Origin of the sequence: Bacteroides neonati (assembly GCF_000499785.1) — a bacterium.
GTDB classification, from domain to species: domain Bacteria; phylum Bacteroidota; class Bacteroidia; order Bacteroidales; family Bacteroidaceae; genus Bacteroides; species Bacteroides neonati.
The window spans coordinates 1-115,343 of record NZ_HG726023.1; the positions used below are offsets into that span (position 1 = coordinate 1).

The 115,343-nt window shown below is 43.5% G+C and carries 102 protein-coding genes, 3 tRNA genes and 4 pseudogenes; 41 read left to right on the forward strand and 68 right to left on the reverse strand.

The window, feature by feature from the left end:
* From TY03_RS12630 to TY03_RS12685, 12 genes are all read right to left on the reverse strand, one after another.
* Nucleotides 1-398 (reverse strand): hypothetical protein (locus TY03_RS12630; RefSeq protein WP_042370585.1); only part of this gene is annotated, 398 nt, incomplete at its 3' end.
* Between the two features lie 13 nt (nucleotides 399-411).
* Nucleotides 412-792, reverse strand: coding sequence for a hypothetical protein (locus tag TY03_RS12635; protein WP_042370586.1), 381 nt, complete (start codon nucleotides 790-792; stop codon nucleotides 412-414).
* A gap of 13 nt (nucleotides 793-805) precedes the next feature.
* A complete protein-coding gene (locus TY03_RS12640) occupies nucleotides 806-1,099 on the reverse strand; it encodes a hypothetical protein (RefSeq protein WP_042370587.1) in 294 nt (97 codons plus the stop codon).
* Between the two features lies 1 nt (nucleotide 1,100).
* Nucleotides 1,101-1,712, reverse strand: a complete 612-nt coding sequence (locus TY03_RS12645) for a hypothetical protein (protein ID WP_042370589.1) — start codon at nucleotides 1,710-1,712, stop codon at nucleotides 1,101-1,103.
* Between the two features lie 20 nt (nucleotides 1,713-1,732).
* Nucleotides 1,733-2,179 carry a hypothetical protein gene (locus TY03_RS12650; RefSeq protein ID WP_042370591.1) on the reverse strand — a complete coding sequence of 149 codons (447 nt, stop codon included), beginning with the start codon at nucleotides 2,177-2,179 and terminating at the stop codon, nucleotides 1,733-1,735.
* Nucleotides 2,180-2,183: 4 nt separating this feature from the next.
* Complete coding sequence (locus TY03_RS12655) at nucleotides 2,184-2,813, reverse strand: P-loop NTPase family protein (protein ID WP_042370593.1); 630 nt, start codon at nucleotides 2,811-2,813, stop codon at nucleotides 2,184-2,186.
* On the reverse strand, nucleotides 2,813-3,706 hold the full coding sequence (locus tag TY03_RS12660; RefSeq protein ID WP_042370595.1) for an AAA family ATPase: 894 nt from the start codon (nucleotides 3,704-3,706) through the stop codon (nucleotides 2,813-2,815). Before TY03_RS12660 ends, TY03_RS12655 begins: the two co-directional genes overlap by 1 nt.
* 35 nt (nucleotides 3,707-3,741) lie before the next feature.
* A complete protein-coding gene (locus tag TY03_RS12665) occupies nucleotides 3,742-5,805 on the reverse strand; it encodes a hypothetical protein (protein ID WP_042370597.1) in 2,064 nt (687 codons plus the stop codon).
* A 185-nt stretch (nucleotides 5,806-5,990) separates the two neighbouring features.
* Nucleotides 5,991-6,392 carry a hypothetical protein gene (locus TY03_RS21510; protein ID WP_052332488.1) on the reverse strand — a complete coding sequence of 134 codons (402 nt, stop codon included), beginning with the start codon at nucleotides 6,390-6,392 and terminating at the stop codon, nucleotides 5,991-5,993.
* Nucleotides 6,392-6,571, reverse strand: a complete 180-nt coding sequence (locus TY03_RS12675) for a hypothetical protein (RefSeq protein WP_042369758.1) — start codon at nucleotides 6,569-6,571, stop codon at nucleotides 6,392-6,394. Before TY03_RS12675 ends, TY03_RS21510 begins: the two co-directional genes overlap by 1 nt.
* A gap of 4 nt (nucleotides 6,572-6,575) precedes the next feature.
* Nucleotides 6,576-7,010: a hypothetical protein gene (locus TY03_RS12680; RefSeq protein WP_052332464.1), complete on the reverse strand. Its 435-nt coding sequence runs from the start codon at nucleotides 7,008-7,010 to the stop codon at nucleotides 6,576-6,578.
* Nucleotides 7,011-7,018: 8 nt separating this feature from the next.
* Complete coding sequence (locus TY03_RS12685) at nucleotides 7,019-7,276, reverse strand: hypothetical protein (protein WP_042370599.1); 258 nt, start codon at nucleotides 7,274-7,276, stop codon at nucleotides 7,019-7,021.
* A gap of 200 nt (nucleotides 7,277-7,476) precedes the next feature.
* On the opposite strand from TY03_RS12685, the gene TY03_RS12690 reads away from it, so the two are divergent.
* From TY03_RS12690 to TY03_RS12720, 7 genes and pseudogenes are all read left to right on the forward strand, one after another.
* Nucleotides 7,477-7,956, forward strand: coding sequence for a hypothetical protein (locus TY03_RS12690; protein ID WP_052332489.1), 480 nt, complete (start codon nucleotides 7,477-7,479; stop codon nucleotides 7,954-7,956).
* An 89-nt stretch (nucleotides 7,957-8,045) separates the two neighbouring features.
* Nucleotides 8,046-9,083, forward strand: coding sequence for a YbjQ family protein (locus TY03_RS12695; protein WP_042370601.1), 1,038 nt, complete (start codon nucleotides 8,046-8,048; stop codon nucleotides 9,081-9,083).
* Between the two features lie 764 nt (nucleotides 9,084-9,847).
* A pseudogene (locus TY03_RS12700) lies at nucleotides 9,848-10,447 on the forward strand (ammonia-forming cytochrome c nitrite reductase subunit c552); the annotation flags it as partial.
* Between the two features lie 13 nt (nucleotides 10,448-10,460).
* A complete protein-coding gene (locus TY03_RS12705; RefSeq protein ID WP_042370605.1) occupies nucleotides 10,461-11,705 on the forward strand; it encodes a cytochrome c biogenesis protein ResB in 1,245 nt (414 codons plus the stop codon).
* Complete coding sequence (gene ccsA, locus TY03_RS12710; protein ID WP_042370607.1) at nucleotides 11,702-12,493, forward strand: cytochrome c biogenesis protein CcsA; 792 nt, start codon at nucleotides 11,702-11,704, stop codon at nucleotides 12,491-12,493. The genes TY03_RS12705 and ccsA overlap by 4 nt, the downstream gene beginning before the upstream one ends.
* Nucleotides 12,494-12,500: 7 nt before the next feature.
* Nucleotides 12,501-13,793, forward strand: coding sequence for an alginate export family protein (locus TY03_RS12715; protein ID WP_042370609.1), 1,293 nt, complete (start codon nucleotides 12,501-12,503; stop codon nucleotides 13,791-13,793).
* 52 nt (nucleotides 13,794-13,845) lie between these two features.
* A complete protein-coding gene (locus tag TY03_RS12720) occupies nucleotides 13,846-14,532 on the forward strand; it encodes a Crp/Fnr family transcriptional regulator (RefSeq protein ID WP_042370611.1) in 687 nt (228 codons plus the stop codon).
* 117 nt (nucleotides 14,533-14,649) lie between these two features.
* On the opposite strand, the gene TY03_RS12725 is transcribed toward TY03_RS12720, so the two are convergent.
* From TY03_RS12725 to TY03_RS12810, 18 genes are all read right to left on the reverse strand, one after another.
* Nucleotides 14,650-15,231, reverse strand: a complete 582-nt coding sequence (locus TY03_RS12725) for a LutC/YkgG family protein (RefSeq protein WP_042370614.1) — start codon at nucleotides 15,229-15,231, stop codon at nucleotides 14,650-14,652.
* On the reverse strand, nucleotides 15,224-16,612 hold the full coding sequence (locus TY03_RS12730; RefSeq protein WP_042370616.1) for a lactate utilization protein B: 1,389 nt from the start codon (nucleotides 16,610-16,612) through the stop codon (nucleotides 15,224-15,226). The genes TY03_RS12725 and TY03_RS12730 overlap by 8 nt, the downstream gene beginning before the upstream one ends.
* On the reverse strand, nucleotides 16,609-17,343 hold the full coding sequence (locus TY03_RS12735) for a (Fe-S)-binding protein (protein WP_042370618.1): 735 nt from the start codon (nucleotides 17,341-17,343) through the stop codon (nucleotides 16,609-16,611). The genes TY03_RS12730 and TY03_RS12735 overlap by 4 nt, the downstream gene beginning before the upstream one ends.
* A 47-nt stretch (nucleotides 17,344-17,390) precedes the next feature.
* On the reverse strand, nucleotides 17,391-18,890 hold the full coding sequence (locus TY03_RS12740; protein ID WP_042370620.1) for an L-lactate permease: 1,500 nt from the start codon (nucleotides 18,888-18,890) through the stop codon (nucleotides 17,391-17,393).
* Between the two features lie 189 nt (nucleotides 18,891-19,079).
* Nucleotides 19,080-20,915 carry a serine hydrolase gene (locus TY03_RS12745; protein ID WP_042370622.1) on the reverse strand — a complete coding sequence of 612 codons (1,836 nt, stop codon included), beginning with the start codon at nucleotides 20,913-20,915 and terminating at the stop codon, nucleotides 19,080-19,082.
* 27 nt (nucleotides 20,916-20,942) lie between these two features.
* A complete protein-coding gene (gene murQ / locus TY03_RS12750) occupies nucleotides 20,943-21,761 on the reverse strand; it encodes an N-acetylmuramic acid 6-phosphate etherase (RefSeq protein WP_042370624.1) in 819 nt (272 codons plus the stop codon).
* Nucleotides 21,762-21,791: 30 nt separating this feature from the next.
* Nucleotides 21,792-22,631, reverse strand: a complete 840-nt coding sequence (locus TY03_RS12755) for a BadF/BadG/BcrA/BcrD ATPase family protein (protein ID WP_042370626.1) — start codon at nucleotides 22,629-22,631, stop codon at nucleotides 21,792-21,794.
* On the reverse strand, nucleotides 22,628-23,749 hold the full coding sequence (locus tag TY03_RS12760) for an acyltransferase family protein (RefSeq protein WP_042370628.1): 1,122 nt from the start codon (nucleotides 23,747-23,749) through the stop codon (nucleotides 22,628-22,630). The genes TY03_RS12755 and TY03_RS12760 overlap by 4 nt, the downstream gene beginning before the upstream one ends.
* Nucleotides 23,750-23,761: 12 nt before the next feature.
* Complete coding sequence (locus TY03_RS12765) at nucleotides 23,762-26,596, reverse strand: FAD-binding and (Fe-S)-binding domain-containing protein (RefSeq protein WP_042370629.1); 2,835 nt, start codon at nucleotides 26,594-26,596, stop codon at nucleotides 23,762-23,764.
* Nucleotides 26,597-26,635: 39 nt separating this feature from the next.
* Nucleotides 26,636-27,823, reverse strand: a complete 1,188-nt coding sequence (locus tag TY03_RS12770; RefSeq protein WP_230201981.1) for an exo-beta-N-acetylmuramidase NamZ family protein — start codon at nucleotides 27,821-27,823, stop codon at nucleotides 26,636-26,638.
* Nucleotides 27,824-27,883: 60 nt separating this feature from the next.
* Nucleotides 27,884-29,173: an MFS transporter gene (locus TY03_RS12775; protein ID WP_042370633.1), complete on the reverse strand. Its 1,290-nt coding sequence runs from the start codon at nucleotides 29,171-29,173 to the stop codon at nucleotides 27,884-27,886.
* 27 nt (nucleotides 29,174-29,200) lie between these two features.
* The gene (locus tag TY03_RS12780; RefSeq protein ID WP_042370636.1) at nucleotides 29,201-30,520 is read right to left on the reverse strand and encodes a SpoIID/LytB domain-containing protein; all 1,320 of its coding nucleotides are present in this window, start codon (nucleotides 30,518-30,520) and stop codon (nucleotides 29,201-29,203) included.
* Between the two features lie 3 nt (nucleotides 30,521-30,523).
* Nucleotides 30,524-31,474 carry a DUF4922 domain-containing protein gene (locus TY03_RS12785; RefSeq protein ID WP_042370638.1) on the reverse strand — a complete coding sequence of 317 codons (951 nt, stop codon included), beginning with the start codon at nucleotides 31,472-31,474 and terminating at the stop codon, nucleotides 30,524-30,526.
* Nucleotides 31,475-31,482: 8 nt separating this feature from the next.
* Entirely contained in the window at nucleotides 31,483-32,940 is a 1,458-nt protein-coding gene (locus TY03_RS12790; protein ID WP_042370640.1) for a glycosyltransferase family 2 protein, read from the reverse strand.
* Nucleotides 32,941-32,948: 8 nt separating this feature from the next.
* Nucleotides 32,949-34,829, reverse strand: coding sequence for an outer membrane protein assembly factor BamB family protein (locus TY03_RS12795; RefSeq protein ID WP_042370642.1), 1,881 nt, complete (start codon nucleotides 34,827-34,829; stop codon nucleotides 32,949-32,951).
* A gap of 10 nt (nucleotides 34,830-34,839) precedes the next feature.
* Nucleotides 34,840-37,926 carry a golvesin C-terminal-like domain-containing protein gene (locus TY03_RS12800; protein ID WP_042370644.1) on the reverse strand — a complete coding sequence of 1,029 codons (3,087 nt, stop codon included), beginning with the start codon at nucleotides 37,924-37,926 and terminating at the stop codon, nucleotides 34,840-34,842.
* 12 nt (nucleotides 37,927-37,938) lie between these two features.
* Entirely contained in the window at nucleotides 37,939-39,387 is a 1,449-nt protein-coding gene (locus TY03_RS12805) for a sodium:solute symporter (protein WP_042370646.1), read from the reverse strand.
* A 30-nt stretch (nucleotides 39,388-39,417) separates the two neighbouring features.
* Complete coding sequence (locus tag TY03_RS12810; protein WP_042370647.1) at nucleotides 39,418-40,584, reverse strand: exo-beta-N-acetylmuramidase NamZ family protein; 1,167 nt, start codon at nucleotides 40,582-40,584, stop codon at nucleotides 39,418-39,420.
* A 681-nt stretch (nucleotides 40,585-41,265) separates the two neighbouring features.
* Here TY03_RS12810 and TY03_RS12815 point away from each other — a divergent pair.
* From TY03_RS12815 to TY03_RS12825, 3 genes are all read left to right on the forward strand, one after another.
* Nucleotides 41,266-42,114 (forward strand): hypothetical protein, encoded by an 849-nt coding sequence (locus tag TY03_RS12815; RefSeq protein WP_042370649.1) that lies wholly within the window; start codon nucleotides 41,266-41,268, stop codon nucleotides 42,112-42,114.
* A 464-nt stretch (nucleotides 42,115-42,578) separates the two neighbouring features.
* The gene (locus tag TY03_RS12820; protein WP_042370651.1) at nucleotides 42,579-46,088 is read left to right on the forward strand and encodes a SusC/RagA family TonB-linked outer membrane protein; all 3,510 of its coding nucleotides are present in this window, start codon (nucleotides 42,579-42,581) and stop codon (nucleotides 46,086-46,088) included.
* 12 nt (nucleotides 46,089-46,100) lie between these two features.
* Nucleotides 46,101-47,951 (forward strand): RagB/SusD family nutrient uptake outer membrane protein, encoded by a 1,851-nt coding sequence (locus TY03_RS12825; RefSeq protein WP_042370653.1) that lies wholly within the window; start codon nucleotides 46,101-46,103, stop codon nucleotides 47,949-47,951.
* A gap of 80 nt (nucleotides 47,952-48,031) precedes the next feature.
* Here the strand turns inward: TY03_RS12825 and TY03_RS12830 are convergent, their stop codons facing one another.
* A complete protein-coding gene (locus TY03_RS12830) occupies nucleotides 48,032-49,042 on the reverse strand; it encodes an aspartate-semialdehyde dehydrogenase (RefSeq protein ID WP_042370656.1) in 1,011 nt (336 codons plus the stop codon).
* A gap of 104 nt (nucleotides 49,043-49,146) precedes the next feature.
* Between TY03_RS12830 and TY03_RS12835 the strand changes: the two genes are divergently transcribed.
* The 4 genes from TY03_RS12835 (at nucleotide 49,147) to TY03_RS12850 (ending at nucleotide 53,969) form a co-directional block, all read left to right on the forward strand.
* Nucleotides 49,147-50,394: a lamin tail domain-containing protein gene (locus TY03_RS12835; RefSeq protein WP_042370658.1), complete on the forward strand. Its 1,248-nt coding sequence runs from the start codon at nucleotides 49,147-49,149 to the stop codon at nucleotides 50,392-50,394.
* 70 nt (nucleotides 50,395-50,464) lie between these two features.
* Nucleotides 50,465-52,597 carry a cation:proton antiporter gene (locus tag TY03_RS12840; RefSeq protein WP_042370659.1) on the forward strand — a complete coding sequence of 711 codons (2,133 nt, stop codon included), beginning with the start codon at nucleotides 50,465-50,467 and terminating at the stop codon, nucleotides 52,595-52,597.
* Entirely contained in the window at nucleotides 52,594-53,310 is a 717-nt protein-coding gene (locus TY03_RS12845; RefSeq protein WP_042370661.1) for a tRNA threonylcarbamoyladenosine dehydratase, read from the forward strand. Before TY03_RS12840 ends, TY03_RS12845 begins: the two co-directional genes overlap by 4 nt.
* 2 nt (nucleotides 53,311-53,312) lie before the next feature.
* Entirely contained in the window at nucleotides 53,313-53,969 is a 657-nt protein-coding gene (locus TY03_RS12850) for an ABC transporter ATP-binding protein (RefSeq protein WP_042370663.1), read from the forward strand.
* A 28-nt stretch (nucleotides 53,970-53,997) separates the two neighbouring features.
* Here the strand turns inward: TY03_RS12850 and TY03_RS12855 are convergent, their stop codons facing one another.
* Both TY03_RS12855 and TY03_RS12860 read right to left on the reverse strand, forming a co-directional pair.
* Nucleotides 53,998-54,900, reverse strand: a complete 903-nt coding sequence (locus TY03_RS12855; protein WP_042370665.1) for a helix-hairpin-helix domain-containing protein — start codon at nucleotides 54,898-54,900, stop codon at nucleotides 53,998-54,000.
* Nucleotides 54,897-56,267: a sodium-dependent transporter gene (locus TY03_RS12860; protein ID WP_042370667.1), complete on the reverse strand. Its 1,371-nt coding sequence runs from the start codon at nucleotides 56,265-56,267 to the stop codon at nucleotides 54,897-54,899. Before TY03_RS12860 ends, TY03_RS12855 begins: the two co-directional genes overlap by 4 nt.
* A 101-nt stretch (nucleotides 56,268-56,368) precedes the next feature.
* On the opposite strand from TY03_RS12860, the gene TY03_RS12865 reads away from it, so the two are divergent.
* Nucleotides 56,369-56,776 carry a VanZ family protein gene (locus TY03_RS12865; RefSeq protein WP_042370668.1) on the forward strand — a complete coding sequence of 136 codons (408 nt, stop codon included), beginning with the start codon at nucleotides 56,369-56,371 and terminating at the stop codon, nucleotides 56,774-56,776.
* Here TY03_RS12865 and TY03_RS12870 read toward each other — a convergent pair.
* Nucleotides 56,767-58,071 (reverse strand): UDP-N-acetylmuramoyl-tripeptide--D-alanyl-D-alanine ligase, encoded by a 1,305-nt coding sequence (locus tag TY03_RS12870; protein WP_042370669.1) that lies wholly within the window; start codon nucleotides 58,069-58,071, stop codon nucleotides 56,767-56,769. The genes TY03_RS12865 and TY03_RS12870 overlap by 10 nt on opposite strands.
* A 164-nt stretch (nucleotides 58,072-58,235) precedes the next feature.
* Here TY03_RS12870 and folP point away from each other — a divergent pair, with 164 nt between their 5' ends.
* From folP to TY03_RS12890, 4 genes are read left to right on the forward strand one after another with little or no spacing between them, the layout of a single operon-like run.
* Nucleotides 58,236-59,093 carry a dihydropteroate synthase gene (gene folP, locus TY03_RS12875; protein ID WP_042370671.1) on the forward strand — a complete coding sequence of 286 codons (858 nt, stop codon included), beginning with the start codon at nucleotides 58,236-58,238 and terminating at the stop codon, nucleotides 59,091-59,093.
* A 43-nt stretch (nucleotides 59,094-59,136) separates the two neighbouring features.
* The gene (gene cdaA, locus TY03_RS12880; RefSeq protein ID WP_042370672.1) at nucleotides 59,137-59,901 is read left to right on the forward strand and encodes a diadenylate cyclase CdaA; all 765 of its coding nucleotides are present in this window, start codon (nucleotides 59,137-59,139) and stop codon (nucleotides 59,899-59,901) included.
* Between the two features lie 48 nt (nucleotides 59,902-59,949).
* Entirely contained in the window at nucleotides 59,950-61,467 is a 1,518-nt protein-coding gene (locus tag TY03_RS12885) for a TldD/PmbA family protein (RefSeq protein ID WP_042370676.1), read from the forward strand.
* A gap of 32 nt (nucleotides 61,468-61,499) precedes the next feature.
* Nucleotides 61,500-62,819 (forward strand): TldD/PmbA family protein, encoded by a 1,320-nt coding sequence (locus tag TY03_RS12890; protein WP_042370678.1) that lies wholly within the window; start codon nucleotides 61,500-61,502, stop codon nucleotides 62,817-62,819.
* A 5-nt stretch (nucleotides 62,820-62,824) separates the two neighbouring features.
* Here TY03_RS12890 and TY03_RS12895 read toward each other — a convergent pair whose 3' ends face one another.
* Genes TY03_RS12895 through TY03_RS12910 form a run of 4 tightly spaced genes read right to left on the reverse strand, consistent with a single transcriptional unit; the run spans nucleotide 62,825 to nucleotide 65,842 of the window.
* The gene (locus tag TY03_RS12895) at nucleotides 62,825-63,838 is read right to left on the reverse strand and encodes a GNAT family N-acetyltransferase (protein WP_042370679.1); all 1,014 of its coding nucleotides are present in this window, start codon (nucleotides 63,836-63,838) and stop codon (nucleotides 62,825-62,827) included.
* 1 nt (nucleotide 63,839) lies between these two features.
* Nucleotides 63,840-64,757: a DUF2156 domain-containing protein gene (locus TY03_RS12900; RefSeq protein ID WP_042370681.1), complete on the reverse strand. Its 918-nt coding sequence runs from the start codon at nucleotides 64,755-64,757 to the stop codon at nucleotides 63,840-63,842.
* Between the two features lie 54 nt (nucleotides 64,758-64,811).
* Entirely contained in the window at nucleotides 64,812-65,507 is a 696-nt protein-coding gene (locus TY03_RS12905) for an LrgB family protein (RefSeq protein ID WP_042370682.1), read from the reverse strand.
* On the reverse strand, nucleotides 65,504-65,842 hold the full coding sequence (locus TY03_RS12910) for a CidA/LrgA family protein (protein WP_042370683.1): 339 nt from the start codon (nucleotides 65,840-65,842) through the stop codon (nucleotides 65,504-65,506). Before TY03_RS12910 ends, TY03_RS12905 begins: the two co-directional genes overlap by 4 nt.
* 402 nt (nucleotides 65,843-66,244) lie before the next feature.
* Here TY03_RS12910 and pta point away from each other — a divergent pair, with 402 nt between their 5' ends.
* The 3 genes from pta (at nucleotide 66,245) to TY03_RS12925 (ending at nucleotide 70,384) form a co-directional block, all read left to right on the forward strand.
* Nucleotides 66,245-67,264 carry a phosphate acetyltransferase gene (gene pta, locus TY03_RS12915; RefSeq protein ID WP_042370684.1) on the forward strand — a complete coding sequence of 340 codons (1,020 nt, stop codon included), beginning with the start codon at nucleotides 66,245-66,247 and terminating at the stop codon, nucleotides 67,262-67,264.
* 15 nt (nucleotides 67,265-67,279) lie between these two features.
* Nucleotides 67,280-68,473, forward strand: a complete 1,194-nt coding sequence (locus TY03_RS12920; protein ID WP_042370685.1) for an acetate kinase — start codon at nucleotides 67,280-67,282, stop codon at nucleotides 68,471-68,473.
* A 516-nt stretch (nucleotides 68,474-68,989) separates the two neighbouring features.
* Nucleotides 68,990-70,384, forward strand: a complete 1,395-nt coding sequence (locus tag TY03_RS12925; RefSeq protein WP_042370686.1) for an alkaline phosphatase — start codon at nucleotides 68,990-68,992, stop codon at nucleotides 70,382-70,384.
* Nucleotides 70,385-70,473: 89 nt separating this feature from the next.
* On the opposite strand, the gene TY03_RS12930 is transcribed toward TY03_RS12925, so the two are convergent.
* The 5 genes from TY03_RS12930 to efp form a co-directional block, all read right to left on the reverse strand.
* Nucleotides 70,474-71,238: a UDP-2,3-diacylglucosamine diphosphatase gene (locus TY03_RS12930; RefSeq protein WP_042370687.1), complete on the reverse strand. Its 765-nt coding sequence runs from the start codon at nucleotides 71,236-71,238 to the stop codon at nucleotides 70,474-70,476.
* Entirely contained in the window at nucleotides 71,238-71,549 is a 312-nt protein-coding gene (locus TY03_RS12935) for a metal-sulfur cluster assembly factor (RefSeq protein WP_042370689.1), read from the reverse strand. Before TY03_RS12935 ends, TY03_RS12930 begins: the two co-directional genes overlap by 1 nt.
* Nucleotides 71,550-71,591: 42 nt before the next feature.
* The gene (radC, locus tag TY03_RS12940) at nucleotides 71,592-72,287 is read right to left on the reverse strand and encodes a RadC family protein (RefSeq protein WP_042370691.1); all 696 of its coding nucleotides are present in this window, start codon (nucleotides 72,285-72,287) and stop codon (nucleotides 71,592-71,594) included.
* A gap of 12 nt (nucleotides 72,288-72,299) precedes the next feature.
* Nucleotides 72,300-73,289 carry a glycosyltransferase gene (locus TY03_RS12945; RefSeq protein ID WP_042370693.1) on the reverse strand — a complete coding sequence of 330 codons (990 nt, stop codon included), beginning with the start codon at nucleotides 73,287-73,289 and terminating at the stop codon, nucleotides 72,300-72,302.
* 120 nt (nucleotides 73,290-73,409) lie between these two features.
* Nucleotides 73,410-73,976 carry an elongation factor P gene (gene efp, locus TY03_RS12950; RefSeq protein WP_042370695.1) on the reverse strand — a complete coding sequence of 189 codons (567 nt, stop codon included), beginning with the start codon at nucleotides 73,974-73,976 and terminating at the stop codon, nucleotides 73,410-73,412.
* A gap of 189 nt (nucleotides 73,977-74,165) precedes the next feature.
* On the opposite strand from efp, the gene rpmH reads away from it, so the two are divergent.
* The 6 genes from rpmH to TY03_RS12975 all read left to right on the forward strand — a co-directional run bounded on the left by rpmH (nucleotide 74,166) and on the right by TY03_RS12975 (nucleotide 78,799).
* Complete coding sequence (gene rpmH / locus TY03_RS21925) at nucleotides 74,166-74,327, forward strand: 50S ribosomal protein L34 (RefSeq protein WP_074434177.1); 162 nt, start codon at nucleotides 74,166-74,168, stop codon at nucleotides 74,325-74,327.
* Nucleotides 74,328-74,517: 190 nt separating this feature from the next.
* Nucleotides 74,518-75,162, forward strand: coding sequence for a PASTA domain-containing protein (locus tag TY03_RS12955; protein WP_042370697.1), 645 nt, complete (start codon nucleotides 74,518-74,520; stop codon nucleotides 75,160-75,162).
* Between the two features lie 32 nt (nucleotides 75,163-75,194).
* Nucleotides 75,195-76,265 (forward strand): RluA family pseudouridine synthase, encoded by a 1,071-nt coding sequence (locus TY03_RS12960; protein ID WP_042370699.1) that lies wholly within the window; start codon nucleotides 75,195-75,197, stop codon nucleotides 76,263-76,265.
* Entirely contained in the window at nucleotides 76,262-77,236 is a 975-nt protein-coding gene (locus tag TY03_RS12965) for a D-alanine--D-alanine ligase (protein WP_042370701.1), read from the forward strand. The genes TY03_RS12960 and TY03_RS12965 overlap by 4 nt, the downstream gene beginning before the upstream one ends.
* A gap of 10 nt (nucleotides 77,237-77,246) precedes the next feature.
* The gene (locus TY03_RS12970; RefSeq protein WP_042371359.1) at nucleotides 77,247-78,392 is read left to right on the forward strand and encodes a hypothetical protein; all 1,146 of its coding nucleotides are present in this window, start codon (nucleotides 77,247-77,249) and stop codon (nucleotides 78,390-78,392) included.
* Between the two features lie 23 nt (nucleotides 78,393-78,415).
* The gene (locus tag TY03_RS12975; protein WP_042370703.1) at nucleotides 78,416-78,799 is read left to right on the forward strand and encodes a rhodanese-like domain-containing protein; all 384 of its coding nucleotides are present in this window, start codon (nucleotides 78,416-78,418) and stop codon (nucleotides 78,797-78,799) included.
* 135 nt (nucleotides 78,800-78,934) lie between these two features.
* On the opposite strand, the gene TY03_RS12980 is transcribed toward TY03_RS12975, so the two are convergent.
* The 11 genes from TY03_RS12980 to ribD all read right to left on the reverse strand — a co-directional run bounded on the left by TY03_RS12980 (nucleotide 78,935) and on the right by ribD (nucleotide 90,991).
* A complete protein-coding gene (locus tag TY03_RS12980; protein ID WP_042370705.1) occupies nucleotides 78,935-79,891 on the reverse strand; it encodes a Rossmann-fold NAD(P)-binding domain-containing protein in 957 nt (318 codons plus the stop codon).
* Nucleotides 79,892-79,925: 34 nt separating this feature from the next.
* A complete protein-coding gene (locus TY03_RS12985) occupies nucleotides 79,926-81,173 on the reverse strand; it encodes a glutamate-5-semialdehyde dehydrogenase (RefSeq protein ID WP_042370707.1) in 1,248 nt (415 codons plus the stop codon).
* A gap of 4 nt (nucleotides 81,174-81,177) precedes the next feature.
* Nucleotides 81,178-82,260: a glutamate 5-kinase gene (gene proB, locus TY03_RS12990; protein ID WP_042370709.1), complete on the reverse strand. Its 1,083-nt coding sequence runs from the start codon at nucleotides 82,258-82,260 to the stop codon at nucleotides 81,178-81,180.
* Nucleotides 82,261-82,469: 209 nt separating this feature from the next.
* Nucleotides 82,470-82,700, reverse strand: coding sequence for a DUF2007-related protein (locus TY03_RS12995; protein ID WP_042370711.1), 231 nt, complete (start codon nucleotides 82,698-82,700; stop codon nucleotides 82,470-82,472).
* Between the two features lie 77 nt (nucleotides 82,701-82,777).
* The gene (murI, locus tag TY03_RS13000; protein ID WP_042370713.1) at nucleotides 82,778-83,620 is read right to left on the reverse strand and encodes a glutamate racemase; all 843 of its coding nucleotides are present in this window, start codon (nucleotides 83,618-83,620) and stop codon (nucleotides 82,778-82,780) included.
* A gap of 79 nt (nucleotides 83,621-83,699) precedes the next feature.
* Nucleotides 83,700-84,212, reverse strand: a complete 513-nt coding sequence (locus TY03_RS13005; RefSeq protein ID WP_042370714.1) for an OmpH family outer membrane protein — start codon at nucleotides 84,210-84,212, stop codon at nucleotides 83,700-83,702.
* 53 nt (nucleotides 84,213-84,265) lie between these two features.
* Nucleotides 84,266-84,781 carry an OmpH family outer membrane protein gene (locus TY03_RS13010; protein WP_042370716.1) on the reverse strand — a complete coding sequence of 172 codons (516 nt, stop codon included), beginning with the start codon at nucleotides 84,779-84,781 and terminating at the stop codon, nucleotides 84,266-84,268.
* 25 nt (nucleotides 84,782-84,806) lie between these two features.
* Nucleotides 84,807-87,437: an outer membrane protein assembly factor BamA gene (bamA, locus tag TY03_RS13015; protein WP_042370718.1), complete on the reverse strand. Its 2,631-nt coding sequence runs from the start codon at nucleotides 87,435-87,437 to the stop codon at nucleotides 84,807-84,809.
* A gap of 20 nt (nucleotides 87,438-87,457) precedes the next feature.
* Nucleotides 87,458-88,192 carry an isoprenyl transferase gene (locus TY03_RS13020; RefSeq protein ID WP_042370720.1) on the reverse strand — a complete coding sequence of 245 codons (735 nt, stop codon included), beginning with the start codon at nucleotides 88,190-88,192 and terminating at the stop codon, nucleotides 87,458-87,460.
* A gap of 151 nt (nucleotides 88,193-88,343) precedes the next feature.
* Nucleotides 88,344-89,813 (reverse strand): DUF6242 domain-containing protein, encoded by a 1,470-nt coding sequence (locus TY03_RS13025; RefSeq protein WP_042370722.1) that lies wholly within the window; start codon nucleotides 89,811-89,813, stop codon nucleotides 88,344-88,346.
* Nucleotides 89,814-89,950: 137 nt separating this feature from the next.
* Nucleotides 89,951-90,991 (reverse strand): bifunctional diaminohydroxyphosphoribosylaminopyrimidine deaminase/5-amino-6-(5-phosphoribosylamino)uracil reductase RibD, encoded by a 1,041-nt coding sequence (gene ribD, locus TY03_RS13030; protein WP_042370724.1) that lies wholly within the window; start codon nucleotides 90,989-90,991, stop codon nucleotides 89,951-89,953.
* A gap of 57 nt (nucleotides 90,992-91,048) precedes the next feature.
* Between ribD and prmC the strand changes: the two genes are divergently transcribed.
* From prmC to TY03_RS13070, 8 genes are all read left to right on the forward strand, one after another.
* Nucleotides 91,049-91,885, forward strand: a complete 837-nt coding sequence (prmC, locus tag TY03_RS13035; protein ID WP_042370726.1) for a peptide chain release factor N(5)-glutamine methyltransferase — start codon at nucleotides 91,049-91,051, stop codon at nucleotides 91,883-91,885.
* Nucleotides 91,882-92,361 carry a regulatory protein RecX gene (locus tag TY03_RS13040; RefSeq protein WP_042370728.1) on the forward strand — a complete coding sequence of 160 codons (480 nt, stop codon included), beginning with the start codon at nucleotides 91,882-91,884 and terminating at the stop codon, nucleotides 92,359-92,361. The genes prmC and TY03_RS13040 overlap by 4 nt, the downstream gene beginning before the upstream one ends.
* 80 nt (nucleotides 92,362-92,441) lie before the next feature.
* Entirely contained in the window at nucleotides 92,442-93,080 is a 639-nt protein-coding gene (gene pyrE, locus TY03_RS13045) for an orotate phosphoribosyltransferase (RefSeq protein ID WP_042370730.1), read from the forward strand.
* A 99-nt stretch (nucleotides 93,081-93,179) separates the two neighbouring features.
* Nucleotides 93,180-93,590 (forward strand): SRPBCC family protein, encoded by a 411-nt coding sequence (locus TY03_RS13050; protein WP_042370731.1) that lies wholly within the window; start codon nucleotides 93,180-93,182, stop codon nucleotides 93,588-93,590.
* Nucleotides 93,591-93,605: 15 nt separating this feature from the next.
* Entirely contained in the window at nucleotides 93,606-94,946 is a 1,341-nt protein-coding gene (argH, locus tag TY03_RS13055) for an argininosuccinate lyase (RefSeq protein WP_042370733.1), read from the forward strand.
* A 251-nt stretch (nucleotides 94,947-95,197) separates the two neighbouring features.
* A tRNA-Gly gene (locus tag TY03_RS13060) sits at nucleotides 95,198-95,270 on the forward strand.
* Between the two features lie 16 nt (nucleotides 95,271-95,286).
* Nucleotides 95,287-95,371, forward strand: a tRNA-Leu gene (locus tag TY03_RS13065).
* A 237-nt stretch (nucleotides 95,372-95,608) separates the two neighbouring features.
* Nucleotides 95,609-97,231 (forward strand): beta-N-acetylhexosaminidase, encoded by a 1,623-nt coding sequence (locus TY03_RS13070; protein WP_042370735.1) that lies wholly within the window; start codon nucleotides 95,609-95,611, stop codon nucleotides 97,229-97,231.
* Nucleotides 97,232-97,302: 71 nt separating this feature from the next.
* Here the strand turns inward: TY03_RS13070 and TY03_RS13075 are convergent, their stop codons facing one another.
* From TY03_RS13075 to TY03_RS13115, 9 genes are all read right to left on the reverse strand, one after another.
* A complete protein-coding gene (locus tag TY03_RS13075; protein ID WP_042370737.1) occupies nucleotides 97,303-97,503 on the reverse strand; it encodes a DUF2007-related protein in 201 nt (66 codons plus the stop codon).
* A gap of 121 nt (nucleotides 97,504-97,624) precedes the next feature.
* Nucleotides 97,625-99,280, reverse strand: coding sequence for an AMP-binding protein (locus tag TY03_RS13080; protein WP_042370740.1), 1,656 nt, complete (start codon nucleotides 99,278-99,280; stop codon nucleotides 97,625-97,627).
* 5 nt (nucleotides 99,281-99,285) lie between these two features.
* Nucleotides 99,286-99,840 carry a helix-turn-helix domain-containing protein gene (locus TY03_RS13085; RefSeq protein ID WP_042370742.1) on the reverse strand — a complete coding sequence of 185 codons (555 nt, stop codon included), beginning with the start codon at nucleotides 99,838-99,840 and terminating at the stop codon, nucleotides 99,286-99,288.
* Nucleotides 99,841-99,869: 29 nt separating this feature from the next.
* Nucleotides 99,870-100,643, reverse strand: a complete 774-nt coding sequence (gene proC / locus TY03_RS13090; protein WP_042370743.1) for a pyrroline-5-carboxylate reductase — start codon at nucleotides 100,641-100,643, stop codon at nucleotides 99,870-99,872.
* A 23-nt stretch (nucleotides 100,644-100,666) separates the two neighbouring features.
* Complete coding sequence (locus tag TY03_RS13095) at nucleotides 100,667-101,791, reverse strand: aspartate aminotransferase family protein (protein WP_042370745.1); 1,125 nt, start codon at nucleotides 101,789-101,791, stop codon at nucleotides 100,667-100,669.
* A gap of 12 nt (nucleotides 101,792-101,803) precedes the next feature.
* On the reverse strand, nucleotides 101,804-102,772 hold the full coding sequence (argC, locus tag TY03_RS13100; protein WP_042370747.1) for an N-acetyl-gamma-glutamyl-phosphate reductase: 969 nt from the start codon (nucleotides 102,770-102,772) through the stop codon (nucleotides 101,804-101,806).
* The gene (locus TY03_RS13105) at nucleotides 102,769-103,977 is read right to left on the reverse strand and encodes an argininosuccinate synthase (RefSeq protein WP_042370749.1); all 1,209 of its coding nucleotides are present in this window, start codon (nucleotides 103,975-103,977) and stop codon (nucleotides 102,769-102,771) included. Before TY03_RS13105 ends, argC begins: the two co-directional genes overlap by 4 nt.
* A gap of 13 nt (nucleotides 103,978-103,990) precedes the next feature.
* Entirely contained in the window at nucleotides 103,991-104,569 is a 579-nt protein-coding gene (locus tag TY03_RS13110) for a GNAT family N-acetyltransferase (protein ID WP_042370751.1), read from the reverse strand.
* Between the two features lie 30 nt (nucleotides 104,570-104,599).
* Entirely contained in the window at nucleotides 104,600-105,070 is a 471-nt protein-coding gene (locus TY03_RS13115) for an arginine repressor (protein ID WP_042370753.1), read from the reverse strand.
* Between the two features lie 403 nt (nucleotides 105,071-105,473).
* Between TY03_RS13115 and TY03_RS13120 the strand changes: the two are divergent.
* From TY03_RS13120 to TY03_RS13140, 5 genes and pseudogenes are all read left to right on the forward strand, one after another.
* Nucleotides 105,474-105,846, forward strand: a pseudogene (locus TY03_RS13120) (FGGY-family carbohydrate kinase); the annotation flags it as partial.
* Nucleotides 105,822-106,428: pseudogene (locus TY03_RS13125) on the forward strand (L-rhamnose/proton symporter RhaT); the annotation flags it as partial. The pseudogenes TY03_RS13120 and TY03_RS13125, both read left to right, overlap by 25 nt.
* A gap of 46 nt (nucleotides 106,429-106,474) precedes the next feature.
* Nucleotides 106,475-107,284: a rhamnulose-1-phosphate aldolase gene (gene rhaD / locus TY03_RS13130; RefSeq protein ID WP_042370756.1), complete on the forward strand. Its 810-nt coding sequence runs from the start codon at nucleotides 106,475-106,477 to the stop codon at nucleotides 107,282-107,284.
* Nucleotides 107,285-107,293: 9 nt separating this feature from the next.
* Nucleotides 107,294-108,448 (forward strand): lactaldehyde reductase, encoded by a 1,155-nt coding sequence (fucO, locus tag TY03_RS13135; RefSeq protein ID WP_042370758.1) that lies wholly within the window; start codon nucleotides 107,294-107,296, stop codon nucleotides 108,446-108,448.
* Between the two features lie 160 nt (nucleotides 108,449-108,608).
* Nucleotides 108,609-109,087 (forward strand): annotated as a pseudogene (locus tag TY03_RS13140) (helix-turn-helix domain-containing protein).
* Between the two features lie 104 nt (nucleotides 109,088-109,191).
* On the opposite strand, the gene TY03_RS13145 reads toward TY03_RS13140, so the two are convergent.
* The 5 genes from TY03_RS13145 to TY03_RS13170 all read right to left on the reverse strand — a co-directional run bounded on the left by TY03_RS13145 (nucleotide 109,192) and on the right by TY03_RS13170 (nucleotide 115,074).
* Nucleotides 109,192-109,264: transfer RNA gene (locus TY03_RS13145), tRNA-Pro, on the reverse strand.
* Nucleotides 109,265-110,316: 1,052 nt separating this feature from the next.
* Nucleotides 110,317-112,104 carry a DGQHR domain-containing protein gene (locus tag TY03_RS13155; protein WP_042370763.1) on the reverse strand — a complete coding sequence of 596 codons (1,788 nt, stop codon included), beginning with the start codon at nucleotides 112,102-112,104 and terminating at the stop codon, nucleotides 110,317-110,319.
* 6 nt (nucleotides 112,105-112,110) lie between these two features.
* Nucleotides 112,111-113,367 carry a site-specific DNA-methyltransferase gene (locus TY03_RS13160; protein WP_042370765.1) on the reverse strand — a complete coding sequence of 419 codons (1,257 nt, stop codon included), beginning with the start codon at nucleotides 113,365-113,367 and terminating at the stop codon, nucleotides 112,111-112,113.
* 173 nt (nucleotides 113,368-113,540) lie between these two features.
* Nucleotides 113,541-114,485: a DUF5712 family protein gene (locus TY03_RS13165; protein ID WP_042370768.1), complete on the reverse strand. Its 945-nt coding sequence runs from the start codon at nucleotides 114,483-114,485 to the stop codon at nucleotides 113,541-113,543.
* Between the two features lie 4 nt (nucleotides 114,486-114,489).
* Complete coding sequence (locus tag TY03_RS13170; protein WP_042370769.1) at nucleotides 114,490-115,074, reverse strand: BfmA/BtgA family mobilization protein; 585 nt, start codon at nucleotides 115,072-115,074, stop codon at nucleotides 114,490-114,492.
* Nucleotides 115,075-115,343: the final 269 nt, after the last annotated feature.

Here is a 115,343-nt window from a genome sequence, read left to right on the forward strand (position 1 = left end):
ACTGTCGGTCTGAACATTTCAGCCTCTCCGTTGTCAAATGTCACATGCCCATAGCATTCTATTTTTGTAATAGTATGAAAGCCATTTTTGCTTTTACGATCATAATACTGCTTCCCATAACTACCACTGGTTTCTTTAAGAACCCTTACCTTATCGCCTACTTTGGCACCGAGGTTTTTTATTTCCTCTTTTAGTATTTGCTCCCGATAGTGTTCTACATCAATTTGAGAACTTACATATCTTCTCTCATTCCCGTCAATGGTTACAAGATAGAGGTCTTCAATAGGTTGATTTGTGCCACCCCTGTGATAAAGGTCATGGTATGCTAGCCATCCCGGAAACTCTTTGCCACAGTTTACATCGTACTTATCTGTGATTCGAACTGTTCTTTCACTCATATTTCAATACGTTTTACGTTAATTCAAATTCTTCCACATCACCAAGATGATGATCTATTTGTAGCCTAGTGAATAAGCTGTAAACCCACGAGTATTTTTGCAGCTCCTTTATTATTTCATCCTTTGCAATTTTCCCTTCCATGATGAATATTGACTTACTCCCACCGCGGGAATCATGCGCGCTGTAAGGAATACACAGCATTGTAACTCCACGATAGTAGACATACCCAATACCCTTGCATTTTTTCATGGCAGAGTACAAGGCATCGTCTGAATCTATTTCACCACCTATTCGGCACTGGTCTTTTACTGACATACTACCGCTTAGCATCGTGATGTGATGTCCGGGGACTCCTGTTGTACCGAAATACATTGCTATTGATTCTTTGCTCATTACTATTTTGTTTTTAATACTTATAATTTCCTTTGTAATACTTTTTATTGGTTCGCTCACGCTCTTCATCAGTGAGCTTTGCTTTCGAGTTGAGTTGCTCCAGATAAATCTCGTCCAACTCATAGCGACGAAGAGCGGTATGGTATTCAGCGAGCAGATCGTCGTACTCGGAAGCGGGGATATGGCCGGAACCGTTGTACAGGCGGTCGGTAATCGTATCAATTCGCTTGGCTGTCTCTGACATACGTTCGCTAATACGCTTTGTCTCTTGCTTTCGCAAGGATAAATTGTTATTGCTTATTGCCATACTACTTTATATTATCCGTAAACTCTTTGGTTTCCAAATACTCCTTGACCACTTCGCTGGCATACAGCTCTGAAAGACTGTAGGATACACGATCATTCTGAACATATCCCTTAATAAGCCCCTTCGATGCCCAGCGCTTAATAGTGCTCTTACCGCAACCAAGCTTTCTAAGTGCATCGGCCTGACTAATCAGATCGGCAGGCACGCTCTCTGTTAATGGTTTATGTTTTAGTTTCATGGCAACCTTACGAACGCCTACCAATCGCTCTAACCGGTTGATGCGTTGCAGTAAATTAGTCAACGTACGTCGTGATACAACGATCTGTTCTTCATCTTCCGGGAGAATGCGTTTGGGATTCGATTTCACATCGGGCTCTACCGCTCCGGGTATTAGTGCGTCAAGTCCGATCTTACCCGCCAGATATTGTGCTGCATCTCTGGCAGCAAAGAACATCGCTTCGTCTTTTTCAGACTCCGGTACATTGACGTAACGGTTGAATACCCATTTCTCATCGTGCCGACCGGTTAACACCTCAGCCTGTACCAAACTACCCGGATCGCCTTTCTTTTTCAAAAGAGCCACTGCGTGGTCTATTTCTCTCTTTGTTTTCATAACTAATTATTATTTTTAAGTTATTTGTTCTCTTTATGTAAGATGGCTTCGAGCTGCTTCTTAAAAGATTTTAGCTCATCGAGGCTCATCTTCGTAATATTCTTTCTGCAGGCGCTACGAGTGCGGGCGAATACATTGAGCTTCGCTTTGTTCATCTCGAAGTCTTCCGGGGTGTCAGTATCACAGTAATCTTTATTCAGGAAAGAGATTTTGAGCGACAGCCCATAGATTTCACCTACGAGTTTCTTGGCGGCAACACCGAGTTTCTTACTATTGTCTTCCTTCAACCCTGAGAGTATACGCCGAGCTTCGTCGAAGCTAAGTTCCTTGCTGCTGCTTGTTCTTCCATCGGTGAACTGTGCAACGAACCCGTGCCGTTCTTCATCATCAAAGCCCAATTTCGAGAAGCAAGACTGTAACGCGCGAAGTTGTTGCGGAGTGATGGTTTTGTTGACGATTGGTTTCATGTGATTATTTTTTTGATAATTTACGGTACCAGTACTCTTCTGCCTTTTCCGGCCAGATATCAAACTGCATGGTAGGCCCTTTGGAGCGTCCTTTGTTGAATGCCCGAAAACCTTCTACATAAACTTTCAGCGAGGCATCATACATTACGCTACGGGCAGAGCGACCATTGGGCAGTGTTCCGTCGGCATGACTGATAAAGATAATCAGCTTGTTGCGATGCTCTTCCTTGAAGAGGATGTACTGCTTATAATTCATCTGTGCATACTGAAAACTGTCTATCACTACCATATCAGGGGCTTTCTGCTTCTTAAGCCTAGCTGACAACTCATCAATCGGCTCGTTGTCGAGCAATWGGAATCGACGGTTGACCTCTGCCATCCCAAACTCGATAAGCGTGTTCTTCATCGTTAAACTGGCGCCCTCTTCGAGACTGTTATAGGCTACGCGACCAAAGCGACAGAGGTATTTGCAAAGCTGCATCACAAAAGAGGTTTTTCCGTTACCCGAGTTTCCCCATACGATCCATACACCCCGACGCTCCGGGCATCCGAAAGCATCATAAAATTTGCCCTCGAAAGGAAAAGAAGGAATCTTGGTCGTTAGTATCTCACTTACTGACTTGGCTCTTCCCATTACTCTTCTTCTCCTTTCTTGCGTTTTGATTCAATGATACGCTTGCGGGCATGCACCACCTTGCGTACTCGACGTAAGTCATTCTCGGATGCTTCGGCGTCTTTGAGCACTTTCTTTATTTCGGCTTCATCGGTCAGTCCGTTGGCTCGGCAGATGGCATAGATATCGTTTTGCGTTGTGGTGCATATTTCAAAGAAGCGGCGACCGATCCGGCTGTTGATCTCTTTATAACCTTTCTTATTGTACCGCAAACCATTTTCGATGCGACGCTTCATGTAGTCGGTACTCAAAAAGATAATACCCGCCCGGTTTTCCAATCGGTTATATATAGAGATAAAGTAGTACAGAACGGAGTCGGTCAGTTTGTCACCTTCATCAAAAATAAGTAGCGGATTGTTTAGAAATGCAATCATGGTAAGCGCATATTCGAGCATATCCCTCAAATTGGTACCATCGGTCGGTGCACCTACCTGACGGGCTATCTCACGCACGAAGTCGCTTTTGCGCATATCTTCGGAACAAAGGATGTAGTATACATTGCGGTGGTTCTTACGGTAGTTGATGGCGGCTGTTGTTTTTCCACATCCGGCATCGCCCACTATCCAGGTGACGTTCTTATAGAGTTGTGCATCGGTGAAAGTGAAAGTCAGATCGTTGAAAGCATTGCTCTCGTGTATCTGCCACTTCTCAAAGCTGAAACCAATCTGCGAAGCGATCTTGGTAAACATATCGTCTGAGATGTTGGCATACTTCGAATTGATGATTTGCGATACGGTAGCAGAACTGACGCCGTTCAAGCTCTCGCTGGCACGGTTGCGGGTAGGGTAATTATCGCAATAAGCACTCAGGGCATTGCGAATGGCATCTTTATCTGCGATAGTTAAATTTTTCATATTTAAATGATGTTTGAATGGTTATTAAATACGGTTTAATAGCGGTTATAGCGATCTACATCGTCAAAGGTGAAGTTGGATAGCTCTTTCGTGTATTCGCCCACATCGGAGAACTCCAATACCTGATCTGATTCTTCCGGCTGTTCGCTCTTTGGGGGCAACTGCACCGGAGGGATCAATGTGCCATCTTCATACTCTTCGCGGTATCCTCTCATCTTTTTATCGGACAGTCCTTTGGTCTTGGGGGTGTTGAGTCCGAAGTATTCAAGCGCAATACCTTCTTCTTTATCGAAGTTTTCCATCAGGAGCAACATGGCGGCACGGTTGGCTTTGCTGGCTTCTATCTGGGCGCGCATCTGAACTGTTTCTTCGTGTTCCTGATCCTGTATCGCTCTGTGAACACTGACTTTCGGAGTGGCGCCTGAGGCAAACTTTAATCCGTCTGCTGTTTCATACCACAATTCTACCAGAGTCATATCGCGCGGATCATACAGTACATGGAATTTCTGTCCGGTGTGTTTCATGGCAAACGATTCATCACGCAAACCATTGGCGCCATACACCTCGTATTCGTATTTCCGTTTGCCGATCTCGATGCAAAGGCCGCTGTTGGTATAAGTAATCGGCTTTTTGCTTTTAAGCCAGAACATCTGAATCATATCCAACTCTGTCACCGGAACCGTCAAGGGATTTTCGCTCATGGTGTACATATCCTGACGGCTGATACCGGTAGCCGGATGGGCGCTTTCGTTCCATTCGTTTCGACATTCGGCATACAACTGCTTCATTTCTTTGAGTGTAGGCAACTTGTCTACGTTGGCAAGTATCAACTCCATATTGGGGTGGCTGTTCTGCTTAGTGGCCGTTATATTCTGTCCCGTGAAGTTCCAGTACTTATGCAATATCTGTGTCTGAAACCGGCCGAATACCGATTCAATGGTTTTACTTTGTCCGCTATATGGGGCGGTAAAACGGTGCAGGCGACAAATCTTTTTAAAGAAGTCTTGTGCACTCAACTTTTTGTGTCCGCCCTGGTTGTCGTTTACGATCTCGTAAGGTTTCACCTTGGCTGTCTCCACAGCCATGCGGAATGCGCGGAACTGGCTGTCGAACTTCTCGCCCGGAGCGATATCGTAACCCAATAATACTTCGCTGTAAGCATCCATCACTTCGTACACACTGGTAGTGCATATCTTACCGCTTTCATTGCGGTAGTAGAGATTTAGCTTCGTACCATCTGAGTACCAAACAGAGTCGCGCAAGCTGGGTTGTTCTGTTTTGAGTAATGCACTGTACTTCTTGCGCCATTCGAGTTCACCGTGAACAATGGCAAACCAAAGCGGCTGTATGGCCGGGCTGAATAGGAAATTCCGAACGCTTGTAGGGCTTTTAAGCTGTTCGAGGCCACGGAGTGTTGCCTGGTGGTTGAACTCTTCGAATATCTGCATCTCGGTGTAAACGGGAACGCGGCTGCGGCGTAGCTTCAATAGCAATCGCGCCTCTTCGGTTCCGATCTTTCGGGTGTTCTGATTACCAACCTTGCGACTGACGAGTGCAGCGTAACCCTCTTTCTTGTATTGGTTAAACTTTTCGCGCAGACGGCTGTTGCGTAAGGTGTGCCCGTAGGCTTCGCGCAACTTATCACAAGTACCCTCTACAGCTTCCCAGACTTGTGCTTTGCGTATGAATCCACACTTGCTGTGTAGTGCTCGTGTATTGCTCTCTACACGTATCATCTCATTCATCACCTCGGCATTCAGCACATATTCGGCTTGCTTCTTGTCGGTCAATCCGCTTCCGTCGGGTAAGCGGTATTTGTCGCGGTAATACTCCACCGCTTTAGGATCGGGTATTAGAATGTTACTCATATATTGCTCTTTGATTTTTTGAACGGCATCAGGGTTGTGTGAATCATACACCTCGCGGACTGGATCATATAGAGAATCATAATCGATAAGTGCCTTCCTACCGTTTCCACCACGCTGAACAATACGAATTTTACCACATCGCACATACTTCTTATAAGTTGGTTCGCTAAGTATTCCACTTCCAACGAGTTCTCCGTATGTTACGCATCGTATATTTCCAAACATTTCCATATCACGTATATTTTTATTTTATATTTAGTACAAATTCCGGCTCCGCCCCGAAAAAGTAAGCTGCTCTGTAAAGCTCTTAACTTGCTGCTGTAAAACACACTCACTATTCTCACGAACCATGAGTGTTTTGCTACCTTTGTAGCATCGTTAAAAAACCATTATTATGAATTACTTTATGATTCGATTCACATTCCATCTCCCAAATCAGGATTCGATGGATATTGCTCGCAAAGAGTTCGGAGGTCTTCTAAGGAAATTGAACCTGAAATACAGAAGCGTAAATGATTTTGACGGTTATCAATGCTCATCCCGGTCAGATTCACGTCCTTGGGAACTCGATTTTTTAATATTGCCACCAGAATACCAGCAAGACACGTGTTGGGAAGCTCTTCGACTCCTGAGTGAATCATATTTAAAACCCTTTCAGGATGCTCATCCGGAATTGGGAGACGTAACCATATATAGGAATCTTCATAATTTTCCATTTCTAACGCAATTGACTTCGGACTGGTGGAAATAAGACCCTGTTCGGCTTCGTGGTATGACAGCAGATGTGTTCTTAGCTCTTCCAAATAATCTCTATTCATTACTCGGCCCTCCTTTCTTCATCCCAAGCCCTGCTAAGCAGCATTAGTACTGCCAACAATACGATTACCGATGCGGATAACGCATCCTTACGACTTACCTCAATACCATCAGCCAGATACAATGCCATAAACATCGCTACTACGGCTGCTACATTCTGAATCCAACGTAATGTTTTCATGATTTTACATTTTATTTAAAAACCGATCTTTTAATATCTCACGTTCCTGATCGCTCATCGGGAAAATATCCACGGACGGAATTTGGGTAAATTCACTTCTGATTACCGTCATTGTTATACTGCGTGCTAGTTCAAGTTTTCGCTCGCCTTCCTCACTGAGTTTCCATGCGGGGTGGTACTGTTCCAACTTTTCGACCTCTACCTTTTTGCCGTCATTGTAGGCAAGGATATGGGGATATGTCACACAGCAGCAACCATCGCTCAATTCAGCACCGATCAACACATTCCAATATGAATTACGGCCACTTTTGCTACCAATGGCAGACCACACGTCAAAAATCACAAATTGGGGAACACCCTCCTGATCGTACCCATCTACCACTACCACCTTGGCGTTGGCAGATGCCAATTTCTTGCACTCTTCTTTCCAGTAAATCATAATATGTACTATTTAAAAGTTACTACTTTTACCACATTACCTTTGGAGTCCAGTATCTTAGTTGATCTAACCTCCGATCCGGAATCACTCAGCAACTTTGCACCTAGTTCGCAAATAGCGACACTTCTCATTTGTGCAGCCTTTAGGCTGTTGCGTTTAAAACTCATGGCCAGGCTGACAGCCGATTTTTTCACACCGAACACTCTTGCCAAATAGGCATAAGCCTCACCTTTCTTTTTGGGGTCTTCCCAGTCAATTCTTTGCATATATCTACTGTTTTACGTTTGTTAGCTTATCAATCATTTCAGAAGCGTGTTCTAAAACCTTTTCCATACTTATTATTATTTAGAGTTTAATTCTTATCTTTGGACGATGTAAACCGATTTCACTACGTGTAATGGTATCACGATGCAAATGTATGCTAATAATATTTAGCATCAAAACAAATCACTAAATATTTTTAGTTATGGATAGTATTTTTAGTAGAATCAAGCTGTATATTGCTCATTTGGGTATTAGTAATAACGAATTTGGCCGTAATATCGACTGTTCAAGTGCACAAATAACCCAAATGTTGACCTATGAAAAGAATTTTGGAATCGATAAGTTGCTTAAAATAATAAGTAGATATCCAAACTTAAATTGTGATTGGCTTCTTACTGGTAAGGGATCAATGCTTCGCAATAAGAAAGAGGAATCTACTTCAGAACATATATCGCAAAATACTCAACCGGATTCGTCTATTCAAGAATCCTTTATATATAATATGTATAAAGAAGAAAAAGCAGAAAACAAATTATTAATAGAAGAGATAGGAGCACTGAAGCTAAAGATAAGCCAGTTGGAGGCGGGTTCCCTCAAAGGAAAGACAACTGCGAAGACTGCATCTACAAAGAATGCTTCTTCGCAGAAAATCGAAAATGTAGATTCTGCCAGTGCCCGGTAAAGAGAACGGTATATGAGAATATTATTGAAAATTAAGCCACAAGATATAGATGTATTACAAAATTAAATAATTTAATCAAGAGATAAAATATGATAATTACAACCACAAACAGCATAGAAAATGGGGAGATAGAAAAATATTTCGGTGTAATTTCTACGAATGTTGTAATAGGAACCAATGTGTTTTCTGACCTCGCCGCATCATTTACCGATTTTTTTGGAGGAACATCTGAAACCTATCAAAAGAGGTTAGACCTAATTTACAAAAGTGGAATTGATGCTTTATCTCAAAAAGCTGCAATATTAGGTGCTAATTGCATCGTAGGTCTTAGTGTTGATTTTGATGAGATATCAGGAAAAGGAAAATCAATGTTTATGATTTCTGTGATTGGAACCGCCACTAAAGTGATTGTTAAAAAACAGATAGAAGAAAATATTTCATGTTCTGACTCTATTGTTTCAGCAGAGCATTTAACATCTGAATATCTTAAAAGAGACTTAATAGAAAGAGTCGAAGCAGGAGAATTACCTTCTTCCGACGATTGGAGCTTCCTATCAAACTACCCTATAAAGGAATTAGCCCATTTATTACTGAATCGTTATTTGAGTATGACAAGTATGTCTACTTTAAATAATGAAGAATTGCTGGTTAAAAATTTTCCTCATTTCTTAGGACGATTAGATAAAGAAGTTGCCATCAAGCTAATGAATGACAATATTTCCCGAAATGAGCAAGATATCATTAAGTTAGTCAAAGCACATAATCTATTTGATGCTAATTTGGTTATAAATGAAATTAAGAAAGATGAGTTAGATACCGCTGTTGCATTATTGGATGCAAACAAAGATAGTTATACGAATGATGATTTATTATCAATGAAGAAAATAATCTCCTTGTTTGACACTATTCCAGACAAAGGAAAGGTTGAAGTAGTAAAAGGTATGTTTTCTAAAGGTGAAGAGAAATATATCTGCCCGCGTGGGCACAAGAACCCATCCTCACAGGTCTTTTGCCAAGAATATGGCTGTGAATTAAATATCAAGGGGCTTACTCCATATCAAATAAATAGAGTTAATGCTTTCAAATTAAAAGTTCAGTCACTAGAATCATTATTAAAACCTGTATAATAATATAAATGGCACACGCGCACTTTTTCACTGCTAAAAGTAGTGTTTTATATTCTTGCTTACTGAATATCAATGCGTTAAGTGTGTTTTATAATTCTTATCGACGTTTATCTTACTACATTTTCCTACATAAAACATCGTGTTTCATTCATTAAAATAGGCTTATAAACTCAATTTCATATCTAAATACGTAGTTAAAAACGTTAAAAAGTAACCCTAAAAGTAACCCTAAACTATCAACATTTAAAAAATATCTCCAAAAAAGTAACTCTAAACCCGTAACCCTAAAGTAACCCTAAACCTATAATTAACTATATTTTAACAACTTGGCGGACAATTAGGATATTAAAGTCGTATATCTGTAATCAAACGCCTCACATCGTCTTTTTTCGCTCATTTTCGACCATTCCAGTTTCCTAACCTATATATTCACATAGAAACACAAACCCTCTCAAACACCTATAAAAAAGGTATTTAAGAGGGTTTCGCTTGCCATTGTATCAGTATTAAAGCAATGCCGGTTTGGTTCTTTGGTAGAATCGTATTATCTTAGTGTAAGAAAGAAGGGAATCCCACAGACGATGTAAAGTTATCCAGTTTCTTTCACTCCATTTTGAAGCTTTTTGCAAAGCAAAAGCAAAGCAATGTAAACACGTCGATTTAAAACCTTATTCTCTTCATATTCTCTGAAACGCTTTATTCATCGGACTTTGCGAAGCTTTTCATAATGTCATAGTTTACACAATTCGTTCTATCCCCCATACGTGTCGTGTGCCGACTGTCACATGCCTTATAAAAGCGAAGGAGGAATGAAATTCAGCGATCATCATATACAGAGCCCGTTGGCAATGATCGATCGCACCTGCCAGGTTTGCCACCGCGAGAGTGAGGAGACACTTCGCAATAATGTGTACGAACGGCAGCGGAAGGCGAACGAAATTCGCAATCGTCTTGAACAAGAATTGGCAAAAGTTCATATAGAAGCGAAGTATGCTTGGGAGAAGGGGGCTACCGAGGCGCAAATGCAGGAAGCACTCAAACTAATCCGCCAGGCACAATGGCGATGGGATTTTGCAGTAGCCTCACACGGTGCTTCGTTTCATGCACCCCAAGAGATTCAGCGTATTTTAGGGCATGGGCTCGACAAGGCTATGCAGGCCCGCTTAACAGTCTCTAAAGTATTAGCCAAAAACGGCTTTGTGGGCGAAGTACCCATGCCCGATATTTCCACCAAAGAGAAAGCACAGAAATATATCGGTTTGGATATGAAGACAGAACACGAAAATAAAGAGAAATTCCTTAAAACAATCGTACCTCGGTGGCTTGAAAAAGCGAAAGCCAACGGGCGGTTAGTAACTACTTAACGCTGACTGGATGATGTGGAAAAATCCCTGGGGATATAAAGAAGGCTTCATAATCTGTGGCGGGCTCTTAACGGTTGGAGCATTGTGGCAATTAATCATTGGCAGCTGTTCACTTACGTTTTTATCATACCCCGTCAATGTAGTCTCTCTATTGGTTTATGTGGCAGTGCTGGTGATTGTTTACGTTTTTTTTCGTAAACGAACGCTTATTCGTTGGATGAGTAGCTATTTTGCTGCGGTAACAGGAATGATTGCACTGACTGTACTGGTCGTTTTGATGGGGCTGATTCGTCAGCTGCCATCAAGCCACCTATTGCAGGCTGACACGAGCAATGGGTTGGGGTTTTCGTATATGCTTTCTTCCTGTCCATTTGTGTTGCTGTTCTTTTGGTTTATTACGCTGTTGGGGATGACCATCCTTCGCCGTTTGATGCATGTGCGTTGGTGGGATATTCCATTTTTATGCAATCATCTCGGATTGTTTATTGCCTTGATCGGTGCCATTCTGGGGAGTGCCGATATGCAGCGGCTGAAGATGACAACGCAGGTAGGGAAAGCCGAATGGCGTGCAATGAATGAGTATAAGGAGGTAGTCGAGCTACCTTTGGCGGTTGAGCTACGTGACTTTATGATAGAGGAGTATCCTCCTAAATTGATGTTGATTGATAATGAAACGGGGCGGATTGTTCCGCAAGGCAGACCCGTCAGCCTGTTCTTGGAAGAAGAGTTTGACCGGGGAGCATTGCTTGATTGGCAGGTGGAACTGATTGAGCGGCTTCCGGAAGCGGCAAGTGTAGCGACCGAAGATACGGTAAAGTTTGTAGCTTTTCATTCTACCGGTGCTACTTATGCTGTTTACGTAAAGGCTCTGAATGTAAGAACGAATGAGCGTCGCGAAGGTTGGGTGAGTTGTGGCAGTTTTTTGTTTCCGTATAAAGCGTTACGGCTGAATCAGCATTTGAGCCTCATTATGCCCGATCGCGAGCCAAGGAAGTTTACTTCTGATGTAATCGTTTATACCGAATCCGGTTTTCGAAAGGAAGCGGTTATTGAGGTGAACCACCCACTCGAAATACAAGGGTGGAAGATCTACTTGTTGAGCTATGATGAAGAAAAGGGGCGATGGAGTGATACGAGTATTTTTGAATTAGTAAAAGATCCGTGGTTGCCAGTTGTTTATACGGGTATCTGGATGATGATCGTAGGAGCTATTTGTATGTTTTCCTTGACACGTAAAAGAAAGGAGGAACTGGGATGAGTTGGGATTTATTTGGCTGGTTTGCTATAGTGGCTGTACTCTTTTGGGCAAGTGGAGCGGTTGTGGGATGGAAAGGAATACGTCCTATGGTCGCTGTTATATTAACATCGATCGGTTTAGCCGTTTTTTTCTACTTCATTCTGTGCATGTGGATTTCACTTGAGCGTCCACCTTTGCGAACCATGGGTGAGACTCGTTTATGGTACTCCTTTTTCTTGCCATTGGCTGGGCTTATTACCTATTTGCGTTGGCGTTATAAGTGGATTTTGGCTTTCAGCTCTTTGTTGTCGCTGGTATTTATTTGTATCAATATTTTTCGTCCCGAGATTCATAATAAGACTTTGATGCCGGCTTTGCAGAGTCCTTGGTTTGCTCCTCATGTTATTGTGTATATGTTTGCCTACGCTATGTTGGGTGCAGCTTTTGTAATGGCTGTTTATCTGCTTTGGTTTAAACGGTCCGGGATTGATGAACGAGAGATGAAGCTTTGTGATAATCTGGTCAATGTGGGATTATCTTTTCTTACACTGGGTATGCTCTTTGGAGCCTTGTGGGCGAAAGAGGCTTGGGGACATTATTGGAGTTGGGACCCCAAAGAGACATGGGCTGCAGCCACTTGGATCGGTTACTTATGCTATATTCATTTTCGTATTCAAAGTAGGTATAGCTACCGCAAGGCACTAACCGGGTTATTGGTCTGCTTTTTACTTTTGCAAATGTGCTGGTATGGTATCAATTATTTGCCATCGGCACAAGGAGTAAGTATACATACTTATAATTTAAATTAACACACGTATGAGACAAACTATTTTATTCGCAACACTGGGTTCTCTCTTTTCTATACTATCTCTGAATGCTCAGAATGGACAAAATACGTTCACGATAGACACTCAGTTACGCTCTCGGGCAGAGTATAGAAATGGAGCATTGTCACCCCGTTCTGAGGGAGATCATCCGGCCTTTTTTATCAATAATCGTGCCCGCTTCTCCTTGGGCTATCAGCGAGAGAGGTTGCAGATGAAACTTTCGGCTCAGCATGTGGGTGTATGGGGGCAAGATCCGCAGATTGATCGAAATGGGCGGTTTGCTCTCAATGAGGCGTGGGCAAAGATCGATTTGGGAAAAGGTTTGTTTGCCCAGCTTGGACGTCAGCCTTTGGTATACGATGACGAACGTTTATTGGGGAGCTTGGACTGGAATGTAGCAGGTCGTTTTCATGATGCTTTGAAGCTGGGATACAAACGAGAGCAACATCAGGTACATCTTGTCTTAGCTTTTAATCAGAATGATGAGAAAGTGAAAGAAACTTATTATGCAGTTGGTGGACAACCCTACAAAACGATGCAAACCTTGTGGTACAACGGACAGTACGGAACGCACCTGAATGCTTCCATATTATTTATGAATATAGGACTGGAAACAGGTGAACCCGGTACGGATACAAAGAAGCAAAGGGGGAAAACTACGTATATGCAAACAGCAGGTACTTATATTACTTATACCTCCGGAAAGTGGTTGTTGTCTGGTAGCGGTTATTATCAGTTTGGTAAGAAGAGGGTTGGCCGGATAGACGAACCTCGAACGGTATCTGCTTATATGTTGGGCTTAAAGGCGGATTATGAAATTAATCGCCAATGGAGTGTTTCGTTATTGAGCGATTATCTGAGCGGTGATCCGGACAGTGAAAAAGTCACAACGTTCGATCCACTTTACGGTACGCATCATAAATTCTATGGGGGTATGGATTATTTTTATGCTTCGGCATACAACAAGGGTTTGTGGGATAAACAGTTAGGGTTGACTTTTAGACCGAAAGCTTCTTTGGTTTGCAGTTTGAATTACCATCACTTTTCAACGACCTATGATGTGAAGGCTGTGGATCGGTCGGAGGGTAGAAGTATTGGTTCTGAGATCGATTTACAGACAGACTATACGATTGCGAAAGATGTGAAGATAACACTTGGGTATTCAATAATGCTCGGAACAAAATACATGGATGCAATAAAAGGAGGTAACCACAATGCGTGGCAAGATTGGGGATGGCTCTCAATTAATATAAATCCACGTATATTATTTGCAAAATGGTAGTTAGTTTTCCATAAAAATACTATTTTTGCTTTTATACTAATAAGAACACATTGTGGTAAAAATCGAGTTTACAGATGATTACAAGGAATTACTTTTGCAGATACCGCTGTTTTGCCAGTTGGATAGCAACTTAAAGCGCCGTTTACTAAAGGAGTTAGCGTTTGTATTATATGAGATACCTCGAAAAAAAGTAGTATTGCAACAAGATACTATTTGTCATCACTTGTATGTATTGCTGAGAGGAGAGTTATCAGTCGATATTATTGATGTGGCAGGCAATTTGATTAAAGTGGAAGAGATTATCGCTCCCCGCACATTTGCGACGCCTCACTTGTTCGGAACGAATACCTTATTGCCGGCTACTTTTACTGCTAGTAAAGATTCTGTATTACTTATGGCAACAAAGGCTTCTGTATTTAAGCTGATTAGTTCCGAACCACAACTGTTGCATAGCTTTTTGTGTGTGGCAGGCAATTGTAACAAATGTACGGTTGTTCGGCTCAGAATTTTATCTTACCGATCTTTGCGTAGTCGTTTTGTTTATTATTTGATGGAGCATCGTACATCGCCTACATCGGCACTTTTGGAGCACAATCAGGTGCAACTTGCCGATTATATGGCAGTTACCAGACCAGCCTTATCGAAAGAAATCAATAAAATGGTAAAAGAAGGATTGATCGAAGTTAACAAGAAAGTCGTGACACTTTTGAGTGTGCAAGCCTTGAAAGAGTACATCTAAATATCTACAAAGAACAGTCATGAATCATGTAACTGTTTCGTTTTAAGGCAATAGAACTGCTATTTTTAAGTGATCAGTTCTATTGCCTTTGTATCTCCACTAAACTGACAGCAAAACTTATATAAGCAATACCGTCACTCCCTTTGCTCCATGAGCTCCAATAACCAACGCTTGCTCAATGTCTGCTGTCTTCGATGGTCCCGAAATAAAGACACCGAAGTCGTAGCTATGATTGTTTATTCGTGAGTAGGCTTCATGCATATTGTTGACCAACTCGCTCTTTCTCAATAGAATCACCAGATTTTCGGAGATGAAATAGAGAGCTCTCTGTTTGATGTTCTGTTCGATCCAGATAGCCCCATTCTCGGCAACACCGAATACCCCTTCGATGACTGCCAGATCGGTTCCGTCTAGTTCGGCCGGATTGTCCGTGTCGTTGGGGTTGAAAGTGGCGCAAGTAATTTGAGGCAGTACCGAGCCGATGCGTTTGGCATTGGGATACAGCTTTTGTATTATTTCATTGAGGTCTTCATTCTCTTTCACCACAAGAGCATCTCCTCCTACTAGTTTCATTATTTGAATGAATTGATCCGTTCGATCCGAATAAACCGTTCCATGAATGGCTTTTAAATCGGGCATAGGGTGCGTTGTCAGCGTATGTCCCTTGATGCGCTGCAATATTTGTTCTTTACTACTCATCGTGATCTGCTTTTGAGGTTAGTTTGTTCTTTTTCCACATCTCATTGAAGGACTCATTACTGAATTCCGGAAGTTCGCGTCCCTCTCCCCACGTATTGAGGTGGTTGTATTTCATAAAATGGGGAAGATGGTTGGCAATGGGAGCCATCCGGACAGCCGAATTAAAGAGCTTGGGGCGTTCCATTAAGTATTGCATACCATCGGACATCGCCTTTTTGGTTTTATTGGCTCGTCCTATGCGAAGTAAGTCTTGCCGCCACAAGTAGATTTGTTCGGCAAGGTCGACTTTGGCCGGACATACAAACGAGCAGGAGTGGCATAGGGAGCAAGCGGATACGTTGTCGAAATATTTCTGTTCCGACTTGAGCATACCTAAGTTAATGCCGATGGGCCCCGGAATGAAATAAGTATAAGAGTATCCACCGCTGCGGCGATAAACCGGACAGGTATTCATACAAGCTCCGCAGCGAATGCAGTTCAGCGTTTTTATGTGTTCCGGCTTTGCCAGAATATCGCTTCTGCCGTTGTCTACGATTATGATATGAAACTCTCCTCCTTTGCGTGGCTTGCGATAGTGGGAGGTATAGGTCGTGATGGGCTGTCCTGTAGCCGAACGAGCTAGTAGGCGGGTAAAAACACCTAACGACTCACGATTGGGTACGATCTTCTCCAATCCCATTCCGGCAATCTGCAAGGTGGGTTGCGAGGTTCCCATGTCTGCATTGCCCTCGTTGGTACATACCACTACTTCGCCTGTCGAAGCTACGGCAAAGTTTACTCCGGTCATGGCCGCTTGTGCGTGGATGAACTTGTTGCGAAGGTCTTTACGGGCGGCATGAGTGAGGTAGGTCGGGTCTGAATTTCCTTTCTCTGTTCCCATCTTCTCTTCGAAAAGTGCTCCTACTTGCTCTCTTTTGATATGTATGGCCGGAAGCACAATGTGGCTCGGAGGGAGGTTCATTAATTGCAGAATACGTTCGCCCAAGTCGCTTTCTACCACCTCTATTCCTTTACTTATTAAAAAGGGGTTCAGTTCGCACTCTTCGGCAAGCATCGATTTGCTTTTAATGAATCGTTTTACTTGGTGGCTATGCAGAATATCATATACCGTCCGGTTAAACTCTTCAGCATCTTTTGCCCAATGAACGATGGCGCCATTGGCCAAGGCATGCTGTTCGAACTCTTGTAGCAGTTCGTGCAGGTGGCTGTTTGAATACAGTTTGATGTCGCGAGCCATATCTCTTAACTGCTCCCACTCGGGAAGTTGCTTGCTCATGCGGTCTCTTTTCTCCCGTACCTGCCAAAGAGTTTCGTCCTGCCACTCTTCTTGTTTCTTGTTTTGCAGAAACTTTGTTGCTGCGATGGAATGTTTCGTACTCATAATTCTGAAGCTAATATTTCGGCAATATGGATCGTTTTAATCGGGCTCTTTTCTCGTTTAATGACTCCTTCGAGATGCATCAGGCACGAGCTGTCGGCACCAACAATGTATTCGGCTCCGGTTGCCAGGTGCCTTTTGACTTTGTCCTGCCCCATGCAAACAGAAACGGCGTCTTCTTCGATGGCAAACATTCCACCGAAACCGCAGCATTCGTCCGGTCGTTCGGGTTCTACAATTTCTATTCCTTCGACCAATGAAAGAAGGTCGCGTAGTTTCGAATAATAGGGAACGTTCATCTCGCTGGCCGAGGAGAGGTTCAATAAGCGTACGCCGTGGCAACTGTTTTGTAAACTCACTTTGTGCGGAAACTTGGATTTCAGGCTGGTTGGTTTCACCACATCGTGGATGAACTCGCAGAGATCGTATACTTTTTGGGCACTGCTGCATGTGTGTTGCTTTATCAGTCGTCCGTAATTATCGCGAACGAAAGCGACACAACTCGCTGACGGCCCCACAATGTAGTCGTACGTTTTGAACTTTGCTTCGAATTGCATTGCCAGTTTTTCCGCTTCGCTCTCGAACCCTGCGTTTGCCATCGGTTGTCCGCAGCAGGTTTGATCGATCGGATAGTCTACATCCAGACCGAAGCTTTTCAATAGTTTATACGATGCAGCACCCACATGAGGATAAATTGCATTGATATAACACGGGATAAATAAGCCAATCGTCATAATTATATTAGTTTAATTTGTAGTAGAATCATCTGTTTGGTTTTCTGTTAGCTAAATAAGAAAACCATTATACCGGCTATCGCGACATAGGCCAAAGCATAGGGAATAGCGGCTTTTAAGATTTCGCCCTCCTTACCCTGTTGGTTGCTCGCAGAGGTTGCGATGGCAATACTTTGTGGAGAGATAATCTTTCCGCCGGTAGCACCTACGGTATTGGCAGAGGCTAACCAATCGGGGCTGACACCGATTTGCCCGGCTACCGTTGTTTGCAACTTACCGAAAAGAATGTTCGAGGAGGTATCACTTCCGGTAATGAATGTTCCTAAGCAGCCGATGATTGGTGCAAAGAGCGGATATAGTCCGCCGGTTGCCGCAGCCAGTGCAGTGGCAATAACGGCAATCATCCCCGAAAAATCCATAATGGTAGACAAACCTACCAAACAGATAACTGTTACGAATGTTTTCTTTAACTGCTTTGTTGTACTCCACAATACGGCGAAGAGCTCCTTTACCGATGCACCTTGTATAAGCCCCCCCACAAACGTGCCGATAAATAATAGTACTCCAGCATGGGTAAGCCATCCTATCTTATAGTCAACAAAGGTATTATGGATTGGGAGCGTGATTTTAGTGACTCCGTTCAACTCTAAGAAACTACGTAACTCTGGGAAAAGCGGGCTGGTCATAAAGATTAGGAACAGTATCAGGAGATAAATGCTCCATGCACTCAATATATCTTTTGTCTGTAAATGAGTCTTGTTAGTCTCTTTTTCTTTACTTCCTGTAAGTTTGCCGAAGAGTACGATGATAATAATCGAAACAATGCTGCCAATGATGGCGGGAGACTCAGCTCCCATATAGCGTGCTGCCAGGTATTGGCTTCCGAAAGAGAAACCACCGACCAATAAAGCCAATAATAGATTCTTTGGCAATGATTTCAGTTTATGATCGGTTAGGAATAGCAGAACAAAAGGAATGAGGAACATCAGTACGGAAAGCTGCAAAACGACATTGCTACTGAGTTGCAATATATCCAATCCGGTCTCTTTGGCCAACACAATGACGGGCGTACCTATGGCTCCGAAAGCTGTTGCCACACTGTTGGCTATTAAGCTGACCACAGCCGAGAAGATCGGTTTGAATCCCAAGCTAATCAAGATGGCTGCGGGGATGGCTACTGCGGTACCAAAACCTGCCATTGCTTCTAGTAACCCTCCAAAGCCCCAGGTCAATAAGAGTACTTGGATGCTTTTATCAGTCGAGATGGAGGAGAACTGCTGTTTGATAATCTCCATCTTTTGCGTTTTCAGCAATACATTGTAGCTAAATATAGCCATCAAGATAATAATCAAGATGGGAGATATTGCCTTCAATGCTCCATAAAGAAAAGAGTAAAAAAGGTTACCTACAGAGAAGTGAAAGCCTAGAGAGGCGATCAATATTGTTACAATAAGAGAGATAACGCTACTCTTATCACCCGACATTTTAAAGAATGCCATTAACACAATGAGAAGTAAAACCGGAATGACGGCAAGTATAAGCTCCATAATAAAGAAGTGTGTTTGATCAGTACTATGTGTATTGAACAAACCAGACCTCCTTTTAGTTCCTGCTTTTCAGCATTACGTTTCTTTTATTTTTTACTTATTAATTACTTTCTACTCCAGATTGGCACTCTTATCCTATAAGACTTAGCCGAATATGTGGTTCTATTTTTTGTTGGATTATTCTTTCGCTCACAAATATCGTTTTAATGCTTTGCTCCAAATAACGTATCCGTCTTCTGTCAAGTGAAGTCCGTCACTTGTAAGTTCGGGACGTAATACATTGGTGCCTTTTTCGGTAAACAGAGGAAATAGATTGATAAAGGTTACTTTTCGGTTTTGAGCGACTGCTTTCAGCTTTGTATTGATTTCGGGGATAAGCTCCGTTTTTCCTATCATTGTCTTATAGATACAAACTGATTCGTTAATTGGCAACAGGCTTTGTACGTAAAGATGAGTATCGGGCGAATCGGTTCGTACGCGATCAATCACGCGGGTGATGAGGGTGACTACACTATCGGGAGTGAGTTGGTGAGAAAGATCGTTAACACCAATCATAAGAAAGAGCTTCTTTGGCCGGGCAGGCAGAATCTGATGAAGACGATCCAGTAGTCCCATTGCTTCATCGCCAATAATACCACGGTTGTAAACGGTCTTTTTCGTCTTGAAACGGGCTTTCCAATCACCGCCACCTTCCGTTAAGCTATTGCCTAGCATCACAATGTCTTTGTTGGTAATCGGTGTCTCGTTTTCGAAGCCAAGAAATCGTTGATAGTAATGATCGGTATAGAGGCGTGGGGTAGGGTAGATAGCACCAGCTACTGCGTTGGCCACCAGCGAACGGAGACGGACTACCTCTCCTTTGTCTTCCGGATGGGCACGATTGGTCAATAGGATAACCGATGTATCGTTGTCGGGATCAATAATGATTGAAGTGCCGGTATATCCGGTATGTCCGTAGGTGTTAGGCCCAAAGAGGTCGCCATTATTGGACGCATAGGGTGACGAAACATCCCAGCCCGGTGTTCGCCCGAAGGAGGCTACCGATCTGGGAACGGTACGCATGACCTTAACGCTGAACGGACTAAGAATACGGTGGCCGTTCAACTCACCTCCGTTTTGCAGAGCAGCGACCAGCAAAGCTACATCACCGGCATTGGAGAAAACGCCCGCATTGCCCGATATGCCTCCATTCATGATGCGCGCGAGCGGATCATGAACTTGTCCGCAAAGAACACTGCCGTCGGGCTGTTTCTCTGTTGGGGCGATAAGCGGAGCGAATGGACTGGGAGAAATAGTGATCCATTGATTGTTTCTGCGCGTCGTGGGTAAATAATCGGTATGTGTCATCCCCAGCACATCGAAAATGTTGGCTTTGGCAAATTCGCGTAACGACTGGCCACTAACGGTTTCGATGATATGCTGCAAGGCGATGTAATTCAAGCAACTGTATTGAAAATCGGTTTGCGGTTTAAAGTCTCGTTTGCAGGTGTTGATATAGGTAAGCAACCCCTCGGGGTTGGGCGATCCGTACTTTTTCTCCAACTCGCTAACGGGTGCATAAGGGGGTAGTCCCGACGTATGTGTCAGGAGGTCTATAATGCGTATGTCTGTTTTTTTACCCTGCTCGTCTATCCAGCCTTCAAATGCGGGGAGGTACAGGCCGACGCGATCTATGAGGCGTAGCTTGCCCCGCTCGACCAATATCATGGCCGAAATAGCAGTCGACATCGATTTGCTGCACGAAGCCATATCGAAAATCGTTTGGGTTTCCATTGGTTCGATCGTGGGGTATACTTGTTTGTGTCCATACGCTTTGAGGTAGGCAAGCTTTCCTTGACGAACGATGGCAAGTACCGCACCGGGAATATCTTTTCGGGCAATCGCTTCTTCGATGGCAGCATCGGCGTAGGTGCTGAGATGGCGAGAGTTCATCCCTACTTGTTCGGGTGCCACACGCGGCAGTGATTGTGCAGCGGCAGAATCAATGATTAAAAAACAGATAAGGGCAATCAAAAGACTTTTCATAATGATACCGATTACATATTGCGTTACTTATTTATTGGATCGATAAGCATCTGCGGCCTTTTTAACCGATCCGTGCATCAACAACAGAGCTTTTGCTTGATCGTATTCAAGACCAAGCTCTTCGATCAACATACGTGTGCCTCGATCTACCAGTTTCTGATTACTGAGTTGCATATTGACCATTTTGTTACCTTTCACCCGTCCCAGTTGAATCATAACCGAGGTAGTGATCATGTTTAAGATCATTTTCTGTCCGGTTCCTGACTTCATACGCGAACTACCTGTCACATATTCCGGTCCTACAATCATCTCAATAGGCACATCGGCTTCGGCAGCCATGGGCGAATCGGGGTTGCTGGTAATGCATCCGGTCAGTATACCGTGTTCACGGGCTGCTCGCAAAGCACCTATTACATAGGGGGTGGTGCCCGATGCAGCAATACCTATTACGGTATCTTTAGTTGTGATATGGTGTGCTTCGAGCTCTTCCCAGCCACGGGTTGTATTATCTTCTGCATTTTCTACCGGATTACGCAAAGCCGTGTCTCCTCCGGCAATGAGTCCGATGACAAGTGTAGGAGGCATACCGAAGGTGGGAGGTATTTCCGAGGCATCAAGTACACCCAGGCGTCCGCTCGTACCGGCACCCATATAAAAGATGCGCCCCCCCTGCTTCATACGGGGAACAATTTGGGCGACAAGTTTCTCTATTTGTGGAATGGCGCGTGCGGTAGCCAAGGCTACCTTCTGGTCTTCGGTATTGATGTCTTCCAGTAATTCGCGAATTGATTTCTTCTCTAAATCGGTGTAGAGTGAGGGTTGCTCTGATATTTTAATAAAAGCCATACTATGCTGGATTAGTTAATGAATAGAATATTAAGAGTGATGAAATCGAATGAGTCCGGGCATCGGACTCTGAATGATTGTGCCAAGTTTGATGCCGGCAGCAGTGGCGGCTTCTGCAAGTACTTCCTGATAGTAATAGGCTACCGATCCGATAAAGTGTACCGGTACATGTTCATAATCATATTGCTTCACATTACGTTCCAAAAAAGCACGGAAACTACCTAAGACCAAGGCACGCACCTTTGGCTCATCCAAGTGCTGCCAAGCGAAAGGCGACAGGCTGGCCAAGAATCGGTTGGGGAAGGGTTGGCGGTAGATGCGATCGATGATATCGGCCGGAGTCAAGCCAAACTGCTCGAGAAACTCCTCCTTCAAACCGTCGGGCATTTGATTTTTGAGCAGGTCGCCTACCAATAGTTTGCCTATAACAGCCCCACTTCCTTCATCGCCCAGAATGAAACCTAATGGCGAAACATTGTTGACGATTTGCTTACCATCATAATAACACGAGTTAGAACCGGTACCCATGATACAGGCAATCCCTGCTTCGTGTCCGCATAATCCCCGGGCTGCTGCCAGCATATCGGTATCTACCTCGATCGTGTTAGTGACTTGCAGGTGTGCTGCAATGGCACGACGCACGGTTTCTATCTTGTCGGGAAAGGCACAGCCTGCTCCATAGAAATAAACGGCTTCAAAAGTATGTGTATCCAGTTGAGGAAGCAGTGTACTGGCTATCTCAGTACTAATTTCCTCCTCAGACTGGAAAAAGGGATTGGTGCCTTTGGTGAAAATTTGCTGGATCAATTGTCCTTTGTCTACCACGCTCCAATCTGTCTTGGTAGAACCACTATCTGCTATTAGTATCATATTTTAATGTATATTTTGTTTTTGTATAGTATATATCCGATGCCCCAGTTTAATATAACAAAGAGCAATGCGTATGCCAGCGAGCCGGGGTAATCGCCCAATGCGGGCTGAAGAATAACGGAATAAAAATAAGTCTTAAGTGCCATCATGTCGCCTGTAGCGCCATAAGGAATGGTGATATTGGCAAGCAGGATGGAAAGAACACCTGCCATAACGTAAATGAATAAGGGGTTTACACCAAAAACCTCGAAAGGTCTGCACCATGTTTTAAAGCCTTTCACGTCGATGAGCCACACTAGTAATGCCAGAAAGCTGGAACCTAATCCGCAGGTGGCAAGAACGAAAGTAGGAGACCATATCTTTTTATTGATCGGGCATCCGTAACTTAGCAAAAAGCCAAGAAAGGTAAGGATAGTACCCGCCAAGAATAGACGTAATAACTTATCATTGATATCCTTCACTTCCATGAGAAGCTTGCCTACGCAAAAGCCGATGAGTACATGTGCAATGGCGGGAATGGTGCTAAGCAGTCCTTCGGGGTCAATTCCATTGTCTTTGTACATATGCGCTTCTCCCAATACTGCCCGATCTACAATGGATAGGATATTGGTGTCGTTGTAAGCAAAGCCATTGCCCGTGATAAGCAGTATAAAATATCCCCCCAGCATGACCACAATGAGTGCCGGAATATATCGGTGCTTAACGGTTAGCGCAATGATGGCTGTTGCACCGTAGCAGAGAGCAAGGCGTTGCATAACACCCAGAATGCGAATATGATCGAATGGTAGCCATTCGCCTGTACGGCAAAGAATGGAGAACCACCCAATACCCAAGCCGATAGCAAAGATAACCAGTGTGCGTCGTAGAATCTTAGTCAGAGCCGACATGGAGAATTCAAATTGGTATTTACGCAGTGAGATATAAGTGGAAATACCCATGATGAACATAAAGAATGGAAACACAAGATCGGTTGGTGTTAAACCGTTCCATTCGGCGTGTTTCAGTGGGGCATAGATGGTGCCCCAAGAACCCGGATTATTGACCATGATCATCCCTGCGATAGTGATACCTCGTAAGACATCCAGTGCCAGTAAGCGGGAGTTGACTGTTTTACTCATGATTGTATAAGGTTATTTTGAAGTTGTACATTCGTTTACTAAATAAACAATGGATACATAGGGGATACCTGCATTTGTGGTCAAGCCGATTTCGCAGGTTCGACTGTTCGAATATCCGATAGGAATGTTTGCTGCTTCTATCTGAGGGCGAAGTTTTCGCAGTGCATAGGTATTTACTTCGGGGTGAGTGAAACCTTTATCTCCGGCAAATCCGCAACAACCGACTTCCTCGGGAACGAGAACATGAGCAGAGCATCGCTTAGCCAAGGCCATGATCGTGTCTGCCAAACCCATACGGCGCATGGAGCAGGTAATATGTAGCGCAACGGGGCGGTCTGTACGAGTGAACGTGAGCTTATCGGTTAGAAAGACACTGATGAACTCAGCGGGTTCATAAAGCTTCATGCGTGAGATGGTTTCTCTCATTCGATGCAGGCAGGGACTTTGGTCACACAATACCGGATAACGCCCTTGCTCAGACGCTTCCCATAATGCTGTTTCCAGTTCGGCTGCTTTACGGTCGGCAATGTCGGGCATACCTTTGCTTTCCCAGATCGTACCACAGCACAACTTATCCATTTCCCGGGGAAAGATTACCTCATAACCTGCCTTTTGCAGCAGTGTTAACATCTTATTAACAAGTGGTTGTGCAGTCGGTGATTGACGAGGGAGACCCATTGTTTGGTTAATACAGCTTGGAAAGTAAACAACCTTCAATGGGTCATTGGTTGCCGAAGGCGATTTCTTTACTAATTCTTTATCTATTTTATAGGCTTTGGGCATGGCAGGAGTCCATAAAGGGAGTCCCATCCATTGATGCATACCTTTGGCTATATGTTGCATGTTCTTCGTTCCTACGATGCCGTGTGCCGTATTTGCCAGTCTCAATACCGGACGAATGCTACCTTTGATACCGCGGAAATGGTTGGCAGCAAAATTGCCGATGTTATAGGCAAAGCTACCGATAGGAAATTTGGTCTCACGAAGTACGTGTGTCAGTGTTCCCGTGTTAATCCCCATCGGACACGATAAGGAACAAAGTCCATCACCCGCACAGGTTTCGTTGCCCGGATACTGATATTGTTTTTCTAGCTTCTCAAGGAGCTGCGGATTGCTACCGCTTTGTTTGAGTCTGCTTATTTCGCGCTGTACAACGATGCGCTGACGCGACGACAAAGTGAAGCCGCAGGTGAGGCAGTTAATCTCACAAAAGCCACATTCAATGCATTTATCTACCGCCGGATGAGTAAGCGGCAAGGGTTTGAAGTTCTTGATGTGGCACAATGGGTCGTCGTTGAATATGACTCCCGGATTGAGTAGCCCTTTGGGGTCGAAGAGATGTTTAACCTCTTTCATAAATTGATAAGCAACCTCTCCCCATTCATAGCGTACGAATGGTGCCATATTTCGGCCGGTGCCGTGCTCGGCTTTCAGTGATCCGTTATATTTATCAATAACTAATTTGATTACATCTTCCATCAATAAAGCATAGCGTTCTACTTCTCGTTCTGTACTAAAGCTTTGGTTGATAATAAAATGGTAGTTCCCTTCGAGTGCATGTCCGTAGATGCAAGCATCGTCATATCCATGACGGGCAATGAGTGCTTGCAATTCGGCTGTTGCTTCGGGCAAATCGGCTATGTGAAATGCTACATCTTCAATCAGGCAGGTGGTGCCCGGTTGACGCGTTCCGCCTACCGAAGGAAAAATACCCGAACGGATAGCCCAGTACTTGGAGTATTCTTCTGCCCGATCGGTAAAGTAGGGTGGCAGGTATGTATCGAATGCTGCAAGTGTCTTCGTAATCGTATCTATGCGCATCTTCAGTTCTTCTGCTGTACACGCTTTGGTTTCGGTTAGTACGGCGGTGAGTCTCTCGCCGGTGGTGTCGTTGACCGAAGCGAGTGATTTATGATCGAGCAATTCGGCTCCGAAGACGATAGGAGTGCCTTCCGAACTCATTAATCCCTTCATAGCTACCACTGCCCGGCATGCTTCTTTGATGTCTTTAAAGTAAAGCATGGCACTTGCTTTGTGGGGGTAGTCGTATTCGGTTTTCATCGTTACCTCAGATAGGAATGCGAGCGTGCCTTCCGAACCCACTAATAGGTGAGCGATGATGTCGAACGGATTATCGGACAGAATGAAAGGAAGCAGATTAAGCCCCATCACATTCTTGATTGAATATTTATAGCGGATACGCGCTACAAGTGTTTCGTCGGCCAATATCCGGTTACGAATTGCTTCGATAGTTGATATAAAAGAGGTGTGAGAGGATCTGAATTGTGCCCGGCTAGCCTCCGATCCGGTATCGAGTATCGTTCCGTTGGGTAGTATCAGACGTGCCGAGAGGAGTACACGGTCGCTGTTGGCATGTGTGCCGCAGTTCATTCCGGAGGCATTGTTCATGACAATACCTCCCACCATAGCACTTTTTACGGAGGCGGGGTCGGGAGCAAACTTTCGTTTGTAGGGAGCTAGAATCTCATTGACCCGTTGACCAATGATGCCCGGTTGAAGCGTAATCTGCTCATGATCGGGCGAAATGGAGTATCGCTCCCAATGTTTACCCGCTACAATGAGTATGGAGTCACTAATAGCCTGTCCCGATAAGCTCGTTCCCGCTGCACGAAACGTGACGGGTAGTTCGTGGCGATAGGCTATGCGCAAGAGTTTAGATACTTCCTGTTCATTTTCCGAGCGGATAACTATTTGTGGAACCAGGCGATAGAAGCCTGCGTCGGTACCCCAAGCCAGCCGGTGGAGTTCATCGACATATATTCTGTCTTGCGAAACGAATGTGCGAACGTCTTCCAGAAAAGCCTTGTATCTATTTTCCTTCTCCATATTCTTTTTGTTTTTTTAAACGACTTAGTCGGAGTCTGATTATTTATATAAATAATAACGCTTTGATAATCGCTTGAACGAATCTACATCTTTGTACCAATAGTCACGAACGTCCTCCCATCGGTTTCGTTGGGCAAAGCGTTCGCGTATCTGATTGGAACCACTTACTTTGTCGAACATGGAGAACCGTCCTTTATCTGCATGATCGAACACGGCTCTATCGGGATATAGAGCGGCTACTTCCTGCATTACCAAGAACTGAATTTCACTTAAGCGTGCCTGCTTCATATCGGTAATGTGTACTTGTACGCCTTGTAAGAGTTCACCTTGTCCTACAGAATAGAATGGTTTAAGATACATGGGTCTGAAGATAACACCTGGCGTATGGAGCTGGTTCAAGGCATTGGCCAGCTTTTCGGCTTCTATCCATGGGGCAGCAAACATTTGAAAAGGGATGGTATAACCTACACCTATAGACATATAGCCCAACTCGCCCAGGATACCCGAAACCGGATAAAACACTGCCGAGTGAGGATGCGGGATATGGGGAGATGATGGCACCCATTGTAGTCCAGTCGCTGTATAGTCCATTTTGCGTTTCCAACCTTTCATCTTCACCACTTGCAGGCGGCAGGGTTCTCCGGCCAACATCCGTTCGCCGTTTAACAGAAGTGCTAACTCGCCACAAGTGAGGCCGTAAAGATACGGGATTTTAAATTGACTGACAAATGAAATATACTTATCCTCCGTTAGATTACCTTCTACTTTGAGCCCACCTACCGGATTAGGACGATCCAATACGATAAACTCTTTCCCATTTTCGGCAGCAGCCTCCATGGCTACTCCCATAGTGCTGATGTAGGTAAATGAGCGACAGCCGATGTCTTGAATGTCATACACCAATACGTCGATATCTTTCAGCATCTCCGGTGTAGGCTTGCGTGTTTTGCCATAGAGTGAATATACCGGTAGTCCCGTGGCCGAATCGGTCGAGCTGTCTACCTTATCGCCTGCATGTACGTCACCGCGTACTCCGTGTTCAGGACCGTAGAGTGCTACCAAATTCACATTGGGTGCTTCGTGCAGTATGTCGATCGTTGAGCGTAAGTGGTTGTCTACTCCGGTAGGGTTGGTGATGAGCCCGACACGCTTGCCTTCCAGGCATTTGAAATTCTGTTCTTTTAGTACTTCAATACCTGTTTTAATTCTGATCTTCTGCGCCTGCATGTGGGTGGCAAAGAGGCAGGCAAGAGTGAGTAATAAAACTGTTATCTTTTTCATAATGGATTATTTCGTTGAGTCTTCGGTTTTCTTTCCGTAATTCGGATCAATTTTAATAAATGCACAAACGGTAATGGTCGCAACGCAGCATATCATCACCCAAATAAAGAAGTTTTCGTATCCTATTTGTTCCTGCAACCATCCTGCAGCCATTCCGGGCAACATCATTCCCAATGCCATAAATGCTGTGCAAATGGCATAATGAGCTGTTTTGTGTTCACCATCCGAATAGTATATCAAGTAAAGCATATAGGCCGTGAAGCCGAATCCATAACCAAATTGCTCAATAAAGACACAGATGTTGATAATTACAAAGTCTTGCGGTTGGAAATAACCTAGGTATACAAAGGTGATGCAAGTCAGCGAGATACTCCAAGCCATTGGCCAGAGCCACTTTTGCAGTCCTCCACGAGCGGCACAGATACCCCCTATGATACCCCCGAGCGTTAGACCGATAATACCGATCGTTCCATACACAAAGCCTACTTCGGCAGTAGTCAATCCTAAACCGCCTTTTTCCAAAGGATCGAGCAAGAATGGGTTAATGAGCTTGACCAGTTGTGCTTCGGGGAAACGATAGAATAGCATGAAAAGTATGGCTACGAACGCTTGTTTCTTACGGAAGAAAGAGGCAAAGGTGGCAAAGAATTCGCTGAAAATATTTCGGGCATTTACTTCACCTGCCGCTGGGCGGTCGGAGCTTGGACTCGGCAAAATAAAGCTATGATAGAGGTAAAAAGCAATAAATGCTCCTGCTAAAATATAGAACGTAATACTCCATGCCATAGCAATACTGGAGGTACGCTTCTCTAACTCTCCCGCCAATACAACGAGCAACCCTTGACCTGCAATTGTAGCAATGCGGTAAAAGGTGCTTCGGATACCTACATACAGCGCTTGATCTTTGACATTGAGAGCGAGCATATAGAATCCGTCGGCTGCAATATCGTGTGTGGCAGAGCTAAAGGCTACCAGCCAGAAGATAGCGAGTGTTGTTTGAAAGAAATTAGACATGGGAATGGTAAAAGCGATACCGGCCAATCCTGCCCCTACAAAGAGTTGCATGGTGATTACCCACCAACGCTTTGTTTTCAGCAGATCGACAAACGGGCTCCAAAAGGGTTTAATCACCCACGGTAGATATAACCACGAGGTATACAGAGCAATGTCGGTATTTGAAATACCTAAATTCTTGTACATGATGACGGAGATCGTCATCACGGCTACGTAGGGTAGCCCCTGCGCAAAATAAAGAGTGGGTATCCAGGCCCAAGGAGATTTTATTTGGTTTTTCATGATCGTAACGTTGGTATAGTGTTTTCGTTAATATAGTTTATCGATTGTTGCACCCAGATAATAATGCAATAGTATTTCGTCGTATGCATAGCCTTGTTCGCCCATAACGGCAGCTCCTATTTGGCAAAGACCTACGCCATGTCCCCATCCGGCGCCGGTGATGACAAAGGTACCGGGTATTCCTTTTTTCAAGTCTCTTTTGTCGATAACGAATGCCGAACTGTATAGGTGTGAGGTGGATAAGGTGCGACGAATCTCCAACTCTTTGCCAATGGTCAGGGTACGTTTGGTGCCAACTATCTTTAATTTAATCAGTCTGCCCGATACTCCGCGTTCTATCGGAATAAGATCAATAATGTCTCCATAATCGATGCCCGAACGTTCGAAGATCAACTTCGATAGCTCTTCCTGTGTGTAGCTTATTTGCCACCGATAGAAATCGGTTGTTTCCTGATCGTAGTTATTCAGAACCTGAGCCAGTACTCGTTTGTCTGTTGTGTTACAGAAAGCGTCGGGCGACGAGCGTATCCATTGTTCTGCTTCACTTTCCAGACGTAGATCGGGCAATTCAGTCACCGTCTTACTATCCCGCTGCTTCTGAAGGTACGAATGTGAGCGATTGTCCCAGCACGAGGCAAACTCTTCAAACGCTCCTCCGCAACATTTAGAGAAACGTGCATCGCATACGTTGCCTCCGCTCATCAATACCTCTCCCCGGGTGGCGGAGGTTGCTGCTGCCGCAAGTGGGGTAGAGGCTCTCGTAATACCTTGGTAGCGCTGGCAGTGATCATCGGCACAGACATTGAAGTGAGTATGTGCATCGCATTCGTACCATTTGATAAACTCCGACTCCGAATGACTAACGGTGGCTGAAGAATCTGCCGCAGGTACGTGATTGGCTTGTTCGACTACCTTCAACTTATCGAGCAGCCAGCTGCGTGATATCACCGCGTGTGCTTTGAGCAACTCCAAAGATGCTTTCGCACTCATCTCTGAAGAAATGACGCTGGTCAGGTAATCCTCTACACCTATTACATTGATTCCGGTTAGCTTTCCGTGCTCTACGATGCATTTGAACGAGCCCAGAAAACGTTGATTCTCTTTGCGCTCCCAATGAAAATTGATACCGATGGTTACGTCTGTCAGTTCAAAGCAGGAGGTGGCGTAGTCAACAGGGGTAAAGAGTAACTCTTTGTAATGTTGCCCGTTCCACAAGATGAGTCCCTGATCATATTTCACCACTTGTGGTCCGCTTACCTCTTTACCACCGAAGTGATAAGGAGCAAGTAAAACGAATGTTATCTGCGGCTCAAAGAGAATGCCGACTTGTACTTGAGGTTCGTTCATGGTTTATTGTTTTATGCGTTCGATTAATGATTCAAGCGCTTCGGCCGACAGGCATACTTCGGTTAATATATTGGCTATGTCGGTTGCTGTTATTTTCTCGAAATCGGCTTCGCGCGGCATGATAAATACACCACCCATATCTACCGAAGCCGGGCTGATTAGCATATTCGCCTCACCTTCGGCTGTATAGCACGATGGTCGGTGTAGGCTACGAGGAAATACGCAGACAACGTACGTTCCGCTATCTTGGTTTTGCTCTCCGTTTGTTTCGAACCATGCCAGAACATTCATCATCGGTTCTTCTTGGTCTGCCTGTTGGTCAAGTGCATTGTAGATGCGATGAAACAGTTCAACAGCCTCTTCTTTGTGCCTGCTTTCGATGACGAGCGTATGGCGTGGAGCATCATTCAACAGCCAGAGTGTTGCTTCTCCTTGCGTGACAATCCTCTTTTCTCTCCGGGTTTTCCATTGTTGTTCAATGGGTAAGAATCCTTTGTTACCCGCTTGAAAATGGGCATGATCGGGTGCTGATGCTCCGCATTTTGGTCCGTTGTAAAAGATCACAAAGTCAGGAAGCGTGGCTGCGAGATCGAGCATATCGCCTATTCGCATCAGGATGCGTTGATCTACATGCGCTTTCTCGGGAATTGTAAGGTGCCGTGGAAAGATGGGAAACGGATTGACCAATAAGGTATATCGTTCACCAAAAGGAATGCCCTTTTGCTCTGCCGGTAAATGAGCCGGACAGAGAAAGCACTTGCGTTCCTGTATCGACTTACTATCTACCTTGGCAGCCGAAGAAACGATGCGTGCGGGGTTGAACTGCACCTTGTAACCGATACCGTTAACGATCAGCTCTTTCACTCTTACCTGTTCCAGAGCCGCATAATTGTTTTTTGCCAGCATCCAGGTGTCGAGTTGATCATTGAATAGGTTTTGTATTGTATTTCTCATGATGATCCTTACTTATTCATTGCAATACGAGCTTGCAGCTCCCAAGTGCGGATACGATCTTTGTATAGGTTGTGTCCGTTCATTTTTACGATGTCGAGCGAAGCATCCGAGTTGTCATCCCAGCGGCGGCAGAGGTAGACCACTTCGTATACGCGTCCTATCTGGTAGTGACGCGAGAAGTTCAGTCCCAATGCATAATCTTCGCCATAACTCGTGTTCGGTACTTTTATAGCGCGCAATACCGGTGTATAGAATGCACGCGGAGCACCCAGACCATTGATGCGTAATGCATTGTTGCGACCATTTTCGGGTGTCCACTCTTTATGATCGATAATGCCGGGAGCAATCATATTCATATCGAAGTCGGTCATCATATAGGTGCCCACTACCATGGCGCAATTTTGTTCGTAGAAAGCCCGAACCATGATTTGAAGTGTTTGTTCGTGTGCATACACATCGTCACTATCAAGTTGTACGGCAAATTTTCCACATTTAGGATGATGCACACCTACGTTCCAGCATCCACCAATACCCAGATCGTTGCGCTCGGGAAGCAGGTGAATCAGTCGCTCATCTTCCTTGAACTCATCAATGGCTTCGGTAGTACCATCGGTCGAATGATTATCAATGATGATGAGGTTGAACTTAAAGTCTGTCTTTTGAGCCAATACCGATCGAATAGCATCGCGAATGGTACGGATGCGGTTGCGTACGGGGATGATAACCGAAGCTTCGTACTCAAAGTTATCTGCTGCAAACTCTATCTTTTTGAATTTTGGCGGCAGGTAGCCTCCAATCTCTTTCAAGTGTTCGGTACAAGCTGCTTCCATTTCTATTTGCCGGTTCCGATTCTTCGGATCTACATAGTCGAATATTTTCTCACCACTTTTGCGGGTATCGTTCTCGACTTCACTGTATAAGTATTCATTGATGTGTACCAACGGATACTTTTGAGACAGTTTCAACCGCAGGTCATACAATCCGGCGTAATCGTAATCGACTTTCATTCGTCCGGCAGATTCTTTGAACGCTTGGGCATTGAATAATAATACCGATCCAAAATTAAAGTCGTCTCGTAAGCTCCCTGCCTGATAGTCGATAACAGGAGCATTCTTCCGTTCGTTGCCTATTACTTGATAATGATCGGCATATACCATCCCTGCACCACTATCTTCGGCAATGTGTACCATGCGCTCAAGAGCGAATAAGCCTAACTCCAACGTAGTCTCTTTGGTATAAATCAATGTGTATGCTGCATCCGATCGGGTTGCAATTTCACACATGGCTGCACTATTTGCAAAGAAATCGACCGATAGTAGTTCGCAGCCCGGTAAAGGTTGGTCTGTTGGGTTGGCACTTATCAGATAGATCGTTTTTACGAGTCCGGTTGCTTGAAGTCCTTGTACGGTCTTTTCGGCTTGTGCTGCTCCCGCAAAAGGGATAAAGCAGTTGATGGTTGTCTTCATATTGTTTTTTAATTAGATTGTTTCTTTGTTTTTTTACTCCATTTCAATAATCCTGTTTCACCACCGGTAGCGGTGAAGAGCACACTTCGATCTCCTATCGGAAGCACTGTGTTAATCAACGAGTTTCCCACTTTATGTTTCCATAGCACCTTTCCTGTCGACGGATTGAGTGCAAAGATAAGACCTCCTTTCGTACTCCCATATACAATGCCCTCTTTTTCTACTTGCATGGAAGGGGCATGCTCATAACCAAACCCTACGTTCGATGCCCATACTTGTTGAGGGGTGTTACCGTGGGTGGAAAAGCAAACGATGCTATCGCCCATTGTTTTGCTGTACAACCGTTCTTTATCTTCCGAAAGGCCGATTGTTTCGCGTACTTTCGATTGATAAGTGCGCCATACGGTGGTACCTTTCTCCAGATCGATTGCTGTCAGAGCACGTTCGGGATCAGTGATAAATACTTTTCCATGGGCTGCTACCGGCCATACGGCAGCAGGAGAGAAGTGCATCCGCGTTAGTCCGCCGTTCCATTTCCACCGTTCTTTCCCGGTATGCTTGTCGAGCGCATAGAGTGTGTTATCCCATGCACCAAAAATGACTTTGTCGCCTTCGATAAGCGGTAATGTCTCGATGTACCCTTTCACTCCATTGTAGCTCCAAACAAGTTCTCCGTTTTTGATTCGAATGGCTCGGAATGTATGATCACTTGCACCTACATACGCAATGCCTTTTTCTATTCTTACGGCACCTAATACCGGCTCGGCGGCTTCTATTTTCCAGCAAAGCTTTCCGGTTTTTGCGTCAAGGCCATATATGTTTTTGTCTGCCGATCCGAAGACAACCCTGCCGTTTGCTACGGCAGGTGTACCGACAATTCGATTACCACTGCGGAAACTCCACAGTTTTTTGCCTTCTTTGAGGCTGTAAGCGGTGAGAAAGCCTAAGTCATCGGTCACAAACACTTGATTCTTATATACGGCAGGCGAACTATAGATGCCTGCTCCGGTTTGTATCAGCCATCGTTCTTTCACTTGCGGATACGTTTGATTGACCGAGAAGTCGGGGTATTTATCAGTGGCTCCCTGTTCCGTATAATAAGACTTCGTCAGCGAGAGTGCCGTCCACTGTTGAGGCTTTTCACCTATCTTCTGTTCAAAGACGTATAGCGAATCGGGTGTTACCTGATAGATACTGTATCCACCTACTGAATCCTTACCCCGAAGGTTCGAGCGATTGAGAATACCCGGAATACCGTCATACCTTAGTGCCCGATTCGAGTGATAATGTCCGCCCAGAAAGGCGCGTATGTTATACGGGCGTACAGCATCTGTTACATCGTACCAATTATCTACATCCCCCTTTTGCAAGGGATAGTGTGTGACGAGAAAAACCGGTTTTTCTTTCCCCACCTTCATTAATTCCTCTTTCATCCAGGTGATATCCTGCGGCGCTACATGTCCGTCTGCCATGCGCATCAGCGGGCCGGTATTAAAGCCGAGAAACAGAAAGCCTTTGTGCTCGAACTTGAAACGTTCGCTTCCGAAGATGTGTCCGAAGTCGGTGACTCCACTCTCACTCCATTTGGTTTCATGATTGCCCGGAATGATGTAGTATTTCACCCGAAGTTGGTCGAGTAACTGTTTGGTGCGCAATAAAGAAGCACGGTCGCCCTCCTCGGTTACATCGCCCGAGATGAGCACAAAATCAAGATCGGGTGTCTCATTAAGCTGGTTGACTGTTCGTTCCAGATCCTCGGCAGCAGTCGTTCGTTCGGTGACGTGAAGATCGGTCAGCAAAGCAAAACGAAATCGCTCCCCAACTTGTGCGTAGAGTGTTACGTAACAAATGAGTAGCCAGATCATGCAACTATTTCTTTTTCTGTTCATCGGTTTGCTATTAAGGATGATTATTTACTGACGAACCGGATACCGATGTTTCGTCGGTAAAGAAGTTCAATATCGTTCTCATTAACTGTTCCCGCTCGGTGGCTGTACGAAGCGACTCAAAGGGAAAACCCAGTACGTAGGTTCGATAAGCTCCTTTATAGGCTATACCGGCACTTAGGTTATTTTCGGCATAACGCATAACGGTAGTCGCTTGGCTGTCGGCCGGTTCAATGGCATCCGGCGATTCTACTACATAGGATTGTGGGTTGAGCTCGTGGTAGTAGCTATACGAATCTATTTGGTGCGAGAAAGGAGAAATAACGGTTTTTACTTTTCCCGTCGTTGCTGCCTGTCCAACACGCCATTTATACTTCAATACCTCTGTTGCAAACGTCTTATCCTCTTCGTTTGGTGTTGCCAATCTGTTGTCCCATAAATCAGAGCCGACATATGCACCCGATACAAAGAAGTTACCCCCTGCCCGGCAATAATCCGTAATGGCTTTTTGCATCTCCTGATCGAAGGTTTTAAAAGTCAGGGGAGTGATACCACCCCGTCCCATCTTTGTTTGGCACTCCTTTCCAAGAATCAGGTCTACTACCTGAAAAGGCTCCATGTGTATGGTTTTATCCTGAATTGCTTCATCGCTACAGGAAGTAAAGGAAAATCCGGCCTTCAGTATGGCAGCACCGTGTATTGAGGGGTAATCAAATGTATTGCCTGCTATAACCATGGTTTCGTAATTGGCATAACTGTCTCCAAAGCCCGATGCATCATCGTCCATCCAAGGTATCGGGCGACGAAACTCTTTCATGCTTCCAATATAGCTGATATCCTCTTTATACGGAACCCCATGATCCAATCTATCTAAGAAACCTGCCAACGAATCGGCTGTTGCTACAAAATCGGCCGGTGCACTAATACGATCAAAACCGTTGATGATAAGAACTGTACCGTGGCTGTTGGTAGCCTTTCCTGCCGAGAGTATTTCGGAAGCGAAGCTCTCGCCTCCTTTATTAACCGCAGTTACTTTATAACTACATACTACGTCGGTTGGCAATGTAGTACGATAGGAGGTACCCTTAACTAGAGTGCCATGATCAAAGTCGGAGTTGCCGATACGTGTGTAGACCAAGTAACTATCGGGCTTGGCGGTTGGTTCCAACGGGTCGTTTACCGGTTGCCAGTTGAGTTCCACTTCGTTGTCGGTCGTAAAGCGGAGGCTTAGATGATCGACGGGTAGCGGTTGTACCACATAAGGCATTTTGTATTGCGAACAGACAAACTGTAAGATACCTTTATAGATAGCTCTACTTACCGTGAAGCGGAAGCGTGGATCGAGTCCGTAACGCATATCCGCAAAGTTTTGGTGTGAGAGCAACTCCAATAGCATGGTAGGCACTTGAGGTGCCCGTGCTTCATAATAAGATTTGTTCCACATCCCCCGGCGTGTCCAATCCGGTTCGTATAAGGTTCGTATATCGCGGGTGATTGTTGATTGGATCAAGTCGGTCAAATCATGAGCCGCTAAACGCGAAGCTCCGTTTGCATACTTGCCATTGGATACGTCGGTGTAGAAAATGCCTAAGGTGCCGATGATGGAGTCATTCGGCGTAGTACCGGCATCGGTATGAAAAGCAAAAGCCATATCAATCGGAATTCCTAGTCCTTGCCCGCCGGGGTTAACCGGTGAGCCTCCGGCCAAATAGTTCACCCAGTGTCCGCGCGCTTTATAATCGTCGGTATAATCGTTTGTTCCCCGGCTTTCGGAGTAGATCGAGTCGGGTATGCCGGCCCATTGCATCCAGTAACGGGCAGCTTCACAAAAACGCGGATAACCGCTCGTTTCGTATGGGTAATTGACCGTCGGCAGTTGCTTGTTAATAGGGCTTATACTGGTATCTGAACTCTTTTTGTTTTCCGTTGCACCTTCATCGGATATACGACGGGCGATGTTTCCATATCCTCCTCCGATTTTTACGGCATCGGCTGTTACGATTCGTCCGGCTTTGGATGAGCGGTTACTTAAAGTCACTTTCCCGTTTTCACTGTTTCCGGCGTCAAACGCAAAGTGGCCCAGATAAATCCAGGTACCACCGCCCATCTGTTGATTGACCTTGAATTGCGAAACTCCCCCCTTGTGATAAACAGTGTATAAAGCATCGTCTGTTCCGTTCTCTACCGTTTGATATGAGACATAAACCGCATACTTACCGTTTTGTGGAATCTCCGGAATCCATTCTGCCAAGCTCTCTTTTCCTTTCTTGATTGTCTCTGCGAGTCGATAAGTTCCCTCTTTAAATGGATTTTCGAACTCTTTATAGGTAGCGAGTAGCTGTGCAAAGCCCGGTGCTTGTGCTGCTTTCCATGCTTTACTGCCTGTTTGCTCCCTATATACAGATCCTTGGCTTAAAGAACCATCATTGTCTATGATTGCCTCGTTGGTTTGCGTATCACGTTCGCGTGGAATCAATACGTTTGCCCCCGCTTGCTCAAGCATCGGCACTAAAAACGGTAGTACATAGCTCTGTGTATACAAGTCCTCGACGGTTTGAAAAATGCGTGCCCGTTGCCACTCCCATCGCGTTAACTTCGGTTCATAATAGTACCCGTGGCTTTGCCATAACGCGATATGGCGGTTCTGTAGTCCATTGCTGGGTGTATAAGGAACCGATAGGCGCGTAATGAGTGGTTTGTCTACCTTGTGGCTGAATGTAAGCGCTTTTTTATCTTTCTTACTCCGCATAGCCAGTGGTATGAGTTCTTCAATCAGATGGCGATCGGTATATATGCGTACCCGATGTTTGCCCAACTCCGTTGGAAGCAGGGCGCGTACCTCCCTATAAATACGCTCTACATTCTCTTCCCGGAAAGGTATGTACGAACAATTGTAGTTGGCAAACAGATGCACTTCCTTTGCTGTAACATGAGTTGAGTCAATCTTAATCTTTCCGACCGAGATTTCTTTCCGGGCAATAGCGTCGATGGCTTTACCGATGGCAGAACATGTTTCGGGAGTCACGTTTTGCCCCATAGCAGCTTGTGGGAGCAAGCTTACTATGAGTAATGCAAATAGGGAGGTACGGATGCTTTTCATTTTTATGTTAAGTTAATCGTTTCTTTTAATCAGCAGACAAAGACCTATAAAGGTAAAAAAGGCATTAAACAGCAATAATTCGTAGCTAAACTGGTATCCATGGAACCAGGCTTCGGAATTCTTCTGTAAAATAAAGCAGAGCACCGGAGAAAGAATCGCTATGAGCGGTACATACCGGTCGCGAACGGCCTTTTTCGTAAAGATGCCAAAAGCGAATAATCCCAATATCGGTCCGTAGGTATAGCTTGCCAGAATATAAACCGCATCGATAACGCTGGTATTGTTTAGCATGTTGAACACGAAGATGACAACACCCATCACAACGGCCATGCCTACGTGTACTCGTTTACGGATACTTACCAACTCCTTCTCGGGTTTATCTTTTGCTTTCAGTATATCGACGGTGAATGAAGTCGTCAGAGCCGTCAATGCCGATCCGGCAGCAGAATAGGCTGCTGCAATGAGTCCGATGATAAATAGAACTCCTACGACAGCCGGAAAATAATGCCCGGTAGCGACCATAGGAAATAGCTGATCGCTTTTGGCGGGATTCTCAATACCCTGTTGGGCGGTAAATGTATAAAGCAATACACCCAACATCAGAAACAGTAAGATGACAAAGAATTGTAAGATGCCGCTTGTAATCATATTCTTCTGCGAATCTTTGAAGTTCTTGCAACTTAAATTACGTTGCATCATATCCTGATCGAGTCCCGTCATGGCAATCATGGTGAATATGCCTGCCAGAAATTGTTTAAAGAAATAGCGCTTGTCATTTACATCATCGAAGAAGAACATACGCGATAAATCGCTCTTCTCTATAGTGGTAATCATGCTTCCAACTCCCAAATCGAGGTCGGCGGCAATGAACCAGATGCATAGTACAACGGATACGATGAGACAAAACGTTTTCAGTGTATCGGTCCAGATCAATGATTTAACTCCCCCTTGAAAGGTGTAGAGCCAAACCAATGCAACGGTAATAATGACGTTCAATAGAAAGGGCAAGTGGAAGGGTTCGAATACCAATAATTGCAGTGTAAGGCAAACCAGAAACAATCTGACCGCCGCTCCCAACATTTTTGAAATAAAAAAGAACCAGGCTCCTGTTCGATACGAAGAAGCTCCAAATCTATTTTCGAGATACTCGTAAATAGAAACCAAATTCATCCGATAAAAGAGCGGGATCAGTACGAAGGCTATGATAAACTGCCCCACTACAAATCCGAGCACCATTTGCAGGTATGAAAAGCTGCTTGCTGCGACCATGCCCGGTACCGAAACAAAGGTGACTCCCGAGATGCTCGAGCCAATCATGGCAAAGGCTACTACGTACCAGGCCGATTTGCGATTCCCTACGAAAAAACCTTCGTTATCGGCTTTTCTGCCGGCAATGTACGATACTGTAAACAGAATCAGAAAGTAAGCTACGATCGTGATTAAAACGGAAACAGGGCTCATCGTATTCTTATTTTTAGTAAATACTTCGAATTATTCTTGATAAAGCAAGTAGGGCTTGCGTTGTTTCTTAAACTTTACCACATCCCCTTGCCACATGGCTTTAATCTCGTCGGCACTTTTTCCCTCTTTAATCATCTTGCGCACGTAATCAGTGCCCACAAGCAGTTCAAAAAATGGGCGAAAGAAGTGATCATCGAGATTTAAATTCCGATAGGCATCGATTACGTAGCTTAAATCGACTCCTTTTTTCCAGATTTCTTCATCGCTTAGTCCGCTAAGATTGACTCCGTAGCACACACGGTTTAGCTGCGGTGGATTCTTAGCTCCGGGCAAGCTACGTGGAGTGAAGCTGTAATTATAACCTTTCATGTTGGGGTGTCCATATACCTGAAACGGGAGAGAGGTACCCCGACCCAAACTCACGGGTGTTCCTTCAAAGAAGCAAGTCGATGGATATAAATAGATCGCTTTCATGTTAGGTAAGTTTGGCGACGGCGGAACGGGTAATTGATACATCGTTTGATGTGTATAGTTGCGGCACTTTATCACTGTAATGTCGCAAGTGCGAGATGCCGGTAGCCAGTGCTCGCCATTGACCATACCTGCCAATTCGCCCAAAGTCATACCATGTACAATCGGAATAGGTAGCCAGCCCACTCCCGATTTGTATTTCATGTTGAGTATAGGACCATCTACATAGTGTCCGTTGGGGTTCGGTCGATCTAATATCAGCATTTTCCGGTTTGACTCGGCGCAGGCATCCATTAACCTCACCATCGAGGCATAGTATGTATAGAAACGTAGCCCTACATCTTGTATGTCTACAACCAATATATCGAATTTCTTCATCGACTCTTTACTCGGTTTTCCCGATTTACCATTGTATAAAGAGAGTATGGGTACACCTGTTTTTTTATCTACCGAGCTTGAAATGTGCTCACCTGCATCTGCATCTCCCCGAAAACCATGTTCGGGTGAGAAGATAGCAACTACATTTATCTTATGCTCGAGTAATACGTCCAATAGATGTTTGTCTCCAACCATTCCTGTGTGGTTGGAAAAGATAGCCACTCGTTTATCTTTTAATAGAGGAAGGTATTCGTTTAATTGTTCGGCACCTACTATGACGCGTTCTGTTTGCGCCTGACAAAACAGGGTGCTACATATCAACAATGCTATAAGTAGAACTTTCTTCATGATATTATTATTAAGGAGGAAAAGTTGATGAAGCAAAGATATTATTATTTTTAATATCAAAAACAAATGTTTTGATATATTTAGATTTATATATGTTAATTCACAAAAGTGTTAGTTTTCATTTTCAATTACCTATTCGTTAATTTAATACCCGAACATTGAAGCATGTCGTCTTTTAATAATGTTAATCGTTTCTATCCCTTTATTTTTCTTTTGAGCCAAGAATACGTACTCTTGGTATTAATAAATACGTATTCTTACCCTCCAAGAGTACGTAGTTAACATCGTGTTAATATACTATTCTTGTAAACGAGAAAAAGCATGATTCTATAATTTTAGTAAATCGTTTAATGTGAATTGATATTCAATAGTTTATGTGTTTTTATTCAACTTTCGTTTGTTGTGTTTTCCTGCTTCCTGCTTTTTTATACTCTTCTGTTCTTGGTGATGATATTTATTTATTAGTCATGTATGCATATATAATTTTGCCTAGATCTGTACGTGAAATCGTTTTAAATGTGAGGCACTATAGCCATTTTGAACGGTCATAAAAATAAGACTAGCTATATTGGGTTGTTATAAATGAGAAGAGTGAACATACTAAATACAAAAAAAACGTCAAGAGTTTCGTTTATCTTTCAAAACAACTTATATTTGTATTCAATTCAAAAAAATTACGTAATGAAACTTATCGCGGAGAGTGGTTCTACAAGAACTGAATGGGCATTGGTTGAAGATGATCATCTTGTGCAATCTGTTTTTACAGAAGGGCTTAACCCGTTTTTTCAGAGCCGGAGAGAAATTAGCAGAAGTGTTCGATTGGGATTGCCCGAGCCCTTCTTTAAAAAGAAACTGGAGCAAGTGTACTTCTACGGTGCCGGTTGCTCCTCCAATGAAAAGAAAAATATTGTTGGTGCCTCTTTGGTAGCTCAATTTAAAACTCCGATACAGGTTGAGAGTGATCTACTTGCTGCCGCCCGGGGCTTATTCAAGTGCGAACCCGGTATTGCCTGCATTTTAGGAACTGGGTCAAATTCTTGTTTCTATGATGGGAAAATTATTGCAAAGAACATCAAGGCTGCCGGATATATATTAGGAGATGAAGGAAGTGGCTCTGTATTAGGTAAATTGTTCTTATCAGATGTATTAAAAGGGTTGGCTCCCAAGCAGATTTCTACTGATTTCTATGAGAAGTTTCGTATTTCGCCCAATGATGTAATGGACTCTGTCTATAATCACCCTTTTCCTAATCGCTTTTTGGCAACTCTTTCTTATTTTCTGGCTGACTATCTGGATAATGAGTATGTTTATAATTTGTTGACCAGCAATTTGCGTAGTTTCTTTGTTCGCAATGTCTGCCAGTATGATTATAAAAACTATCCTATCCGTTTTGTCGGTTCGCTGGCTTATAGTTATTCGGATCAATTGCGGGATGTAGCACACGAATTTGGTATCGAAATAGATGTTATTGAAGAAACGCCTATGGCCGGATTAATTGAGTTCCATTCCTTGAATATTGAAGAACCATAGCTTTAAGTTCTTTTTGAAAAAAAATCATTAAGACTATTTATTATAGTTAAAATATCTTTTGAGGCCTTATTTCCCTTATAAAACAGCCTCTCTAGTGTGAAAATATGATCATAAATATAAATTATATAAAATATTTGTACTAGATATTAAATTAATATCTATCTTTGTTGTGTTAGAACCTCTAATAAAAGGTTTTATCTCCCTTTGTTATTTGTGTGTTTTTTGACATTTAGGTGTTTTTTACCAAACAAACGCTTAAGAATCCTAAATTTCTTCTAAGTTCGGATAGAACTTTAGTTATATAGCGAAATTTTAATAGATAAGAAATAGTTGTTTGAACCTTTTAAATGAATTGTGCCTATGAGACATGAACTAATCCAGCAGAACAACATCCGTTTTGTTCTAACCTTCTTTCTATTTACCTTTTTAGCAAAAGGATTAACTAATTAAACTATCAATCTTTTATGAATGAAGATCACAAAAAAAGAGGACTAAGCAATAGCAAGCTCCTCACCGCTGTGGCAATCGCAGCTCTATTTATTGGAGCCGGGAATGTAATGGCAAATTCAGCTGCTTCGGGCAGTATCAATAATGTAACAGAGCAACAGCAACAATCGCAGTCTATTTCGGGTGTAGTTGTTGATGCATCGGGTATATCGGTCATTGGAGCCAGTGTTGTTGAAAAAGGTACAACGAATGGAACCATTACGGATATGGATGGACAATTTAAACTCAATGTAAAGCCGGGCGCTATGCTGCAGGTTTCTTTTGTGGGTTATCAAACGCAAACGGTAAAAGCTGAACGCACAATGAGAATTGCGCTGAAAGAAGACTCTGAGCTATTGGATGAAATAGTTGTAGTGGGGTATGGTACGCAGAAAAAAGAAAATTTAACGGGTGCTGTAGCTTCAGTAGACGTGAATAAAACGCTAAATGGTAGGCCGATAGCAGATGTTGGACGTGGCTTACAGGGTACTACCCCTGGGCTTTCTGTTGTTATTCCAAGTGGTGAGGTGGGTTCTGACCCTGTGATGAAGATTCGTGGACAAATAGGTTCTTTAAATGGAGGATCTGCCCCGCTTATTCTATTGGATAACGTTGAAATCCCTTCTATTCAGATGATTAATCCTGATGATATCGAATCTATTTCTGTATTGAAAGATGCTGCTTCCGCTTCCATATATGGTGCTAAAGCCGCATTTGGTGTCGTATTGATTACTACTAAAAAAGGTGCAAAACAAGAAAGTGTCAATGTTACTTATTCTGGAAATTTCTCTTGGCAAAATATCTCTAAAAATATGGAGATGGCTGGAATTGATGGAATGGAATATACCGTTGAAGCTTTTGAACGTGTTAAAGGAACGAAGGCCGGAGCTTTTTGGTTGGTAGATCGTACTAGTTTCGAGAAAGCTAAAGAATGGCAAATGAAATGGGGTGGCCAAATAGGCTCCAATGATCCATTTGTATATGGACGTGACTGGTATCGTGGCGCCGATACAGGTAAATATAGCATGAGAACATTTGATCCTTATGACTATATGATTGCCGAATGGACACCATCAATGACACATAATGCATCGATTAATGGTAAAAGTGGTCGTACAACATATAATGTAGGACTTGGTTATTTGAGTCAAGAGGGCTTAATGAAAACGGCTAAACATGATGATTTTAGACGCTATAATGCCTCGGTTCGTTTAAGTACAGATATTAATAAATATTTAACGATTAGAGCAGGTGCAATTTATTCTAAACGGAATAAAAGATATCCTTATTCTACTAATTCTACAACTGCCGATCCTTGGCTATATCTCTATCGATGGGGACCATCTGTTCCTATGGGATATAATGAAGAGGGGGAAGAACTTCGTAGTCCAGCTTCTGAAACGAGACAGGCTAATACTGCGAATATAGAAAATAATTATACAAATATTAACTTAGGAGCAACGCTCAATATCACGAAAAACTGGAAAGTTGATTTTGATTATACTTACGCCAATGAGCAAGAATTAATCAACCGTCCGGGAACTCGCTTTACTGCACTGAATACTTGGGGAGCTGCTATAACTAAATTAGATGCGTCTGGGAATCAAGTATATGTAGATGACAACGGTAGTGTAGTAGCACCTGGTGCTCCTGGTGCAATGCCTGCATATACTTTGAGTAATTTTGAATATACAAGTTCGGGTGCTAATCCTGATCATATTTATCGTAAGTCAACCAATGCTAATCGAAATACGATTAATGTGAATACCAACTATAATTGGCAGATTGATGAAAATAACAGCATTAAAGCCATGTTGGGAATGAATCGTGTTACGTGGGATGAGAAGTATAACTGGTCACAAACAACAAAATTGATGGACTTGGAAAACCCTCAATATGATTTAGCTTACGGAACACAAACAGCTAGTGGTGGTAGTGCATGGGATGGACAGTTGGGCTTTTTTGGTCGTGTGAATTATGCACTGTTTGATCGTTATTTGATAGAAGCCAATTTGCGTTATGATGGTACTTCTAAATTTCCCAATAACTTACAGTGGCGTTGGTTCCCTTCTTTCTCAATGGGATGGCGTGCTAGTGAAGAGTCTTTTATGCAATGGGTTAAACCTGCAATGAGCTCACTGAAGTTTCGCGGATCATGGGGTACAATTGGTGATCAAACTGTAAGTAATAAGTTATATGTACCTACCATGGATACTGGCCAAAGTACATGGATTGGCGGCGATGGAAGTAAAGTAGGTTATGTAGGCACACCTACTGCGATTATTCCCTCCATTACCTGGCAAGATATTACTACGCTCGATTTTGGTGTTGACCTACGTTTCTTAAATAATGAATTAGGTGTTACCTTTGATTGGTATCGTCGAGATACGAAAAATATGATTGTGCCCATGGGTAATGTTTCGCTTGGTTTTGGCGCAGAAGCACCTAAAGGAAACTTTGGTTCATTACGAACAGACGGTTGGGAGTTAGCGGTTGATTATAACCATCGTTTTGCTAATGGTATTGGAATCAATATTATGGCTACCTTGGCCGATGCTATAACAGAAATTACGGCTTACGGCGATACCAAAAGCGTTGATAGTTGGTATGTAGGAAAGAAATATGGTGAAATTTGGGGCTATCGTACAGACCGTCTTTATCAAAAAGATGATTTTGAGTACGGCAGTGATGGAAATATTAAGAATGTTTGGATCAAAGGCGGTAAAATCTACGAAACGTCAGTGGCGGGAGCGAAGATGGTTAATAAACTGAAAGATCCAAATGCAGCTTATCAAGACTACTTGCAAGGAGGTGATTTTATTTTTGGTCCTGGTGATGTAAAATACACTGATTTAAATGGAGATGGAACAATAAATGATGGAAGTCGCTCGGTTGCACTAGATGAAAATGGTAATCCAATGTATGGTGACTTAGAGGTAATTGGTAACTCTACTCCACGCTTTGAATACGGTTTCCGCTTAGGTGCCGACTATAAAGGGTTCGATTTATCTTTGTTTTTCCAAGGTGTAGGCAAACGTGAGATTTGGGGGGATGGTTTTCTTGCTATTGCGGGATATAACTCTGCCGATGGTGCAATGCCTCAAGCGATTGCAGGTGACTTCTGGAAAGAAGACCGTACTGATGCTTTTTATCCACGTGCATTTAATAATGGAGGATCGAACGATGCTTATAATATGAAGAAGCAATCTGGTTATTTACTAGATATGTCATATCTCAGAATCAAGAATATTACTCTAGGCTATTCTTTACCAATGGAATGGATGAAAAAGGTGCATGTTCAAAAGGCGCGTTTTTATGTAGCTCTTGAGAATTTTGTGACTTGGGATAAGTTGGGTGGACTTCCTATTGATGCGGAAGTAATATCTGGTTATTCTATGTTTAATACGGATAATTATAACTCGGGACGTACAGGTGTGGGAACTCCAACATTTAAGAGTATGTCGGTTGGCGTTCAGTTGAACTTTTAAATAAACTAAACAATGAAAAAATATATTTTTACATTATTAACAGCGGTAGCTTTTGCGCTTACTGGATGTGATGACGTCTTGGACCGTCCGCAATTGAACAATCCTCAAGATGATAACTTTTGGAGAAATGAAACCGATTTACGCTTGTTTGGCAATGGCTTTTATCCAAATTATTTTGTAGGTTATAATAGCGGTTGGGGAACAGCTTTTGCGCCATTGCGTGGTTATAATTTCTCAGATGATTTTGCTGTAACAGGCAAACAAACATCTTTTGAAAACACGGTTCCTTCTAGTCGGGGAAGTTCTAAAGAAGAAGTTGCCTGGATGGATGCTCAAAATGCAGGACCTACTTGGAATTTTGCTTGGGTACGTAAAGCTAATTTATACATTGACCGTATTGAAACTGTAGCTAAACCTAAAATAACAGAGGAGGTATATAAACATTGGATGGCAGTAGGGCGCTTTTTTCGCGGCTATGAGTATTGTCGCTTAGTGAGTGTTTTTGGTGCAGTACCTTATTACGATAAAGTGTTCTCTGAAACAGATGAGAAAGAGATGTTTAAAGATCGCTCTTCGCGTAAGGAAGTTATGGAAAAAGTCTATGCCGATTTTCAATATGTGATGAGCAATATGCGTTTGGATGATGGTGCACAAAACTTAAATAGATACATTGCGGCAGGATTTATTAGTCGCTTTATGTTGTTTGAAGGTACTTGGCAGAAATATCACAATGAAGATCCCACGTTGGCTAAGAAATATTTAGAAATGGCTCGAGATGCTGCTCAGTTGATTATTGATTCAAAAAAATGGGCTGTAAGCGGTGAGTTTAGAGGTCTTTTTGGTGCACAGGATTTGAAAGGGCATAAAGAGGTGCTAATGTATCGTCATTATGATGCTGCTTTGGGAGTTACTCATCATGTTGCTTCATACTCCAATGGTCAAGAAAGCCAGTCGCCAGCACCTAATCTTGCTTTGGCTAAATCGTTTTTATGTAATGATGGTAAACCGTATGCAAATTCAAGTGTCGACAATGCAACGGTACTTGATATTACAAATATGATTAAGACTCGTGACCCGCGATTTGAAGCTACATTTGAGTCAAGACCTAAAATAGAATCAGTAACGTTGCTTTATGCAACTAAGTTTATTGATCGTGTAGGTCCATCTTTGGCCGATCCGGGCAAAGTTGCCATTTATGGTAGTATGACTAATACGAATGATTATCCGGTAATGCGTTATTCTGAAGTTATATTGAACTGGATTGAAGCGAAAGCGGAGTTAGCCAAAAGTTATGGTGGAGTCGCAGTAACACAAGGAGATATAGATATTTCAATTAATGCCTTACGTGCCCGTCCATTGGATAAACCAGCTGTAGATAAAGGTGTACAACAAACGCGTCCAATGGTATTGGCCGATATTACAGATGCTTTTGCTCCTGATCGAGATAAAGACGTAGATCCTTTAATTTGGGAAATACGCCGCGAACGTCGAATGGAATTTGTTTTCGAATATTCTCGTATTCATGACTTAAAACGTTGGATGAAGTTAAGCTATATGGATAATAGCTTATATCCTGAAACTAAATTAGGTTTATGGGTTAATTTAAAGAAAGAGGTACCTAGCTATTTGAATCCGAACAAGGATGGTACTTATCCTAAAAGACAGGTTATGAAAGAAGATATGAAAACGATTATTACTTATGACGGGAAAAATGGAGATGCTTTGGTCGGCTTCTACGTACCTCTGAACGCTAGTAATAGGGATGGATTTACTGAACGATCGTATTGTGCACCAATAGGTAAAGCTCAAATAGATCAATATGCCGAAAAAGGTTATAAGTTGACTCAAACGACCCTTTGGTAGACTCTACAAAGGTATATAACAAAAAGAGGGGACGCAAATACATGCGTCCCCTCTTTTTGTTTGTATTATCGAGATCGATGTTATCCGATGTTCTTTTCTTTAATCAGATACTCTGCAATCTGTACGGCATTTAGTGCAGCACCTTTCTTGATCTGGTCGCTAACCGTCCAGAAAGTCAGACCGCAATCGTTCGTCAAGTCTTTACGGATACGACCTACATATACGGGGTCTTTTCCCGAAAGGAAGAGAGGCATTGGGTATTCTTTTTCTGCAGGATTGTCTTGCAATACCAGTCCTTCGCCATTGGCAAAAGCTTCGCGAGCGTCTTCGATAGAGATAGGACGCTCGGTTTCAATCCAGATACTTTCTGAGTGAGCGCGTAGAGCCGGTACACGAACGCAGGTAGCACTTACTTTGATATCAGAGTGCATGATTTTACGTGTCTCGTTGAACATCTTCATCTCTTCTTTGGTATAACCGTTCTCCGTAAACACATCTACCTGTGGAATCAGGTTGAAGGCTAATTGATAAGCAAACTTCTCTACGGTTACAGGTTCGCCTGCCAATACTTGGCGGTATTGTACATACAACTCATCCATTGCTGCTGCACCTGCACCGCTGGCTGCCTGATAAGTCGATACACGTACAGCCTTGATATGAGATAGGTTCTCAATAGCTTTCAGTGCTACAACCATCTGAATAGTCGTACAGTTGGGGTTGGCAATAACGCCACGAGGACGATCTTTAGCATCGGCTGCATTAACTTCGGGTACTACCAATGGCACATCGTTGTCCATACGAAAAGCACTCGAGTTATCAATCATTACCGCTCCATGCTTCGTAATGGTTTGTTCAAACTCTTTAGAAGTACCTGCTCCTGCCGAGGTGAAAGCGATGTCTACATCTTTAAAGTCATCATTGTGCTGCAGAAGTTTGACCTCAATCTGTTTACCACGAAAGGTATATTGGGTTCCGGCACTACGTTTAGAGCCGAATAAAACTAACTCGTCTAACGGGAAATTTCTTTCGTCGAGCACACGCAGGAATTCTTGTCCTACGGCTCCGCTTACGCCAACAATAGCTACTTTCATCTTTTTCTTTGTTTAATGGTGATTGTTTAGATTATAACTTTATCTTTGTGATTTGTATAATTGCCTGCAAAATTATAACAATTTGCAATATAATCTCTAATATTATGAAAAGAATTATTGGTATTACCTGTTTTTTGTCGTCGCTTTGTAGTTGTTCACCCGTTATAGACGATCTATCTGAAGAAATGGCGGATGACTTCACCTATAAGCTTGCATGGACGGGAGATACGGATAAGTTCACCATAAGCGAGCAAGAAGGGCTGCGCCTGAACGACAAAGAGAAGGTGGCAGGAAGTGCTTTTCTTGCTTCAGGCTCTTCGCGAGTCAGAGATACGAGATGGGAGTTTAGAACACACTTTTTCTTTCAGCCATCGGTCAATAATCACGCCCGGTTCTACTTGATTTCTTCTTCCGACAATCTTTCGGGACCACTTGATGGTTACTTCGTGCAGATAGGCGGCAAAGATTATAATGTGTCGCTTTATCGACAAACGGGGCTCAAATTGCAATTACTGGCTTCGGGCAGAGAGTTAATGAGAGGCAATAAATCGCCCGATCTAAAAATAAAAGTAGAATGTGATGCTAATGGTTACTGGACTTTTTGGACTTGTTTGAAAGAGGAATCGGCATACGTAATAGAACAACAGGTATGGGATAATCCTGTCGGATCGTCGGTTTGCATCGGTGTGTATTGCTTTTATACGTCAAGTCGTTACAATGGTTTTGTATTTAGTCACATCCGGGTAACGGAGGGAGTCGAAGTAGTTACAGAACCAAAGCCGGCCGATCCGGATTCCGAAGTATCTGAGGTGCTCGATGAACCGACTGCTACGCTGCTTTTTAATGAGATAATGTATCATAATGGAAAAGATGGGGCTGAGTATATTGAACTTTATAATCATTCGGAGGAATCTGTTTCGCTCGTTGGATTACAGGTGGAAAAGCTAAAGCTGGATGGCTCGGCCATTCTAAACGGAACGATGGAATTGACAGAAGGAACCTCGACGCCATCGGTCGTGGCTCCCGGGAGTTACATCTGTTTTACTCAATCGCCTAAAACAATCGTAAATAAACATCAAGTGGAACAAGTGAGAGTCGTTAGGTTGAGCAACTTCCTGCCATTAAGCGATAAGGGAGGGTATTTGATCTTGCGATCTAAAGAGGGTAAGCTGATTGATCGTTGCTATTTTGGCGATCAGGTACACTCGATTCCTGCATCAAAAGCCATTGGTATTGCTTTAGAAAAACGCTCTCCGCGGTTAGCTTCTGATAAGATAAGTAATTGGACTTCTTCCGGTCATGCTACCGGCGGAACTCCCGGTATAAAGAATTCGGTGGTGAAGATGAGATAGAAGCGGCGATTCTTTTGTGCACTCTAAATCTTTTTTGTTATTTTGCACAGAAATCATAAAAACAAAAGATATGCATTGGCCTGATTTTAATCTTGAATTCCCTATAACCGACCCTACTTGGATTTTTTTTCTTGTACTTGTCATTATTTTATTTGCCCCTATTTTGCTTAGTCGGCTGCGTATCCCGCATATTATTGGTATGATTCTGGCAGGTGTGATGATTGGCGAACATGGATTCAATATTTTAGTGCGCGATAGTAGCTTTGAGCTTTTCGGGAAGGTAGGACTTTATTACATTATGTTTCTGGCTGGCTTGGAGATGAATATGGAGGATTTTAAGTCGATTCGAACGAAAGCGATCGTACTTGGGCTTCTAGCTTTTATCATTCCGATCACTTTAGGCTTTTTCAGTAATGTGTTCATTTTGAAATATGGTTTTATAACCTCTGTTCTGCTGGCAAGTATGTATGCCTCTCATACGCTAATTTCTTACCCTATTGTAATTCGATATGGAATCTCTCGGCAGCGAAGCGTCAGTATTGCTGTGGGGGGAACGGCTGTGACCGATACCTTGACCCTCTTGGTACTGGCTGTGATCGGTGGTATGTTCAAAGAGGAATATTCCGACCTTTTTTGGGTATGGTTAGTTGTTAAAGTGATTTTTCTGAGTGTCTTGATTATCATATTCTTCCCGCGTATCGGACGATGGTTTTTTAGAAAGTATGACGATAATGTAGTACAGTTTATCTTTGTGCTCGCAATGGTTTTTCTTGGAGCCGGACTGATGGAAGTGGTTGGAATGGAAGGTATCCTAGGTGCTTTTCTGGCCGGTTTGGTCTTGAATAGGTTGATTCCTCATGTATCTCCATTGATGCATCATCTTGAATTTGTGGGCAACGCTTTATTCATCCCATATTTTTTGATTGGGGTAGGGATGTTAATCGATATCAGAATTTTGTTTGGACATGGTGCTGCCTTGAAAGTGGCCCTTGTGATGACGGTAATGGCAATGATCAGTAAGTGGATTGCTTGTTGGGCAACACAGAAAATCTATCGGATGGCTTCGTTGGAGCGGGAACTCATGTTCGGGCTAAGTAATGCACAGGCTGCAGCTACACTTGCTGCCGTTTTGGTGGGATATAATATTATCTTGCCGGATGGACAGCGTTTGCTGAACGAAGATGTGCTTAACGGTACGGTGGTGCTGATTCTGTTTACATGTATCATAAGCTCTTTTGTTACCGAGAGAGCAGCTCGTAAAATGGCTGTAAAGGAAGACTATGAAGGGATGAAAGCAGAACCTTTGGAAGAGGAAAACGTTCTTATACCGATGGCAAATCCCGAAACGATCGAATACTTGATGGGAATGGCTTTAGTCATGAAAGATCCGAAGAGGAAGGGTGGTTTTACCGCGCTGAATGTAATCAACGACAGCATGACATCGGTAGCAAGCCAAACGAAGGGTAGGCGCCAGCTGGAACATGCGGCCATGATTGCTGCATCGGCGGATGTGACGTTGAATACGGTGACCCGCTATGATTTAAATATTGCTTCCGGTATTATTCATACATTGAAAGAATGTAACTCATCGGAGGTGGTAATTGGCTTGCACCGTAAAGCGACATTGGTCGATTCGTTTCTGGGAAACATGACCGAAAGTCTGTTGAAAGGAATGCATCGGCAGGTGATGATTGTAAAATGCTTGATGCCGGTCAATACGTTAAGACGAATTATTGTAGCAGTGCCACCCAAAGCAGAATATGAAGTAGGCTTCTTTAAATGGCTCGAACGTATCTGTCGAATGGGAAGTCAGCTGGGATGTAGGGTACACTTTTTTGCTCATCCCGATACACAGCGCTATCTGGAGGAGTATATCAATAAGAAGCATAAGGGTGTGCGATCGGAGTTCTCTGAGCTGTCAAACTGGGACGAGTTGCTCTTATTGACCCGACAAGTGAATTACGACCATCTGTTGGTGATTGTAAGTGCGCGCCGCGGATATATCTCTTACGATCCGTCGTTTGAACGCTTACCGCAACAGATAGCTCGCTATTTCAACAACAATAGTCTGATTGTGCTTTTTCCCGATCAATATGGCGATCCGCAGGAAACGGTTTCTTTTTCTGATCCCACCCAGCATCATGAATCGCCACATTATGAGAGTGTAGGACAATGGTTTTATAAATGGTTTAAAAAGAAATGATGAATACAGATTGGAAACAGCGTACACAATTACTGCTGGGTGAAGAGAAGATGCAACGAATGGCTGCCGCTCATGTATTGGTGGTTGGCCTAGGCGGAGTGGGTGCCTATGCAGCCGAGATGATTTGTAGGGCTGGTGTAGGGAAAATGACCATTGTGGATGCCGATACGGTACAACCAAGTAATATTAACCGCCAATTAGCTGCACTTCAGACGACGATTGGTCAAGAGAAGGCTCAGGTGTTGGCCGAACGATATAAGCAGATTAACCCGGAACTGAAACTTACAGTATTGCCGGTTTATCTGAAAGATGATAATATCCCCGAGCTACTTGATGCAGCACATTATGATTTTATTGTCGATGCCATCGATACGATTAGCCCCAAATGTTATTTGATCTACCATGCCATGCAGCGACGAATTAAAATCGTATCGAGCATGGGTGCCGGTGCAAAGAGTGATATTACGCAGGTACGCTTTGCCGATATCTGGGATACTTACCATTGTGGATTAAGTAAGGCTGTACGCAAACGCTTGCAAAAAATGGGAGTGAAGCGAAAACTACCCGTAGTATTCAGTACCGAGCAGGCAGATCCTAAGGCGGTGTTGCTCACAGATGCTGAACGCAATAAGAAATCGACTTGTGGAACGGTGAGTTATATGCCTGCCGTGTTTGGATGTTTTTTGGCGGAATATGTTATTAAAAGACTGTAGTCATGATTAAGTTAGAAGGAATTACCAAGAGTTTCGGCTCTTTACAAGTGTTGAAAGGTATTGATTTGGAGATTGATAAAGGCGAGGTCATTAGTATTGTGGGGCCTAGTGGTGCCGGTAAAACGACCTTGCTACAGATTATGGGAACACTTGACGCACCGGATGAGGGTACTGTATTTATCGAACAAACGAATCTAAGCCGTATGAAAGAGAAAGAGCTCTCTGCCTTTCGCAACAAGCATATCGGTTTTGTGTTTCAGTTTCATCAGTTGTTGCCTGAGTTTACAGCAGTCGAGAATGTGATGATTCCTGCTTTTATTGCCGGTACATCTACCAAGGAGGCAACCGCTCGTGCCATGGAGATTCTGGAATTTATGGGACTGACAGACCGTGCTTCTCATAAGCCCAATGAACTATCGGGAGGAGAGAAGCAGCGCGTTGCTGTGGCGCGTGCGTTAATCAATCAGCCTACCGTTATTTTGGCCGACGAACCATCGGGCAGCCTTGATACGCACAATAAAGAAGAACTGCACCAATTGTTTTTTGATTTACGCAACCGCTTTGGGCAAACGTTTGTGATTGTTACCCATGATGAAGGGTTGGCACGAATTACCGATCGCACCATTTATATGATCGATGGCGAGATACGGAAAGAGTAAAGAGCCTTCAAAGAGCCTTCGCCTTGCGTTAGTCAAAACAAACGTAAGGCGTCATTTTTTCTAGATCATCGGCCGTAAACTCATCATAAAATTTTAGTTGCCGGAGGCTGGTTAGCCTGCCTTTCTTTTTTCGATGCTCTACGATGAGTTGTGCCTGATAAAAATTGAAATAGGGGTGGCGTTTCAGTGTTTCCACACTTGCTTTATTCAGATTCATCTGTCGGATTTCATTCACCTCTACTGTAAACCACGGGTGTAACTTATCTGCAGCTAAGCGAATTTCTTTTAGTTGATCAACCTCGTAAAAGCCACCCAACTGCTTTCGATATCCTACGATCATGCGGGCGATACCACTCCCGATACCCGGTATTCTTTGCAGCTCGGTGGTATCTGCCCGGTTGAGGCTGATTGTTGTTCCGGCCGGATACTTATAGTATAGCAAGGTGTCTTTGGGTGGGCTTTGGGTATATAGCCGTATGGTATCTTTCCTGCTTGGCAACTCTTTGATGGAGATATAGGGCAACAGCGTTGTATATTGTGCTTCAGTAAGCCCATATATTTTACGGAAGTCTTCGGGTTTGCGAAACTTTCCACCTTTATTCCGATAGCGAAGAATGTTCTTAGCCATCCACGGGGGAAGTCCTAAGTTTAAAAAGTCAACGGAGTCACTCGTGTTCGGATCGAAGGTATGTAGTACTACCGTACGCTTTTCAAATCGTTCGGCATAGGCTGTCCTGCGCTCTCGTTCTTGCTGCTGTATCGAGCTTTTAAACTCAGCATACTCCTTTTCAAATGTTTCGTCTTTGACAAGGGCTGCTTTGCGCGGTGGAATAAAGTATAGACCGATCCATACTGCCACAATCAGAACGATAAGGATGAATACTCCTTGTCGCTCTGATCGTGTGAAGTAGAAGAAGTCTTTCCACCTCATAATTTGAGTAGACCTAACTCGTGGATAAATATCAATGAAATGGCTACAGGCGCAATATATTTCAAGATAAAGATAATCAGTTTATAGGTTGGAACTTTGAGGGAACCATCGTTGGTAATCTCCTCCCAGGTAATCTTTTTATCGAGATACCACCCGATGAATATGGAGATGAACAAACCACCCAATGGAAGCATCAGTTTGGCTGTCACGAAATCAAATAAATCGAAAATATTCAATCCGAATAGCGTAGCCCCGTTGAGTACTCCCAAAGAGAGGGAGCAAAGTGTGCCTAACACAATACAGCCCGAAGTAACCATCCAGGCCGCTTTCTTTCGTGTCAATTTAAACTCTTCATGTAAATAGGCTGTTACGACTTCGTGCATGGAGATAGTCGAAGTAAGTGCAGCTACCGCTAGCAATACATAAAACAAAACGGAGAATATATAAGCTAATACAGGTGCTCCACTAAAGGCTTGCTGAAATACATTGGGTAAAGTGATGAATATCAGTCCGGGTCCTGCATCGGGTTTAATCCCCACCGAGAAAGCAGCAGGGAAAATAATAAAGCCTGCCAGAATCGCCACAAACGTATCGATAACTCCTACGCTTAATGCGGTTCGGGTAAGGTTGGTGTCTTTACTGAAGTATGAGGCATAGGTGCATAAACAGCCCAATCCCAAACTCAGCGAAAAGAATGCCTGTCCCATAGCACCCAGAAATACATTACCTGTCACCTTACTCCAATCCGGTTTCAATAGAAACTCGATACCTTTGCCGGCTCCCGGAAGAGTCACTGAGCACACAACCAATACCAGAATAAGAATGAACAGCATGGGCATCATGATTTTAGAGGATTTTTCAATTCCCTTTTCAACTCCTTGTATGATAATGAAGTGTGTAAGCAGCAGAAAAAGGATCAGCCAAATGACCGGACGCCAGGCATTTGTTGAGAACTCATCGAAGGATGCCACAAAATCGGCGGGCGTTTTTCCTGCAAAACTATTGGTTACTGCCTCTACTACGAATTCGAGTGTCCATCCGGCTACCACCGAATAATAGCAGAGGATAAGAAATCCGGCAAGCACCCCCATGCGTCCTATCCAACGCCAATGGGTGCCCGGAGCAAGTACTTGATAGGCTCCTGCTGTATTGGTTCGCGAACGGCGGCCGATAATAAATTCGGCTACCATAATTGGAAGCCCCAATAATATAACGCATCCCAGATATATGATAATGAAAGCAGCTCCACCATAATTCCCTGTTTCATAAGGAAATCTCCACACATTACCTAAACCAACTGCCGATCCTGCCGAAGCAAGAATAACACCTAGTTTTGATCCAAAATTTGCTCTGTCATTTTTTGTCATAATTCCTATTTATCTTACAATTTGATATTATTTAGATACTAAAACGCGCAAATATAGAAAATGTTTCTTATATTTGTGCTCTACCTGTAATTAATTCGTATATGCTATATTATATTAAGAAATATCCACTGTCGCTTATCATTATATTGGCTGTTGTTTATCTTTCCTTTTTTAAGCCGCCCTCTGTCGAACTGAGCACTATTCCGAATATAGATAAAGTTGTCCATGTAGCCATGTATTTCGGCATGTCTTTCATGTTGTGGATTGAGTTCTTGCGTACCCATCGAAGTGCAATGCCTATTTGGCATGCCTGGTTAGGGGCATTTGTTTGTCCCATATTATTTAGTGGATGCATTGAATTACTACAGGGGTATTGCACCTCCTATCGTGGTGGAGACTGGATGGACTTTGCAGCCAATGCACTAGGCGCAACGTTGGCTAGTATCATTGGCTATTGTGTCCTTCGTCCGCGCATGATTAAAAAAAGACGAACGGTATCTTATAAATAATCGACTACGGTATTTAATCTGATTCCATTGGAACCCTTAATTAGAATGGTACTATTCTGCGGCTTATGGGCTTGTAGTTCTTCTATCAGTTCCTGTGCATTGGCGTACGACCTGAAGTGATGTTGAATGGCAGCAAACTCTTCGCCCACCAACAGAATCTCTGCAAATGAATATCTCGTTAAGAAATCAATAATCTTTTTGTGCTCTGCTTCGCTCTCAACCCCTAACTCTCGCATATCGCCCAGTATGATTACTTTGTTGGGAGCATCCATGCTTCGAAAATTCTCCAATGCAGCCATCATGCTTGTTGGGTTTGCATTGTAAGCATCGATAATCAATGTATTATCGTTTGTCTTTTTCAGTTGCGAACGATTGTTTTGTGGCGTATATACGGCTAAAGCATCGTTTATTTGCTGCGGCTCCACACCAAAATAACTTCCTATGGTAACAGCAGCCAATGCGTTGGCAAAGTTGTATTCGCCAATAAGCTGTGTTTCTACTGTATAGCAATCGCTCTCTTTACCGGCTCTCCATTCGAATGCCAGATAAGGAGAGTTTCCGGTCACCCGTCCGCTGATATACAGCGACTCATCCTTGCCATAAAAGATCGGCGATAAGGTACGCGTTTGTATCATCTCCATCAGGTAAGGATTATCGTGATGAACGAAAACGGTTGCGTCTTCCTTGGTGCATAAATAGTCATATAGTTCGCCTTTCGTTCTCATAACTCCTTCGAGCGACCCGAACCCTTCGAGGTGTGCCTTACCGATGTTGGTAATGAGACCATAATCCGGTTCGGCTATTTCTGCCAGTTGCTTAATCTCTCCGGGATGATTGGCTCCCATTTCGATGACTGCCAATGTGTGTTCCGGTTTCAATCGAAGCAAGGTAAGAGGTACTCCGATATGATTATTAAGATTGCCTAGTGTATAAAGTACATTGTGCGCTTGCGACAGTACGGTCGAAATAAGTTCTTTGGTCGTTGTCTTTCCATTGGTGCCCGTAATACCAATCACCCGGGTACCCAGTTGGCGACGGTGATAATTAGCCAGTTGTTGAAGTGTTTGTAAACAATCGGATACTAAAATAAAACGTTCATCGCCTGATACTGCATATTCGGATTCGTCGATTATAGCGTAGGCACAGCCATCTTGTAGGGCTTGTGCTGCAAAAGCATTGCCATTGAATGACTCACCCTTAAGGGCTATGAATAAAGAATCTTCAGGACAATTACGACTGTCGGTAGTTACGACCGAGCAATCCAGGAATAGCTGGTATAATGCAGAAAGTATCATATATTATTTCTAAATTAAGATGCAACAAAGATAAAGCATAATACCGAGAAATGTGCTGACTCAGATGTAGATATTATGCAAATATTCGTTTAATTCTAAAATAAAGTATAGATAGTTCTTGTTTTTATTTACATTTGCAGTAATCAAACCGGAAAATGAAAAGAATGAAACAGACTTCTTCTACTTACCTGAATGTGAACGGACAGCTGATAGATTTAGCTGTTCCCCAAGTAATGGGTATACTCAATGTAACACCCGACTCTTTCTATGCCGATAGTAGAAAACAAGTCGAAGCGGATATTGCCGCACGTGCCAAACAAATTCTCGATGAGGGAGCTTCTATTATTGATATTGGTGCTTACTCGTCGCGTCCCAATGCCGAACATATTTCTGCCGAAGAGGAAATGAGCCGCTTGCGTAACGGATTGGAAATTATACGGAAGAACCACCCCGATGCCATTATATCAGTTGATACCTTTCGTGCCGACGTAGCCGAGTGTTGTGTTAAAGATTACGGAGTGGCCATCATCAACGATATTGCAGCCGGAGAAATGGATCAACGGATGTTCGAGACGGTAGCCCGGCTGGGTGTTCCTTATATTATGATGCACATGAAAGGTACACCGCAGAATATGCAAGCGAAACCACAGTATGAGAACTTTCTAAAAGAGGTATTTCTCTATTTTGCACGCAAAGTACAGCAGTTACGTGATTTGGGTGCCAAAGATATCATTCTTGATCCGGGCTTTGGCTTTGGTAAGACACTGGAGCATAATTATGAACTCATGGCCCATCTGGAAGAGTTTGCTATATTCGAGTTGCCTTTATTAGTGGGTGTATCGCGAAAGTCAATGATCTATCGTTTGCTGGGCGGAACTCCGCAGGAGGCACTGAATGGAACAACAGTGCTCGATACGGTGGCCTTACTCAAAGGTGCCGATATCTTGCGTGTACACGATGTGCGCGAGGCGGTAGAGGCTGTACAGATTACAGAGAAACTTAAATCGCAATGGAAGCTGTAAGCTTTCCATTGTTCATTGTAAATCGTTAAAACGTTACCGAATTGTGTTTTTTGAATTTGGAATAAAAGATTTTATTGATATCCTGCTGGTCGCCTTTTTGCTTTACTATACGTACAAGCTCATGAAGGCTTCCGGTTCTATCAATGTGTTCACCGGAATTCTGGTGTTCATCCTCATTTGGTTAGTCGTGTCTCAGGTGCTCGAGATGAAGCTGTTGGGCTCTATCTTTGATAAGCTGGTCAGTGTGGGTGTCTTGGCACTTATTGTGCTTTTTCAGGATGAGATACGTCGCTTTCTCCTGACCTTGGGTACGCATCAGCATGCCAGTTCCTTGATACGTTTACTTACCGGCAATAAAAAAGAGAAGTTAGAACGAGACGGTATTATGCCTATTGTGATGGCTTGCATCAGCATGAGTAAGCAGAAAGTAGGTGCTTTGATAGTGATCGAGCACAATGTGCCGCTCGATGATCTGGTTCGTACCGGCGAGGTCATTAATGCCAATGTAAATCAACGATTGATCGAGAATATTTTCTTTAAGAATAGCCCGTTGCACGACGGTGCTATGATTATCAGCAAGCAGCGAATAAAAGCGGCCGGCTGTATTCTGCCCGTCTCTCACGACTTAAGCATCCCTAAAGAGCTGGGTCTTCGCCACCGGGCTGCTATGGGAGTTTCGCAGGAATCGGATGCACTTGCCATCATCGTTTCCGAGGAAACCGGTGCGATATCCGTTGCCTATCGGGGGCAGTTTCACCTTCGCTTGAGTGGCGAAGAGTTGGAAAGCTTGCTCACGATGGAGCACTGACAATAGTTGAAAAACGATTCACAGTTCACAACTCATAATTTAATTAACATGGATAGACGAAATTTTTTAAGAACAGGAAGTATGGCATTGCTTGGCTCGCTGGCGGTTGGTTCGGCTCTGGGCACTCCGTCATCAGTTAGAGGCTCTACTCTTTCATCTGCTATGAACCACTTCGGGGTGAGCGAGGAAGATATGCGTAAGGTATTGGCTGCTGCTTTAGAAAAAGGAGGCGACTATGCCGATTTGTTTTTTGAACATACGTTTACGAACGCTATCTCTTTGCAGGATGGCGCAGTGAATCGTTGTAACTCTTACATTGACTTTGGTATGGGTGTGCGTGTACTTGCCGGCGATCAGAGCGGGTATGCTTATGTGGAGAACGTAACGCTCGAAGATATGCTTAAAGTAGCTCGTACGGCAGCTCGTATTGCAGCTTCCAATCGGGCAGGTAAGCCTGTTGCTCTGAAAGAAAAACCGTTGAAGAAGAATTACTACGCCATCGCTTCATCTTGGGAAGAGGTGAGTCTGAAAGAGAAGATGCCCTATTTGCAAAAGCTCAACGATAAGATGTTTGCACTAGACAAACGGGTGCATAAAGTTAACGCTTCGCTTAGCGATGCTACCTCTCATATCCTGTTCTGTAATTCAGAGGGAGTGATGTACTATGACTATCGCCCCATGGTTACTTTGAGTGCGATGTGTATCATGGAGCAGAACGGACAGATTGAGAACAGCTACTCTGCTCGTTCTTATCGCAAAGGATTCGAGTTTCTGACCGACGAGGTTGTGGATACCATTGCTCGTGAGGCAGTCGATAAAACAGCCATTCTTTTTCAGGCAATCAAACCCAAAGGGGGAGAGATGCCTGTTGTAATGGGAGCAGGAGGATCGGGCATTCTACTGCACGAAGCGATTGGTCATGCTTTTGAGGCCGACTTTAATCGGAAAAACACGTCTATCTTCTCCGATCAGTTACATAAGAAAATATGCAATGAGCACATTAGTGTGATAGACGATGGTACGATTCCATTCAATCGTGGTTCGATTAACTTTGACGATGAAGGAGTAGAAGGACAGAAAACCTACCTCGTAACCAATGGGGTGCTGACCAGTTATCTGCACGACCGTATCAGTGCAAAACATTATGGCATTGCACCGACCGGCAACGGACGTCGTGAATCTTTCCGCAACCTGCCCATTCCTCGTATGCGTGCCACCTATATGGAGCCCGGAAACATGACGGAAGCCGATATTATTGCCTCAGTTAAAAAGGGAATCTTTGTAGATCAGTTTACCAACGGGCAGGTTCAGATTGGAGCAGGCGACTTTACTTTCTTTGTCAAGTCGGGCTACCTGATTGAGGATGGCAAGCTTACTCAACCCATTAAAGATGTCAATATCATAGGCAATGGACCGAAGGCACTGGCCGATATTACCATGGTAGCCGGCAATGATAAGATTGATAATGGCAGTTGGACCTGTGGCAAGGACGGACAATCTTGTCCGGTAACCTGCGGCATGCCTTCTGCTTTAGTAAGCAAACTCACCGTTGGTGGTGAAAGTTGATTTTAACTATTAATGCATAATACTGAATAATCATGATATCAGATAGCAATAAGAAATTGGCACAATGGGCCATGGATTATGCCCTTCAGAACGGTTGCCAGCAAGCCAAGGTCGATTTGTCTTCGGGCTCTAACAGCTCGTTCGAATTGAGAGATGCTAAAATGGATCGCTTGCAACAGGCCTCCGAGAATCAGCTCACCTTGTCGGTGTATGTAGACGGGCGTTATGGAATGTACTCTACCAATAGGTTGGATAAAAAAGAACTGGAATCTTTTATTAAGAACGGAATTGATGCCACTCGCTATCTTGCGAAGGACGAGGCAAGAATGCTTCCCGATGCATCCCGTTATTATCAAGGTGGAAAGCCCGACCTGCAATTGACTGATGCGAAGCTTTCATCGCTCAATCCCGATGATAAAGTCTTATTGGCAAAGACGGTAGCCGAAGAGGTTTTAGGCAAGAATGAGCGAATAATTTCTGTCGATTCCTCGTATAGTGACGGCGAAAGCTCTTCTTACAAACTGGCAAGCAACGGCTTTGAAGGCGAATCAAACAGAACCTGGTTCTCACTATCGGCGGGTGTTTCCATCAAAGGAGAAGGCGAAGCACGACCATCCGATGGATGGTATGAGTCGGCTATTTACTACGATAAGCTAATCAAATCGGATATAGGCAAAACGGCTTTGGAGCGCACATTGCGCAAGTTGGGGCAGAAGAAGGTTAAGTCGGGCAAGTACACGATGGTTGTCGATTCGCTTAACTCAAGTCAACTGCTCAGACCGGTTTTGAGTGCTTTATATGGTTCTGCTTTGCAGCAGAAGAACTCGTTCTTAATCAATAAATTAGAAACGAAAATAGGTAGCGATGTTTTGAACCTGACAGACGAACCGCATCTGGTTCAAGCCTCGGGTGCTCGCTACTTCGATAACGAAGGAGTAGCCACCAAACAAGGTCCTGTATTTGAAAACGGTGTACTCAAAACCTATTTTATCGATACCTATACCGGCAATAAAATGAAAGTGGCGCCCACCATCAGTTCGCCCTCTCTATTGGTCATGAAGCCCGGAGGCAAAAGTCTGGATCAACTCATTGCCGGAGTAGATAAGGGTATCTTGGTGACAGCCTACAATGGTGGTAACTGCAACAGCACAACCGGTGATTTCTCTTACGGCATCGAAGGTTTTCTGATTGAAAAAGGAAAGTTGACACAGCCCATTTCAGAGATGAACGTAACGGGCAATATGATTACTTTGTGGGCTTCATTGGCCGAGATTGGCAATGATGCACGGCTCACTTCGTCTTGGCGTATCCCGTCGCTGGTCTTTGATCAAGTAGATTTCAGCGGCTTATAAGTCACTTAGTCCAACATTAAACTCATATACGGTTGAAGCGGAGCGAGTATCCTTTCGGATAGCTCTCCGATATTCAGCCGTATATGCGTTTCGGGTATCCGCTCTTCGCTATACATGCACTTGCCGTTGCATACATAATAGTAGCCGTTATTGGCCGATAGTTGCTCATCAACCAGTTCAATGCTCATTTCCTGTTCGGGATAAGCAGCGGCATAGAGTTGCAATACCGATTTGGCATCGATGATACGCGCCATACCCGACCGATGAGCCTCGTCTGCCGGAGTAGGAGGCAGGGTCAGCTTGATTTGATCTTGCCCGCTTATTTGCCCTATCTGATGCAGCAGTTCGTTGGATATCTCTTCGCTCTCGGTTAGTAGTTCCTTCACGTACACAGACTGCTCCCACTTATAGCCGACGGCTATACCAACGATAGCACCCTCTTGTTTAGCCACATAGACACTGTCTTGTGTGCGCGCCAAGTCGGCAAGTATAACTCTGAAGTCGGTTTCGGTATGCTGTATACAGCAAGAACGCTCCTCCATCTTCTTATTCAGATACTGATAGATCTCTTCTTCATACTGATTCGTATGACTTACCTGAACCGATGCGGTAGTGGGTAGCTTCTGTGCCGACAGCTCTTTTTGTGCATAATGAAATACGGCGGCATACCCTGCATGTGCATAATAATCGTATAGCCAGGATTCTGCCGGAATAAGCGTGCTGATGAGGCTTTTCGTTTGTATCATACGCCCGAATGCCTGAGACAGCAGTTCGCGCATCACCCCTTTGTTGCGATAGTCGGGGTGTGTACAGGCTCCCGATATGTAAGCGGTTTGAATTAGCTTTCCGCAGAAAGTCATCGGGTAGGGCAGTAACTGAAGTGCAGCAATGACGTCTTTGCCACTTTCGAGCGCAATGTTCACTTCATTGTTGTAGCGTAAGTCGAAATATAAATCAACAAAATCGGCACTGTCGGTAAAGCATTGCTTCCACAAGGCTTTGATTGCTTTTTTCTTCATGTTACCATTTTATCATATCGATGGGTTGTTCGTGTAGGCATACCATGTACTTCTCTAAAATTATTTCGGGCTGATAGGATAGTTTCGCTTTGCGTAACCCTTCGATGCCGAGGTCTTCTTCGCGATTAATATAGGTGTACTGTTCGGGTATGTGATTGGCAAACTCATAGTTGATCATGGCATAAGCCCCGTCGATTGTCGTATCTGCCTTTTCTACATGTACTCCGAAGGTGTCGTTATTGATCGGCATACCGAAAGTGAAAGCTACAATCTTGCCATTGGCACGAAGAATGCCACCGCTTAGTCCCAACGCTTCGAAATGGTGCAATGCGTAAATCAATGCCCTGCGCTCGTTGCCGGTACCTTCCTGCTTATCGCAATTGTTAACCTTGCACCATTCTGCTTCCAGTTCCAAGCACTCCTGTATGCGGTCGGGGGTGATGGCTGCATACTCATAATCGGGATATGTGTTGCGAAATTTGTTGATGTGATTCCGTTTCGATTGAAACTTCTTGCCTTTCAACGTGGCCAGATCAGTGTGCAGATAGATGTAATCGGCATAATCCCTATCGGCTGTGAAGTCAAACTGTCCCGGCAGCAGGTTTTCCAGCTCACCTCTCATGCATGAGCAAGCACCCAACATACAGAAGGGTTGCTGTTCGTGCCGTGCATCTTCTATGAGCTCTTTCAATACCTTTTCCAAGTCTCCGGTGCCTACGGGCATCATATAAGCCAACTTTTCTCCTGCCCAGAATTTGAAAACAAGAAAGTTATCGACAATGGCAAACTGTGTATCGTATAAGAATCTCCAGCTGCAAAGATTGGAGAAAGAAAGATCGCAATTGCGACGAGGACTGTTTAGTGTATATGCTGTAATGGTATCTCTATCCTGTAAAGTAATGTCTTTAAATGCTATCATAAATTTATTTTTTCCAAATGAATACTATATATAACAAGAAAAGGGGTGATTTTGTTACAACAACCCTAATAAATGTAAGATTGTCGGTGTCAGTATGGCCGTAAATATGCCATTGAGTGTTAACCCTAAACTGGCATAAGCACCGTACTTACTACTGATGTCCATCGCGGTAGAAGTTCCTACGGCATGTGCAGCTGCACCCAGCGAAAGCCCTTGCGCAATGGGGCTGCCTACACGCGTCAGCTTCATTATCTTAATTCCGAGAATAGCACCAAGTAAGCCCACACTAACCACAACGGCAGCCGTTAATGACGGAATACCACCCAGTGCTTTGGTTACCTCCATGGCAATAGGCGTGGTTACAGATTTGGGTGCCAACGACAAGATCACCTCCTGAGAGGCTCCCATTACTTTGGCTATGACCACTACCGATACCACTCCTACAATGCAACCGGCCAGTTGCGAGAGCACAATCGGCAGAATTTGTTTTTTGATCGTTTCCAGTTGCAGATACAGCGGAACGCCCAATGCCACCACAGCAGGTTTCAACCAAAACTCAATCAAGTGTCCGCCTTCATTATACGTTTCAAAGCTGATATGTGTCATCTTTAAAAAGATGATGAGCAGCGCGATGGTTAGTAAGATGGGGTTGAGTAGCACCAACCCGGTTTTCTTTTGCAATAGTTTTGCCAGGAAGTATATTCCGAAAGTAATGGCTAAGAGAAAGAACTCGTTTTCTAAATAATTCATTTGATTTTGCGTACTAATTGATGAATCCAGCCGGTAACAACGAGCACCAGCAATGTGCTAACGGTAGAGGCAACCACAATGGGCCAGAATTGCGCTTCGATGATATCGAAGTAAAGCATTAATGCAACACCGGGAGGGATAAAGAAGAAACCGAGATTAGCGATCAGGAAGTCGGACATACCCTGCACCCACTGCAACTTGATCCAACCTAATTTGAGAAAAAGGGTAAGTAATAACATGCCGATAATACTCGATGGAAACTTTATTCCTGTGAGAAAGACGATTAATTCACCCAAAGCTAAACAGCCAAACAAAATGGCACACTGACGTATCATACTAATTTTAGTTGAATTTAAAAAACACTGCAAAGGTAACAAAATAATGCTATCCCCTGTTCTCCATTCTATATATGAGGCTATTTTTTAACTTATCGTTTGCTGTGCTAAGATGATGAATTCAGTACATTCCATTTGCCTAAGGGTATACCCCGGTAAATGCCTGATGGGTACCTGTCTTAATGGACACTTGTCAAAGAAAAAATCATGAAATAAGAAGATGAAACAGGCGCGAAAATGGCTTCTCGACAGTTCCTCTGTCGTTTACTAATGTTAAATAACATATAATTGCATCGTTACGCTATAAAAACCGCAGTTTTGCAATGTAGATATTGCAAAATTGTGTACTTTTGCGGCGTCAAATATACGTTCTACCGAATTTATACAACTATTTAAATATCTATGCTCAACTTGATTAATGAAATTGTTGCGCGTGCGAAAGCGAATCGCCAGCGCATTGTTCTTCCCGAAGGTACGGAAGAACGTACCCTGAAAGCTGCTAATCTGATTTTGACGGATGAAGTTGCCGATCTTATTTTACTGGGCAATCCGGACGAAATTATGGAACTGGCAGTTAAATGGGGATTGGGAAATATTGGCAAAGCAACCATTATTGATCCTGCCAATCACCCCAAACAAGAAGAATATGCACAATTGCTGTGCGAACTTCGCAAAAAGAAAGGGATGACCATAGAAGAGGCTCGCAAACTGGTGCTCGATCCGCTCTACTTAGGTTGCCTTATAATCAAGAACGGCGATGCTGACGGACAATTGGCCGGTGCTAAAAATACAACTGGTGATGTGCTTCGCCCTGCATTGCAGATCATTAAAACAACTCCGGGAATCACTTGCGTATCAGGTGCAATGTTGTTGCTCACCAAGGCTCCCGATTATGGTAAGAATGGTTTGCTCGTGATGGGCGACGTAGCCGTAACTCCCGTTCCGGATGCCTCACAACTTGCTCAGATCGCTGTTTGTACAGCTCATACTGCAAGAGCTGTTGCCGGCATCGAAGTTCCCAAAGTAGCCCTGTTGAGCTTCTCTACCAAAGGCTCTGCCAAGCACGAAGTGGTTGATAAAGTGGTCGAAGCAGTGAAACTTGCCCAAAAATTAGATCCTACGTTGTTGCTCGATGGCGAGTTGCAAGCCGATGCGGCATTGGTGCCTTCGATCGGAGCGGGCAAAGCACCCGGTTCGCCTATCGCAGGAGAAGCCAATGTACTGATCGTGCCCAGCCTCGAGGTGGGTAATATCTCTTATAAACTGGTTCAACGCTTAGGCAACGCCGATGCTATCGGACCGATTCTTCAAGGTATTGCTCGTCCGGTCAATGACCTTTCACGCGGTTGCTCGATCGAAGACATCTACCGTATGATTGCTATTACGGCCAATCAGGCTATTGCTTTAAATAACGCGAAATAATACATTAATCAAGATATGAATATATTAGTATTGAACTGTGGTAGTTCATCTATCAAGTACAAGTTGTTCAATATGAGCAACAAAGAAGTTATTGCACAAGGTGGAATTGAGAAAATCGGCCTCGAAGGCTCATTTCTTAAGTTGACATTGCCCAATGGTGACAAGAAAGTACTCGAAAGAGACATCCCCGAGCATACCGTAGGTGTAGAGTTTATTCTTGAAACCTTGACTCACCCTGAGTTTGGAGCAGTTAAATCGCTCGACGAAATCAATGCGGTAGGTCATCGTATGGTTCACGGTGGTGAGAAGTTCAGCAAATCGGTATTGCTTACACAAGACGTGCTCGATGCATTCGTTGCTTGCAATGATCTGGCTCCGTTGCACAATCCTGCCAACCTGAAAGGTGTCAATGCTATTACGGCTATCCTTCCCAACGTGCCTCAAGTAGGTGTGTTCGATACGGCTTTCCATCAAACAATGCCCGAACACGCTTATCTGTATGCCATTCCTTACGATTTGTATAAGAAATACGGCATCCGTCGCTATGGTTTCCACGGAACCTCTCACCGCTACGTATCACAACGTGTATGTGAGTACCTGGGCATGAAGGCCGAAGGCTTGAAACTGATCACCTGCCACATCGGCAACGGTGCTTCAGTGGCAGCGATCAAAGACGGAAAATGTATCGATACCTCGATGGGATTGACTCCGCTCGAAGGATTAATGATGGGTACTCGTTGCGGCGATATCGACGCAGGTGCGGTGACTTTCATTATGGATAAAGAAAACCTCGACACAGCCGGTATCTCTGATTTGCTGAACAAGCAATCGGGTGTAGCCGGTATGCGAAACGGTGCCAGCGATATGCGCGACTTAGAAGCAGCCGTAGCTGCCGGTGACGAGCGTGCCATCCTGACCGAGCAGATGTACTACTACCGTATCAAGAAATACATCGGTGCTTATGCTGCTGCCATGGGCGGTGTGGATGTGATTCTGTTCACCGGTGGTGTGGGCGAGAACCAACAAACCTGTCGTGCCGGTGTATGCGAAGGACTTGAGTTCCTTGGCGTGAAGATCGACCACGAAGCCAATAAGGCAAGAAGCAAGGAAGTGATTATCTCTACTCCCGAATCGCGTGTGAAAGTAGTAGTGATCCCTACCGACGAAGAGTTGCTGATTGCATCGGATACAATGGCTATCTTGAGCTAATGAAGCAATCCGATTATCGTTAATATAGATGGGCCGGAGACAGTTAAACTGTTCTCCGGCTTTTTTTATGCCCCCTTCGCCCCATGAAGAGCCAAACCGATACGGCTCTATGTTGCCATGAAACCTATTTCCTACCTGTATTTAATACGTCGTTTATCTGCATTCTTCGTGCTTCTTATCTGTTTTTAATTCATTGTTTTGATAGTCGTCTTGCAAGCCGATGATTGTCGCCATGCAAGCCGACCATGATCGCATTGCAGCCCGACCATTGTCGTGTTGCAAGCTGACGACTAAGAAAAGCGGACGAAAGTAGTTAAAGTCAGTATAAGCAACAGCTACTTTTTCTATGAAATGAATATAGATAAAGGGGTTTCTTCATACATCTGTAAACAATCGATTCTTTCGCTGCAATAAAACAGGGTGATGCATGCATAAATAAGTGGATGAGATTGGAATTTGCTTAAAATAAGCTAACTTTGTGGACAATGAAATCCTAATAACGTAAAATAAACTAGAATGAGAAGATTAATTTATGCTTTAGCATTTGTTCTGATTTCTGTTGTCGCCAACGGTCAGGCAAAGTATGTATTCTATTTCATCGGTGATGGAATGGGAGTCAATCAAGTCAATGGTACTGAGATGTATTTGGCCGAAAAGCAGGGACGCATCGGTACGGAGTCGTTGCTGTTTACCCAATTCCCGGTGGCATCTATGGCTACTACTTTCTCGGCAACCAATTCGGTAACAGACTCTTCGGCAGCAGGCACAGCCCTTGCTACGGGACACAAAACATACAACGGAGCCATTGGCCTGGATGACCAGAAAAACAAAATAACCACCGTGGCCGAGCAGGCAAAGAAAGCCGGCAAGAAAGTTGGAGTAACTACCAGCGTAAGCGTAGACCATGCAACTCCGGCTGCTTTCTATGCACATCAGCCCGATCGCAATATGTATTACGAAATTGCAACCGATCTGCCCAAAGCAAACTTCGACTTCTATGCCGGAGCAGGTTTCTTGAAGCCCGCCACAACAGCCGATAAGAAAGAGGCTCCCAGCATTTACCCAATCATCGAAGAAGCAGGCTATACCATTGCCAGAGGCGTCAATGATTTCAAGGCCAAAGCTCCCAAAGCGGGCAAGATGGTGTTGATTCAGGAAGAAGGTGCTTCGACCGCTTCGCTTCCTTATGCCATCGACAGCAAAGCAGGCGATTTGACACTGACTCAGATTACCGAAAGTGCTATCGACTTTTTGAGCAAAGACGCCAAGAAAGGTTTCTTCCTCATGGTCGAAGGCGGACAGATTGACTGGGCTTGCCACGGCAATGATGCTGCCACTACTTTCCGTGAAGTACAAGACATGGACAATGCCATCAAGGTAGCGTATGAGTTCTACAAGAAACACCCGAAAGAAACATTGATCGTAGTCACTGCCGACCACGAAACCGGTGGCATTGCCTTAGGTACGGGCAGATATGAGCTCAACCTCAAAGCACTTCAATACCAGAAAAACTCAATAGATGTACTTTCGGCTAAGATGGGACAGTTGAGAAAAGCAAAGGACAACAAAGTGGCCTGGGAAGATATGAAAGCCTTGCTGGCTGACGAGATGGGCTTTTGGAAAGAGTTGCCTATCAGCTGGGAGCAGGAAAAACTGCTTCGCGATGAGTTTGAACACTCTTTTGTGAAAAACGCAGTAGTCTTTGAAGAGAGCATGTACTCGAAGAGCGAGCCGCTTGCTGCCCGTGCCAAAGAGGTGATGAGCCAGATAGCCAGAGTAAGCTGGGGGCATGGCGGACACTCGGGCGGATATGTTCCCGTATATGCGATTGGCAAAGGTGCCGAGCTGTTCCAAGGCAAAATGGATAATACAGACATACCCAAGCGTATTGCAAAAGCTGCCAACTATTAACGACGCGTAGCTCGGAATACTTATAATAAAGAATCGCCGTCATTTGTTCTTGTTTGGAACAAATGACGGCGATTCTTTTTGTATCTTGTTTATAGTTGTGTCTCGCCTTCTACATAGTTTTCGAAGAAGAAGTTCTCTCCGTCGAAGACAGCGTACGAGAAGAAGTTGATCCAATCGCCCAAAATGGTGATACGTGCCGTTGCACTTAACATCAAGTCGAGCTCAATGTGGCGGTGGCCATAGATAAAGTAGTTGATGTTGGGGTGGCTTTTCAGATACTCTTTGGTGTAGAGCACCAGGTGCTCTTTATCCTCGCCCATATAGTCGGGTTCTTTCCCGTTGGCCCGCTTCTGCCGGCTGTGCTTCGCCCAGCTTAGCCCCAAGTCAATGCTCCAGCGCGGATGAAGGGCTGAGAATAGTCTTTGCATGGTTTCGTTGCGAAACATGGCCCGCAAGAACTTAAAAGTCTTGTCCGGATCGCCCAGCCCGTCGCCATGAGCCAGATAAAATTCTTTCCCATAAATCTCGGTAGTCAAGGGTTCGTGATGCAGAATCACTCCGCACTCTTTCGTCAGATAGTCGCCACACCAGATGTCGTGGTTGCCAACAAAGAAGTGCACCTCTACTCCCATATCGGTAAGCTCCGATAGTTTTCCTAAGAAACGCGTATAACCTCTGGGTACCACTAACTTGAATTCGTACCAAAAGTCGAACATATCTCCCAGCAAATATACGGCGGCGGCATTGTGTTTAATGCTGTCGAGGAAATTCACCAGTCGTCGCTCTTGCGTTCGTCCATGTTCAATGGCACGCGAACCCAGGTGTGCATCAGAAAGGAAATAGATATTCTTCATTATAAAAAGCCTAGTTCTAACTTCGCTTCTTCACTCATCATGTCTTTATCCCATTCGGGTTCAAACACTAAATTAATGGTGGTCGATGTAATACCATCGATGGAATCGACTCGTTGGCGCACATCTTCCATGATGAAATCGGCTGCCGGGCAGTTGGGTGCCGTCAGTGTCATTTCAATGGTCACTTCTCCGTTGTCGGATAAATCGATGTTGTAGATAAGCCCCAGATCGTATACATTCACCGGGATTTCCGGGTCAAATACTGTTTTGAGCATTTCTACTATTTTTTCTTCTGTTTCAAATTTAGTCATGGTGGTAGGGTTTTATATCTGCAAATATAAGAATAAAATCACTTAGACAAGCCCTTCGTCTGCAAAACTGTAGAACTTATCACTACCAATGATAACGTGGTCGGTTAGTTGAATGTTCATTGTACGGGCTGCTTGCTGTATCTGTTGGGTCAGTTGGCGGTCGGATGCGCTGGGCTGGCAGTTGCCCGAAGGGTGGTTGTGGATAAGTGCCAGTTGAGTAGCCCGTTGCAACAGAGCTTCGCGTAGAATGGAGCGTACGTCGGCATACGTACCATCAATGCCTCCGGTGCTGATACGAACGCTGTCGATCATCTTACAGGCCTGATTGAGCAATAAAACCCAGAACTCCTCTTGCGGCGAATCGCACAGCAGGGGATGAAACAACTCAAAGATATCGCGCGAGCAACGAATGGTTTGTCGCTCGCGAACCTCCTGTTGTTTCCGTCGTTTGCCCAGTTCGAGAGCTGCCATGATGGTGATGCTCTTGGCCGGGCCTAACCCTTTGAATGTAGAGAAGTCGTGCACTCCCCAATGAGCCAGTTCATTTAAATTGTTATGACACGAAGCCATGACCCGGCGCATCAGCTCGACGGCACTTTCGTCTCTGCTGCCCGATCCGATAAGGATGGCCAACAGTTCGGCATCGCTCAAGGCGGCAACTCCTTTGTTTACCATCTTCTCGCGGGGGCGATCTTCTTCTGCCCACTGGTTGATGTTTAGTTTTTGTCGCTCGTTCATTGGCAGGGAATGTTACTTATAGAAATTCTTCTTGAAAGCTTCAAACGTATCGCGCCCCAGCACGCACCGTTGCCACCAAGCGCGCCAGAATCCGGTTCCGTAGCCGATTAATTGTATAAAAGCGGCCGCTATGGAGTATATGCCGATGCGTAAGCTGTGGTTTTGCAGCGAGGAGTCAATGCACACCAATACGGCATAAAGCAGAATGGGCAGCAGGCTATACAGGCAAAACAATGAGCCGATCAATAAGAAAGCCACCCCCAGTGTAAACACGCCAGGAAGCAGGTGCACTACTTTCAGTGATTCGGGATACTTCTTATAGAGGTTGATGCGGGCAATGCCCGAGTTGTGTACTTGCTTGAAGAACTTCTTCAGATCGGTGCGGCGTTTGTGATAAACCCATGCACCGGGAAACAACCGACAGCTATATCCCCCCTTGAAGATGCGGATGCTGAAGTCGATATCCTCGCCAAAGCGCATGTCCGAGAAGCCACCCAATGCTTGATAAACCGTTCGGCGAACTCCCATATTGAAACTTCGCGGGTAGAATTTATCCATTTTCTTTTTCCCCCCCCGGATGCCTCCGGTAGTGAAAAAGGAGGTCATGGAGTAGTTGATGGCTTTTTGCATATCGCTGAAAGAACTGTGTGCACGGTCGGGACCACCGAAAGCATCGGCCGGTTTGTTTTGAAGTTCTTGCTCAATGGCCTCAAAATAGCCCGGAGGAATGATGCAGTCCGAATCGAGAATGAGTAAATATTCGCCACGACTTCTTTCGGCTCCGTAGTTACGGGTTTGCCCCGGTCCGGAGTTGGGCTTCTCGAAATAATGAATAGTCAACCGGTCGCTGTATGCATCTGCAATGGTTTTGCAGGGAACGGAGGAACCGTCTTCGACAATGATCACTTCAAAATCGTTGTAGTGTTGTTCGACAAGGCTTTGCAGCAGTTCGTTCACTTCGTCGGGGCGATTGTAAACGGGGATGATGACGGAGTAGCGCATAATAGTATTCGGTTGATATAATTGATGACACAAATATACACGATAATTTGAGATATAATAAAAAAAACGGGAGCAAATGGCTCCCGTTTTTTACTGATACAGTGATTTTAACTGTAAAAGTTATACTTTTACGCGGTTTTGGTATGAACCGTCGCGTGTGTCGATTTCGATTGTTTCGCCTTCGTTGATAAACAAAGGGACACGAATCTCAGCACCTGTTTCCAGAGTAGCAGGTTTGCTGGCATTGGTAGCTGTGTCGCCCTTCAAGCCCGGTTCGGTATAGGTAATCTTCAACTGTACTTTCACAGGAAGATCGGCATACAATACAGTTTCGGTCGAAGCATCAGAAACCACGTCGACAATCATCTCTTCCTTTAAGAAGTCAACACCGTTGATGAGATCGCGAGCAATGGGGTGTTGGTCGAAAGTTTCTTGGTTCATGAAGATATACTCTTCACCTTCTTTATATAAGAACTGATAGGGGCGACGCTCTACACGTACATCTTCCAGCTTCTCGCCGATGTTGAAACGACGTTCAAGGACATAGCCACTGACCACATCTTTCAGTTTCGTGCGCATAAAGGTATTACCCTTACCTGGCTTTACGTGAAGGAATTCGATGCAAAAATAGAGCTTACCATCCATGCGGATGCAAGTTCCGTTCTTGATGTCTTGTGAATTGATCATACTTTAATTTTCTTTTTTATGTAATTATTGAGTTGTCTCTTCCTCATTTAGACTGCAAAAGTAATCTAAATCAATAAAAAAGCCAAAGTCTTTTGACTAAAAATGAGTTATCTCTTGGTTTATTTGAAAAAAGTACCTATTTTTGCAGCCCGATTACAGTAGGATAATAACATAAAACAATATATAGAAATGAAGAGAACTTATCAACCCTCTAACAGAAAGAGAAAAAACAAGCACGGTTTCCGTGAGAGAATGGAGTCGGCTAATGGTCGTAGAGTATTGGCTGCCCGTCGTGCAAAAGGTCGCAAGAAACTAACTGTTTCTGACGAATACAACGGAGTGAAACGATAACACTCTGTTCTTTAAAAGACAAAAAAGAAGTGAAGGTATTGCCTTTACTTCTTTTTTTTTGTCCCCAAATCCCTTGAATTTATAGCCGGAACTGTCTGTCTGATTGGCAACTCTAAAAAACTAGGCGCAACTCTGCACTACTCTGTGTTGAAAATAGTATCTTTGTCTCCAATTGTAACAGCTAAGAATTATGACGGTAAAAGATTTTTTTTCTTTCAAAGCAAATAAATACTTTTGGGTGAATCTGATAGCCATGGTTGTGGTGGTATGCGTACTGCTTTTCATCGTATTGAAGGGGTTGGACATATACACCCGTCACGGAGAGGCAGTGGTAGTACCCGATGTAAAAGGAATGCAGATGGAAGAAGCAGAGGCTTTTCTCCGGAATCATGGCCTTGCTTGTGTGGTTTCCGACTCTAGTTATGTGAAAAACGAACCGGCGGGAAGCATTCTTGATTTAACCCCCGGTGCCGGACAAAAAGTGAAAGAAGGCAGAGTGATTTACTTAACCATCAATGCACTGAACGTACCCTTGAGAGCAGTACCCGATGTAGCCGACAATAGTTCGGTGCGTCAGGCGCAGGCGCGTATGCTGGCTATTGGGTTTAAGCTAACCGAAAACGAGTTGGTGAATGGCGAAAAAGACTGGGTGTATGGGGTTAAGTACAAAGGGCATCAGTTAGTGACCGGCGAGAAAGTGCCTGCCGGAGCAACATTGACCTTGATGGTGGGAAGTGGTGATCTACAAGACGAACTCTCGGGCGATTCGACCGAAGTATCGGGAACCACCGAAGACGCACCCGCACCTGCTACTACCGATGAATCCTGGTTTTAAGTAGATATTAAAAGAAGAAAGACAGAAAACAGATGATAGACGAACTTCCGGACGAAATAGACAATGATATAGATGATATAGAACCCGTCGGAGACGAAGGACAACTATATGAACACTTCCGGGTGGTAGTAGATAAAGGGCAAGCCAAGATAAGGGTTGATAAATACCTTTTCGAACGCATTGTCAATGCTTCGCGCAACCGCATTCAAAAGGCTGCCGAAGGTGGATATGTGATGGCCAATGGTACTCCTGTGAAGAGTAACTACAAAGTAAAACCACTCGATGTGCTTACGGTTATGATGGATCGTCCCCGCTACGACAATGAAATCATTCCCGAAGATATTCCCCTCAATATAGTATACGAAGACCAGCACCTGATGGTGATTAATAAACCGCCCGGTCTGGTGGTGCATCCCGGTCATGGCAACTACACCGGTACCTTGGTCAATGCATTGGCCTGGCACTTAAAAGACGATCCGGAGTATGACGCCAATGATCCGCACGTAGGGTTGGTGCACCGAATAGATAAAGATACTTCGGGCTTGCTGGTCATTGCCAAAACTCCCGATGCAAAGACCAATCTGGGCTTGCAGTTTTTTAATAAAACAACCAAACGCCAGTATCGTGCGCTGGTATGGGGTACGGTAGAGAACAACGAAGGCACCATTACCGGCAATCTGGCACGCAATCCCAAAGACCGTATGCAGATGGCTGTGATGAGCGATCCTACTATTGGTAAGCATGCCGTGACCCACTATCGGGTACTCGAACGCATAGGTTATGTAACGTTGGTCGAGTGTGTGCTCGAAACCGGACGTACGCATCAGATCAGGGTACACATGAAACACATCGGACACGTATTATTTAATGATGAACGATACGGCGGCCACGAAATTCTAAAAGGAACTCACTTTAGTAAATACAAACAATTTGTAAACAACTGCTTTGACACTTGTCCGCGACAGGCTTTGCATGCCATGACGCTTGGGTTCGTACATCCCGCTACGGGCGAAGAGATGAACTTCACCTCGGAGCTACCCGACGACATGACTCAACTGATAGAGAAGTGGAGAGGATATATTAGTAATCGAGAAATAGAATGAAACGCACTATTGCCATTGTTTGCGGAGGAGATACTTCCGAAATCGTAGTATCCTTGCGCAGTGCACAAGGTATCTACACCTTTATTGATAAGGAAAAATACAACTTGTACATCGTCGAAATGGAAGGACTTCGCTGGGAGGTACAACTGCCCGACGGAACGAAGCTTCCGGTCGACCGTAACGACTTCAGCTTTACCAACGGTACGGAGAAAGTCACGTTCGACTTTGCCTATATTACCATCCACGGCACGCCCGGAGAAGATGGTCGCTTGCAGGGATATTTCGATATGCTGCGTATACCGTACTCTTGTTGTGGTGTATTGGCTGCTGCCATCACGTACGATAAGTTTACCTGCAATCATTACCTGGCCTCTTTCGGCATTCGTATTGCCGAGTCGCTGTTGCTGCGTCAGGGACAGTCGGTGAGCGATGCCGATGTAATCGAAAAGATCGGTTTGCCTTGTTTCATTAAACCAAGCCTAGGGGGATCGAGCTTCGGAACAACGAAAGTGAAAACACCCGAACAGATTCAGCCGGCTATCCTGCATGCTTTTTCCGAAGCAGAGGAGGTACTTGTCGAGGCATTTATGCAAGGTACCGAAATAACTTGTGGTTGCTACAAAACAAAAAAGAATTCGGTCGTGTTTCCTGTAACGGAAGTGGTTACTGCCAACGAATTCTTCGACTACGATGCAAAGTACAACGGACAAGTTGAAGAGATTACCCCTGCACGTATTTCGGATGATCTGACGAAGCGGGTACAAACCTTGACTTCTGCCATTTACGATATTTTGGGTTGTTCGGGTATTATTCGAGTTGACTATATCATCACTGAAGGTGAAAAGATAAACCTGCTCGAGGTGAATACTACTCCGGGCATGACTGCTACCAGTTTCATCCCCCAGCAGGTACGTGCTGCCGGACTTGATATTAAAGATGTAATGACCGATATTATTGAGAATAAGTTTTAAACGCATAATGATGGATTTAACAGAGTTTGATGAGATTCGTCCATATAATGACGATGAACTTCCTCAGATACTAGAGGAGCTGATTGCCGATCCGGCTTTTATTAATGCTGCCTGTGCTGCCATACCCAATGTTTCGTTCGAAATGCTGGCTTATCAGATGCGTGGCTGCAAAACAAAACAAGATTTTCAGAAAACATTCTGCTATGGTATTCTATGGAAGATTGCCGCAGACTATACAGATGGTTTAACGCTCGATCATACGGCTTTGCCCGACAAGCAGAAAGCATATACTTATCTGTCCAATCACCGCGATATTATTCTGGATTCGGGCTTTCTTTCAATTTTACTCATTGATCATGGCATGGATACGGTAGAAATTGCCATTGGCGACAACCTATTGATTTATCCGTGGATCAAGAAATTGGTACGTGTCAATAAATCATTTATTGTGCAACGTGCATTGACCATGCGCCAGATGCTCGAATCATCGGCTCGCATGTCTCGTTATATGCATTATACGGTTTCTGTCAAGAACCAGTCTATCTGGATGGCACAACGCGAAGGTCGTGCCAAAGACTCGAACGATCTGACCCAAGACAGTATCTTGAAAATGTTGGCCATGGGTGGCGAAGGAGATATTCTTGATCGCTTGATGGAGATGAATATTGCTCCCACCGCTATCTCATACGAATACGATCCGTGCGATTACCTGAAGGCTCAGGAGTTTCAGCTTAAACGAGATGTAGAGGGATATAAGAAAACGACGCAGGATGATTTGAAGAATATGCAGACCGGTCTTTTCGGGTACAAAGGTAAAGTGCATTTTCAGGTAGCCCCCTGCATCAATGATGTATTGTCTACGCTCGACCGCTCACTCTCGAAACCCGAACTGTATGCAACCATTTCGACGTTGATCGATAAGCGGATTCATGCGAATTACCGAATCTATCCGGGCAACTATGTAGCACACGATTTATTATCGGGCCAAGCCACTTTCTCTGCGCAGTACACCGTTGAAGAGAAACAACACTTCGAGACGTATATTGAGAAGCAATTGGCGCGTATTGATATTCCGAACAAAGACTTGCCGTTCTTACGTGAGAAAATGTTGTTGATGTATGCCAATCCGTTAATAAACTATCAGATAACCCAGTAGTCACCTACTAATTGAATGAAATCATGAACTATTTATTTACAGGAATGTTTGTATTTTTTTCTTCCCTCTTTTCTTGTCAGCCAAAAGGTGATTATATAACCCTTTCGGTCGATGAGTTTGAGACACTGATTAAAGATAAGCATATACAGCGACTAGATGTACGTACCTTGGGCGAATATACCGAAGGACACATCTCCGGTGCTCTTAATATCAATGTGCTCAATGACTCCTTTGCTGCTATGGCCGATTCTACTTTGCAAAAGAGCGAACCGGTAGCTTTGTATTGCCGCAGCGGTAAGCGTAGTAAGAAGGCTGCAGCAATATTGAGTTCGAAGGGATATCGCGTTTATGAACTTGGCGAAGGGTTCAACGCTTGGTTGGAGTCCGGAAAAGAAATTGAAGAGTAGATAACGAGTTTACCCGCGAGCGTGTGCCATCACACGTAAAAAGTGAAAGAACCCCTGTTACAGAATTTGTAGCAGGGGTTCTTTCGTGTAAAAGTGAATTTTGGTACTCTTTCGAGTGTTGTTTTATTGCCCTGTTTATTCCAATCCTTCGAGCAATCGTTTCAATACGACGGTGGCCGAAATTTCACGATTGGCTGCTTCGGGAATAACAATGGATTGTTGGCTTTCGATCACTTCGTCGGTCACAATCATGTTTCTACGTACCGGCAGGCAGTGCATGAAGTAGGCCTGATTGGTTACTGCCATCTGGCGGTCGCTCACCGTCCAGTCACGGTCTTTGCTTAGTATCTGTCCGTAGGTATCGCCCGAATAGGCTGCCCAGTTTTTGGCATATATAAAATCAGCTCCTTCGAAAGCTTTCATCTGGTCGTACTCTACGCGTGCGTTGCCTACAAATTCGGGCGCCAGTTCATAGCCTTCGGGATGTGTGATCACAAATTCATAATCGGTAGCATTCATCCACTCGGCAAACGAGTTGGGTACGGCCTGTGGCAATGGACGCGGATGAGGAGCCCAGCTCAGTACCACTTTGGGGCGAGGCTTCTTTTTATATTCCTCAATCGTGATGAGGTCGGCAAAGCTCTGCAAAGGATGGCGCGTAGCTGCTTCCATGGAGAACACCGGACGTCCGGAGTATTGGATAAACTGATTGATGATTACCTCTTGATAATCGTATTCGCGGTCTTCGAATCGAGCAAACGAGCGTACCCCGATGATGTCGCAGTAGCAACCCATCACCGGAATGGCTTCGAGTATATGTTCGGGTTTATCGCCGTCCATGATTACACCTCGCTCGGTTTCAAGTTTCCAGGCACCTTGATTGATATCGAGCACCATTACATTCATGCCCAGATTCATGGCTGCCTTGTGTGTGCTGAGACGAGTGCGAAGGCTTGAGTTGAAGAAAATCATCATCAACGTTTTGTTTCGTCCCATCTCTACATACTTAAACCGATCGTTCTTGATCTCGAATGCTTCGGCAAGTGCAGACTTCAGGTTGCCGATGTCCTGTACACAAGTAAATTTCTTCATGTTCTTTTATTTGTTAACTGTTAATCACTGATTGTTATTTCCTTATCTGGCCGTCTCCTTCGATGATCCATTTGTACGAAGTGATCTCCTCCAGCCCCATGGGGCCGCGTGCATGGAGCTTCTGTGTGCTGATTCCTATCTCGGCACCCAATCCGAATTGCGCCCCATCGGTGAAGGCTGTCGATACGTTGGTATATACGCAAGCAGCATCGACCAAACGGGCAAACAGGTTGGCACGTTCCCGGTTTTCGGTCACGATACTTTCGCTATGTTTCGAACTATATTCCTGAATGTGTCCCAGTGCATCCTCGAAGGTAGGCACTGTTTTAACGGCCATCTTATAGTCCAGAAATTCGGTTCCGAAGCTATCGGGGGTAGCCTGTCGCAGCATTGAGACCGGGTAGTGCCCTTGCAAGGCATGGTAGGCTTTGGCATCGGCATAGATGATGACGTTGCTTGCCTGTAATTCGCGACACAGCTCGGGCAGGTCGTGCAAACGAGCTTCGTGAATGAGTACACAGTCGAGTGCGTTGCAAACACTCACCCGACGGGTTTTGGCGTTGTGAATGATGGCAGCACCTTTGGCTGTATCGCCGAACTCGTCGAAGTAAGTATGGCAAATACCGGCTCCTGTTTCGATCACCGGTATGGTAGCATTTTCGCGGACAAAGTGAATCAGTCCGCTACTACCGCGAGGAATCAATAAGTCGACATAACCAACGGCATGTAGCAGTTCGGTAGTCGCTTCGCGGTCGGCAGGTAGCAGTTCGACGATATGTGTGTTGATGTGATAATCCTTCAATACGCTGTGTATTACCTTTACGATGGCACGGTTAGATGCATCGGCATCACTTCCGCCTTTGAGTAGGCAAGCGTTGCCACTCTTCAGGCATAGAGAAAAAACGTCGAAGCTCACGTTGGGGCGTGCTTCGTAAATAATGCCGATCACGCCAAAAGGAACGCTTACTTTGGTTAGTTTCATTCCGTTGGGGCGTATGCTTTCTTTGAGAATACGCCCCAGCGGAGAGGGTAGGGTTGCTACATTGCGTATATCGGCAGCAATCTCTTTCAAGCGCTGTTCGGTCAGTTTCAAACGGTCGTATTTCGGATCGCTTTTATCCATCCGCTCCAGATCCTTTTGGTTCTCGCTCAGAATGTAGTCCGATGAGGCAATGGCGGCATCGGCTACGCTATGGAGCAGCTGGTTGATGGTTTCGTCGTTTACCAATGCCAACTCCCGTCCGGCAGCCCGTACAGCTGCAAATGTTTCGTTCAGATTCATGCCTCTATTCTATATAAAGATAGTCATAATGTACTACTGCTTTCTTTCCGTGTTTACCCATTGCTTCGCGTGCCTGTGCCGAGTCGCAGTTGGCCTTGCCTACACCTACGGGATGCCCCAGAAAATTGATGATTCGCACAATGTCGTCTTTCTCGAACTCACCTTCGATGCGGGTAATGCCTACGGGCAATATACTGACTGCTTTGTCCGAGGTCAGCACATCGGTTGCACACTCATTGATGTGTATTTCGCCTTTGGCGAATCCATCGCTGTGCGCAATCCATTTCTTGATACTCGATACGGGTGCTGCCGAGGGGGTAAAACGGGTACAAAGTGTTTCGGTCGGCTTTTGCAGCAGGTCGACCAATATATTATCGCGTTTGCCGTTGGCAATGATCACGGTGATGCCTTCGTCGGCTACCTTGCGGGCTATATTCGTTTTGGTGAGCATCCCGCCTCGTCCGAAGCTTGATTTGCCGGCCTGAATATAATGTGACAGATCTTTGCCTTGACCGATTTCGCGAATTACTGTAGCATCGGGATCGGCGGGCGAACCATTGTAGATGCCGTCGATGTTACTCAGAATGATAAGCGCCTGTGCGTTCATCATCGAAGCGATAAGCCCCGATAACTCATCGTTGTCGGTAAACATCAGTTCGGTTACTGAGATGGTATCGTTTTCATTGACAACCGGAATAACACCATTCTCAAGCATCACCGTCATACAGTTCTTTTGATTGAGGTAATGGCGGCGTGTACCGAAGCTCTCTTTGGTGGTAAGCACCTGACCAACCGGAATACCGTGGTCGCGAAAGAGCTCATAATAGCGGTTGAGAAGCTTGGCCTGCCCCACAGCCGAAAATAGTTGACGCTGGTCGACGCTGTCCAGTTTCTTATCGGTACGTATTTCGCTGCGTCCGGATGCAACAGCTCCCGATGAGACTAAAATGATTTCTACGCCTGCCTGATGAAGTTCGGCTATTTGGTCAACCAGAGCCGACATACGTGTCACGTCTAATGTACCATCCGGCCGTGTTAGGACATTACTTCCTACCTTTACGGCAACTCGTGTAAACTCTTGTTTCATTCTGCTATCATTTTGAAAATACAAATATAGGATTTTTTCCTTTAAAGCAGGTCGTACTCTTAGTATTAAAAGCACCTAAGTCCTGTGATGGAAAAGAACTGTATTTATATACGCAAACATCCCCATGTTTTAGATCGAAACATGGGGATGTTCTGTACTAAAACATGGGGATGTTCTTGTTCTTTGTTTGGGGTTTTTTACTGATAAGGTTATTCGCCTTCTTTTTCTTGGTTACGGATGATTGCCATTGCAGCTTCATAATCTTTCTCATTGACCATAACAGTAGCCGTAGGACTTATGTAAGGGGCTATAGAGGTCATTAATCCGTCTTTCAACGCCGCTTCGATGTTGTTACTCTCGAGCAATCCTCTAACAAGTTCTGTTTCCCATTTAGAGCCCGAGAATACTTCTACTAACTTGGTGCTATCTTCTTCTTTCATAATACTGAATGTTTGAAAGTTTATACTTCTATAATTAGAACAAAAGAAAATAAGAGATTGTTTCTGTTCGTCGGCAATTATTCGAGTGTTACGCGCTGAACGGTAACGGGCCGATGAAGGAATGCGGAAGCCGATTCAACAAACTTTTCTTCGGCTTCGGTGGTACAAAAGCTACATTCGCCTCCTTGTGTACATTTGGCTACCATTTCGGGATGTCGGAGCAAATAATCTTTTAAACTGGCAGCTACGTATTCGCCTTGCGAGATGATTGCCATACCATCGGGCATATAATGCTTAATCTTAGGAAGCAAGAGCGGATAGTGCGTGCAACCCAAGATAACGGTATCGATATGATAATCTTGACGAAGTAATCTGTCGATATATTTCTCGATAAAGAAATCGGCTCCGGCACCATAAGCTTCGTTGTTTTCGACTAGCGGCACCCACATCGGGCAAGCCTCGCCACTGACACGGATATCGGGAAATAACTTATGGATTTCGAGCGGATAGGATTCTGAGTGAATGGTACCCGCAGTAGCCAGTACACCGACATGGCGGCTTTGGGTTATCTGTCCGACGCATTCAACCGTAGGACGAATAACACCCAATACCCTGCGTTGTGGATCCATGTTGGGTAAATCGTTTATCTGAATGCTTCGCAGTGCCTTGGCCGAAGCGGTATTGCAGGCCAATATCACCAAGTGACATCCCATTTCGAATAGTTTAGTAACGGCCTGTCGTGTGAACTCGTATACGATTTCAAACGAACGGCTACCATAAGGGGTGCGGGCATTATCGCCCAAATAGATGTAGTCATACTGAGGCAAAGCCTCTCTTATTTTACTGAGGATGGTTAGTCCACCATAGCCTGAATCAAAGATACCGATCGGACCCGGCTTTTGAGATAATTGCTGTTTCATGACGAACAATGCTTAGAAACACAAAGGTAATAAAAAAAGGGAGATAAAATCTCCCTTTATATAATATAACTGTAATGGCTTATTTGATACCCAAATGAGCTTTTACCTTTCCTGTCAGGTCTACACTTTGAGGACCTACGTAAGGTATCGGAGTACGAGCCAGATCGAATACATAAACAACTCCTTCGGCAGCACCTACGGCTTTGATGGCATCGTCCAATTTCTTATAGATGGGAGTCATCAAATCGGTTTGTGCTTTTTGCATACCTTGTTGAGCATCTTGTTGAAATTGCTCTTGTCTTTGTTGCATATCCATCAACTCTTTTTGTCTTCTTTCTGCGATGTTTTGAGGAAGCGAGTCTTTAGCGATAGCTTGTTGAAACTCTTGGTATTTCTTGCTGAACTCTTCTTGAGTTCTGGTTAGCTCTTCTGTGTATTTTTTATCCAAAGCTTGTAGGTCGGCTTGCGCTTTAGTAAACTCGGGCATAGCGATGATTACTTCCTGAGCGTTCATGTGACCAAATTTAAGAGCTTGTGCAAATACACCCATAGGGAGTACTAACATGATTAAGAGTGCAATTTTTTTTAGCATAGTTCTATTATTTAAATGATTATTGTTCGGTTATTTGATGCAAATGTATGAAATTAATTTGAATATCCTAAATTTGCCAATACTTCATTGCTGATGTCAATGCGTGGCGAAGCGAAAATAATGCTTGTGGCAGAGGCTCTGTCTACAACTACGGCATACCCTTTAGCTTCGGCTATCTCTTTTACGACATTGTATATTTGGTCTTGAATAGGCTTCATCAGTCCTTCTCTCTTCTTTACTAGTTCACCTTCGGGACCAAAATACAAACGTTTGAGCTCGGCTGTTGCTTTCTCTTTTGCAACGATTTCTTCCTCTCTCTTCGTCTTTTGTGCTTCGGATAGGGTTGCCGTTTCCGATTGATACTTCTTGTATAAATCTTGTGCTTCCTTGCCGAGTGTTTCAACTTCACCCTGCCATTTCTTGGAAGCCTGATTCAGTTGTTCGGTTGCACGCTCATAAGCCGGAATATTCTTTAAGATATACTCCATGTCAATGAGAGCAAATTTTTGTGCGTTGGCTGCCATTGAAACAGCAAACAGCAGAATAATAAATAGAACAGACTTTCTCATAACACTTGTTTTTTTAGTGAAACTATTAGAATTCTTGACCCAATACAAAGTGGAAGCGGCTACCGCCTGCATCTTTAGAACCTTGTACCTTATCGAAACCGTAAGCCCAGTCGATACCCATCATACCGATCATCGGTAGGAAGATACGTACACCAACACCTGCCGAACGTTTAAGATCAAATGGGTTGAAGTTCTTAATATCATGCCATGCATTACCTGCTTCGAGGAATCCTAACACATAAATGTTAGTACTTGTTTCGAGCATAAGCGGATATCTTAATTCGACACCCAAACGAGTGTATGCATAACCTTCAAGACCGCGGTAAGGAGTCAATGAGCTGTTTTCGTAACCACGCAATGCAATACTTTCGGTAGCATAGCTTGAGTAACCTGTCATACCGTCGCCACCTACATCGAATGTTTCGAACGGAGATTTCTTGTATTTGTTGTAGTGACCCAATAAACCGAATTCGGCACGTGTCATCAATACAGGACATTTAACTGCCGATGAGAGTGCAGTATAGGTTTTTGATTTGAATTTCCATTTGTGGTATTCTACCCATTTGTGCATTTTGTTTACATCGTTCTGATTGTACTGATCGTACTTGCTGTAATCAACTCCATCAAAGAGTGAGTAAGGTGGTGTTAGCTGTGCCGACAAAGAGATATCCGAACCGCTACGGGGGAATATCGGATTGTCTACCGAGTTACGAGCCAACGTCAGGTTCAAACTGATGTTATTACACTTACCGTTTGTTACGGGGAAGTATTGCCAGTCGCTCAAAATATAACGCTGGAATGACAACTCGGCCGAAAGCGTAAAGAAGTCATCGGGCCAGCTCAAACGCTTACCCCAACCGGCTGACAGTCCCCACATCTTAATTGACTTATCGGGGTCGTAGTAGTTTTCGTAGTTGTTGTAATTACCATAATTGTAGCTTCCGTAACCGCCATAACCGCTATACATATTGTTATAGTAGTTGTTCATGTATGACGAGTTGTAGTACTGGCTGCTGATATCTGTCTGTACCGAGAAGAATCCCGACAGAGAGAATGAGTTGGGACGCTTACCGCCAAACCAGGGGTCGAAGAACGAAATGCTATACGATTGATAGTATTGTGCATTGGTCTGTCCGCTGATGGTCAATGTCTGTCCGTCACCTTGAGGGAGAATACCGCGATAGTTTTCGCCCGGGTGCAAGAGGTTGGCCAAAGAGAAGTTGGTAAACTTCAAACTCAGCTTACCGATCACACCTGTCTGTCCCCAACCGGCCGAGAATTCTACCTGGTCGTTTGCTTTTGATACGAGATCATAACCGATATCAACGGTTCCTTGTTCGGGGTTTGGTTGAATGTCCGGTTTGATATTCTCCGGGTCAAAGTGTCCCATTTGTTGAATTTCGCGCATAGAACGCATCAAGTCTTCTTTGCTGAACAACTGTCCGGGGCGGGTACGGAGTTCGCGACGAACTACGTTTTCGTATAAACGGTCGTTACCATTGATTTTAATCTTGTTGATGGTAGCCTGGCGACCTTCAAAAATTCTCATTTCAAGATCAATAGAATCGCCAACAATGTTTACCTCTACCGGTTCGAGGTTGTAGAACAAATATCCATTGTTGTAATATAGGTTACCAATGGCATCGTCATCGGTAGATATACGTTCGTTAAGCAATTTTTGGTTGTACACATCACCTTTCTTCATTCGTAGGTAGAAGTTCAACTGCTCTGATGGATATAGGGTATTTCCCACCCAGGTTATGTTGCGTAGGTAGTACTTATCGCCTTCTTCCAATTTTAAAAAGACATCTACCGTCTTGTCGTCAAATTTAGATACGCTATCTTTTACGATACGCGCGTCACGGTAGCCCAATTCGTTATACTTATCGATGATTAATTGCTTGTCTTCTTCATATTTTTCATTAACGAACTTCTTGGTGCGGAACAGGTTCAGCAACTTACCCTTTTCGTTGGTTTTCTTCATAACGCGTTTCAGCTTGGAGTCTGAAAGTGCTTTATTGCCTTCGATGGTAATAGCGTGTACCTTTACTTTCTCTTTCTTGTCGATATTTACATCAACAATTACTTGATTTGGGTTTGCCGTGTCATCTTTCTGCGAAATAATAACTTCGGCATTCTTAAACCCTTTGTCGTCAAAGTAACGTTTGATAAGTACTTTAGCACGGTCTACCAGATTCGGAGTAATCTGGCTGCCTTTGACCAATCCTAGTTTGGCTTCCAGGTCCTGACGCTCTGACTTCTTTACACCGTGATAGCGGATGTCGGAGATACGAGGGCGTTGGGTCAAGTTAATTTTTAACCACACCTTGTTACCTTCAATCTTCTCGGCAGTAATCTGCACGTTAGAGAACAAACCATGTCGCCAATAGCGTTTGATAGCTCCGGTTATTTCATCACCCGGTATGCTGATCGTTTGTCCTACCGATAAGCCCGATAGACCGATGAGTACATAGTCTTCGTAGTTTTTAACACCTTCAACCTTGATGTCTGCAATCTCCAGTTTCTTCGGAGTTCCTGAGTATAGAATAACAGGCTTTGAAGATTCGTCAGTGTTAGCATCTTGTGCCATGCTCATCTGCGGATAGCAAAAAAGACAGAAGAGTGTTACGAATATAAAGGAAATACGATAATGCATTTATGTTATAATTATTTAAGTTAACTTATTTGTTCACTGGTTTTGCCGAAGCGACGTTCCCGTTTTTGATAATCACAGATAGCTTTTCTAAGCTCGTCTTCGCGGAAGTCGGGCCAGAAGGTTTCACAGAAATAGAGTTCAGAGTAAGCGCATTGCCACAATAGGTAATTACTCATTCGGATTTCTCCTCCGGTACGAATTAATAAATCCGGGTCGGGCATGAAACTTGTTGTTAAATATGTTGAGATGAGTTCGCTTGTTACCTGTTCGGGTGATAGTTCTCCTTTTTGAACTCCAATGGCAATCTGTCGTGCCGCTTCGGTTATTTCCCAGCGGGATGAGTAGCTAAGTGCCAGCACCAGACTCATGCCTGTATTGTATGATGTATGTTCAACACAGCTTCTTAGACGTTCTTGTACATTGGCAGGCAGCTTACCGATGTCTCCTATGATACGAAAAGAGATATTGTTTTTCATAAATATTTCTTCTTCGATCGATTCGAATAGAAGACTCATCAATGCTGCAATTTCATCCGATGGCCGATTCCAGTTTTCGGTCGAGAATGTATATAAAGTTAGATACTTAATTCCCAACCTTGCAGCTTCTTCGGCTATGACATGTACCGTTTCTGCACCAATTTGATGACCGTAGCTACGCTCGTGTCCGCGTTGCTTCGCCCATCGTCCGTTGCCGTCCATGATAATGGCTACATGGCGAGGTATTCGCTTTAGATCTATTTGTTCGTTATATGACATTTCATCTAATTGTTACATTCTTTGCATCTGAGAAGCAGGTTGTATGTGACAAACAAGAATGTATTATGAGAGCTATCTGTTCAGTAATTGTCAAACTTGGGTTTGCGACAAAACGGTCGATCGGCCTATTCATTATATACAATCTTTATGTTTACTGCGTTAGTGCTTCTTTAAAGCCTAACTTGTTTAGCCGGCAACGCCATACATCGTCTGTTCCTGTAAGGCCTTTGCTGCAAATGATCCAGATAAAGTTATTTGAATCCACCACCATTGAATACTCACTACCTTTTCTGGCAGTTAATTCGGTAGGGAAGTAGAATTTCTTATTCGCTTTATACCAAGCAATACCCGCTACCGAAGTATAGAATGTATCGAATTCATTGCCGAAAGCATAGAACTCTTTTCCGTAATGAATGATAGAGGGCAATGTTAAGATGGGGCAGAAGGCATTTTGGGTATATAAATCGGCCCACGATAGTCCGTTATAAGAGCCCCAAGGAAGAATTGGTTTTACCGCTTCGGTGCGCTCGTTGGTAGTAGTACCCATCAACATAGCTCCCTGAACCCCTGTGTTGTTACTAAAGATAGTAGCCGAAATGTTGGTTCTGGGAAAACTGTCTGCTACGACTTCTCCTAAATCAGATGTCTCTGTCCAACTTGTTGCATTTTCGTTTGTGAAGCAGAAACGATGAATCTTGGCATCGGTGGCATCTACCGAAACAGCTGCAATACCGATTGTCTTATTTAAGTTGTTTCCTTGGTTCTCAGGGAATCCTACAAGCAACGAAGCGATCTTGCGATCGTTCAGTGTTGTATGCTTTTGCCAGTTTGTTCCATCAGTAGAATAATACATGATACCTTCGGCAACCGCATAAAGTTGATCCTTAAAGTTGAGAATAGACGATAAGTCGACAGAGGCAGGTAGACCATTGATAGTTCCTGTAGAAGTCCATCCTCTGGGATTGTCGGTGAGGGTTTTATAGGCAATTACTTGCGAAGCAGTTGTTTTAGAGAATACAAAAATGGTTTTGTTTAATATAACAGCCTTTTGCGGACCGCTTATGGCTCCTCCCGAGAAGCCCTTCATCAATGGTGCGGGTTGTTGGCCTTTGGCTTGTCCCCAGTTTAAAGAGTCGGGATCTTGCTTATGAACACGCACTTCAATGGTATATCTACGGGTGTATTTCTTGTACGTATCTTCGGAAATCCCCTGATACATCAGGTTCATTGCTTCCATAGACATCACTTTCACTTTGAGCGGTTCTCTGAAATCAACAGAGTCTGTTGTGTTGAGTCCCTGCGTAACATTATCTTTAATACTATCTTTTCCTTCTTTATTAATAAGTATAACCGCTCCTGAAACAGTAGTCAACGTCTTGATTAGTATCTTATCGATAATTGTGTCTGAACCCATAGGCAATGAGTCAAGATTATAAATTTCACCTTTGAGCTGGTCGATAGTAAACTGATAGCTCTTGCCATGTACGGTATCAAGCGCAAATGCATGTATTGTTGCGTCTGTACTGTATTCTCCCACTTGGTTATTGTCGTTCAGACACGATGAAATGGCGAATGATACAAACAGAAGGCTCACAATTACGGATAAAAACTTAATTCTCATTTGAAGATTGTGTTTATTTACAAGTTGCAAAAATAGGAACAATTTTCGCGATATTGAACATTAACGGGAAGTTTTATATAAAATTATAGATAACATAACTGCTTTTATGGGTTAAACGCCTTATGAGCAGAGCTTATTTACACTATTTTGTTAATATAATGTTCTATTTGTACCCCGAAGAAGCTGCTTTGTACGCTCTCTCTCTCTCGTTCTATGTGGGGTGCTTTGATACCTGCCGATAGCTGAACGGTGGATATCTCAACAAATGCCTCATCCCATAAACCCTCATCAATAAAGGTCTGTAGCAACTGTTGACCTCCTTCGACCAATAATGATTGGAGGTTGCGCTCATAGAGAATTTCCATTAATTGAGGTATGATATTTGTTTGGTAGTTCAATGTAATATATTCTGTTTGTTCACTTTGGGCTCTTTGATGGGCGGTTAAGATTAAGGTTGGTACACTCCCGTCAAATAAATGCAGGGTGGGTGGGAGCGTTAAGTCCCGGTCTAATGCGATACGCACCGGGTTGTGTCCGTACCAATTGCGTACTGTTAACGACGGATCGTCGAGGCGTGCTGTTCGCGTACCTACTATAATAGCATCCGATTCTGCTCTTCGTTTATGCACCAGCATGGAAGTAAGCGGAGTTGATAGGATAACCGGCCGCCCGTTTGTTCGCTCTTTGTCAATAAAGCCATCGGCTGATTCGGCCCATTTTAATGTGATGTATGGTCGCTTATAGGTGTGAAACGTAATGAAGCGGCGAATCAAGTGCCGGCACTCTTTTTCGAGTACTCCCACAATCACCTCACGCCCTGCATTGCGTAGCTTTTCGATACCTCTTCCAGCTACTTTGGCAAAGGGGTCTTCGCATCCGATGACGATTCTCGGTATCTCTTTTTCGATGATTAAATCTGCACACGGAGGTGTTTTTCCATAATGGGAACAAGGTTCTAGACTTACGTAGATAGTCGATCGCTTCAATAAAGCGGGGTCTTTTACCGAGCGAATTGCATTTACTTCGGCATGTGCTTCTCCACAGCGAACATGATATCCCTCGCCAATGATTTTCCCGTCACAAACGATAACGGCACCCACCATTGGGTTGGGTGATGTGTTTTGTAAACCGTTGCGGGCTAGCGAAATGCATCTGCGCATGTATTTTTCTTCTTCCATCTTTTAGGCTTGTAGCTATAATAATTGTATTTTTGCATCTCAAAACACTACAGAGATATGAATCGTGTCAGTACGTACATCCGTCAATCATTGCAAGACTATTATTCACCGCAGGAACTTAAAACCCTGACGATGATGCTTTGCTGTGATGTACTCGGCTTTGAGGCTATTGATGTTTATTTGGGCAAAGATATTAATTTATCGGAAAGCAAGCAGTGCGAATTGGAAAACATTCTGGCTCGTATGCAGAAAAACGAGCCGATACAATACGTATTGGGCACCGCTATGTTCTGCGGAATGCCGTTTGATGTCGCTCCCGGCGTGCTCATTCCCCGTCCCGAAACGGAAGAACTGGTCGATTTGGTCGTGAGAGAGAATCCCGGTTCATCCCATATACTCGATATGGGTACCGGAAGTGGATGTATCGCTATCTCCCTTTCAAAAAAGCTTCCTGAAGCTAAGGTTACTGCTTGGGATATCTCTGATGAAGCATTGGTTATTGCCCGTAGGAACAACGGCAAGCTGCAAGCTACAGTTATGTTTGAGCAGCAAGATATACTGTCGTACCATTCTGATTCGGAGGCTGTTTTTGATGTTATCGTTAGTAATCCTCCTTATATAACCGACTCTGAAAGACAAGAGATGGATGCCAATGTGCTTGAATGGGAACCGGCACAGGCCTTGTTTGTGCCCGATGACGATCCGTTGCGATTTTATCGTCGCATTGCTCTTTTGGGGCGCAAACTATTGAGAACAGAAGGAAAACTTTATTTTGAAATAAACCGGGCCTATGGCAATGAAACTGTTCTGATGCTCGAAGAAACAGGATATAAAGGCATTCGTGTCTTGAAAGACCAGTTTGGAAATACTCGAATTGTAACAGCTTACCGATGAAATTGATTACCGAAGAAGAGGCACTGCATAAAGTTGCAGCTTATTGCTCCGCTGCCGAGCATTGTAAGGCAGAAGTAAGTGACAAACTACTGAAGTGGGGAATTGCATATGATGCCGTTGATCGGATTATCGATCGGTTGGTGGCAGAAAGGTACATAGACGACGAACGCTACTGTCGGTCGTATATCAATGATAAATTTCGCTTTGCCAAATGGGGGAAAGTAAAGATCGCGCAAGGATTGTATATGAAGAAAATTCCTTCGGATGTGGCTTGGCGTCATTTGAATGAGATTGACCAAGATGCCTATTTGGATGTTTTGCGCGGATTGATTGCCGGAAAACGTAAAAGCGTGCAAGCCGATAATGATTATGAACTGAATGCAAAGCTAATGCGTTTTGCTCTGAGTCGCGGTTTTGAGATGAAAGATATCAAACTTTGTATTTGCTTTTCGGATGAAGAAGAGTATGTTGACTGAAAAAATAAACGGATTCTTCTTTCTATTCTCGTACTATTTCCGTATTTTTGCATCTTATAATTATCATAGTTAGTTTAGTTATGAAAAATTTAGAGAGATTATTTGCCGAGAAGTTGTTGAAAATTAAGGCGATAAAACTTCAGCCGGCGAACCCATTTACTTGGGCTTCCGGGTGGAAATCACCGTTTTATTGTGATAACCGTAAAACCCTTTCTTACCCTTCTCTTCGTAATTTTGTGAAGATAGAAATTACTCGTCTGATACTGGAACAGTTCGGGCAGGTTGATGCAATTGCCGGTGTAGCTACAGGGGCAATTCCTCAAGGAGCTTTGGTTGCCGACGCATTGAACCTTCCGTTCGTATATGTTCGTTCTACTCCCAAGGACCACGGTCTTGAAAACTTAATCGAAGGTGAGCTTCGTCCGGGTATGAAGGTGGTAGTGGTTGAAGACCTGATTTCGACTGGTGGTAGCAGCTTGAAGGCTGTTGAAGCCATTCGTCGCGATGGTTGTGATGTGATTGGTATGGTAGCTGCTTTTACCTATGGTTTCCCCGTGGCAGAAAAGGCTTTTAAAGATGCCAAAGTATCTTTGGTAACGCTATCCAACTATGAAGCCGTGCTTGATGTTGCATTGCGTACCGGTTATATCGAAGAAGAAGATATTGCTACACTAAACGAGTGGCGCAAAGATCCTGCACATTGGGACGCTGGAAAGTAAAACGATTTAACGATTAATCAAAAACAGGATAAAGAAGAACCATTCGAATATTTATTGTTCGGATAGTTCTTTTTTTGTCTTATATAAAGAATTAAAAAGATGACAACATTTGAGAGCGAAGTAAAGGTAATACCTTTTAGTCAAGAGCGCGTTTATGATAAACTGTCTAATCTCAACAACCTGGAAGCTATCAAAGACCGTTTGCCTCAAGATAAGGTGAAAGATATTAGCTTTGATGCTGATACACTCAGCTTTAGTGTTCCGGCAATTGGTCAATTAACGTTGAAGATCATTGAACGAGAGCCTTCTAAATGTATTAAGCTGGAGACAACCAACTCACCACTACCTTTTAATATGTGGATTCAATTGGTGCCTACTACTACCGAAGAATGTAAGCTCAAAGTGACCATCGGTATGGAACTAAATCCCTTCATGAAAGGTATGATCCAGAAACCATTGAACGAAGGATTGGCCAAAATGGCTGATATGCTGGCTATTATTCAATATTAGAAACCGGAGAAGACTATGACACAAAAACTTTGGGAGAAATCTGTTCAGGTGAATCAGGATATTGAACGATTTACAGTAGGTCGAGATCGCGAAATGGATCTTTATTTGGCAAAACATGATGTAATAGGTTCCATGGCGCATATCACGATGCTCGAGAGTATCGGATTACTTACACGCGAGGAACTGAATCAGTTGCTCGCTGAGCTAAAGTTAATTTATGCCGCTGCCGAAGCAGGCAACTTCGTGATTGAAGAAGGTGTAGAAGATGTACATTCGCAAGTAGAATTGATGCTTACTCGCCGATTGGGCGATGTAGGTAAAAAGATTCATAGCGGTCGGTCACGAAACGATCAGGTGTTACTCGATTTAAAACTATTTACACGCACACAGCTGAAAGAGGTGGCCGAGGCTGTTGAGCAGCTTTTTCAAGTACTTTCTATGCAGAGCGAACGATATAAGGAGGTGCTGATGCCCGGTTATACGCATTTGCAGATTGCTATGCCATCGTCTTTTGGTTTATGGTTTGGTGCCTATGCCGAGAGTTTGACCGATGACATGCTATTCTTGCAGGCCGCTTTTAAAATGTGTAATCGCAATCCACTTGGCTCTGCTGCCGGTTATGGCTCGTCATTTCCGCTCAATCGTACGATGACAACCGAACTGCTTGGTTTTGATTCGATGAATTATAATGTGGTTTATGCTCAGATGGGGCGTGGCAAGCTCGAACGTAACGTTGCTTTTGCATTGGCCACCATTGCCGGTACAATATCTAAACTCGCCTATGATGCCTGCATGTTCAATAGTCAGAATTTTAACTTTGTAAAGCTGCCCGATGAATGTACAACCGGTTCCAGCATTATGCCTCATAAGAAAAATCCGGATGTATTTGAACTAACCCGTGCCAAATGCAACAAACTGCAATCTTTGCCACAGCAAATTATGATGATTGCCAATAATCTGCCATCGGGCTATTTCCGCGATTTACAGATTATTAAGGAGGTGTTCCTACCTGCGTTTCAGGAGTTGAAAGATTGCTTGCAGATGACAACTTACATCATGAACGAGATCAAGGTCAATGAGCATATTCTCGACGATGATAAGTACTTGCTTATCTTTAGCGTAGAAGAAGTGAATCGTTTAGCAAGAGAAGGTATGCCTTTCCGTGATGCTTACAAAAAAGTTGGTCTTGATATCGAAGCCGGACAATTCTCTCATGATAAACAAGTGCATCATACTCATGAGGGTAGTATCGGCTGTTTATGCACAAGTGAAATTTCAGCTTTGATGCAGCAGATTGTTGATGGCTTCAATTTTTGTGGTATGGAAAAGGCAGAGAAAGCTTTACTTGGACGCTAGTGCTGATTAGTAAATGAATTACTTATACTTCTTCTCATAGATATTGTTGGTTGTGATAATACTTATGAGAAGAAGTATTCTTTATGATAGAGTCTCCTACGGAGAAAAAAGCTCGATAAGAGGAATATTGCTTCCCGAAATATTGCTGCTAATACCTTTTGAGTGGTAATTTGATTTTTTTTCTTTAACTTTCCTGTTGAAAAGTTTGGCAGAAACAAGGAAACTACTTATCTTTGCACCCGTTAAAAATCGCGAAAGTAGCTCAGTTGGTAGAGCATAACCTTGCCAAGGTTAGGGTCGCGGGTTCGAATCCCGTCTTTCGCTCTCTCTTTGATAGGCTGCTCGAATGGTGGAATGGTAGACACGAAGGACTTAAAATCCTTTGACCAGTGATGGTTGTGCGGGTTCAAGTCCCGCTTCGAGTACAAAAAAAGCTTCTGATTTATTACATCGGAAGCTTTTTTTATGTACTAATCCATACTTCCAATTGTATTGAATATATGGGCTCCAATACTTTCTTAGTATTCTTTCCATTGCTGTTTGTTATCAGTTTTCTTGTAAAACGTTGCTGTCAAGTGACAAAAGTATAAAAAGAAAACAGATAATCTTGCCGTTCTACTATTTTTTGTAGCTTTGCATCTATATTTATTTAACCCTAATCTATGCTGCGCACTATACTTATGGCTACATCTGTTACCTTGTCTGTCTTGGTAGGAGAGGCACAAGTCTCTTTACGGAAAGTGAATATTATTCCTGAGCCTGTACACATCGCACAGACAGTGGGAGAGTTTATGATAAACCGTTCCACGATCATTCGTGTGGCCGACAAAGAACTTTTACCCTCGGCCTTCTATTTGTCCGACTATATAAATCATTATTTGGGTTATCCACTATCAGTAGAAAAGAGAGAACGAAAAGCCGAAAGTATTTTGCTTATCAATAAAAACAATGGTGAAGTTTCGGGGGGCTATCAGCTAACGATTACACCCCAAGGTATTGAAGTTCATGGAAATGACGCTGCTGGTGTATTTTACGGTATACAAACAGTGATACAATTGTTGCCGACACGAGCCGGTATTCTGCCTATATTGCCTGCAGTCACCATAACCGATTATCCTCGTTTTGCCTATCGGGGGATGCATCTTGATGTAGTACGTCATTTCTTTCCGGTTGCATTTATCAAAAAATATATTGATTATTTGGCACTACACAAGATGAATTACTTCCATTGGCATCTTACTGATGACCAAGCTTGGCGTATCGAGATGAAATGCCGCCCGGAATTAACTCTAAGAGGTTCATTGCGTGAGGGTGAAATAGAGGGATTGTATCCGGGACTATATAAACCATTGCCTTACGGAGGATATTATACCCATGAACAAGTGAAAGAGGTGATCGCTTATGCCAAAGATCGGCAGGTGACTATTATTCCTGAAATAGATATTCCAGGTCATTGTATGGCAGTTCTTGCCACTTATCCGGAATTCAGTACAACACCCGATGAGCCCAAGAAAACAGCTTTGACTTGGGGCATTTTTAATAAATATAACAATGTATTGGCTCCTACACCGGCAGTATTTGATTTCTTGCGAGAGGTGTTTTCCGAGTTATCCGATCTGTTTCCCGGACAGTATATTCATGTGGGAGGTGATGAGTGTGCCAAGCGTTGGTGGCAAGAGTCGGAGCTTACCCAGCAATTTATGAAAACACATGGGTTAGTTGATGAGAAGGCCTTACAAAGTTATTTTATTGATTTTGTTAAGCAGGTTATCAATGAAAAAGGAAAGACATTGATTGGTTGGGATGAGATATTGGAAGGTGGAGTTTCGAAGGATTGTGTCGTCATGAACTGGCGAAAACCAGCTTACGGAAAGAAAGCGATAAAAGCGGGGCATCGTACGATAATGACCAGTTCTGCTTGGTCATACTTTAATTTGAAAGAGTCTCGTACGCAGCCCGAAATAGGTCCTCGTGGACCCTTACCGCTTGAAAAAGTATATGCGTATGAAATAGTTCCGGATAGTTTGACGACTGTGCAAGAGTCATTCGTTTGGGGAGCACAGGGTTGCTTATGGACAGAGTATGTCCCTACCACGTGGAAAGCTGAGTTTGCTCTTTTCCCGCGTTTATCGGCATTGGCAGAGAATGTATGGTCACCAGTAAATAAGAAGAGCTGGGAGCGCTTTGCCTCAAAGATGGAAATACAGTTCGAGCGTTTTGAGTTGTGGGGAGCTCGTTACTCAGAATCTTTCTTCCGTACGCAAGATGTGGTACGGCAGCGGTAATCCCTAAAAAAGCGAAAGGAGTGCTACATGCACTCCTTTCGCTTTTTTAAAGGCTTGTATTCATCGTTGGATCATGAAAAACGTTCGATACCGATTACGCGCAAGGCAGCAGTGTAATACTCACACGGTACAGATAGTAGGATGCTGTTTGTGCCTTTGTCTTTCATTGATACTTCAATGTACGCAGCGTTCAGTAGGCTTTTAACACTGGCAACCTCCCATGGACTTCCAACGAAGATATCTACCTGAGAAATCTTTCTACTCGTTATCATTTGCTATTATTGTTTTTATTTTGGCTGCAAATATAGAGGTTAGTTGCAACTTTTGAGTAGAATTATAGATAATAAAGGTGAATGGGGAGCGCAAACGTTGTCGTTTACGCTCTATTAACATTTATTGTGCATCATTCTTTCGGATCTCAACCCGACGAATTTTCCCGCTGATGGTTTTGGGGAGCTCATCTACAAACTCGATCACACGCGGATATTTGTAAGGGGCTGTAACCTTTTTAACATGATTCTGAAGTTCTTTTGTCAGCTCTTCACCGGCACGATCTTTGTACTCCTTGGACAATATGATGGTAGCTTTTACGACCTGTCCGCGAATCTCATCAGGAACTCCGGTAATGGCACATTCTACTACGGCGGGGTGAGTCATCAGAGCGCTTTCTACTTCGAAAGGGCCGATACGGTAGCCCGAACTTTTAATCACATCGTCGGCACGTCCCACAAACCATAGATAGCCGTCTTCGTCTTTCCATGCTACATCGCCTGTATAATAAATACCATTGTTCCAGGCTTCGTTCGTTCGTGCACTGTCGCGGTAGTACTCTTTGAATAATCCCAGAGGTTTCTGCTTGTCTGTACGAATCACGATTTGTCCCTGCTCGCCTGCTTCGACCGAACGGCCTTCGTGATCGATCAGATCAACGTCGTATTGCGGGTTGGGTACGCCCATACTTCCGGGTTTGGGCTCCATCCAAGGGAAGGTGGCCACGGTTAGCGTTGTTTCTGTTTGTCCGAATCCTTCCATTAGTTTGATGCCAGTCAGCTTTTTGAATGTATCGAAAACAGCCGGATTGAGTGCTTCGCCGGCAATGGTGCAATACTTTAGTGATGAAAGATCGTATTGAGTCAGATCCTCGCGAATGAGGAAGCGGAAGATAGTAGGAGGTGCACAAAGTGAGGTAATGCGATACTCTTGTATTTTCTCGAGGATGCAAGCAGGAGTAAACTTCTCATGGTCATAGACAAAGATGTTCGCTCCGGCAATCCATTGGCCATAGAGTTTGCCCCAGACTGCTTTTCCCCAACCGGTATCGGCAATGGTCAGATGTAGGCTGTTTTCATCCAGATTGTGCCAGTAGCTGGCCGTTACGATATGCCCCAGCGGATAGGTGAAATCGTGTGCAACCATTTTGGGCTCGCCTGTGGTTCCCGAAGTGAAATACATCAGCGAGATATCATCGTTGCTATTGACTTGTGCCGGACGCACAAAAGGTGCAGCTGCTTCAATGCCTGCATGAAAATCCTGGAACCCTTCGGCTATCTCGGGGCCTACGCTTACCAAGTGTTTGACGGTGGGACATAGAGGCATCGCCTCGGTGATATGCTTGGTGATGACTTCTTCGCCGGCGCAAACGATCATTTGTATGTCGGCGGCATTGCACCGGTATGCAATGTCCTTCTTAGTCAGCAGGTGAGTAGCGGGAATCACCGTTGCCCCCAATTTGTGCAAGGCTACGATGGCATACCAGAACTCGAATCGACGTTTGAGAATGAGCATAACCATATCGCCATGGCCAATACCTAAACTTTGAAAGTAAGCAGCCGTTTTATCTGTTTCACGCTTCATTTCGGCAAACGTGAATTGGCGGCATGCACCTTTATCATCGGTCCAAAGTAAGGCTGGCTTGTCCGGCTGTTCGGCTGCCCAAGCATCTACGATGTCATATCCGAAGTTGAAGTTTTGGGGTACGTTTATCTGTAGATTCTTTATGAAGTCTTCTTGCGAAGAAAAAGTTGTTTGAGATAAAAATCTTTCTATCATGTTCGTTACATTATTACGGCTAGAAATCGCACCGTTTTTCCATCGAGTGCCTTCATGCCATGTGGGATTTTTGAGTTGAAATAAATACTATCTCCCTCGTTCAGAGTTAATTCTTTTCCATCGATTGAGAGCATCATTCTACCCTCTAGTACCAAGTTGAACTCCTGCCCGGCGTGACTGTTATAGTGTATGGGTTCATCGCCCGATTTGGGTTCAACAGTCACAATATACGGGTCTACATTACGATTTATAAATCCGGCGGCGAGCGATTGATACTTATAAGCTTTGGTTCGTTCGATATACGTTCCTTTCCCTGCGCGAGTCAGGAAATAACTACTCATTTTAGGCTCTTCGCCAAACATCAGCGCATCGATGGCAACATTGTACCGACGTGCTATCTTTTGTAACATACTTACAGAAATATCATATTCTCCTGTCTCTGCGAGACGATACTCTTCGGCGGATATATCACAATCGCGTGCAATATCTTCTGAAGTAAGATCCAATACTTCACGCAGGCCGCGTAGGCGTTCTGCTATTTGTCTGATTTGGTCGTTCATAGTTAATTTATTTGTGTGTAAAAGACACATTACCTACTTGCTTTCATCGCTTTGATAATCGCCGAAGCGAAGCTGGCATGTTCCAATTCGTTAATTCCTTTGATTGTAATACCTCCTGGTGTAGTCACCTTATCAATTTCGATACTAGGGTGTGTGTCATTATTCAGTATCAATGCGGCAGCGCCTTTGGCTGATTGAGCAATCATGGTCATTGCATCGTCTGGACGGAGTCCCATCTCTATACCTGCCTGCATGGCTGCTTGGATATATTTGAATACATAAGCAATGCCACAAGAAGAGAGCGCAGTGGCTGCTTCGAGTTTATCTTCGGGGATAACCATGGCGATACCCATTTCGCTGAATACATTGACGATCAACGCTTCCATTTCGGGTGAGACGTTGCGCGAAGCAATAAGTGTCATGCTTTCCAATTCGCTTATGGCCGTATTCGGAATGACCCGAAACATAGGCATTTCAGGTTCAATCAGATCGTGAGAAAGCTGTTCGAAAGTGATACCCGAAGCAATCGAGACGAGTATTTGTTTACTCTTTAGTTTCAGTTCACGAAGTACTGTTTGCACCAACCAAGGTTTAACAGCCAAGATAACTATTTCGGCTCCTGAAGCAGCCTCTTGGTTGTTCCGTGTTGTAATAAGATTAGGGCATACGCTGCCTAGGTTTTCCAATATACCTTCGTTAGGGTCTGACACTACGATATTGTCATCCGCAAACAATTTACTTTTTGATAATCCCCGAGCGATTGAACCGCCCATATTACCTGCACCAATGATAGTTACTTTCATAAAACTGATGTTTATTAAGGTGATTAGTTAAGTACAGCTTTGAAGCGAGATAAAAACTCTGTAGCTTCGGTCATGCTTAAGCATAGGGGAGGCAATAGACGAATCACGTTTGTACCACTAACCCCTGTGAATACTTTCTGTTCTTTCAATAAGCGGGTACGTATCTCCTTGATAGAATCGTTGAATTCCATACCGATCATTAACCCTTCGCCACGCACTTCCTTAATCTGTGGAAGTCCCTTTAACTCTTCTAACAAATAAGTACCTACTTTGGATGCGTTTTCGATCAAGTTTTCTTGTTCCATAACATCTATGACTGCCAATGCAGCTGCGCAAGCCAGGTGATTGCCCCCGAACGTAGTTCCCAGCATCCCATATACGGGTTTAAACTCTGGACTGATGAGTACACCTCCCATCGGAAAACCGTTGGCAATACCTTTGGCTACCGTGATCATATCGGCTTTGATACCTGCATGTTGATGTGCGAAGAACTTTCCGCTACGACCGTAACCACTTTGTATTTCGTCGAGAATCAGCACTGTACCACTTTCTGTACAAGCCTGTCGCAATGCTTGCATAAATTCAGTTTTGGGAACCTTGATGCCACCCACTCCTTGAATACCTTCAATAATGACAGCGCATACATCGCCTTTGGCTAGCTCGGTGCGTACGGCTTCGATGTCGTTAAGTGGCAGAAAAGTAACATGTCCGTTGGCATTGATCGGTGCAATAATCGAAGGATTATGAGTAGCCTCGACCGCCAATGAAGTACGGCCGTGAAACGCTTTGTTGAAAGAGAGAATGCGGGTACGCCCGGTATGGAAAGAGGCTAGCTTCAATGCATTTTCATTCGCCTCTGCACCGCTGTTGACAAGGAATAACGAATAGTCGTCATAACCCGAAATTTTGCCTAACCGCGTTGCCAATTCTTCTTGCAGCTTATTGATCACTGAGTTGGAGTAAAAACCAAGTGTGCTTACTTGTTTGGCAATAGCATTGGCATAGTGTGGATGAGCGTGTCCAATAGAGATCACTGCATGGCCTCCGTAGAGGTCGAGGTACTCTGTTCCATTCTCGTCCCACACGTGACAACCTTTACCGCGTACGATATTGATATCAAATAGGGGATATACGTCGAATAATTTCATAATGATTAGGTGTTAAAATGCCGATGGTTTAAGTCTTAATCCGACTGTCTCTTCCAGATTGAACATAAGGTTCATGTTGTGAACCGCTTGTCCAGAAGCACCTTTCAGCAAATTGTCGATACACGAAAGAACGAGCAGTTTATCGCCGTGCTTTTCGAGATGCAACAAACATTTATTTGTGTTGACCACTTGTTTGAGGTCGATGTTTTTATCTACAATATGTACAAAAGAGTCTTTTTCATAGTACTCTTCATACATGCGTACGATTTCTTCCAGAGCTACCTTGGTACGCACCACCAGCGTAGCGAAGATGCCACGGGCAAAGTCTCCTCGGTAGGGGATAAAGTCGATCTCTGATTCGAAACTGTTTTGCAACTGTTTGAGTGATTGTTTAATTTCGGGCACATGTTGATGGTCGAAAGCCTTATATACGCTCATATTATTATTGCGCCAGCTAAAATGACTGGTTGCACCCGGCTTTACACCTGCTCCGGTGCTACCGGTAATGGCATTTACCATGACATCCTCGTTGAGCATCAGGTGCTTGGCCAACGGAAGCAATCCTAGCTGAATGCAAGTGGCAAAACAACCCGGGTTGGCTACGTGGTTAGCCTTACAAATGGCTCTTCTGTTCAGTTCGGGTAGGCCATAAAGGAAGTCGTGTTCGGGCGATGCGATACGATAATCCATCGAGAGATCAATGATTTTCAGTGTTTCGGGCACATTGTGGCTCTCCATAAACTTACGTGTATCGCCATGAGCGGTACAGAAAAAGAGTACATCGATTTCATCGAGTGGCAGTTGATCGGTGAAACAAAGGTCACATTCGCCATAAAGTCCTTCGTGTACATCGGTGATGCGGTTGCCCGCATTGCTGGTGCTGTTGATAAACTGTATTTCGGTTTCGGGGTGGTTCAGCAACAGGCGAATCAATTCGCCTGCCGTATATCCAGCTCCACCAATGATTCCTGCTTTGATCATATCTCTTCGTCTTTATGGTTAGTATAATATACGCGTAGTGGGGTTGATGTAACCTTGATGAAGCCTTTGGCATCTTCTGCCGTCCATCCTTTCTGCACCTCTCCGTACTCACCAAATTTAGTTTTTACAAGATCGTCTTTAGAGTCTACTCCGATGGTCGAGAATGATAACGGACGAAGTTCCAAAATGACCGTTCCGTTTACATTACGCTGCGACTCGGACAACATGGCTTCGATATCGCGCATTACCGGTTCCAGATACTGACTTTCATGCAGAAACATGCCGTACCAGTTTGCCACCTGATCTTTCCAGTATTGTTGCCATTTGCTCAAGGTATATTTTTCGAGGAAACGGTGTGCACCGATGATCAGCATCGGGGCTGCCGCCTCGAAACCTACACGGCCTTTAATGCCGATGATGGTATCGCCTACATGCATATCACGTCCGATACCATACGCTGCACCGATCTCTTCGACCCGCTGAATGGCAGCAATTTTATCTTCGAATACTTCACCGTTAACCGCATGTAGCTCGCCTTTTACAAACTCCAGACGAAGCTCTTCGCTGCCTTCTTTAGTTACCTGCTTCAAGTAAGCTGTTTCGGGTAGCCCTTTGGTTGAATCCAAAATTTCACCTCCACAGATCGAAGTGCCCCAAAGCCCTACGTTATACGAATACTTTAGTTTGGCAAAGTCGGCTTCGAATCCATGTTGATTTAAGTAATCAATTTCTTCCTGGCGAGTGAGTGCTTTGTCGCGTGTTAAGGTGATGATTTCTACTCCGGGAGCCATTACGAGGAAGGTCATATCGAAGCGAATCTGATCGTTACCTGCTCCGGTAGATCCGTGGGCAATGGCTTCGGCACCAATCTCGTTGGCATAACGAGCCACTGCAAGTGCCTGAAAGATACGCTCAGAGCTTACTGAAACGGGGTAAGTGCCGTTGCGCAACACATTTCCGAAAACCATAAACTTCAGGCTTTTCTCGTAATACTCTTGTGTTACGTCCAGTGTTACGTATTTTACAGCGCCCAGGCGATAGGCGTTTTCTTCGTTTTGTTTCAATTGTTCGGGACTGAAACCACCTGTGTTGGCACAAGCTGCGTATACTTCATACCCGAGTTCGCGTGTGAGGTACATTACGTTGTACGAAGTATCCAATCCGCCACTAAAGGCCACTACTACTTTCTTTTTCTTCTGTTCCATAGGGCTGTATCTTTTAAATATTATTTCTTTCTTGTTCTTTTTTGATATTACGCGGATCGGTCGGATCGTACAGCATCGCTGTGCAGATACAGAACTTCCGTTCCTTTTCTTTTAGGATGTGGTGGTTGGTACATCCTTCGCAACCGCGCCAAAAGGCTTCATCGTCGGTCAGTTCATTGAACGTTACCGGCACATATCCCAGCTCGGTATTCATTTTCATGACGGCTGCACCACTTGTCAGGCTAAATATTTTGGCTTTGGGCCAACGCAAACGTGCCAGCATAAAAGAGGCTTGCTTGATACGTTTGGCTATACCCAAGCCTCGAAACCGGTCGTCTACAATCAAACCCGAAGTCGCCACATACTGCTTGTTGCCCCAGGATTCAATGTAACTGAATCCAACAAATTCATCATCGCATAGTGCAATAATTGCTTTGCCTTCTTTCATTTTTGTAGCAACATACTCGTGTGTACGTTCGGCAATGCCTGTGCCGCGTACTTTGGCGGCATTCCTGATTGTCTCTAAAATAGTGTCAACGTAAATCTCGTGTGATGCGTCGGCTACCATAACATCTATTTGTTGAGTATCCATCTCTTTTTTAAGCAATATAATATATGTTTGTTAAATATTAGGGATAATGGTCGATAAGAAACGGCGCACGGCAGTGGTTGCCACTCCCTCGCGAAGCACCAACATGATGGTATCGTCACCCGCAATCGTGCCTAATATTTCGTTCGACTCATGGTTGTCGATATCGTATGCCATGCTGCTGGCATATCCCGGTCGTGTACGTATCACGGCCAGATTCCCCGAAAATTGAAGTGATACGAAGCCGCTGTGTTTCAACATTTCGCCAGCTGTTTGTTCGCCGATTCGTTTGTACATAATATCGTTGGGCAATACATACACATACTTACCATTCATACTGGCTGCTTTGGCCACTTTCATTTGCTTCAAATCGCGCGAGAGGGTGGCTTGCGTCAGTTCAAAACCTTCGCTGGCGAGTGCTTGCAACAGTTCGTCTTGTGATCCTATCTCTTTGCTGGAGATAATCATTTTGATGGCATCTAACCGGTTTGCTTTCTTCTTCATCTTGTATAATTATTCTAAGAACGCAGCAAAAGTATGCATAATTCTTGGTATATCTTGCATAAAACAATGTTTTTTTGTTCTTTTTATGCATGAAACAAGGATAAGATGCATAAACAAGCAAAATGAATAAGATTAGTGTCAAAAACAGTAGGCAGAGGTGATTCCCGAAACGCTATCTTTGCCTCCCTATCAACTAAAAGGAATCATGAATAACTACTTTTTCGCTGTTAATCTGGAAACCACCAGTGACCGCATTATCTTAGGCTCTTTCTGCGACCAAGGATTGGAACTGGAGGAGGTCAACCGTTTTCCTACTCAACTGATTGAAGCGAACGGATATCTGTATTGGGATATTTATGCACTTTATAGCTATATCATCGATGGATTAAAGCGGGTTGCTCCCGAAATACAGAGATTAACCGGGCTAGGGGCAGTGCCTGTAATAGCCGTAGTCGGACACGATACCGCATCGGCTGTTGCAGCGGTTCCTGCGTTGAGTAATAACTTTGCATACCTTAGTAGTGGTACTTGGTCGTTGATGGGGTCGAAACCGATGCCCCGGTTATCACGGCCAAAACCGACGTGCTTAACTTTGCCAATGAAGGTGGAATGGGGGGCACGATCCGTTTATTGAAAAATATTTGTGGGATGTGGTTGCTTGAGCGCTCTCTCCTCGCTCGCTCGACACGTTGCATGTCATTGGCGGAGGTAGTCGCAATGATCTGTTGAATCAGTTTACAGCCAATGCGGTGGGATTGCCTTTGGTACCTATGCCGGAAGCCTTCGGTCGAAGAACATGACCGAAGAGGAGAGGCGTGCTGCGGTAAAGGATTTTGCGTTGACGAAAGGATGGCTAGTAGCTCTGCTGGCAGGCTTTATGAGTGCTTGCTTTGCGCTTGGGTTCGATGCCGGAACGCCGATCAAAGAGTCAGCCCCTGCCGGTGGGGGCGATGCTGTTTATGCCGGACTTCCTGTTATTTTTCTGATAACTGTGGAGGCTTTTTTACGAATGCCGCTTACTGTATTCAGCAGAATATGAAAAATAAAACGGGTCATGAATACTTTTCTGTGAAAAGCAACGTTTTAATTAATAATCTACTATTCTGCGCGTTGGCTGGTGTGCTGTGGTATTCTCAGTTTTCGGCTTAGAGATGGGAAAGAGCTTTCTGATAGATAGCCCTGTATTATTAACCTTCTCATGGAGCATTTTGATGGCGCTCAATGTTACGTCTTCCAATGTCTGGGGCATGCTGCTCAAGGAGTGGAAAGGAGTGAGCGGTTCTACCATCGGTGTATTACCGTTAGGGTTGATTATCTTAATCTCATCAATAGTGGTAGTAACAATAGCACAAGGATAAATATATTCATATATAAAACCGATAATTTTACAAATAATTAATAGCAATGAAATCAATATTAAACAATCGTCCGGCTCTTGTCAAAGAGATTAATGAAGTGGCAGAAGTAGCCGGATATCTTTGGCAAAAAGGTTGGGCCGAGCGTAATGGCGGTAATATCGTAGTCAACATTACCGACTTGGTAGATGATGAAATCAAGCAAATGGCTCCAATAAGCGACGTAACTCCTATTGGAACAACTCTTCCCTACCTGAAAGGCTGTTACTTCTACTGCAAAGGCACGAATATGCGCATGCGCGACTTGGCTCGCTGGCCCATGGAGAACGGTTCGGTTATTCGTATTTTGGACGACTGTGCCAACTATGTTATTATTGCCGATGCTCCAGTGAAACCAACGTCCGAACTGCCTTCACACCTGTGTATGCACAATTATTTATTGTCCAAAGGCTCATCCTACAAGGCTTCTTTGCATACACACCCCATCGACTTGATTGCGATGACACATCACAAACCTTTCTTGCAGAAAGACGTGTTGACTAACTTGTTGTGGAGTATGATTCCGGAAACGAAAGCATTCTGTCCGCGCGGTCTCGGTATTATCCCTTATGCACTGCCCAGTTCGATGGAGTTGGCCGAAGCCACCATACAAGAACTCGAAGAGTATGATGTGGTGATGTGGGAGAAGCATGGTGTTTGTGCCGTTGGCGAAGATATCATGGCTGCCTTCGACCAGGTTGATGTGCTCAGTAAGTCGGCTCAGATTTATATTAATGCCCGTAGTATGGGCTTCATGCCCGACGGTATGAGCCAGGAGCAGATGAAAGAGATGACGGTTGCCTTTAACTTACCTAAGTAGTCTATTGTTATGAATCGAATTATTTTAAACGAAACCTCTTACTTCGGAGCAGGCTGCCGTAGCGTCATTGCTCAGGAGGCTGCCCGCCGGGGCTTTAAAAAGGCTTTCTTTGTGACGGACAAAGACCTGATCAAATTCGGTGTAGCCGCCCAAGTGATTCATGTTTTTGAAGCGAACCAGATTCCTTACGAGCTATACAGCGATGTTAAAGCCAATCCCACCATTGCCAATGTGCAGAACGGTGTCAAGGCATACAAAGCTTCGGGTGCCGACTTTATAGTAGCACTCGGTGGCGGATCGTCTATCGATACAGCCAAGGGGATTGGTATTGTAGTCAATAACCCCGAGTTTGCCGATGTAAAATCGCTCGAAGGTGTAGCCGACACCAAGCACAAAGCTGTTCCTACGTTTGCATTGCCAACCACTGCCGGAACAGCAGCCGAGGTAACCATCAATTATGTTATTATTGATGAAGAAGCACGCAAGAAGATGGTGTGCGTCGATCCCAATGATATTCCTGCGGTGGCCATCGTTGATCCCGAGTTGATGTATTCAATGCCCAAAGGCTTGACTGCCGCTACCGGAATGGATGCTTTGACGCATGCCATTGAAAGCTTTATCACTCCGGGTGCTTGGGCTATGAGCGATATGTTCGAGCTGAAAGCAATCGAAATGATTGCCCAAAACCTAAAGGCTGCTGTTGATAATGGACAAGATACGGTTGCCCGCGAAGCCATGTCGCAAGCGCAATACATTGCCGGTATGGGATTTTCTAATGTAGGTCTGGGTATTGTCCATTCAATGGCTCATCCGTTGGGTGCATTTTATGACACCCCTCATGGGGTGGCCAATGCACTATTATTGCCCTATGTGATGGAATATAATGCCGAGTCTGCCGCAGCTTCCAAATATATTCAGATTGCCAAAGCCATGGGAGTTGATACAACAGGTATGACCCAGGCCGAAGGCGTATCCGCTGCTATCGAATCCGTGAAAACGCTTTCGCTGAGCATTCATATTCCTCAGCGTCTGAGCGAAATTAATGTAAAGGAAGCAGACATCCCGTCATTGGCCGTTGCCGCCTTCAATGATGTATGTACCGGAGGTAATCCTCGCCCTACTTCTGTCGAAGATATCGAAGCCATCTATCGCAAGGCATTTTAATCCTCTATAAGTTAATATTTTCAGACTCAGTTTTTGTTGCTGTATCCCGATTCGTTTTACTGTAATCGAGACCAACAATAAAAACTGAGTCTTTCTTTTGTGGCATTCTCCAGAGTTATTCCTGTTTTTGTTGCGTCTAAAACGTTGACAAAGCATACTTATGGCGAATAATCAATCTGATTTGGGTATAGAATTCAAGTATCTAATAGTAAATGAAATGGATCGTAGGTTTGGTTTGTGGGTCAATACTGTTGGGTTGCAAGCCATTTTTCCAAACTCTCCTTATCCGTTCAAAGACCATCCATCCGGATATTTTTTCAATGCCGATAAAGGCCGTGTGCTACGCGAATACCAGTTGGTTTACATAACCAAAGGGTGTGGTCTGTTTTCTTCCGATTCAACTCTCAGCTACTCCTGGTTTCGTAACGTTTTTAAAGATTATACCGGTTATGCTCCTGCCAAGTACTTTCAGGAATTGAAACTACTCAAATCCAAACAGTTGCTGGTTAGTACGTCTCAGTCTGTCAAAGAAATCTCTTTTCTTCTTGGCTGCCAATCGACCGAGCATTTTTCTCGTTCTTCAAGAAATATACCGGCTTAATTCCCTTAGAGTACCGTTCGTTCGGACGTGAGGAATAAGCTTATAAGTCTGAGCCGGAAGTCATAAAGCGTGGATACAAGCATGTAAATGAAACGTTTGGGAACAAAAAAGACCTAACTCTTTGAAAGTTAGATCTTAACTGTCGGAATGAGGCGACTCGAACGCCCGACCCCTACGTCCCGAACGTAGTGCGCTACCAACTGCGCTACATTCCGTTTATATTTCCAATCCTCCATTATTGGAGATTGGTTTACCTTTAAATATCAGATGAGCTGTAAAGTGAATACTATCTTGTCCGAATCATTGGTAAATTGTCCCTTGGTTTAAGACTTTGCAAAGGTAGACATATTTTTTAAACTCACAACGAAAAAGTCCTTTGGACTTTTCTCTTTTAACACTTATTTAAAGAGTAATTATTGACACCTTCTTTCTCGAAGTTTTTATTTCTCCTATCCCGGCTCTTTTACGGAGAATCCCTTTGTTTATAGGCATTGCAAGAATCTCTTCTTCCAGTTTTGTCGATCTGTCCAATTATTCATTGTTGCACTTTATATTTATTAATCATACTCAACCCCTCTGTTTGCATTGGAATACTATTTTTCAATTATATACATGAAAACGAAGTTGCTGTAGCCTACTTTTTTAAGCCTGCGAATAAAGTCAAAAAACTTGGCGGGCTTTTTCAAAAAGCCCGCGGGAAATTTAAAAAAGCTGGTGGCTTTTTACAAAAAGTTCTGCAGCTTTTTTTAAAAGAACAAGGGGTATATGGTAACGTGCTATTTCTCTTGTACATTTCACTGTGTACTACGCGCTTTGTTTGAACGATGAAGGTAGAGTACTCTTCTTATTGCGGGCAAGTAATTTTGAATGGAGGCTTAGAACCTTGTAGTTCATAGCTGTATTAAAACAAAAAAGAGTTACTTTATTCAAGTAACTCTTTTTTGCAAAGTGGTGCCACCAGCAAGAGAACTATTCTCTTCTCTATATTGATTATCACCGTTTTATCGTTTCTTCCATTCGGAAATCCACATGGTTTAGCACACGATTATTTCTCATCGTTTTACTCGCTATAAGAACGATCCTATTTTCAAATATCTCATTGTTTGTATATCGCCTGGGATTCTCCTAAGAGAGTTACCACGCTGATATTTAAAATTTTATATTTTTTCGCTTCAAGCATATCCCATGAATTATCCCACTAATTTTCTATGTGCTTTTGCGGTAGTTTGCTCATGGAGAATACTGAGACAAAGATAATAACTTTATTTTATACAGCAAAATACGTATTGTATAGAGATTCACCCATTTTACGATATTGGCTGGATTTGAAGGATTTAAATTTAAAATCTTTAATTCCTTTAAGCTGTTTTCTATATGTATCAACGGTTGTAACCTTGTTATTTTCTATTAGCAATCTTAAAAGGTTTAAAACTCCATTTATAAATGTCACTGTTAGTATTCCTTGGGAAATCTGAGAATTATATGTTTGCCATTGATCGTGCGATAAGTTATCTTTCACAGCAATGAATAAATCTCTGATTTTTTCGATACTAAAATCAATATATTCATCCAGTAGTTGATACTCTTCGTTATTTCTTATTTTCAATTTCTGTTTGTCTTTATTTGACCATATAAAATATATACTATCTTTAGCCTTAATATCTTCAATTTTAATAAGCGGCTTTAAGGCATAGCTAACAATTGATGCTGTTTTTATTTTACCTTTCTCATACCAATATTGTTCAATAAGGTTACTTAGTGGTCCACTTTTGTTCAATCCTGCTAGAATTTTCTTTGCAATCGCAACTGACGAAAATGGACTTAGCATTAATTCTATTTCCTGTTTCAATTGAGAGCTAGCATTTGTTTGATTGGAGTTTATTTCCAAAAAAAGGTTAGCCTCAAAGTTTAATCTTTTTTGGATTGATTCACTACTCGGAAACAAAATACCTGTCACTAGCAAGTTCTGAATTTTTCTTTGTTCAGATATTAAAGTTTCATATTGATCTTCTCCCTCATGATATGCATATGTTCTATGTTGTCCATCAATAATACCTATGATGTTACATTCGTCACTGATTTCAATTGCAGCGGGAGTTACCTCTATTGAATTTTCTCCAAAGAACTGCCCGTTTTCATTTAATCTTAATTCATTATTATCTTTGTCAAATAACTTGATTTTATCAATGGCAATTGATGATATAATATTGTTGATAAAAACTCTGTTTTTATCTGCTAAATACTTTCTCATGCTATTAATCTTTTTAGGAACAAGCATTCGTTGATAGTGTCCTACGTTTTCTACGTCTCGCCACCCGCTTTGTCGGAAAACATAAGCACGCTTGAGAAGAGACTCTGCATCAATATAGAATGATACAATTTTATATCCTTCCTTGAATGAACTCTTTTCTTCTGGTAATATATGACCTAAAAAAGTATCGCTAGAATGACTGCATGAGGTTTTAATATTTTCTCCAAATTGTTTAATTGGTATTTTAAGAAAGTCTAAGAATTCATATTTGCTTGTTTTTTTGATAACTTTAGTCAAACTACTAAAATATTTAACTATGTGATAGTCAAAGAAGTGCACGTCTTCGACCAACTTTTTATGATCTTCCGAAATCGTTTGTTTTGAACAGTATAATATCTTGACTATAAGCTGATTTTTTGAATATTTTTTTTCAATATAATCTTGATAGTAATTACGAAAACTGACAAGCTTTTCCTCTTTAAGAAGAAAATCAATAAATGATCTTTTATCTTGATTTATCTTATTGTAAAAGTAGTTTTTCTTTAGTAAATGATCCCCTGGTGAGCCAATTGTATATTCGACTATTAGAATAATATTTTCGCATACAAAAATATCATCCATCTCTGATTTACGATTATCATATTCAAAGTGTTTGCCATCAATGTAAGCCAGTCTTGAAAAACCTATATTTTTTAATATATTAGATATTTCATTTCTTTGTGCTTTTTGCTCTTTAATTATTGCCAGTTCTTGTGGTGATAATTTTTTGGCACTTTTTTTCTTTGTGTTGTTTTTCTTTCTCATAGTAAATCAAAGATAATCTTTTTCATTAATATCAACACATATTTTGCTTAATACACGAACCTTAGTGGATGACAAAGCTATATCTTTTACAAAAGAATGTGTGTTGGTTTGAGTATACCCATAGCAACCATTAGTATCTAATTCTGCTATGTCTTGAAATATAAAACTTGGCTCAATGCCGAATTTTGATAATGGTGGTATTATTATATTTTTATTGATAATATTCAAAAATGTATCTTTGTCGTAATCTCCAACAAATTTATAAGTAACCTTTATTAGCTTATTGCTTAATTCGCTCTTTTGATCAATTTCAACAATTATTTTAAACTGTTTGAAAGATGTTGCATTTTGAATACTCGTTAATAAGACACGGGCAAATTTTAAAGCTCTCAATTCTAAAATAGTTTTCTCAAATTGATCCTGTGAGGGGCTATTGTTGAATTTTTCATACTCTAATCTACCTGTTTCAAATGTTCTTGTGATATAAGACTCAAACATCTCGATATACTTTTTATTAAGCTCGAAACCAATATAGTTTCTTTTCATATATGCAGATTGAGAAAGAACTGTTCCACTTCCTGCAAACGGATCCAGTACTATGTCATTTTCATCAGTACTAATTTGGATCATTGTTGCAACCATATCTTTGGGTAGTGGACAGAAATGTCTAATATATTTATCTCCCCATGAGCCTTGAATAGGGATAGGGAATTCCCAAATTTCATCAAGGGCTTTTCCTTTGGGGTTATACCTTTCTGGGTATTTAACCCACCATTGTTTTAAATTACTAGTATCGTAAACCCTTACTTTATCTTTATTTGATTTGTATTTTGTAGCTTTAGTGAAAAAAAGAATATACTCAAATTTTCTTTGCATGAAACCATTGTTAGACCATGGTACTGTTTTATCCTTTTTCCATATAATTATATCTTGTAGTAGCCATCCGACTTCCTTTATCTTATTAGACAAATCAAAGGGTAAGGTTACTACTTGACTATTTCTTTTAAATGTATCAATTATAATCCATAAGGATCCATCTTCTTCTGTTATTTTGTATATACTACCGAAAATAGATTTAAGATCTTCTAGATAATTTTCATAGGTCTGTCCATAACCTATTTGATTGTCTGAGTCGTAATCTTTCATGTCATAATATGGAGGCGAAGTTATAGTTGTTCTAACTTTTATCTCAGGAGAGATAAACTTTAGTATACTTCTAGCATCTTGGTTATGAACTATATTTGTATGATTTTTAGATTCCATTTATATATTAGCTTACCTAAGTTTTCTTAAAACATTTGCAAAAATACATTTTTTGTTTTACAATAACGAATCAAGAGGTAAATAATATGCTGATTATCACAGACCAGCTTCACAGTCGATTTTCTTTTAGGCTTGTTGCTAAAAAAGATGATAGTAATAAAATCTATTCAGCTTTACAGCTTATGTTTCCTATTTTTTTTCTTTCTTATAGAATTTGAAGTATGTTTTTCTGGAGGTTGTGAACTCATTGTATCGCAATCAATTATTGAAAATAAGTTTGATACATTGCTAGATGTATTGCTTCTTTGTTTGATGATATTGTTACTACCTGTATTGAAAACCTTTTTATGTGCTTCCTTGTTTTCAATATCAAGAGAATACAAATATTCTTGATTACTATCCTGATTGATTTCTAGTTTTCTTTCATTGGATTGAAGTTCTTGACCTTGTAAATTGAGCCTTTCAAATATAGTGCCGTTCTTCATAGTGTTGAAATAATCAAATGATTCTACTAGTTGGCGGTCATAATCAAACAGTTTATCAAAGCCCTGTTCCGCTTGTTGGAATAGGTTCACACGGTCAAAACCTCCTGTTACTGTTCCTTTCTTGGTATTCTTATGATTGGTAAGCGGTGATAGCTTCTTTTTATTCGCTTGGTCTTTTCGGCTCACAATCAAATGGCAGTGCATATTCAGTTCATTATCTGAACGGCTACGATCGAAATGAATCTTGGCATAGAACTTTATATCCGAAGCAGATAGTTCTTTGTTAAAGTTCTTAGCATATTCAGGGATGAACACCTCTCGAATATACCGCTTCATCGCTTCGGCTTTCTCCTGTTCTGTATTGCCCATGGCTCGAAGTTCATTTTCCGATGGGCTGACATGGATAGCAAAAAACTTAGCATCCGTTTTTAGTAATTGCCCGATATTACAGTCTATATCCTTAATAACTTTTGATTTGTAGATATTATCATCCGTCAGGTTGAAAAAGCCATTAGTATAAACTCCTTTCTCCATCCGCTTCAAATCCTCATGTTCTAAATAATTAGCTAGCTGTCGGCTACTGCCAGCATTATTATATGTTCCGTTGGATGATGGGGCAAAGTCTATGTGCATGGGATTATATATTTATCAAGTTGCTGATTTCGGTTTTCAGATTCTCTTTCCTTTTGCTATCCATCACTCCACAAGCAGAAAGTTCCGAATAGAGTTGTATCAGGTGAAGCAACTTTTTATAATCCCGTTGATGTATCTGGTAAAGTGCATTAATCTGTTTGGATTGGTTGTTTATCACATCGGCATGATTACAAAACTGTTCACTTAACTTTTTGAGTACGGCTGTTTGTCTCTCTTGGCTGGCTCCCAGTTGAGAGAGAATAAGAGTTTCTAAAGTTTTACCGATAGCATCGAAGCGTAAAGCGATAGAATTTGTAGCCCGTATCATCGGATTCAGTTGTTCTTCCTCATAGTGACGGATAAAGCGGATAATATCATCCTGTCTCTTATTTATTTTCGCCAGTTCCGATTTTACCGATTCAGGGGCTTCGGATGGGTTGATATGTGCCCTGTCTATATATCCGAACGCCAGTTTTACAACTTCACTCTTTTTCAGTGAATAGCGTTTGCATATCTTCTCTACCAAAGCTGCCGTTTCCTTGTCAATGGAAATGGTAGTGAATATCGTTTTTCGATTGCTGTTTGGCATAGTAATTACTTTTTTATAGAAATATGAATAGATAAATGCCTGATAATAAGTATTAAAAAGGAAATGCTTATTACAGGTGTCATTACAGCGTGTTCTTGTAACACGCTAAAGCCGAAGGCTTTGCCCCGCAGGGCAAGAGGGAAGAACAGGACTTGTCCAGTTCCCTCTTGCTCGATTTAGCGAAACAAGCTGATCCGATAGGTGAAGCAGTTTCTGCTTAATCGTGGTGGCAGCACAGAAAAGTAATCTATACACATACTTCTTTCTCT

Coding starts and splice junctions, on each gene's coding strand:
- TY03_RS12635 (WP_042370586.1), bottom strand. CDS start 792: ATGAGCAAAGAATCAATAGCAATGTATTTCGGTACAACAGGAGTCCCC.
- TY03_RS12640 (WP_042370587.1), bottom strand. CDS start 1,099: ATGGCAATAAGCAATAACAATTTATCCTTGCGAAAGCAAGAGACAAAG.
- TY03_RS12645 (WP_042370589.1), bottom strand. CDS start 1,712: ATGAAAACAAAGAGAGAAATAGACCACGCAGTGGCTCTTTTGAAAAAG.
- TY03_RS12650 (WP_042370591.1), bottom strand. CDS start 2,179: ATGAAACCAATCGTCAACAAAACCATCACTCCGCAACAACTTCGCGCG.
- TY03_RS12660 (WP_042370595.1), bottom strand. CDS start 3,706: ATGAAAAATTTAACTATCGCAGATAAAGATGCCATTCGCAATGCCCTG.
- TY03_RS12665 (WP_042370597.1), bottom strand. CDS start 5,805: ATGGAAATGTTTGGAAATATACGATGCGTAACATACGGAGAACTCGTT.
- TY03_RS21510 (WP_052332488.1), bottom strand. CDS start 6,392: ATGAATAGAGATTATTTGGAAGAGCTAAGAACACATCTGCTGTCATAC.
- TY03_RS12675 (WP_042369758.1), bottom strand. CDS start 6,571: ATGAAAACATTACGTTGGATTCAGAATGTAGCAGCCGTAGTAGCGATG.
- TY03_RS12680 (WP_052332464.1), bottom strand. CDS start 7,010: ATGATTTACTGGAAAGAAGAGTGCAAGAAATTGGCATCTGCCAACGCC.
- TY03_RS12685 (WP_042370599.1), bottom strand. CDS start 7,276: ATGCAAAGAATTGACTGGGAAGACCCCAAAAAGAAAGGTGAGGCTTAT.
- TY03_RS12690 (WP_052332489.1), top strand. CDS start 7,477: ATGGATAGTATTTTTAGTAGAATCAAGCTGTATATTGCTCATTTGGGT.
- TY03_RS12695 (WP_042370601.1), top strand. CDS start 8,046: ATGATAATTACAACCACAAACAGCATAGAAAATGGGGAGATAGAAAAA.
- TY03_RS12705 (WP_042370605.1), top strand. CDS start 10,461: ATGTGGAAAAATCCCTGGGGATATAAAGAAGGCTTCATAATCTGTGGC.
- ccsA (WP_042370607.1), top strand. CDS start 11,702: ATGAGTTGGGATTTATTTGGCTGGTTTGCTATAGTGGCTGTACTCTTT.
- TY03_RS12715 (WP_042370609.1), top strand. CDS start 12,501: ATGAGACAAACTATTTTATTCGCAACACTGGGTTCTCTCTTTTCTATA.
- TY03_RS12725 (WP_042370614.1), bottom strand. CDS start 15,231: ATGAGTAGTAAAGAACAAATATTGCAGCGCATCAAGGGACATACGCTG.
- TY03_RS12730 (WP_042370616.1), bottom strand. CDS start 16,612: ATGAGTACGAAACATTCCATCGCAGCAACAAAGTTTCTGCAAAACAAG.
- TY03_RS12735 (WP_042370618.1), bottom strand. CDS start 17,343: ATGACGATTGGCTTATTTATCCCGTGTTATATCAATGCAATTTATCCT.
- TY03_RS12740 (WP_042370620.1), bottom strand. CDS start 18,890: ATGGAGCTTATACTTGCCGTCATTCCGGTTTTACTTCTCATTGTGTTA.
- TY03_RS12745 (WP_042370622.1), bottom strand. CDS start 20,915: ATGAAAAGTCTTTTGATTGCCCTTATCTGTTTTTTAATCATTGATTCT.
- murQ (WP_042370624.1), bottom strand. CDS start 21,761: ATGGCTTTTATTAAAATATCAGAGCAACCCTCACTCTACACCGATTTA.
- TY03_RS12755 (WP_042370626.1), bottom strand. CDS start 22,631: ATGATACTAATAGCAGATAGTGGTTCTACCAAGACAGATTGGAGCGTG.
- TY03_RS12760 (WP_042370628.1), bottom strand. CDS start 23,749: ATGAGTAAAACAGTCAACTCCCGCTTACTGGCACTGGATGTCTTACGA.
- TY03_RS12765 (WP_042370629.1), bottom strand. CDS start 26,596: ATGGAGAAGGAAAATAGATACAAGGCTTTTCTGGAAGACGTTCGCACA.
- TY03_RS12770 (WP_230201981.1), bottom strand. CDS start 27,823: ATGCAGGCGCAGAAGATCAGAATTAAAACAGGTATTGAAGTACTAAAA.
- TY03_RS12775 (WP_042370633.1), bottom strand. CDS start 29,173: ATGAAAAACCAAATAAAATCTCCTTGGGCCTGGATACCCACTCTTTAT.
- TY03_RS12780 (WP_042370636.1), bottom strand. CDS start 30,520: ATGAACGAACCTCAAGTACAAGTCGGCATTCTCTTTGAGCCGCAGATA.
- TY03_RS12785 (WP_042370638.1), bottom strand. CDS start 31,474: ATGAGAAATACAATACAAAACCTATTCAATGATCAACTCGACACCTGG.
- TY03_RS12790 (WP_042370640.1), bottom strand. CDS start 32,940: ATGAAGACAACCATCAACTGCTTTATCCCTTTTGCGGGAGCAGCACAA.
- TY03_RS12795 (WP_042370642.1), bottom strand. CDS start 34,829: ATGAACAGAAAAAGAAATAGTTGCATGATCTGGCTACTCATTTGTTAC.
- TY03_RS12800 (WP_042370644.1), bottom strand. CDS start 37,926: ATGAAAAGCATCCGTACCTCCCTATTTGCATTACTCATAGTAAGCTTG.
- TY03_RS12805 (WP_042370646.1), bottom strand. CDS start 39,387: ATGAGCCCTGTTTCCGTTTTAATCACGATCGTAGCTTACTTTCTGATT.
- TY03_RS12810 (WP_042370647.1), bottom strand. CDS start 40,584: ATGAAGAAAGTTCTACTTATAGCATTGTTGATATGTAGCACCCTGTTT.
- TY03_RS12815 (WP_042370649.1), top strand. CDS start 41,266: ATGAAACTTATCGCGGAGAGTGGTTCTACAAGAACTGAATGGGCATTG.
- TY03_RS12820 (WP_042370651.1), top strand. CDS start 42,579: ATGAATGAAGATCACAAAAAAAGAGGACTAAGCAATAGCAAGCTCCTC.
- TY03_RS12825 (WP_042370653.1), top strand. CDS start 46,101: ATGAAAAAATATATTTTTACATTATTAACAGCGGTAGCTTTTGCGCTT.
- TY03_RS12830 (WP_042370656.1), bottom strand. CDS start 49,042: ATGAAAGTAGCTATTGTTGGCGTAAGCGGAGCCGTAGGACAAGAATTC.
- TY03_RS12835 (WP_042370658.1), top strand. CDS start 49,147: ATGAAAAGAATTATTGGTATTACCTGTTTTTTGTCGTCGCTTTGTAGT.
- TY03_RS12840 (WP_042370659.1), top strand. CDS start 50,465: ATGCATTGGCCTGATTTTAATCTTGAATTCCCTATAACCGACCCTACT.
- TY03_RS12845 (WP_042370661.1), top strand. CDS start 52,594: ATGATGAATACAGATTGGAAACAGCGTACACAATTACTGCTGGGTGAA.
- TY03_RS12850 (WP_042370663.1), top strand. CDS start 53,313: ATGATTAAGTTAGAAGGAATTACCAAGAGTTTCGGCTCTTTACAAGTG.
- TY03_RS12855 (WP_042370665.1), bottom strand. CDS start 54,900: ATGAGGTGGAAAGACTTCTTCTACTTCACACGATCAGAGCGACAAGGA.
- TY03_RS12860 (WP_042370667.1), bottom strand. CDS start 56,267: ATGACAAAAAATGACAGAGCAAATTTTGGATCAAAACTAGGTGTTATT.
- TY03_RS12865 (WP_042370668.1), top strand. CDS start 56,369: ATGCTATATTATATTAAGAAATATCCACTGTCGCTTATCATTATATTG.
- TY03_RS12870 (WP_042370669.1), bottom strand. CDS start 58,071: ATGATACTTTCTGCATTATACCAGCTATTCCTGGATTGCTCGGTCGTA.
- folP (WP_042370671.1), top strand. CDS start 58,236: ATGAAACAGACTTCTTCTACTTACCTGAATGTGAACGGACAGCTGATA.
- TY03_RS12885 (WP_042370676.1), top strand. CDS start 59,950: ATGGATAGACGAAATTTTTTAAGAACAGGAAGTATGGCATTGCTTGGC.
- TY03_RS12890 (WP_042370678.1), top strand. CDS start 61,500: ATGATATCAGATAGCAATAAGAAATTGGCACAATGGGCCATGGATTAT.
- TY03_RS12895 (WP_042370679.1), bottom strand. CDS start 63,838: ATGAAGAAAAAAGCAATCAAAGCCTTGTGGAAGCAATGCTTTACCGAC.
- TY03_RS12900 (WP_042370681.1), bottom strand. CDS start 64,757: ATGATAGCATTTAAAGACATTACTTTACAGGATAGAGATACCATTACA.
- TY03_RS12905 (WP_042370682.1), bottom strand. CDS start 65,507: ATGAATTATTTAGAAAACGAGTTCTTTCTCTTAGCCATTACTTTCGGA.
- TY03_RS12910 (WP_042370683.1), bottom strand. CDS start 65,842: ATGATACGTCAGTGTGCCATTTTGTTTGGCTGTTTAGCTTTGGGTGAA.
- pta (WP_042370684.1), top strand. CDS start 66,245: ATGCTCAACTTGATTAATGAAATTGTTGCGCGTGCGAAAGCGAATCGC.
- TY03_RS12920 (WP_042370685.1), top strand. CDS start 67,280: ATGAATATATTAGTATTGAACTGTGGTAGTTCATCTATCAAGTACAAG.
- TY03_RS12925 (WP_042370686.1), top strand. CDS start 68,990: ATGAGAAGATTAATTTATGCTTTAGCATTTGTTCTGATTTCTGTTGTC.
- TY03_RS12930 (WP_042370687.1), bottom strand. CDS start 71,238: ATGAAGAATATCTATTTCCTTTCTGATGCACACCTGGGTTCGCGTGCC.
- TY03_RS12935 (WP_042370689.1), bottom strand. CDS start 71,549: ATGACTAAATTTGAAACAGAAGAAAAAATAGTAGAAATGCTCAAAACA.
- radC (WP_042370691.1), bottom strand. CDS start 72,287: ATGAACGAGCGACAAAAACTAAACATCAACCAGTGGGCAGAAGAAGAT.
- TY03_RS12945 (WP_042370693.1), bottom strand. CDS start 73,289: ATGCGCTACTCCGTCATCATCCCCGTTTACAATCGCCCCGACGAAGTG.
- efp (WP_042370695.1), bottom strand. CDS start 73,976: ATGATCAATTCACAAGACATCAAGAACGGAACTTGCATCCGCATGGAT.
- rpmH (WP_074434177.1), top strand. CDS start 74,166: ATGAAGAGAACTTATCAACCCTCTAACAGAAAGAGAAAAAACAAGCAC.
- TY03_RS12955 (WP_042370697.1), top strand. CDS start 74,518: ATGACGGTAAAAGATTTTTTTTCTTTCAAAGCAAATAAATACTTTTGG.
- TY03_RS12960 (WP_042370699.1), top strand. CDS start 75,195: ATGATAGACGAACTTCCGGACGAAATAGACAATGATATAGATGATATA.
- TY03_RS12965 (WP_042370701.1), top strand. CDS start 76,262: ATGAAACGCACTATTGCCATTGTTTGCGGAGGAGATACTTCCGAAATC.
- TY03_RS12970 (WP_042371359.1), top strand. CDS start 77,247: ATGGATTTAACAGAGTTTGATGAGATTCGTCCATATAATGACGATGAA.
- TY03_RS12975 (WP_042370703.1), top strand. CDS start 78,416: ATGAACTATTTATTTACAGGAATGTTTGTATTTTTTTCTTCCCTCTTT.
- TY03_RS12980 (WP_042370705.1), bottom strand. CDS start 79,891: ATGAAGAAATTTACTTGTGTACAGGACATCGGCAACCTGAAGTCTGCA.
- TY03_RS12985 (WP_042370707.1), bottom strand. CDS start 81,173: ATGAATCTGAACGAAACATTTGCAGCTGTACGGGCTGCCGGACGGGAG.
- proB (WP_042370709.1), bottom strand. CDS start 82,260: ATGAAACAAGAGTTTACACGAGTTGCCGTAAAGGTAGGAAGTAATGTC.
- TY03_RS12995 (WP_042370711.1), bottom strand. CDS start 82,700: ATGAAAGAAGAAGATAGCACCAAGTTAGTAGAAGTATTCTCGGGCTCT.
- murI (WP_042370713.1), bottom strand. CDS start 83,620: ATGAAACAGCAATTATCTCAAAAGCCGGGTCCGATCGGTATCTTTGAT.
- TY03_RS13005 (WP_042370714.1), bottom strand. CDS start 84,212: ATGCTAAAAAAAATTGCACTCTTAATCATGTTAGTACTCCCTATGGGT.
- TY03_RS13010 (WP_042370716.1), bottom strand. CDS start 84,781: ATGAGAAAGTCTGTTCTATTTATTATTCTGCTGTTTGCTGTTTCAATG.
- bamA (WP_042370718.1), bottom strand. CDS start 87,437: ATGCATTATCGTATTTCCTTTATATTCGTAACACTCTTCTGTCTTTTT.
- TY03_RS13020 (WP_042370720.1), bottom strand. CDS start 88,192: ATGTCATATAACGAACAAATAGATCTAAAGCGAATACCTCGCCATGTA.
- TY03_RS13025 (WP_042370722.1), bottom strand. CDS start 89,813: ATGAGAATTAAGTTTTTATCCGTAATTGTGAGCCTTCTGTTTGTATCA.
- ribD (WP_042370724.1), bottom strand. CDS start 90,991: ATGGAAGAAGAAAAATACATGCGCAGATGCATTTCGCTAGCCCGCAAC.
- prmC (WP_042370726.1), top strand. CDS start 91,049: ATGAATCGTGTCAGTACGTACATCCGTCAATCATTGCAAGACTATTAT.
- TY03_RS13040 (WP_042370728.1), top strand. CDS start 91,882: ATGAAATTGATTACCGAAGAAGAGGCACTGCATAAAGTTGCAGCTTAT.
- pyrE (WP_042370730.1), top strand. CDS start 92,442: ATGAAAAATTTAGAGAGATTATTTGCCGAGAAGTTGTTGAAAATTAAG.
- TY03_RS13050 (WP_042370731.1), top strand. CDS start 93,180: ATGACAACATTTGAGAGCGAAGTAAAGGTAATACCTTTTAGTCAAGAG.
- argH (WP_042370733.1), top strand. CDS start 93,606: ATGACACAAAAACTTTGGGAGAAATCTGTTCAGGTGAATCAGGATATT.
- TY03_RS13070 (WP_042370735.1), top strand. CDS start 95,609: ATGCTGCGCACTATACTTATGGCTACATCTGTTACCTTGTCTGTCTTG.
- TY03_RS13075 (WP_042370737.1), bottom strand. CDS start 97,503: ATGATAACGAGTAGAAAGATTTCTCAGGTAGATATCTTCGTTGGAAGT.
- TY03_RS13080 (WP_042370740.1), bottom strand. CDS start 99,280: ATGATAGAAAGATTTTTATCTCAAACAACTTTTTCTTCGCAAGAAGAC.
- TY03_RS13085 (WP_042370742.1), bottom strand. CDS start 99,840: ATGAACGACCAAATCAGACAAATAGCAGAACGCCTACGCGGCCTGCGT.
- proC (WP_042370743.1), bottom strand. CDS start 100,643: ATGAAAGTAACTATCATTGGTGCAGGTAATATGGGCGGTTCAATCGCT.
- TY03_RS13095 (WP_042370745.1), bottom strand. CDS start 101,791: ATGAAATTATTCGACGTATATCCCCTATTTGATATCAATATCGTACGC.
- argC (WP_042370747.1), bottom strand. CDS start 102,772: ATGATCAAAGCAGGAATCATTGGTGGAGCTGGATATACGGCAGGCGAA.
- TY03_RS13105 (WP_042370749.1), bottom strand. CDS start 103,977: ATGGAACAGAAGAAAAAGAAAGTAGTAGTGGCCTTTAGTGGCGGATTG.
- TY03_RS13110 (WP_042370751.1), bottom strand. CDS start 104,569: ATGGATACTCAACAAATAGATGTTATGGTAGCCGACGCATCACACGAG.
- TY03_RS13115 (WP_042370753.1), bottom strand. CDS start 105,070: ATGAAGAAGAAAGCAAACCGGTTAGATGCCATCAAAATGATTATCTCC.
- rhaD (WP_042370756.1), top strand. CDS start 106,475: ATGAAATCAATATTAAACAATCGTCCGGCTCTTGTCAAAGAGATTAAT.
- fucO (WP_042370758.1), top strand. CDS start 107,294: ATGAATCGAATTATTTTAAACGAAACCTCTTACTTCGGAGCAGGCTGC.
- TY03_RS13155 (WP_042370763.1), bottom strand. CDS start 112,104: ATGAGAAAGAAAAACAACACAAAGAAAAAAAGTGCCAAAAAATTATCA.
- TY03_RS13160 (WP_042370765.1), bottom strand. CDS start 113,367: ATGGAATCTAAAAATCATACAAATATAGTTCATAACCAAGATGCTAGA.
- TY03_RS13165 (WP_042370768.1), bottom strand. CDS start 114,485: ATGCACATAGACTTTGCCCCATCATCCAACGGAACATATAATAATGCT.
- TY03_RS13170 (WP_042370769.1), bottom strand. CDS start 115,074: ATGCCAAACAGCAATCGAAAAACGATATTCACTACCATTTCCATTGAC.